The 113,950-nt window shown below is 69.8% G+C and carries 100 protein-coding genes and 22 pseudogenes (1 of these 122 cut by a window edge); 64 read left to right on the top strand and 58 right to left on the bottom strand.

Translation table 11 applies throughout. From position 1 onward, the window contains the following. Positions 1-296 carry the 5' portion of a sensor histidine kinase gene (locus ACFYZJ_RS30880; protein WP_388573401.1) on the bottom strand. The gene continues 874 nt to the left of window position 1, outside the view, so only the first 296 of its 1,170 coding nucleotides appear in the window; the start codon lies at positions 294-296; the stop codon falls past the left edge of the window. 19 nt (positions 297-315) lie between these two features. Next, positions 316-831, bottom strand: coding sequence for a DUF1453 domain-containing protein (locus ACFYZJ_RS30875; RefSeq protein WP_388573399.1), 516 nt, complete (start codon positions 829-831; stop codon positions 316-318). A 284-nt stretch (positions 832-1,115) separates the two neighbouring features. Here ACFYZJ_RS30875 and ACFYZJ_RS30870 point away from each other — a divergent pair, with 284 nt between their 5' ends. Beyond that, on the top strand, positions 1,116-1,823 hold the full coding sequence (locus ACFYZJ_RS30870; RefSeq protein WP_388573397.1) for a VC0807 family protein: 708 nt from the start codon (positions 1,116-1,118) through the stop codon (positions 1,821-1,823). A 597-nt stretch (positions 1,824-2,420) separates the two neighbouring features. Here ACFYZJ_RS30870 and ACFYZJ_RS30865 read toward each other — a convergent pair. Beyond that, positions 2,421-2,939 (bottom strand): annotated as a pseudogene (locus ACFYZJ_RS30865) (DUF5317 family protein); the annotation flags it as partial. A gap of 510 nt (positions 2,940-3,449) precedes the next feature. On the opposite strand from ACFYZJ_RS30865, the gene ACFYZJ_RS30860 reads away from it, so the two are divergent. The 8 genes and pseudogenes from ACFYZJ_RS30860 (at position 3,450) to ACFYZJ_RS30825 (ending at position 9,749) form a co-directional block, all read left to right on the top strand. After that, on the top strand, positions 3,450-4,043 hold the full coding sequence (locus ACFYZJ_RS30860) for an RICIN domain-containing protein (RefSeq protein WP_388573395.1): 594 nt from the start codon (positions 3,450-3,452) through the stop codon (positions 4,041-4,043). 175 nt (positions 4,044-4,218) lie between these two features. Continuing rightward, positions 4,219-4,904: pseudogene (locus tag ACFYZJ_RS30855) on the top strand (integrase core domain-containing protein); the annotation flags it as partial. Between the two features lie 199 nt (positions 4,905-5,103). Next, entirely contained in the window at positions 5,104-5,268 is a 165-nt protein-coding gene (locus tag ACFYZJ_RS30850; protein ID WP_388573393.1) for a hypothetical protein, read from the top strand. Between the two features lie 230 nt (positions 5,269-5,498). After that, positions 5,499-5,751: pseudogene (locus ACFYZJ_RS30845) on the top strand (transposase); the annotation flags it as partial. Positions 5,752-6,049: 298 nt separating this feature from the next. Then, positions 6,050-6,895, top strand: coding sequence for a chitosanase (locus ACFYZJ_RS30840; RefSeq protein ID WP_388573391.1), 846 nt, complete (start codon positions 6,050-6,052; stop codon positions 6,893-6,895). A gap of 37 nt (positions 6,896-6,932) precedes the next feature. Further along, the gene (locus tag ACFYZJ_RS30835) at positions 6,933-7,805 is read left to right on the top strand and encodes a polysaccharide lyase (protein ID WP_388573390.1); all 873 of its coding nucleotides are present in this window, start codon (positions 6,933-6,935) and stop codon (positions 7,803-7,805) included. Positions 7,806-8,071: 266 nt separating this feature from the next. Next, positions 8,072-8,401 carry a hypothetical protein gene (locus ACFYZJ_RS30830; RefSeq protein ID WP_388573388.1) on the top strand — a complete coding sequence of 110 codons (330 nt, stop codon included), beginning with the start codon at positions 8,072-8,074 and terminating at the stop codon, positions 8,399-8,401. Between the two features lie 475 nt (positions 8,402-8,876). Continuing rightward, entirely contained in the window at positions 8,877-9,749 is an 873-nt protein-coding gene (locus tag ACFYZJ_RS30825; protein ID WP_388573386.1) for an endo alpha-1,4 polygalactosaminidase, read from the top strand. 167 nt (positions 9,750-9,916) lie between these two features. Here ACFYZJ_RS30825 and ACFYZJ_RS30820 read toward each other — a convergent pair. From ACFYZJ_RS30820 to ACFYZJ_RS30800, 5 genes and pseudogenes are all read right to left on the bottom strand, one after another. Further along, a pseudogene (locus ACFYZJ_RS30820) lies at positions 9,917-10,072 on the bottom strand (IS5/IS1182 family transposase); the annotation flags it as partial. Between the two features lie 480 nt (positions 10,073-10,552). Then, entirely contained in the window at positions 10,553-10,789 is a 237-nt protein-coding gene (locus tag ACFYZJ_RS30815; protein ID WP_388573533.1) for a tetratricopeptide repeat protein, read from the bottom strand. A 66-nt stretch (positions 10,790-10,855) separates the two neighbouring features. Beyond that, a complete protein-coding gene (locus tag ACFYZJ_RS30810) occupies positions 10,856-11,893 on the bottom strand; it encodes a hypothetical protein (RefSeq protein WP_388573384.1) in 1,038 nt (345 codons plus the stop codon). Positions 11,894-11,998: 105 nt separating this feature from the next. Then, a pseudogene (gene istB / locus ACFYZJ_RS30805) lies at positions 11,999-12,728 on the bottom strand (IS21-like element helper ATPase IstB). A 169-nt stretch (positions 12,729-12,897) separates the two neighbouring features. Next, positions 12,898-13,173, bottom strand: coding sequence for a PucR family transcriptional regulator ligand-binding domain-containing protein (locus ACFYZJ_RS30800; protein WP_388573382.1), 276 nt, complete (start codon positions 13,171-13,173; stop codon positions 12,898-12,900). 8 nt (positions 13,174-13,181) lie between these two features. Here ACFYZJ_RS30800 and ACFYZJ_RS30795 point away from each other — a divergent pair. After that, positions 13,182-13,271 (top strand): annotated as a pseudogene (locus ACFYZJ_RS30795) (class II aldolase/adducin family protein); the annotation flags it as partial. An 87-nt stretch (positions 13,272-13,358) separates the two neighbouring features. Here the strand turns inward: ACFYZJ_RS30795 and ACFYZJ_RS30790 are convergent. The 3 genes and pseudogenes from ACFYZJ_RS30790 to ACFYZJ_RS30780 all read right to left on the bottom strand — a co-directional run. Then, positions 13,359-15,329, bottom strand: a complete 1,971-nt coding sequence (locus ACFYZJ_RS30790; protein WP_388573380.1) for a potassium transporter Kup — start codon at positions 15,327-15,329, stop codon at positions 13,359-13,361. 225 nt (positions 15,330-15,554) lie between these two features. Beyond that, a complete protein-coding gene (locus ACFYZJ_RS30785) occupies positions 15,555-16,073 on the bottom strand; it encodes a hypothetical protein (RefSeq protein ID WP_388573378.1) in 519 nt (172 codons plus the stop codon). A 344-nt stretch (positions 16,074-16,417) separates the two neighbouring features. Further along, positions 16,418-17,191, bottom strand: a pseudogene (locus ACFYZJ_RS30780) (SDR family NAD(P)-dependent oxidoreductase); the annotation flags it as partial. 98 nt (positions 17,192-17,289) lie between these two features. Here ACFYZJ_RS30780 and ACFYZJ_RS30775 point away from each other — a divergent pair. Together ACFYZJ_RS30775 and ACFYZJ_RS30770 are read left to right on the top strand one after the other, a co-directional pair. Continuing rightward, the gene (locus ACFYZJ_RS30775) at positions 17,290-17,595 is read left to right on the top strand and encodes a hypothetical protein (RefSeq protein ID WP_388573376.1); all 306 of its coding nucleotides are present in this window, start codon (positions 17,290-17,292) and stop codon (positions 17,593-17,595) included. A gap of 715 nt (positions 17,596-18,310) precedes the next feature. After that, positions 18,311-19,363, top strand: coding sequence for a hypothetical protein (locus tag ACFYZJ_RS30770; protein ID WP_388573375.1), 1,053 nt, complete (start codon positions 18,311-18,313; stop codon positions 19,361-19,363). Between the two features lie 439 nt (positions 19,364-19,802). Here ACFYZJ_RS30770 and ACFYZJ_RS30765 read toward each other — a convergent pair whose 3' ends face one another. Together ACFYZJ_RS30765 and ACFYZJ_RS30760 are read right to left on the bottom strand one after the other, a co-directional pair. After that, positions 19,803-20,408: a class I SAM-dependent methyltransferase gene (locus tag ACFYZJ_RS30765; protein ID WP_388573373.1), complete on the bottom strand. Its 606-nt coding sequence runs from the start codon at positions 20,406-20,408 to the stop codon at positions 19,803-19,805. Between the two features lie 64 nt (positions 20,409-20,472). Further along, positions 20,473-20,669 (bottom strand): annotated as a pseudogene (locus tag ACFYZJ_RS30760) (integrase); the annotation flags it as partial. 124 nt (positions 20,670-20,793) lie between these two features. On the opposite strand from ACFYZJ_RS30760, the gene ACFYZJ_RS30755 reads away from it, so the two are divergent. The 3 genes and pseudogenes from ACFYZJ_RS30755 to ACFYZJ_RS30745 form a co-directional block, all read left to right on the top strand. Next, entirely contained in the window at positions 20,794-21,258 is a 465-nt protein-coding gene (locus tag ACFYZJ_RS30755) for a GNAT family N-acetyltransferase (protein WP_388573371.1), read from the top strand. 107 nt (positions 21,259-21,365) lie between these two features. After that, positions 21,366-22,034: pseudogene (locus tag ACFYZJ_RS30750) on the top strand (integrase); the annotation flags it as partial. A gap of 57 nt (positions 22,035-22,091) precedes the next feature. Beyond that, positions 22,092-22,399 (top strand): annotated as a pseudogene (locus ACFYZJ_RS30745) (NUDIX domain-containing protein); the annotation flags it as partial. 14 nt (positions 22,400-22,413) lie between these two features. On the opposite strand, the pseudogene ACFYZJ_RS30740 reads toward ACFYZJ_RS30745, so the two are convergent. Further along, positions 22,414-23,486: pseudogene (locus tag ACFYZJ_RS30740) on the bottom strand (hypothetical protein). A gap of 187 nt (positions 23,487-23,673) precedes the next feature. Further along, on the bottom strand, positions 23,674-24,354 hold the full coding sequence (locus ACFYZJ_RS30735; protein ID WP_388573369.1) for a hypothetical protein: 681 nt from the start codon (positions 24,352-24,354) through the stop codon (positions 23,674-23,676). Positions 24,355-24,622: 268 nt separating this feature from the next. On the opposite strand from ACFYZJ_RS30735, the gene ACFYZJ_RS30730 reads away from it, so the two are divergent. The 4 genes from ACFYZJ_RS30730 to ACFYZJ_RS30715 all read left to right on the top strand — a co-directional run bounded on the left by ACFYZJ_RS30730 (position 24,623) and on the right by ACFYZJ_RS30715 (position 28,394). Then, positions 24,623-24,829 carry a hypothetical protein gene (locus ACFYZJ_RS30730; protein ID WP_388573367.1) on the top strand — a complete coding sequence of 69 codons (207 nt, stop codon included), beginning with the start codon at positions 24,623-24,625 and terminating at the stop codon, positions 24,827-24,829. A gap of 356 nt (positions 24,830-25,185) precedes the next feature. Continuing rightward, positions 25,186-25,962 (top strand): transposase, encoded by a 777-nt coding sequence (locus tag ACFYZJ_RS30725; protein WP_388573366.1) that lies wholly within the window; start codon positions 25,186-25,188, stop codon positions 25,960-25,962. Positions 25,963-26,056: 94 nt separating this feature from the next. Beyond that, the gene (locus ACFYZJ_RS30720; protein WP_388573364.1) at positions 26,057-26,932 is read left to right on the top strand and encodes a polysaccharide deacetylase family protein; all 876 of its coding nucleotides are present in this window, start codon (positions 26,057-26,059) and stop codon (positions 26,930-26,932) included. 337 nt (positions 26,933-27,269) lie between these two features. Then, the gene (locus ACFYZJ_RS30715) at positions 27,270-28,394 is read left to right on the top strand and encodes an alpha/beta hydrolase (RefSeq protein ID WP_388573362.1); all 1,125 of its coding nucleotides are present in this window, start codon (positions 27,270-27,272) and stop codon (positions 28,392-28,394) included. A gap of 369 nt (positions 28,395-28,763) precedes the next feature. Here ACFYZJ_RS30715 and ACFYZJ_RS30710 read toward each other — a convergent pair whose 3' ends face one another. The 3 genes from ACFYZJ_RS30710 to ACFYZJ_RS30700 form a co-directional block, all read right to left on the bottom strand. After that, positions 28,764-29,738, bottom strand: coding sequence for a magnesium transporter CorA family protein (locus ACFYZJ_RS30710; protein ID WP_388573360.1), 975 nt, complete (start codon positions 29,736-29,738; stop codon positions 28,764-28,766). Between the two features lie 194 nt (positions 29,739-29,932). Continuing rightward, positions 29,933-30,352, bottom strand: coding sequence for a hypothetical protein (locus ACFYZJ_RS30705; RefSeq protein WP_388573358.1), 420 nt, complete (start codon positions 30,350-30,352; stop codon positions 29,933-29,935). Between the two features lie 830 nt (positions 30,353-31,182). Further along, positions 31,183-32,271, bottom strand: coding sequence for an alcohol dehydrogenase catalytic domain-containing protein (locus ACFYZJ_RS30700; protein ID WP_388573356.1), 1,089 nt, complete (start codon positions 32,269-32,271; stop codon positions 31,183-31,185). Between the two features lie 101 nt (positions 32,272-32,372). Between ACFYZJ_RS30700 and ACFYZJ_RS30695 the strand changes: the two genes are divergently transcribed. Beyond that, entirely contained in the window at positions 32,373-33,521 is a 1,149-nt protein-coding gene (locus ACFYZJ_RS30695; protein ID WP_388573355.1) for a LysR family transcriptional regulator, read from the top strand. A gap of 504 nt (positions 33,522-34,025) precedes the next feature. Next, positions 34,026-34,187 (top strand): hypothetical protein, encoded by a 162-nt coding sequence (locus ACFYZJ_RS30690; RefSeq protein ID WP_388573353.1) that lies wholly within the window; start codon positions 34,026-34,028, stop codon positions 34,185-34,187. 297 nt (positions 34,188-34,484) lie between these two features. Here the strand turns inward: ACFYZJ_RS30690 and ACFYZJ_RS30685 are convergent, their stop codons facing one another. From ACFYZJ_RS30685 to ACFYZJ_RS30610, 16 genes and pseudogenes are all read right to left on the bottom strand, one after another. Then, a complete protein-coding gene (locus ACFYZJ_RS30685) occupies positions 34,485-35,048 on the bottom strand; it encodes a DinB family protein (RefSeq protein ID WP_388573351.1) in 564 nt (187 codons plus the stop codon). A gap of 608 nt (positions 35,049-35,656) precedes the next feature. After that, positions 35,657-35,911, bottom strand: a complete 255-nt coding sequence (locus ACFYZJ_RS30680) for a hypothetical protein (RefSeq protein ID WP_388573349.1) — start codon at positions 35,909-35,911, stop codon at positions 35,657-35,659. A gap of 96 nt (positions 35,912-36,007) precedes the next feature. Next, positions 36,008-36,145 (bottom strand): hypothetical protein, encoded by a 138-nt coding sequence (locus ACFYZJ_RS30675; protein ID WP_388573347.1) that lies wholly within the window; start codon positions 36,143-36,145, stop codon positions 36,008-36,010. Between the two features lie 183 nt (positions 36,146-36,328). After that, a pseudogene (locus ACFYZJ_RS30670) lies at positions 36,329-36,607 on the bottom strand (polymorphic toxin-type HINT domain-containing protein); the annotation flags it as partial. A 488-nt stretch (positions 36,608-37,095) separates the two neighbouring features. Beyond that, entirely contained in the window at positions 37,096-37,773 is a 678-nt protein-coding gene (locus tag ACFYZJ_RS30665) for an SMI1/KNR4 family protein (RefSeq protein WP_388573345.1), read from the bottom strand. A 29-nt stretch (positions 37,774-37,802) separates the two neighbouring features. After that, positions 37,803-38,486, bottom strand: a pseudogene (locus ACFYZJ_RS30660) (hypothetical protein); the annotation flags it as partial. A 59-nt stretch (positions 38,487-38,545) separates the two neighbouring features. Further along, positions 38,546-38,957 (bottom strand): annotated as a pseudogene (locus ACFYZJ_RS30655) (heterodisulfide reductase-related iron-sulfur binding cluster); the annotation flags it as partial. After that, positions 38,948-39,856, bottom strand: a complete 909-nt coding sequence (locus tag ACFYZJ_RS30650) for an amidohydrolase family protein (protein ID WP_388573532.1) — start codon at positions 39,854-39,856, stop codon at positions 38,948-38,950. The pseudogene ACFYZJ_RS30655 and the gene ACFYZJ_RS30650, both read right to left, overlap by 10 nt. After that, positions 39,831-40,904, bottom strand: coding sequence for an aldo/keto reductase (locus ACFYZJ_RS30645; protein ID WP_388573343.1), 1,074 nt, complete (start codon positions 40,902-40,904; stop codon positions 39,831-39,833). The genes ACFYZJ_RS30650 and ACFYZJ_RS30645 overlap by 26 nt, the downstream gene beginning before the upstream one ends. After that, complete coding sequence (locus ACFYZJ_RS30640; RefSeq protein ID WP_388573341.1) at positions 40,901-41,659, bottom strand: SDR family NAD(P)-dependent oxidoreductase; 759 nt, start codon at positions 41,657-41,659, stop codon at positions 40,901-40,903. The genes ACFYZJ_RS30645 and ACFYZJ_RS30640 overlap by 4 nt, the downstream gene beginning before the upstream one ends. Next, positions 41,656-42,534, bottom strand: a complete 879-nt coding sequence (locus ACFYZJ_RS30635) for a fumarylacetoacetate hydrolase family protein (RefSeq protein WP_388573339.1) — start codon at positions 42,532-42,534, stop codon at positions 41,656-41,658. Before ACFYZJ_RS30635 ends, ACFYZJ_RS30640 begins: the two co-directional genes overlap by 4 nt. Positions 42,535-42,626: 92 nt before the next feature. Then, positions 42,627-42,959 (bottom strand): L-rhamnose mutarotase, encoded by a 333-nt coding sequence (locus tag ACFYZJ_RS30630; RefSeq protein ID WP_200419946.1) that lies wholly within the window; start codon positions 42,957-42,959, stop codon positions 42,627-42,629. Positions 42,960-42,963: 4 nt separating this feature from the next. Then, positions 42,964-43,848 (bottom strand): carbohydrate ABC transporter permease, encoded by an 885-nt coding sequence (locus ACFYZJ_RS30625; protein ID WP_388573337.1) that lies wholly within the window; start codon positions 43,846-43,848, stop codon positions 42,964-42,966. Positions 43,849-43,925: 77 nt separating this feature from the next. Then, positions 43,926-44,846 carry a carbohydrate ABC transporter permease gene (locus tag ACFYZJ_RS30620; protein WP_388573335.1) on the bottom strand — a complete coding sequence of 307 codons (921 nt, stop codon included), beginning with the start codon at positions 44,844-44,846 and terminating at the stop codon, positions 43,926-43,928. Positions 44,847-44,858: 12 nt separating this feature from the next. After that, entirely contained in the window at positions 44,859-46,226 is a 1,368-nt protein-coding gene (locus ACFYZJ_RS30615) for an ABC transporter substrate-binding protein (RefSeq protein ID WP_388573333.1), read from the bottom strand. Positions 46,227-46,367: 141 nt separating this feature from the next. Then, positions 46,368-47,483 (bottom strand): enolase C-terminal domain-like protein, encoded by a 1,116-nt coding sequence (locus ACFYZJ_RS30610; protein ID WP_388573331.1) that lies wholly within the window; start codon positions 47,481-47,483, stop codon positions 46,368-46,370. A 127-nt stretch (positions 47,484-47,610) separates the two neighbouring features. Here ACFYZJ_RS30610 and ACFYZJ_RS30605 point away from each other — a divergent pair, with 127 nt between their 5' ends. Next, entirely contained in the window at positions 47,611-48,375 is a 765-nt protein-coding gene (locus tag ACFYZJ_RS30605) for a FadR/GntR family transcriptional regulator (RefSeq protein ID WP_388573329.1), read from the top strand. Between the two features lie 222 nt (positions 48,376-48,597). Then, complete coding sequence (locus tag ACFYZJ_RS30600) at positions 48,598-51,756, top strand: DUF1349 domain-containing protein (RefSeq protein ID WP_388573327.1); 3,159 nt, start codon at positions 48,598-48,600, stop codon at positions 51,754-51,756. A 93-nt stretch (positions 51,757-51,849) separates the two neighbouring features. Here ACFYZJ_RS30600 and ACFYZJ_RS30595 read toward each other — a convergent pair. The 6 genes and pseudogenes from ACFYZJ_RS30595 to ACFYZJ_RS30570 all read right to left on the bottom strand — a co-directional run. Beyond that, positions 51,850-52,092, bottom strand: a pseudogene (locus ACFYZJ_RS30595) (hypothetical protein); the annotation flags it as partial. 183 nt (positions 52,093-52,275) lie between these two features. After that, the gene (locus ACFYZJ_RS30590) at positions 52,276-52,491 is read right to left on the bottom strand and encodes a hypothetical protein (protein ID WP_388573325.1); all 216 of its coding nucleotides are present in this window, start codon (positions 52,489-52,491) and stop codon (positions 52,276-52,278) included. A 699-nt stretch (positions 52,492-53,190) separates the two neighbouring features. After that, positions 53,191-53,796, bottom strand: coding sequence for a hypothetical protein (locus ACFYZJ_RS30585; protein ID WP_388573324.1), 606 nt, complete (start codon positions 53,794-53,796; stop codon positions 53,191-53,193). Between the two features lie 183 nt (positions 53,797-53,979). Then, entirely contained in the window at positions 53,980-55,314 is a 1,335-nt protein-coding gene (locus tag ACFYZJ_RS30580) for a DUF4157 domain-containing protein (RefSeq protein WP_388573322.1), read from the bottom strand. A 784-nt stretch (positions 55,315-56,098) separates the two neighbouring features. Further along, complete coding sequence (locus tag ACFYZJ_RS30575; RefSeq protein ID WP_388573320.1) at positions 56,099-56,257, bottom strand: hypothetical protein; 159 nt, start codon at positions 56,255-56,257, stop codon at positions 56,099-56,101. 329 nt (positions 56,258-56,586) lie between these two features. Beyond that, positions 56,587-57,870 (bottom strand): hydrolytic protein, encoded by a 1,284-nt coding sequence (locus ACFYZJ_RS30570; protein WP_388573530.1) that lies wholly within the window; start codon positions 57,868-57,870, stop codon positions 56,587-56,589. Positions 57,871-58,141: 271 nt separating this feature from the next. Between ACFYZJ_RS30570 and ACFYZJ_RS30565 the strand changes: the two genes are divergently transcribed. From ACFYZJ_RS30565 to ACFYZJ_RS30485, 17 genes are all read left to right on the top strand, one after another. After that, positions 58,142-58,810 carry a LuxR C-terminal-related transcriptional regulator gene (locus tag ACFYZJ_RS30565; RefSeq protein WP_388573319.1) on the top strand — a complete coding sequence of 223 codons (669 nt, stop codon included), beginning with the start codon at positions 58,142-58,144 and terminating at the stop codon, positions 58,808-58,810. Positions 58,811-58,960: 150 nt separating this feature from the next. Further along, positions 58,961-62,173 (top strand): TolB family protein, encoded by a 3,213-nt coding sequence (locus tag ACFYZJ_RS30560; protein WP_388573317.1) that lies wholly within the window; start codon positions 58,961-58,963, stop codon positions 62,171-62,173. After that, positions 62,170-62,910, top strand: a complete 741-nt coding sequence (locus ACFYZJ_RS30555; protein WP_388573315.1) for a DUF4255 domain-containing protein — start codon at positions 62,170-62,172, stop codon at positions 62,908-62,910. The genes ACFYZJ_RS30560 and ACFYZJ_RS30555 overlap by 4 nt, the downstream gene beginning before the upstream one ends. After that, positions 62,907-64,979, top strand: a complete 2,073-nt coding sequence (locus tag ACFYZJ_RS30550; RefSeq protein ID WP_388573313.1) for an AAA family ATPase — start codon at positions 62,907-62,909, stop codon at positions 64,977-64,979. The genes ACFYZJ_RS30555 and ACFYZJ_RS30550 overlap by 4 nt, the downstream gene beginning before the upstream one ends. A gap of 197 nt (positions 64,980-65,176) precedes the next feature. Further along, positions 65,177-66,733 carry a phage tail sheath family protein gene (locus ACFYZJ_RS30545; RefSeq protein ID WP_388573311.1) on the top strand — a complete coding sequence of 519 codons (1,557 nt, stop codon included), beginning with the start codon at positions 65,177-65,179 and terminating at the stop codon, positions 66,731-66,733. Between the two features lie 35 nt (positions 66,734-66,768). Next, the gene (locus ACFYZJ_RS30540; RefSeq protein WP_067132325.1) at positions 66,769-67,209 is read left to right on the top strand and encodes a phage tail protein; all 441 of its coding nucleotides are present in this window, start codon (positions 66,769-66,771) and stop codon (positions 67,207-67,209) included. Continuing rightward, entirely contained in the window at positions 67,206-67,709 is a 504-nt protein-coding gene (locus ACFYZJ_RS30535; RefSeq protein ID WP_388573309.1) for a hypothetical protein, read from the top strand. Before ACFYZJ_RS30540 ends, ACFYZJ_RS30535 begins: the two co-directional genes overlap by 4 nt. Beyond that, positions 67,706-67,864 carry a DUF6760 family protein gene (locus ACFYZJ_RS30530; RefSeq protein ID WP_388573307.1) on the top strand — a complete coding sequence of 53 codons (159 nt, stop codon included), beginning with the start codon at positions 67,706-67,708 and terminating at the stop codon, positions 67,862-67,864. Before ACFYZJ_RS30535 ends, ACFYZJ_RS30530 begins: the two co-directional genes overlap by 4 nt. 4 nt (positions 67,865-67,868) lie before the next feature. Continuing rightward, positions 67,869-71,075, top strand: coding sequence for a hypothetical protein (locus tag ACFYZJ_RS30525; protein WP_388573305.1), 3,207 nt, complete (start codon positions 67,869-67,871; stop codon positions 71,073-71,075). Positions 71,076-71,098: 23 nt separating this feature from the next. Then, the gene (locus ACFYZJ_RS30520) at positions 71,099-71,524 is read left to right on the top strand and encodes a phage tail protein (RefSeq protein WP_055707773.1); all 426 of its coding nucleotides are present in this window, start codon (positions 71,099-71,101) and stop codon (positions 71,522-71,524) included. Beyond that, complete coding sequence (locus tag ACFYZJ_RS30515; RefSeq protein ID WP_388573528.1) at positions 71,521-72,243, top strand: LysM peptidoglycan-binding domain-containing protein; 723 nt, start codon at positions 71,521-71,523, stop codon at positions 72,241-72,243. The genes ACFYZJ_RS30520 and ACFYZJ_RS30515 overlap by 4 nt, the downstream gene beginning before the upstream one ends. Then, positions 72,240-74,063 carry a VgrG-related protein gene (locus tag ACFYZJ_RS30510; protein WP_388573303.1) on the top strand — a complete coding sequence of 608 codons (1,824 nt, stop codon included), beginning with the start codon at positions 72,240-72,242 and terminating at the stop codon, positions 74,061-74,063. Before ACFYZJ_RS30515 ends, ACFYZJ_RS30510 begins: the two co-directional genes overlap by 4 nt. A gap of 89 nt (positions 74,064-74,152) precedes the next feature. Next, a complete protein-coding gene (locus ACFYZJ_RS30505; protein ID WP_388573301.1) occupies positions 74,153-74,470 on the top strand; it encodes a PAAR domain-containing protein in 318 nt (105 codons plus the stop codon). Next, positions 74,470-74,892, top strand: a complete 423-nt coding sequence (locus ACFYZJ_RS30500; RefSeq protein WP_388573299.1) for a GPW/gp25 family protein — start codon at positions 74,470-74,472, stop codon at positions 74,890-74,892. The genes ACFYZJ_RS30505 and ACFYZJ_RS30500 overlap by 1 nt, the downstream gene beginning before the upstream one ends. Further along, positions 74,892-76,850 carry a putative baseplate assembly protein gene (locus ACFYZJ_RS30495; RefSeq protein ID WP_388573298.1) on the top strand — a complete coding sequence of 653 codons (1,959 nt, stop codon included), beginning with the start codon at positions 74,892-74,894 and terminating at the stop codon, positions 76,848-76,850. Before ACFYZJ_RS30500 ends, ACFYZJ_RS30495 begins: the two co-directional genes overlap by 1 nt. Then, positions 76,847-77,410: a phage tail protein gene (locus ACFYZJ_RS30490; RefSeq protein ID WP_388573296.1), complete on the top strand. Its 564-nt coding sequence runs from the start codon at positions 76,847-76,849 to the stop codon at positions 77,408-77,410. The genes ACFYZJ_RS30495 and ACFYZJ_RS30490 overlap by 4 nt, the downstream gene beginning before the upstream one ends. A 643-nt stretch (positions 77,411-78,053) precedes the next feature. Continuing rightward, complete coding sequence (locus ACFYZJ_RS30485) at positions 78,054-78,818, top strand: NADase-type glycan-binding domain-containing protein (protein ID WP_388573295.1); 765 nt, start codon at positions 78,054-78,056, stop codon at positions 78,816-78,818. A 41-nt stretch (positions 78,819-78,859) separates the two neighbouring features. Here ACFYZJ_RS30485 and ACFYZJ_RS30480 read toward each other — a convergent pair whose 3' ends face one another. From ACFYZJ_RS30480 to ACFYZJ_RS30460, 5 genes are all read right to left on the bottom strand, one after another. Beyond that, positions 78,860-79,255 carry a hypothetical protein gene (locus tag ACFYZJ_RS30480; protein WP_388573293.1) on the bottom strand — a complete coding sequence of 132 codons (396 nt, stop codon included), beginning with the start codon at positions 79,253-79,255 and terminating at the stop codon, positions 78,860-78,862. A 63-nt stretch (positions 79,256-79,318) separates the two neighbouring features. After that, positions 79,319-80,446, bottom strand: a complete 1,128-nt coding sequence (locus tag ACFYZJ_RS30475) for an XdhC family protein (protein ID WP_388573291.1) — start codon at positions 80,444-80,446, stop codon at positions 79,319-79,321. After that, positions 80,439-82,565: a xanthine dehydrogenase family protein molybdopterin-binding subunit gene (locus ACFYZJ_RS30470; protein ID WP_388573289.1), complete on the bottom strand. Its 2,127-nt coding sequence runs from the start codon at positions 82,563-82,565 to the stop codon at positions 80,439-80,441. The genes ACFYZJ_RS30475 and ACFYZJ_RS30470 overlap by 8 nt, the downstream gene beginning before the upstream one ends. Continuing rightward, positions 82,562-83,572 carry an FAD binding domain-containing protein gene (locus tag ACFYZJ_RS30465; RefSeq protein ID WP_388573288.1) on the bottom strand — a complete coding sequence of 337 codons (1,011 nt, stop codon included), beginning with the start codon at positions 83,570-83,572 and terminating at the stop codon, positions 82,562-82,564. Before ACFYZJ_RS30465 ends, ACFYZJ_RS30470 begins: the two co-directional genes overlap by 4 nt. Beyond that, entirely contained in the window at positions 83,569-84,150 is a 582-nt protein-coding gene (locus ACFYZJ_RS30460; RefSeq protein ID WP_388573286.1) for a (2Fe-2S)-binding protein, read from the bottom strand. Before ACFYZJ_RS30460 ends, ACFYZJ_RS30465 begins: the two co-directional genes overlap by 4 nt. Positions 84,151-84,422: 272 nt before the next feature. Here ACFYZJ_RS30460 and ACFYZJ_RS30455 point away from each other — a divergent pair, with 272 nt between their 5' ends. After that, complete coding sequence (locus ACFYZJ_RS30455) at positions 84,423-85,001, top strand: TetR/AcrR family transcriptional regulator (RefSeq protein ID WP_388573284.1); 579 nt, start codon at positions 84,423-84,425, stop codon at positions 84,999-85,001. A 253-nt stretch (positions 85,002-85,254) separates the two neighbouring features. On the opposite strand, the gene ACFYZJ_RS30450 is transcribed toward ACFYZJ_RS30455, so the two are convergent. After that, a complete protein-coding gene (locus tag ACFYZJ_RS30450) occupies positions 85,255-86,055 on the bottom strand; it encodes a S1 family peptidase (RefSeq protein WP_388573282.1) in 801 nt (266 codons plus the stop codon). Between the two features lie 208 nt (positions 86,056-86,263). Here ACFYZJ_RS30450 and ACFYZJ_RS30445 point away from each other — a divergent pair, with 208 nt between their 5' ends. The 10 genes and pseudogenes from ACFYZJ_RS30445 (at position 86,264) to ACFYZJ_RS30400 (ending at position 92,244) form a co-directional block, all read left to right on the top strand. Beyond that, a complete protein-coding gene (locus tag ACFYZJ_RS30445) occupies positions 86,264-87,154 on the top strand; it encodes a hypothetical protein (protein WP_388573280.1) in 891 nt (296 codons plus the stop codon). A 160-nt stretch (positions 87,155-87,314) separates the two neighbouring features. Beyond that, positions 87,315-88,505 (top strand): annotated as a pseudogene (locus ACFYZJ_RS30440) (integrase core domain-containing protein); the annotation flags it as partial. 494 nt (positions 88,506-88,999) lie between these two features. Further along, positions 89,000-89,404, top strand: a complete 405-nt coding sequence (locus tag ACFYZJ_RS30435; protein WP_388573278.1) for a hypothetical protein — start codon at positions 89,000-89,002, stop codon at positions 89,402-89,404. Positions 89,405-89,529: 125 nt separating this feature from the next. Beyond that, positions 89,530-89,877 (top strand): hypothetical protein, encoded by a 348-nt coding sequence (locus ACFYZJ_RS30430; RefSeq protein WP_388573276.1) that lies wholly within the window; start codon positions 89,530-89,532, stop codon positions 89,875-89,877. A 15-nt stretch (positions 89,878-89,892) separates the two neighbouring features. Continuing rightward, a pseudogene (locus tag ACFYZJ_RS30425) lies at positions 89,893-89,976 on the top strand (twin-arginine translocation signal domain-containing protein); the annotation flags it as partial. 9 nt (positions 89,977-89,985) lie between these two features. Beyond that, a pseudogene (locus ACFYZJ_RS30420) lies at positions 89,986-90,535 on the top strand ((2Fe-2S)-binding protein). Continuing rightward, positions 90,535-90,777, top strand: a pseudogene (locus tag ACFYZJ_RS30415) (FAD binding domain-containing protein); the annotation flags it as partial. The pseudogenes ACFYZJ_RS30420 and ACFYZJ_RS30415, both read left to right, overlap by 1 nt. Positions 90,778-90,838: 61 nt before the next feature. After that, on the top strand, positions 90,839-91,114 hold the full coding sequence (locus tag ACFYZJ_RS30410) for a hypothetical protein (RefSeq protein ID WP_388573538.1): 276 nt from the start codon (positions 90,839-90,841) through the stop codon (positions 91,112-91,114). A 45-nt stretch (positions 91,115-91,159) separates the two neighbouring features. Then, entirely contained in the window at positions 91,160-91,816 is a 657-nt protein-coding gene (locus tag ACFYZJ_RS30405) for a hypothetical protein (RefSeq protein WP_388573274.1), read from the top strand. A 26-nt stretch (positions 91,817-91,842) separates the two neighbouring features. Further along, complete coding sequence (locus ACFYZJ_RS30400) at positions 91,843-92,244, top strand: integrase core domain-containing protein (protein ID WP_388573272.1); 402 nt, start codon at positions 91,843-91,845, stop codon at positions 92,242-92,244. 55 nt (positions 92,245-92,299) lie between these two features. Here ACFYZJ_RS30400 and ACFYZJ_RS30395 read toward each other — a convergent pair whose 3' ends face one another. Next, complete coding sequence (locus tag ACFYZJ_RS30395) at positions 92,300-92,623, bottom strand: hypothetical protein (RefSeq protein ID WP_388573270.1); 324 nt, start codon at positions 92,621-92,623, stop codon at positions 92,300-92,302. Between the two features lie 3 nt (positions 92,624-92,626). After that, entirely contained in the window at positions 92,627-93,436 is an 810-nt protein-coding gene (locus tag ACFYZJ_RS30390) for an RNA polymerase sigma factor SigF (RefSeq protein ID WP_388573268.1), read from the bottom strand. Between the two features lie 733 nt (positions 93,437-94,169). Between ACFYZJ_RS30390 and ACFYZJ_RS30385 the strand changes: the two genes are divergently transcribed. Further along, a complete protein-coding gene (locus tag ACFYZJ_RS30385) occupies positions 94,170-94,433 on the top strand; it encodes a hypothetical protein (RefSeq protein ID WP_388573266.1) in 264 nt (87 codons plus the stop codon). Positions 94,434-94,725: 292 nt separating this feature from the next. Here the strand turns inward: ACFYZJ_RS30385 and ACFYZJ_RS30380 are convergent. Both ACFYZJ_RS30380 and ACFYZJ_RS30375 read right to left on the bottom strand, forming a co-directional pair. Beyond that, positions 94,726-94,806 (bottom strand): annotated as a pseudogene (locus ACFYZJ_RS30380) (hypothetical protein); the annotation flags it as partial. Between the two features lie 327 nt (positions 94,807-95,133). Next, complete coding sequence (locus ACFYZJ_RS30375; protein ID WP_388573264.1) at positions 95,134-95,472, bottom strand: MerR family transcriptional regulator; 339 nt, start codon at positions 95,470-95,472, stop codon at positions 95,134-95,136. Between the two features lie 575 nt (positions 95,473-96,047). On the opposite strand from ACFYZJ_RS30375, the pseudogene ACFYZJ_RS30370 reads away from it, so the two are divergent. From ACFYZJ_RS30370 to ACFYZJ_RS30355, 4 genes and pseudogenes are all read left to right on the top strand, one after another. Continuing rightward, positions 96,048-96,143 (top strand): annotated as a pseudogene (locus tag ACFYZJ_RS30370) (AAA family ATPase); the annotation flags it as partial. Between the two features lie 785 nt (positions 96,144-96,928). After that, positions 96,929-98,110 (top strand): ISAs1 family transposase, encoded by a 1,182-nt coding sequence (locus tag ACFYZJ_RS30365; protein ID WP_388573262.1) that lies wholly within the window; start codon positions 96,929-96,931, stop codon positions 98,108-98,110. An 885-nt stretch (positions 98,111-98,995) separates the two neighbouring features. Continuing rightward, complete coding sequence (locus ACFYZJ_RS30360; protein WP_388573261.1) at positions 98,996-99,193, top strand: beta-ketoacyl synthase N-terminal-like domain-containing protein; 198 nt, start codon at positions 98,996-98,998, stop codon at positions 99,191-99,193. A gap of 36 nt (positions 99,194-99,229) precedes the next feature. Continuing rightward, a complete protein-coding gene (locus ACFYZJ_RS30355) occupies positions 99,230-99,661 on the top strand; it encodes a hypothetical protein (protein ID WP_388573259.1) in 432 nt (143 codons plus the stop codon). 366 nt (positions 99,662-100,027) lie between these two features. Here ACFYZJ_RS30355 and ACFYZJ_RS30350 read toward each other — a convergent pair whose 3' ends face one another. Further along, positions 100,028-100,441 (bottom strand): SRPBCC family protein, encoded by a 414-nt coding sequence (locus ACFYZJ_RS30350; protein WP_388573257.1) that lies wholly within the window; start codon positions 100,439-100,441, stop codon positions 100,028-100,030. A gap of 29 nt (positions 100,442-100,470) precedes the next feature. Further along, on the bottom strand, positions 100,471-101,481 hold the full coding sequence (locus ACFYZJ_RS30345; protein ID WP_388573255.1) for an aldo/keto reductase: 1,011 nt from the start codon (positions 101,479-101,481) through the stop codon (positions 100,471-100,473). 147 nt (positions 101,482-101,628) lie between these two features. Here ACFYZJ_RS30345 and ACFYZJ_RS30340 point away from each other — a divergent pair, with 147 nt between their 5' ends. Further along, entirely contained in the window at positions 101,629-102,546 is a 918-nt protein-coding gene (locus tag ACFYZJ_RS30340; RefSeq protein WP_388573253.1) for a LysR family transcriptional regulator, read from the top strand. 334 nt (positions 102,547-102,880) lie between these two features. Continuing rightward, positions 102,881-103,345 carry a MarR family winged helix-turn-helix transcriptional regulator gene (locus ACFYZJ_RS30335; protein WP_388573251.1) on the top strand — a complete coding sequence of 155 codons (465 nt, stop codon included), beginning with the start codon at positions 102,881-102,883 and terminating at the stop codon, positions 103,343-103,345. A gap of 251 nt (positions 103,346-103,596) precedes the next feature. Here ACFYZJ_RS30335 and ACFYZJ_RS30330 read toward each other — a convergent pair. From ACFYZJ_RS30330 to ACFYZJ_RS30315, 4 genes and pseudogenes are all read right to left on the bottom strand, one after another. Next, a pseudogene (locus ACFYZJ_RS30330) lies at positions 103,597-104,140 on the bottom strand (IS5 family transposase); the annotation flags it as partial. Positions 104,141-104,269: 129 nt separating this feature from the next. Continuing rightward, entirely contained in the window at positions 104,270-104,638 is a 369-nt protein-coding gene (locus tag ACFYZJ_RS30325; protein WP_388573249.1) for a nuclear transport factor 2 family protein, read from the bottom strand. A 122-nt stretch (positions 104,639-104,760) separates the two neighbouring features. Next, positions 104,761-105,690 carry an NADP-dependent oxidoreductase gene (locus ACFYZJ_RS30320; protein ID WP_388573247.1) on the bottom strand — a complete coding sequence of 310 codons (930 nt, stop codon included), beginning with the start codon at positions 105,688-105,690 and terminating at the stop codon, positions 104,761-104,763. 17 nt (positions 105,691-105,707) lie between these two features. Continuing rightward, positions 105,708-106,178 carry a MarR family winged helix-turn-helix transcriptional regulator gene (locus tag ACFYZJ_RS30315; RefSeq protein WP_388573245.1) on the bottom strand — a complete coding sequence of 157 codons (471 nt, stop codon included), beginning with the start codon at positions 106,176-106,178 and terminating at the stop codon, positions 105,708-105,710. A 160-nt stretch (positions 106,179-106,338) separates the two neighbouring features. Here ACFYZJ_RS30315 and ACFYZJ_RS30310 point away from each other — a divergent pair, with 160 nt between their 5' ends. From ACFYZJ_RS30310 to ACFYZJ_RS30295, 4 genes are all read left to right on the top strand, one after another. Continuing rightward, a complete protein-coding gene (locus ACFYZJ_RS30310) occupies positions 106,339-107,553 on the top strand; it encodes an MFS transporter (protein ID WP_388573243.1) in 1,215 nt (404 codons plus the stop codon). A gap of 62 nt (positions 107,554-107,615) precedes the next feature. After that, positions 107,616-108,044, top strand: a complete 429-nt coding sequence (locus ACFYZJ_RS30305) for a heme-binding protein (protein ID WP_388573241.1) — start codon at positions 107,616-107,618, stop codon at positions 108,042-108,044. A gap of 172 nt (positions 108,045-108,216) precedes the next feature. Beyond that, entirely contained in the window at positions 108,217-109,044 is an 828-nt protein-coding gene (locus ACFYZJ_RS30300; RefSeq protein WP_388573239.1) for an aldo/keto reductase, read from the top strand. 184 nt (positions 109,045-109,228) lie between these two features. Beyond that, a complete protein-coding gene (locus ACFYZJ_RS30295; RefSeq protein WP_388573237.1) occupies positions 109,229-110,266 on the top strand; it encodes an LLM class oxidoreductase in 1,038 nt (345 codons plus the stop codon). A gap of 347 nt (positions 110,267-110,613) precedes the next feature. Here ACFYZJ_RS30295 and ACFYZJ_RS30290 read toward each other — a convergent pair whose 3' ends face one another. Further along, positions 110,614-110,955: a hypothetical protein gene (locus ACFYZJ_RS30290; protein WP_388573235.1), complete on the bottom strand. Its 342-nt coding sequence runs from the start codon at positions 110,953-110,955 to the stop codon at positions 110,614-110,616. A 77-nt stretch (positions 110,956-111,032) separates the two neighbouring features. Continuing rightward, positions 111,033-111,935 (bottom strand): response regulator transcription factor, encoded by a 903-nt coding sequence (locus tag ACFYZJ_RS30285; protein ID WP_388573233.1) that lies wholly within the window; start codon positions 111,933-111,935, stop codon positions 111,033-111,035. Positions 111,936-112,339: 404 nt separating this feature from the next. Between ACFYZJ_RS30285 and fabD the strand changes: the two genes are divergently transcribed. Both fabD and ACFYZJ_RS30275 read left to right on the top strand, forming a co-directional pair. Further along, complete coding sequence (gene fabD, locus ACFYZJ_RS30280; RefSeq protein WP_388573231.1) at positions 112,340-113,320, top strand: ACP S-malonyltransferase; 981 nt, start codon at positions 112,340-112,342, stop codon at positions 113,318-113,320. Between the two features lie 205 nt (positions 113,321-113,525). Beyond that, positions 113,526-113,950 (top strand): biotin carboxylase N-terminal domain-containing protein (locus tag ACFYZJ_RS30275; RefSeq protein WP_388573229.1); only part of this gene is annotated, 425 nt, incomplete at its 3' end.

The following is a 113,950-nucleotide window of genomic DNA, read 5'->3' as shown; positions in this document are numbered from 1 at the left end:
AGCGAGCCGGCGTCGGTCGCGTGTACGAGCGGCAGCAGCATCGAACCGGACACCATCGATGCGGTTGTCGTGGCGATCTGCTGACGGTTGCTCAGTCGGGTCCACGGGAAGAGCGATCCGACCGCGCCGATCGAGGCGAGGACGAACAGCGGCAGCGCGAGAGTGGGCAGCAGGATGCGGCGGGACGGCCACTGGGCGATGGTCAGGGTGATCGCGACGATGGTAAGGACCGGCCGGACCACTTCGTCCCAGAAGGGCCCGGTCGGAGCCGTCGGCCGTTTTTCGGTGCTGGTCATCGTGGCGGGGTCCAGATCGTCAGTGGTGGTCGCGAGGCGCCTCGGATCGAGTGTTCCATCCGGACACCTGGTTCTGACCCCACATCACTTGATAACCGCGGCGCATCGACCGGTAGAGGGCCGCCAGGCTCTCGGCCAGGATGCCCAGCCCGAGGGTGAGCAGCAGGCCGTCGCCGATCGTGCCCGCGTCCTTCGGGTCGAACGAGTGGAGTGCGAACTTCCCGCCGAACCCGACCGCCAGGTTCAGTGCCCACAGCGCTACCGTGATGCCCGTGTACTGGACGAAGGCGTAGCCGTCGTGCCGGGAGATGCGCACGCTGGCGCCGCGCAGTGCTCCGAAGGCGACGCTGATCGCCGCGGCGGCGGCCAGGTACAGCACGGACGACGGCGTGCGGACCACCCCGGACACTTCCGACAAGCCGATCAGGCCCAGCACGGCCGGCAGCACCAGCATCCGCTTGCCCTGTGCCGGCTCCCCCGCCATGCGGCGGACAAGCAGGTAGCCCACCGCCGCCACGACCAACACGATCTCCACCGGACCGCTCACCTCAATCGCCTCCGCTGATCCGCACGTTCGAAGTGCTCTGGCTCAGAAGCTAGAACCTCCCGGCACGGACGTCCTGCGGCGAGTGGTGTAGATCCGGGTGGAGAAACGACTCCACCCGGATCTACGGCGGACGCCGCATGTCCGGCACCGCGGACTGACATAGCGTCGGCATCGTTCGAAACGGGAAATTCCGCCGGCTGTCGCTGCCGTCATTTCCCGGCCCGGAAAAGAACGACAACCCTCCTCCTGCCCATTCACGACTGGGAGTTCCCATGTCCTCGAACCCGTCCGGTCCGGCTGCCCGCACCGAAACCGGCACCAGCGCACGGCGGTCCGGCTCCGTGGTGCGTGCGATGGTCGCCACGCTCTTCTACGATGTCGGCTTTTCGGTCATCGCCTACTTCGCTGCCGAACTGCTCGGTGCGAACACCTACGTTGCGCTGCTGGCAGGCACCGCCGTCGCCGGCTTACGCGTGCTCTGGGTGGCGATCCGGCAGCGCCGCATCGACCCGTTCGCGCTGTTCCTGGTCTTCCTGTTCGGCGCGAGTCTGCTACTGAGTTTCACCACGGGTGATGCCCGATTCGTCCTCGCCAAGGACTCGGCGCAGTCCGCCACAGCCGGCCTGGTGCTCGTCGGCAGCTGCCTTGTCAGGCGTCCTCTCGCCTATTACGCCGCCCTGCGATTCGCCGGCGAGGCCGGCTCGGAGCAGGCGGCACAGTTCCAGGCCACCGCGAATACGAGTGCCATGCGGGCCCGCTGGCGCCGCGTCACTCTGGTCTGGGGCACCACGCTGCTGATCGACGCCTCGCTGCGCATCGCAGCGGTCTACCTGCTGCCGATCCGAGTCGCATCCAACGTCTCGCAGCTGCTCATGGTCACCTTCATGGGCGGGCTGACGCTGTGGACCGTCTGGTCGATGAAGAAAGAACAGGCCGAGCTCGGGGAAGCCGGACCGCAGCGCGCCGCGGCCGACTCCTGACGGATGCGACGGTCATTGCTACCGGGAAGGGAGCTTGTCATGCGGGTCGTTGTCGACCTGAACCGCTGCCGGAGCTACAGGCAGTGCGTGGACGCGGCGCCGAAGGTGTGCCGGTTCCGGGCAACTTGACGAGGCAGACGGTGGCAGACTGACGACACATCGAGGCTCCGGTTCTCAACGGCGACTGGTCAGGGCCATCCGTTCACAACGGCAGCCTCGTAGCGTTCGTAGCGATCCTTGTAAACATCGTCATCGGGCTGTGACCAGCGACTTCGCTTGATCAACGCACTTTGAAGCAGCCATGAGCCCCACCCCTCTTTCATTGCGGGGTGGGGCTCGATCTCTGGGACACGCTCGAAGGCGGCAGTGTCGAGGGGTTGCGATGTTCGGCGGAGGGCAGGGTCTGGGCGTGCAGCGAGCCGACTGGTCAGCCACCGCCCCAGTTGGGGGCGCCGAGGGTGTAGAGGAGGACGGCGACCGAGGCCAGGGTGAACGCGATGAGCGCCAGGCGCTGCCAGGTGAGGGTGTGGGACATGGCTGGTTCCTTTCTCGAGCGGCGTTGGCTGGGTGGTGCATGGCGGTTGCGACGAGCAGGGCCGCGGCGATCGCCAGGAGCACGTCGCCGATGCTGACGACGGCGTGCAGAGGCGGAAAGGGGATGGTGTCGCCCAGCGCGAGCAGGCGGGTGCTGCGCCCGGCTGGCACGTTTTTGGCAGTCTGGGACCCGGCGCGCAGCCCGGCGACGGCCGCCGCGGAGGGGCTGTAGGGCATCCGGCCGTTGACGGCGATCGGCACAGCGTTGAGAACGGCTCCCGTGAGTGCCAGTCCCACCCCCGTCTTCAACGGCCAGGTCCTGCCTCGTGCGTTGACGCCCAGCCAGAGGAGGGCAAGGGCGATGGCCAGCCCAAGCAGCGGTGTCCTGAGATGGCGTCCGGCAGCGCCGGGGAGGCCGGCGGTAGCCAGCTGCGCGACCTGCACGGCGGCCGCGATCCACAGCAGCCACAGCCATCGCAGCCGCACGCCCGCCAGCCTGCTCAGCCGGCCACCGCTGAGATACCCCGCAACCGTTCCGACGGCAACCGGTCCGCCGAACAGGATCAGCGCGGTGACGCCCATGGCCCCACACCGCAGGTGACGCGCCCCTTCACGCTCATCCCCCACCCCACTGCGATCTAACGCCGCAGGATTCAAGCGGCCTGCGCCCCCGGGCCCTCGCCACGTGTCTCGGCGAGACCGTTAACGGATCGTTGCAGAGCCAGAGTGCGGTCGCAAGCACCCTGGACCGACTATCCGGCTTCCGGAACCGAACTGGCCTGGATACGAGCCGGTTTGAGAGACGGTGGCCATGCTGGTGCGCGTGCTGCACGCGGTATCGGTAGTTCGTCGAACCCGACAGCGGTAGAGATCTATGCCGTGTCCGGTGGTGACCTGGGTGCGGTTCCTCTGAAGGGAACGGCCGAGCTGAAGGAACCCTGAGCGGGGCGGACGGATTCGTACGGGAAACGGGACTGCACACGGCCACCCTCAGTAGCCTGGTCTCGCCGCTTCGCAGCAAGGCCGGTCCAAGCGGCAGCCAACAGGGGAACGCCTGGGCAGACGCCCATGCGTGAACGGGGAGTAGACGTCATGCGCAAAGTCACCAAGCGGGCCGTACAAGGTGCCGTCGCCGCCGCCCTCGCGTTCGGCGGTGTCGCCGCGGCGACCGGCCCGGCCGCCGCATTCGGCAACACCGCCAGCTGGTCATGGCCACACGACTACCAGATCGGCGGGAACAACAACACCGGCCGCTGCGTGGACGACTCGATCGACTCGAACGCCATCAGCGGCAACCTGCTGCGGGGCTACCCCTGCAACGGTTACAACTGGCAGAAATGGCGTGTGATCGGCATAAGGGATATAGGGGGCTACACCTACGGCCAGCTCCAGAATGCCGCCACGGGGCTGTGCCTGGACGACTCCAACAGTGGGCCGAACGGCGCGGACCTGCTGCGCGGCTACCCCTGCAACGGCTACAACTGGCAGAGATGGAGGGTCGTCAGCCGGATCACCGGCACCAACCCCGCCTACTTCCAGCAGGTGCTCCAGAATGCCGCCACCGGCCGCTGCCTGGACGACTCCGACGCCGGTCCAGGTGGCTCGGACCTGCTGCGCGGCTACCCCTGCAATGGGCCCTCGCAGGACGGTGGGTGGCAGGGTTGGGACCTCTACATGGTCGACTGACCAGCCCGGAGCATGAGGCTGCGCCCGGGTGCGCCTTTGGCCGGCCGAAGCGTAGCCCTGGGTGGCGCACGTCGAAGCAGCGCCAGGTGCGGTGCTGACCCCGGCCGTTCGCTCCGCGGCAACGATCCCCGCAAGCGCTACGGGTGCCGATAAATCATCCACGCAGGTCGCGGCCTCGGTCCTGGGCATCAAGGTCGCCGCCTCCACCGTCTGGGAAATCTCAAGGAGCACGGCATCCCACCAGCCCCCGAACGGCAGAGCATCACCTGGGCCGACTTCCTACGCAGCCAAGCCGAGGTGCTGCTCGCCTGCGATCTTTTCGAGGTCCGTACCCTGACCGGAACACGCCGGTGCGTCTTCGCGGCCATCGAGCACTCCACGAGGCGCATCCGGATCCTCGGTGCCACCGCACCCCCGACCGCGGACTGGATCGTGCAGCTCGGGCGCAACCTCCTTATGGACCTGGAGGACGCCGCCAGCAGGGCCAGATCCTTGATCCGCGACCGCGACTCGAAGTTCACCCCCGCCTTCGACGCGCTCATGGCCGACGCCGGGCTGAAGGTCATCACCACCGGCATCCGGATACCGCGGATGAACTCCATCATGGAGCGCTGGATACAGACCTGCCGACGCGAACTCCTGGACCGCACCCTGATCTGGAACCTCAGCCACCTCCTCCACGCCGTCCGCGAGTTCGAGGCCTTCTACAACGAACATCGCCCACACCGAGCCCTGGGCCAAGCCGCTCCCCTGCGACCACTCCTGCACTCGATCAACAGACCGGGGAACATCAGACACCTGGAGATCCGCCGACGAGACCGACTCGGCGGAACTCTGCACGAGTACCACCATGCCGCGTGACCAGCCCGGATGATTTAACGGCACCCGCAGGGCCGCCAGGGGCTCGAACCCTGAACCTACGGATGAAGAGACCATGAGCGTTCGTGAGGGCTGGTTCCACCTGGTGCTCCGTGGTGGCGGTCTTGCCTGATCAGGACAGGTGCGGTTGTGCCTCGTCCGCCAGAAGCCCCACCCGGACGACAGGCGCAAGGTCCTCGTCATGCTGACCGATCCGGGCCTGCAGGCACTCCGGGCACATCGCGGCCGCCGAGCCGACTGGCTCACCGAAGCCATCCGGGCAGAGCTGTCCCCCGCCGAACAGCAACAACTCGCGGAGTCCGTCGCCCTCCTCAAACGGCTGGCCGCGCACGGCGATCGCAGCTGACCGTCCCCGGTCACCAGCGGAAGCCCCTGGCACGGCACCTCGGACGCGCATACGAAGAGCAGGCCCACCGAACCGCGCCCGCCCAGGTGACGGCCGTCACAGCCGGCGGCAGGTGATGCCCCCGCCGGGATCGTCGGCCGAGCAGAACGCCGAAGCAGACCCCAAGCGCGAGGAGCAGCGACGCATCCGACATCGCCGAAAGTTCCGGCTGAAGTCCGCCGTCCTGAGGGTCACGGGGTGGGCAGAGCAGCAAGGTCCACCTCGCTGCCGACCGCAAATGCCGCCCCCTGCCGTTCGTCCTGACGGCGGGGCAGGCCGCGGGCAGCCCGTAGTTCATTCCCGTGCTCAACAAGATCCGGGTCCGCGGGTCCGTCGGCCGTCCCCGCACCCCGACCTGACGCAGTCGGCGGGGATAAGGCCTACTCATCCCGTGGCAACCGGGCCCACCTGCGTAATCAGGGCATCAAGGCAGTCATCCCTGAAAAGGTCTGCGCGGCCACGCAGTCCAGCAGCGCCGTCCCGGCCCGGCGAATAGGGCGACCGCGATGACCAGGCCAAGGACGTCGACCGCGAGCCCGCGCTTGCACCCGGGGACCTTCTTCGCCGGGCCCGTGGCTGGACGGCTTGAGGTGACGGTGACGGATGGGCAATTGCAGCCGGACGGTTGACCGCGCAGAAGCGGGCGCCCTACAGTCCCGCCCTAGTTAGGAAACTTTCCTATCGGTTTCCTCTGCTGCAGCCGTGCAAGCCACCGATCCCCCACGAGCAACGGAGGCTCCCCATGGGCAATTCCAGATCCCGTCACCTGGTCCGACTCGCTGTCGGCGCGGCGCTGTCCCTTGCTGCCGTCACCTCGGGGCCGCCCCCGGCAAGTGCCTTGGCGGCGCCCCGTGTTGATCCGCAGACGGTCGTCATGATGGACGACATCACCGCCGTGTTCGAAAACGGCACTGCCAGTCCGCAGTACGGCTACATCCAGAACCTCAATGACGGCTGCGGTTACACCGCCGGGTGGATCGGTTTCTGTACCCAGACCGGTGACATGCTCAGCCTGGTCAAGCAGTACAACGCCGCTGAGCCCGACAACGTACTGGCCAAGTACACGAGCACTTTGCAGCAGTTGGCCGACTCGGGAAGCGACGACACCACCGCGCTCGGCGACTCCTTCACCGACGACTGGCGACAGGCCGCCCAGGACCCGCTCTTCCGACAGCTGCAACTCCAGGTGGGCCACGACACCTACCTGACACCGGCCGAGAACCTCGCGGCGCAGGAGGGGATCAAGACCAACCTGGGCCTGGAGAACCTCTTCGACACCGCGCTGATGATGGGTCCCGGTCCGGGTGACTGCGACGGAGTGGTGAAGATCGCCCAGGAGACCGACTCCGCCCTCGGTGGCAACCCCGCGTCCGGCGTCGACGAGACCCAGTGGCTGGCCCAGTTCAACACCATTCGCCAGCAGCACATGACCAACCCCTGCACTCCCGGCCGCCAGAACGACTGGCCCAGCGCGACCGACCGGTCCCAGGCACTGCAACAACTGGCGGATCAGGGCAACTGGGACCTGAGCGCACCACTGACCGTGGCCGCCGACTTCAACATCACGATCACTGACCCCCACGACTGAGCCTGCCGCATCCACCCTGACAGGAAGGGCCAGAACGATGCTACGAGTGGTACCGCGACAACTGCTCGCCATGACGGCGGCCGTGATCGCCACCATGCTGCTGGGCTTCGCCGGGGTCACCAGCAGTTACGCGGCGTCGAGCGACACTGCGGACTGGACCGGTACGTTCGACGGCTTCCACGAGGCAAACTGGGCCAGTACCTGGGGCGTTGACACCTCCGACGGGCACAACTGGGGCTGGGACCAGATGCAGCCCGCCCCTGATCCCGATCCGTCAAAGGGCACCGTCCTGCGGGTGTTCTACGGCCAGGGCTCCGGGGCCCACTCCTGCTACCAGAGCGGAGACTGCCCCAACCCCGGTGGCGGCCAGTTCTACATGGACCTCAACTCCATGGGGCGGTCCGACCTCGCGAACGCCACCAGCCTCGACCTGCGGTACTACGTGAAGTTCGAAACCGGCTTCGACTTCGGCCGGGGAGGCAAGCTGCCGGGGCTTTACGGCGGCGCGCCCGGTTCCGAGAGCGGCGGGAACCACGACGGCAGCGCCTTCTCCACCCGCTACATGTGGCGCGACCATCCGAGCACCGGAGCGGGTGAGGTCTACTTCTACGCGCCCAACGGTAGCGGTTACGGCGACGATCTGGGCCTGGGCGACTGGCAGTGGCAGGGCGACGGCCAGTGGCACGCCGTTGAGCAGCAGGTCGACCGGTCGGCCGGCACGGTGACCGTATGGCTCGACGGCCGGCAGGTCCTCCGCCGGACCGGTGTGTCCGGCCTGGACCAGATCCCGTTCAGCGGCGTGTTCTTCTCGACCTTCTTCGGCGGCAGTGACAACACCTGGGGGCCCGGTCAGGACGAGAACGCCTACTTCGCCGACTTCCGGCTGAGCACCCACTACGTCGGCCCCTGACCGCCAAAGGCACAAGCCCACCACACCAGTACCACCGCGCGCGGGTTCGCCCACGCCCTCGGTCCCGCGCCCGTACCCAAAGGAGGCACGTAGCGGGACAGGCGCGGGCTTCGTGATCATGGTGGCGTCCAAACCCGTTGACCGCGAAGGGTATCCCGCGCCCTGTGTCCGTTCCTGATCCCCGCGATCCTCGCGAAGAGTCGCAATAGACGTTTCCAGGGGGCGCGAGGCACCGGCCTCGCGCCCCCACCGTTCGAAGAAATTCCATGCTCGAGTTCGTCAACATTCAGAAGACCGAAACCGGGTACCTTCTCGATCCGAGCGCGTACCTGGAAATGCTTCCTGAGATCTTCTCCCACCTGCCCGAGGGCGCCCGGCGGTTCGCTTCCGACCCGGAGCACTACGACTTCTACCGCGAGCACTGCGTCAAGGATCTGCGGCCGTACCTCATCTCGGCCGAGGAGAGGCCCAAAGAGCTCTCACTACACATCATTTTTCACTGGAACGACTTCTCGCAAGAAATCCTCCGAGTCTGCTACCAAGGCGTCAAGGGCTTTGAAATAACGGGGCAACTGGACCGGTTGGGGCCTGTGTAAATCGACGAGATTCTGCCCGCAGTCCCGGGCTGCATGCATACCATCCAGCTGATCGGTGGTCACATCCGCATCATGTGCACTGACCTCGTGGCCTCATGGGAGAATCGGCAGAGCTGACCGGCCACTCCACATCCGTCACAGGAAGGTCCAAGGAGCGCTGGGCCGTGACTGGGCGAACAAGCCCTGCTCGGACTCGATCAGAAGGGCCCTTTGCGGTCTTCGGCCACCTTCCCGGCGAACCGCCCCCTGGCCTCGGATGGGTCGGTACGTACGGGGAATCCGAGGTTCGCGGGTCGTGTGACCGGCGCCTTGACTCGGCCCGCCGGCGGACGCTTTGATCACGCCTGTGCCGGGTCGTTACCCCGGTACGTCAGAGGTGCGCCCAGCCGGCCGCGGGCACGGTCCAAGTCCGGCGAGTCGCCAGGACTGCGGCAGCGTCCGAGGCGGGGTCGTGCTCGCGATGGATGGAGCGGACATGTCCGTCATGCGTGTGGCCCGTGTCGCAGCGGCCGCCGTTGTGGTGGCCCTGCTGGCGGTCGCCGGCTGCGGCACCAAGGCCGACACGGAGGACCCTTCGGACGCGACCACAGGGCAGAGCCCGTCGCAGGCGTCCGCCTCCCAGAAGCCGCCTCCCACCGCGGTCAGGCTCCCACCGCCGCACGCCGGCTTCGACTACCAGATCGGGGGCGCCTATCCCCCGCCGGGCGGAGTCCGCGTCGTCAGCCGTGACCGGACGGCGTCCCCCGCGCCGGGCCTCTACAACATCTGTTACCTCAACGCCTTCCAGGCCCAGCCCGGCGACGAGAAGACATGGCCCGCCGATCTGCTGCTGCGGAACAAAAGCGGCGAGGTGGTCATCGACCAGGACTGGAACGAGGCGCTCCTCGACATCGGTACGGCGGCCAAGCGCGCCCGGGTGGCGAAGCGGATCAACCAGTGGATCGACGCCTGCGCCGCCAAGGCCTTCGACGCGGTCGAGCCGGACAACTACGACAGCTACACCCGCTCCGACAACCTGCTGAGCGCGCAGGACGCCATCGCCTTCATCAGCCTCCTGTCGGCCCACGCGCACGCCCGCCATCTGGCCATCGGCCAGAAGAACACCCTCGATCTGGCCGGGCAGCGCAAGCGGACCGGCCTCGACTTCGCGGTGACGGAGGAGTGCGGGCAGTACGACGAGTGCGACGCGTACGCGAAGGCCTTCGACAACCACGTCGTCGACGTCGAGTACACGGACAGCGGCCTGCGCAAAGCCCTCGCGGGCCAAGGCGACCGGCTGAGCATTGTGCGCCGGGACCGGGACGTGTCCACGCCGGACGACCCGGGCTATGTGCGCAGGACCAACTGACGTGAGCCGCGCGTACGGATGACCTGCCGGGCTGGAACGAGACGGCCAGGTTGTCCACCTGAATCTTCAGTTCCCGCAGGGCGTTGCCATGGCGTACCGCTGGTCCGCGGGAACGGACGTGTCGCAGGCGACGTGGAACCGTAAGCGGTGGGCGGATAGGGGCGCGGTCATGGTCGGCGGTTCAGGCGTTCGTCCCAGAGGTGAGTCGCCCATGCCCGCCGGATCAGGCTGCGTACGGTGGTGATCGTGTCGGCGAGGTCGAAGACTGTGTGGACGACGGTGGCGTGCCGCTCGTAGCAGCGGGCGAGCCGGTGGAAGACGTGCGCGCCGGGCACAGCTCGAACAGTCGTGCCGTCCGGGTGGTTGTTCTGCGATCGGGGTGACTGGTGCTCGTCACCCGGAACAGGACCAGGATTCCGGAGAGCCAGGCGTGCGGCTGCGGTTCTTCCCCGACCTCCACCAGGACACCGACGCATAGCCCTGCGCGGGGGGTCCTCTCCACTGCCCCTGGTGCGGCCGCCGTCGACGGACAGGCCGTGCCTGCGCAGGTCGTTCACCGTGCCGCGATGGGAGGCGGTGCGCGCCTCCTTCCACAGGGCGATGGTGCCACCCCGCACGCCTGCACGGTGCCCGCTCCGACCTCTCCCCCGCCGACGTTCCCGGCCTGGCACCGCCGCCGCACTGATGACGGAACGGCGCGGCGCTCCCCGGCCGGCGCGCAACCGGCTGAGCGCGCGCCCTGATCCCCGACCGCGGCCGCGCCGCCATCCCGCCCGTCCCCTCTCAGGTGCCGCGTGCCGCGGTCAGGTGCCGCGCACCAGTGTCGTCAACGGGTGGTCCTCGCCCATGAGCCGCTGGCAAGCAGTGTGGACCTGCTCGAACAGCGGTACCGCCTGACCCGGCTCTCCTGCCGACAGATGGGCGGCGGCGAGGTTGTTGCGGGCGGCGAGAGTGCCTGGGTGGTCGTCGCCCAACGCCTGTTGGCTTTGTAGGTGGGAACGGACACCACTTGTCGACGAGTTCGGGCAGCACTTGTCGATCGCTGAGCCGTGAAATGTCGATGAGAACTGACACCGCTCGGTGGCCGAGTCGATGTCATTTCTCTGCTATTCGGTGATGTCGGGGTTGCTGCGCAGGATGTCCTCGGTGGTCTGCCAGAGCCGGGGCAGGAACCGGCTCACCTCTTCGGCCCGGTGGATGAGGTCACGGGTGGAGCTGATGCCGAGATCGGTGACGGCCGCCTGGAAGGCTGGGGTGAGGGCTTCGTGCAGTTGGGGGGCGTCGGTGGCCAGGATGGTGTGGCAGCGGGCGAAGGTCGCGATGATCCAGAAGACGGCCTCGTGGTGGTCGCCTGAGTCGATGAGCCTCTGGCTTCCGTCAATCGCGATCGGCCGTGCGGTGGGCGTGATGTCGCTGCTGAAAAAGAATGGGGTCTTCGCCACTTGGACGGTGGCGTCGAACGTCGTGGCGAGTTCACGCAGATGGTGCTGGACACGTTGCGCGGGCAGGTGTGAGCAGCCGAGAAGGTTCAGAAGTTCTGGGTAGAGGCTGAGGTGGCCGTAGTCGGTGAGGACCTGGCGAGCGGCCAGATAGCGCAGGCGGACGGTGGGGTTGCGCAGGGCGGCGACGAGGAGGACGTGGCAGGTCACGCCGGTGGGGAACAGCCAAGAGGTCACCTGCTCGTGGAACGGCGCCGAGGTGTCGATCGCAGCGAGGCGGGTTTCGATCCGGTGGCGGGCATCCTGGCATCTGCGGCGGACCCAGGGTCGGGCGGCGAAGTGGCGCGAGATGTGTGCGTGCAGTTTGTGCAGATCGCCGGTGGGGTCATCGATGATGGCGTCAGTGCGGAAGCTGCCGGCCAGGTGGTAGGACGCCAGGACGTTGTCGGCGGAGGCGAGCTCGGTCCAGGGCAGGTAGCTGACTTCCAGCAGGGCGTCCTGGAAGCGAAGTTTCCCTGGCTTGGCCGGTGGGTCCTCCTGGGCGGTGACGACGAAGATGTCGATGTCCGAGGAGGGCGACAGCTCCGCGTCGTCCGGCAGCCCGACGGTTGAGCCGCTGAAGTACGCACCCCGGAAGCCGGCCTCGGGTTGGGCATGCTGGGCAACCCACTGGATCGCGGCGGAACGTGCCAGTCCGACGTTCACAGTCGAATCTCCCCTCTCCCTGGTGACGTCTGCAAGATCTTTCATTGTTCCAGTTACTGAGGTTGAGGGGTGCGACGCCTCCTGGTGAAGTGGGTCCCAGGGCGGTCAGCCTGCCTTGCCGTCTTGGGCTGCGGCCCGGGCTTGGGTGATGGCGCGGCGATAGGATTCGGTGCCGGTCTGAATGAGGTTGCCGCCGAAGGTGAGCCGGTCGACGATGGCCGCGCAGAGCCGGGGGTCGGTGAAGGTCTTGGTCCAGCCGCTGAAACTCTCGTTCGAGGCGATGGCGACACTGTTCTTCTCCTCCCGCTCCGTCAGAACCTGGAACAGCAGCTCAGCGCCTCTGCGGTCGAGCTCCATATAGCCCAGCTCATCGATGCACAAAAGATCAACGCGGCCGTAGCGAGCGATGGTCTTGGTCAGCACCTTCTCGTCCGCAGCCTCGACCAGTTCGTTGACGAGTTTGGTGGCGAGCGTGTAGCGGATCCGGTAGCCGGCCATCGCTGCCTCGGTGCCCAGCGCGATCAGGGTGCGACTTGCCGGTGCCCGAGTCGCCGATCAGGCAGAGCGGCAGGCCCTTCTTGACCCACTCGCAGGTCGCCAGGGTGTGGATGACCGCCGGGTCGACGCTGGGGTTGGCGTCGAAGTCGTAGGCCCGCAGTGATTTCTCGCGGGGGAAGGCGGCGGCCTTGATCCGTCGTTCGGAACGGCGGCAGGCTCGGTCGTCGCACTCGGCCATCAGCAGCTCGGCGAGGAAGCCGCGATACGACATCTGTTCACGGGCGGCTGCTTCGGCCGGGTCGGGGAACTGGGCCCGTATGGTCGGCAGCCGCAGCATGCGGCATGCCTGGTCGACCGGAGAGGTCCCTCAGTCCACGACTGCGAGCCTCCGCCATCGCGGCGTACGTGACCTGCCCGACCGCCACGAACGGGGTGGTCGGCGGCAACCGCAGCAGGGGCAGCCCGTGCCGGTCACAGGCTGCGACGAGTGCGGGCAGCACCTCCTCTTACACGGGGACGACGCCGAACCCGAGCGCGGCGACTCCGGCGGCGATGACCCGCTGTAGATACGTGTCGATACCGTTCGCGTCGCGCGGGAGGCCGACGCCGGCGGTCAGGAGGAGTTCGCCACCGACGAGGCAAGGCGTGGGGGCCTCGATCTCCGTGGTACCGAGCGTGCTGATACGGCGGCCCTCGGCCGGCCCGGTGACCTGGCTCAGTCCCAGTTCCGGGTCGGCGAGCAGCACGCTGAGGGCAACGGACGGCTGCTCGGTCTCGGTCATGGGGAGGCATCCTCCCAGCCCACGAGGAACTGCGACTGCGCCATGAACTCGCCACGGTCTACCGCCTGGTGGCGCACTTCCGTATGACCGACCTGATCGACAGCGGCGCATGTCGTCGGCACCGTTGTCACCCTCGGCCCCCTCCTTGACCTCGGCGTGACGGTCAGTCAGTGGCCGGTCCGCGTCTATACCTCGATCTGCGAGCCCATGACGACGGTGCGGTCGCGGGGAAGGCCGAAGTACTCGGCGGCGTCGGCCGTGATGTAGGAGGTGGCGATGAACAGCCGCTTGCGCCAGGCTGCCATCGTCCGTGCCTTCCCGCGCCGGAGCTCGATCTTCGAGAGGAAGTAGGACGCCTGGTCGAGGTCCAACGGTCCCTCGGTCCGGGCCGGGTCGAGCTGTGCCAGTGTGCTGGGCACGTCCGGTGTCTCCATGTAACCGAACCGGGCCGTCACGTGGATGATCCCGTCGTCGCGGTAGCCCAGGTCGTCGACGACGATCCGCTGGTCGGCCGGGACGCGGGGCACGGGCTTGGTCTCGAGGGAGAGGATCACGACCTGGTCGTGCCGCACGTGGTTGTGCTCGACGTTGGCCCGCATGGCCAGCGGCGCGGTCTGCTTGCCCCGGTTGAGGAAGACGGCCGTGCCGGGGATCCGCAGCGTCGGCACCTTCTCTGTGCGGAGGTCGTCGATGAACTCGGGCAGCGGACCTTCGAGCCGTGCCCGTTCCGCGGTGACGAGTTGGCGGCCGCGTTGCCAGGTGGTCATGACGGTGAACGCGGTGAGGCCGATCAGCAGTGGCAGCCACGCGCCGTGAATGAGCTTGGTCAGGTTGGCCGCCACGAACAGCAGGTCCACGAAGAGCAGCACGGTGGCACCGATGGCGATCAGCCACGTGGGCGTGCCCCATTTCGCGCGGGCGACGTAGAAGAACAGCAGGGTGGTGATGGTGATGGTGCCGGTGACCGCCATGCCGAACGCGAAGGCCAGCGCGGTGGAGCTGCGGAAGGCGAAGACCAGGGTGAGGACCGAGACCATCAGCAGCCAGTTGATCCAGGGGACGTAGATCTGACCGATGGTGGATTCGGAGGTGTGTGCGATCCGCAGCCTCGGCAGGTAGCCGAGCTGGGCGGCCTGCGAGGTGACCGAGTACGCGCCGGTGATCACCGCCTGCGAGGCGATCACGGTGGCCGCCGTGGCCAGCAGGACCATGGGCAGCCGTCCCCACTCGGGCACGAGGAGGAAGAACGGGCTTCTTATGTTCTTGGAATCGGCGAGGATCAGCGCGCCCTGGCCGAGGTAGCTCAGGATGCAGGCTGGGAAGACGAGGAACATCCAGCCGCGGGTGATCGCCCGGCGGCCGAAGTGCCCCATGTCGGCGTAGAGCGCCTCGGCGCCGGTGACCGCGAGCACGACCGCGGCGAGGGCGAAGAAGGCGGTACCGAAATGGCCGAACAGAAAGCCCAGGGCGTACGTCGGTGACAGCGCCCGGAGGATCGCCGGGTGGTCGGCGATGTTGACCACGCCGCACGCGCCGATGGCTGTGAACCAGGCGATCATGACGGGCCCGAACACCCGGCCCACCGCCGCGGTCCCTCTGCGCTGTACGACGAACAGCAAGATGATGATCAGCGCCGTGATCGGCACGACCGCGCTTTCCAGCGACGGCTGGACGACCTTGAGCCCTTCGACCGCGGACAGCACCGAGATCGCCGGAGTGATCATGCTGTCGCCGAAGAACAACGACGCGCCGAAGATGCCCAGCGCAGCCAGGAGGGCCGTGGCCCGCCCGGCCCGTCGCGAGCTCCACCGCCGTACCAGGGTGATCAGTGCCATGATGCCGCCCTCGCCGTCGTGGTCGGCGCGCATCGCCAGCAGCACATACGTGACCAGGACGATGATCACCACCGACCAGAACACGAGTGACACCACCCCGTACACGTTCTGCGTGGTGACCGGGACGGGGTGCGGGTCGCTCGGGTTGAACACGGTCTGGAGGGTGTAGATCGGGCTGGTCCCGATGTCACCGAAGACGACGCCCAGAGCACCGATCACCAGGGCGAGACGCACCGAGTCGTGCGCGACCTGACCGCCGGCCTCCAGCGGCCGAGCTGCGTGGCCGCCGTCCGCCTCGCCTCTGCGCCGGCGATTGGCCATGTCAATCCTCCTCCGTACGGCCTGCTGTGCTGCAGGCCAGGTGCAACACGGTGGACGATATCCCGGCCTCCTTGCGCGACCGTTCGCAGCACGCGTCTGCGTTCGACTGGCGCCGCCCCGGCGGGTCCCACAATGCCGCGGCTGAAGCTCGGCAAGTGGCGACGACACAGCAGATGGGGGTGGCCGGGCGCCGCGACGCCGACATCCCCCAAAGGGCAGTTCAGGTCAGGACAGTCCCGACGCCCGGAGCACCGCCCGCACCGTGTCCTCGTCGATGCGGTGGCCCAGCCGGTCGAGGACATCCGCTCCTTCGCGCAGCGTTCCGCGTTCGAGGGAGCGGCGGACGCCCGTGTCGAGTTCGTGCCAGAGCAGGGGGTTGGCCGCGAGGATCCGGGGATCCAGTTCGAGGCGGTGGCCGTGGTTGTCCCGCAGGACCAGGTGGGAGGAGACGCCGTCGTACTGCCGTACGGCTGTCAGCGCGTCGGTGCGGACCATTCGCCGGTGCCATGGCGTGCGCACGGCGAGACAGCCGGGGCCCGCAGTCACCCGTTGCGGCAGCAGGACGGTGCATACCGCTGCTGAGAGGGTGAGCCACAGCAGGGCGCGAAGGAGCGTCAGGCTTCCAGCGTCCCAGTCGACCAGGAGGCTCAGGGCGCAGAAGGCCAGGGCGCCGCACACCGCGAACCGGGCGCTGCCACGCCAGTGGCGATCGCCGGCTGGGCTCGCCCGTCCGCTCTGTCGCATGCTGCCGACGCTAGGCGGCCGTAGCGGACTCGGCGACCGCTGCTGACGGGGCCCTAGCGGCGTACGGGTCGATTTTGACGAGATCCTAACGCGCCCGTTCGGAGATCTCTGGTGCCAGGCCCTGCGTAGGCACGTCTCGAGGATGCCGGGGGCCGCGCACGTGGTCCGGCTGTGCGACCGGACCGGAGACGAGGCAGTGCCGCCCCTCCTCTTCCACGCGGCGGTCGACGGCGTTCAGTCAGCTCTGGCTGGCCTTGTGACCGTGGTTGGCCTTCTTCTTGCGGCGGGCCTTCTTCTTGCGGGCGCGCTTGGACAGGTCCGGCTCTCAGAGTCTCAGGTGCTCTTCAGGCGGCACTGCGGCCGACCAGCAGGTCCGCCAGCTTGTTCAGGCGCTTGAGCGTGCGGTCCTCGGTCGCGGCCGGGGCGGGGTCGACGCGTTCGTCGCGGTCGTAGTAGGCACCGTTGACGATCTCGACCGCCGGGTCGCACAGCCGGACCACGTGCGCGGCCCCCTCGGCGGGGGAGGCGCCCGTGTGGGCGTAGAGCGGCAGCAGGGCGGTGTCGCAGACGCCCGGGTGCACCGAGACCGCCGTCACGCGCGGATCGGCCGCGAACATCGTCAGCGCCAACTGGGACTGGGCGTAGGCGGCGAGCCGGGAGTAGCGGCGGGCGCGGTTGGGGTCGGCCCACTGGATGGAGGCGATGCGGTGCAGGGCCGATGACACGCTGACGACGCGGCCGCCCGGGTCGCTGGTGAGCGCTGGTGCCAGCAGGCAGGTGAGCAGGTAGTGGGCGAGGAAGTTGACCTGGAAGGCGATCTCGTTGCCATCGGCGGTGACGGTGTGCCGCTCCGGGGCGGCCATGCCGGCGTTGTTGACGAGCACGTCCAGGCGGGGGTGCTCGGTGGCGACCTTGCGGGCGAGCGTCTCGACCTCCTCAAGGCGGGCGAAGTCGGCGGCGTACGTGGACAGCCGGTGCGGGTCGATGCCTGCGGTGGCGATGAGACGGTCGGCGGCCGCGCGGGCCTCCTCGGTGGTACGTCCGTGCAGCAGCACGGTGGCACCGCGTCCGGCGAGCTGCCGGGCGGTCTCGTAGCCGATGCCGGAACTGGCGGGCGTACCGGGCCGACCATCGCGACCTTCGCTTCACCGGCGAGTTCCGGCGCGAGCTGGACAACATCACCTTCCCCGGGGAGCGCGCCGCTGCCGAGAGGACTGTGGAGACGTACGCTGTCTACCAGCGCGACGACCGCAGAATCCGGGCGCTGCTGACGGCCGGAAAGGAACAGCAGGCCGTCGAGTTCTGCATGGACTGGAAGCCGGGCACCTCCAATGCGCACTTCAGCGCGTGGATGGCCGCCCTGGACAAGGTGACGGACATCAACCGTGCCCACTTCGCCTCGTCGGTGCGGGACGGCCGCTCTGCGGTGAGCGTGCCGCTTCCCTCGGCGGGCGGCCTGCTGCTCGCGGCGATGGTGCTCGCTGCTTGGGGACTGCGGCCGCGGCTGGCCGAGTTCCGCTGAGCAGTCACTCTCGCTGTCGAGCGGAGTCGAGTACGCAGCCGAGGCGCGTTGACATGACCGCTTTGCCGTCAGATGTCCGCGAGCCGGGCCTCCTCCAGGTCGAGGGAGCGTTGCAGGCGGCGTCGGGTCGTGTCGCTGATGCGGTGGGCGTCGTACAGGCGCTTCGCACTGTCTCCAGGGGCCAAACGCCTGCTCGACGTCCCCGACGTCGACCCGGACATCCCCGAGGACGCCACCAGCGAAGAGATCGACCACATCGCACACCGGCAGTACACGACGTCGAAGCGGGTCTACCGGTCCTGGGCCTGCCTGGACCCCGCGCCGCACGACCGCCGAAAACGCCTGCCACTCAGTGAGGCCAAGAAGATCCGGCGCAAGTGGAACGCCCCCGCAAACGCAGACACCGTGCGCAACCTGGAAGCCATCGCCCAGGACCTGGTTCTCGCTCCGGTCATGGCCTCCTACCGGCGCGGCGACTTCGCACGCTGGCAAGGTCACATCGCGGTCGACGACACCCCGGTTCCAGTCTTGGGTAAAGGGCCGGACTACGACAGGGACCGGGCCTCGCTGGAGATCACCGCCGGGATGTACGTCAAGGGAGGAGCGCAGAAGCGGCCGGTGCAGCCCGGCAACGGAACATTGACGCCCACGAATACCGGCACCCGGCGCGGTACGGCGAACAGGCCAGCCTCTCCCGCAGGAGAAGAAAGCGAAGGTGCCAGAGAAGCGGGAGTTCCGCTACGCCATGATGGCCGCGTTCCCCGGCCATGGCCACGGCGACCTCGCCGGTACCTACCCCGCGGTCTGCCTCGGCATGATCCTCCACACCCCGGGCACCGAACCAGGCCCGGCCGCCCTGCGTGCCATCCGGGCAGCGTACGACCGGGGCCTGGTCAAGGACCTCTTCTGTGCCGACCGGGGCATCTCCCAGGCCAAGCCCCGCAACCTGCATCTCCAGCTGCTCGAACTCGGCCTCAACACGGTGAAGCACTACAACGACGACAAGGTCGACCGGCAAGGGACCTTCCGCGGTACGGAGCTGGTCGGAGGCGAGTTCTACTGCCCTCTCATGCCCACCCCGCTCGTCACTGCAGGCGCCACCTACATCAACAGCCGCACGGACGAGGACCGCGCCCACGCGCTCAACTTGATCCAGTCCCGCAGGAACTACCAAACCAAGGTCAAGGAGTACGGGCCCGCAGGCGACCAGCGCCGGCAGTGCCCAGCACTCGGACCACACGCCACGGTCACCTGCTACCGCCGCCCCCAACCACGCCGGTCCACCGTTGTCGACCTCGACGCCCCCACCGTCCGCACCACGGCCGCCCTGCCCACCATCCGCAAGCCCAAGCGGGACGCCGGTTCTTACCCTGACATCTGCACGGGGAAGAGCATCACCGTTCCGGGCAAGGTACTGGCCAAGTGGCGGCAGAAACACCCCCTGTTCACCCCTATGTGGCAGGAAGCCTGGTCCGGACTGCGCAGCCAGAGCGAGGGCGGCAACGGCAACCTCAAGAAGTCCGCCCTCGACAGCATCGACAACCCCCAGCTCCGACTGCCCCACGGACGCGTCGCGCAGACCCTGCTTCACGCCGTGATCATCTTCGTGGCGAACTTCCGAGCCATCAAACGGTTCTGCCGCGACCAGGGCATCCGGCCCCGCACAGCCGGCACGCCGAGCCCCACAACCCAATCCGGCCAGCCCCTCGAGCCACCCCACGGGCAACTGCTTCCGACCGACCCGGTCGAGCCTCCGCCACGTGAGTGACACACCCCCGCAGCGCTCCACCCCTGAAAACCCCACATGCCTGCGCCACGGCCACCAGCCGTCGCACAGGCATGTCCTGTTTCCGCAGGCGAGAGGCGCAGCACCCGGACCCGCCACCGCACCAACCCCTCACCGAGCCGATCGTGAGGCCCGAAGGCCCCAGAAACGACGAAACACCGGTGAGTAACATGACTCGACCGGTAATTCGTGAACGTTTCGGGACGATCTCGTGAACGTCCCATAAGGAGTGTCCGAGGGGCGAGTCAACCGCTGACGATACAGTCGTGGTCGCGCCAGGACTTCTCGCGGTGCAAGATCGCCAGTGGTGCTCCACCATCTCCTCGTGAGATCCGGTTGCCCCGAGAGAAGAGCTCTCGGACTACCTGAGAAGCTGCTGGCCACTTGGCGGAGGCGGGTGATCGAGAGGTCCCGCGAAACCTCACCGACGGTGGACGCTGACGGCGTAGCCGCCGCCGTCGTAAGGGTCGGCGTCCCACGTGGCGAAGCGGTCGACGAGGGTAAGGCCGGCCGCGGCGCACACGTCGTCATACTCCTGCAGGGTGATGCCGGGCGGCACGGGCAGGTGGGCTTCGTCCAGGCCGAAGCCGGCGACCATCAGACCACCCGGACGCAGGGCCGCGGCCAGGCGCCCGACCACCGTGGCTTCGGTGCCGGGAGCGAGAAGCGGGAACACGTTGCCCGCAGCGACCACGAGATCGAAGTCCGTCGCGATGCCGAGCAGACCCGGGTCGAACGCGGCCAGATCGGCCTGGAACCAAGGCAGTTCCGGCGCCTGCTGCTGCGCCACTGCGAGCATCGACGCATCAAGGTCGACCCCGACGCAGTCGTACCCGAGCTCCACGAGCCGGATCATGACCCGTCCGGTGCCGCACCCGGCATCCAGCACCCGCGCTCCGGCAGGCACGAGCGCCGCGCAGAATCGCGCCTCCCCGTGCACGCCCTTCCCGCCACGGGCCAGGGCCGTGAACCGGGCGGCGTAGTCCTGCCCAGACGCTCCCCCGGTCAGCTCTTCCCAACGGCTCATGCCGCCGACTGTATGCCGGGCCGTGGGCCGCTCGAAGAGGTGGCTCGACCGACTCGGCTCACCCAGTCGGATGTGCGGTCACCCCGGCAACGTGCAGACGGCGTGCGCCGTGCTCAAGGAAGATCAGCGCGTAGACCCGGCCGGATCCACCAGGTCGACGTGCAAAAAATGGCAGGCGAGGATGCCATCGGCCTGCGCCGTGAGGAACTCTCACCACCTGGACCCGCCTCTGCGGGGCGCAGGGCCTACGCCGGCGCCAGTCTCCGCCACGCCGGCTCGCACAGCGGTTGCCAGGGATGAGGGTTTGGGTCCGGGCGAACTGGCCCACCGGACCGGGCCTGAATTGGCCCACACGGTCGGGGCACCATGTCACTACGTTGGGGGCATGGGAGCTGTGGGCGGTTATTCGTGGGGGTACTGCATTGATGACGTGGACTTCGATGAGCTGTCGAGTCTGTACCGGGTAGCACCGCTGGGTGATAAGTCCCCCGAGGCGCTCGCAACGGTATTCGGCAACAGCATGTTCGCCTGCTTCGTCTACTTCGACGGCGCGCTTGTGGGTGCGGGGCGGGCTCTTGCGGACGGCGTGGACTGCGCTTACATCGCCGATGTGGCGGTGCACCCCGATCACCAGGGAAGAGGATGGGGATCCGGCATCATACGAAGGCTTGTGGATTTCGCCCGCGGCCACAAGAAGATCATCCTCTACGCCAGCCCGGGTACCGAGGCGTTCTACCGAAGGCTCGGTTTTCTCAGGATGAACACCGCGATGGGCATGTGGAGTGATCCGGGCCGAGCGATCGAGATCGGCCTCCTCAGCCGCGCGAACGGCCAGTTCTCATCCACGTGACGACTGGTCCGAGTTGCGGGTGCCGAAAACCCTATCCATGACCTGTGACCTGCAGATTGTCGCGAATGGTCCGTGATCGCCGGATGAGCGTGTCAGGCTGGTCGCTCATCCTGATGCGACTGCCCTACCTGGCCGTGTCGAGCGTGTTCGCCTTGATCCGACTGTTGCCGACGAGCGCTGTCGACAAGGACATCGAGATCTTGACACTGCGCCACCAGTTGGCCGTCCTGCAGCGGCAGATCGACAGGCCGCGCGTCACCCCAGCGGACCGCGCTTTCCTGGCCACGCTCCTCCACCGGCTCCCCAAGCCGAAGCTGCGGCAGCTGCACCTGATCGTCTCGCCGGAGACAGTCCTGAGGTGGCACCGTGACCTCATGCGCCGTCGTCACGCTGACGCCTCCCGTCGCAAGCGGTCCGGCAGACCACCGACCCGTCGCTCCAGCCAGGCCCTTGTCCTGCGCCTGGCCCGCGAGAACAGCTCCTGGGGGTACCGACGCATCCACGGCGAACTCGCCGTGCCCGGCATCAAGGTGGCACCCTCCACCATCTGGGAGATCCTGCGAGCCCACGGGATCGAGCCAGCGCCCGAACGTGACCGTCAAACCTGGGCCGCATTCCTGCGCGGCCAAGCCCACGCGATCCTGGCCTACGACTTCCTCACTGTCACTCCCCTTAACGGACCAACCCTTTATGTCCTCGCCGTCATCGAGCACGCCAACCGCTGTATCCGCATCCTCGGCGCGACCGCCCACCCCACCGCGGACTGGGTCGCCCAGCGCGGGCCGCTGAGGTACTTCACTGCGGAAGTGCACTGATAGCCGGGGTTCCCGACACACAACGACCCGGCCGCGCCCAAGGCAAACACGCTCCTTCGGCCAGCAACCCGCTCGTTGTCGACGAGACCGGAGCCATCCTTCTCCAGCGCCGCCGTGACACCGGCCGGTGGGCGCTTCCCGGAGGCGCGCAGGACATCGGCGAGACCGCGGCAGAGTGCGCGGTACGCGAGTGCCTGGAAGAAACCGGCATCATCGCCGAGGTCACCGGCATCGTCGGCGTCTACACCAACCCGCACCACGTCGTGGCCTGCAGCGACGGAGAGAATCGCCAGCAGTACGAGAAAACGTACATCGGCCGCCTGGTGACCCCGTCCTGAAGTCACCGCACCCAGTCCTCCTCGTAGGCGGTCCAGTCGCCGCCCGTCGCCGCGAAGTCCACGTACAGCGCCACTCCGAAGGCCGGGCGGTGGGCGTCCGTGCGGGACAGGCCAAGGCGTACGCCCCGGACGGCGGCGGGGACCGTCTCGGCGCGGGCAAAGTGGCCGAACCGGTTCTCGTGGAAGAAGGGCAGGCCCATCAGCAGGTCGGTGGAGGGCGGGGTGACCTCCAGGCGAGACTGGTCTGCTGGGCGACGTAGCCGCCGTACAGGCTCTGCAAGGGCTGCATGATGTCGTACGACATGACGGCGATCTGGTCGACGCGGCGGGCCACCTGCCCGAAGTACGCCTGGGACCACCACTTGGGGTGACCGGTGGCTGTTCCCCAGAAGGAGTGGAAGGCGGGCAGCGGGTCGATCTGGGCGGCGGCGACCGAGAGCAGGGTGTGCCGGGCGCGGGTCTCGCGGCGCAGGTCATCCAGGAGGTGCAGGTAGTCGCGGTCGCCGGAGTGGAGGGGTTCCAGATCGAGGTGGACGCCCTGAAAGCCGACGGAGAGGATCTCACGGGTGGAGCGGACGATGGCGGCCCGGGTTGCGGCGCGGTCGAGGCGGAGGCCGTCTGGGGACTCGCTGGCCAGTTGGGTCGCCGAGCCACGCCTGGACGCGCACGCCGGGCATCCGTCGGTGCACGGCTTCGATCAGCCACCGCGCCTTCGGGTAGTCCGCGGCGGGAAGCGTGCCGTCGTGCTCCAGGGGCCCGAATGGACGTACAGGTCACGGATGCCGGTGCCGCGCAGCCACCCGGCGAGGGCCTCGACGTCGGCGTCGCTCTTGCGGCCGTCGATCCAGGCGTGGCCAAGCCAGATCGCGTCCTGGTTCCTGGTGTGCGTGCCGTCCGCCAGGTCGCCCCCGTAGTTCACGCGAAGCGCGGTCTCGGCGGCGAGGAGCGGCAGCAGGACGGCGAGGACCAGGGCGAGGGCCGTGCGTCTCGTCCGGACGAGCCATGTGCGTGTGCGGGGTGCCGGGGCACTCTCCCGCGTCTGCTCGTCCTCGGCGGGTATGTGTGCCGTGTCCATTCCGTCCTCCGTATCGCTGTTTCCCTCGCCTGCCTCCGTCCCACTGTTGTGGCTGGTGTTGCCGGGGATGACGATCAATGCCGAGGCTCCGGTTCCCGCGGCCGTCATGGAGCCGTACCGCAAAGGGGTCATATGGCGTGATGACCCACTGGCCGGACGCGTCGGCGGGCTGGCGCCCCGCGTCGGCTCAGTGCCAACCGTCGCTGCCTGCCAGTACCACCGAGACCTGCTGCCCGCTCACCACCAGATCAACGCTGGCACTACGGCGGTCGAGCAGCCAGCCGGCCCGCTGGGTGCCCGACCCGGCGGCGTCCAGGTGCCAGCCGTGGTGGGTGGTCAGCCAGTCCCGCAGCACAGCCTTGGTCTCCGCGACCGGCTGCCCGTGCGGCCCGGTGACGATCAGCCGGCGGGAGCAGACCGCGCTGCCGCAGGAGTCGAAGCCGCCCGAGGACTCGGTGGCCATGTAGCCGGGTGGCAGGGGAAGCACCAGGTCGGTGGACGGCACCAGGGACTCACGTAGCCCGAAGAGGACGTAGTAGGGGGTGAACAGCAGCATCACCACCACCCCGTACCAACTGAGCGCCACGGTGGCGAAACGTGCCCGCTCGTTGCGCTGACGGCGCCCGCGCAGTCGGCGCTCGACGAGTACGCCGACGGATATCACCACAATGGTCAGCGGTGCGTAGCCAACCACCGCCTCGGCCCGCGCGCGCTGCGGAAGCAGGCCGGCGAGTTCCGCGCCCAGCAGCGCGGCGACGGCCAGCAGCACCGCGCCCACCACGGCCCCGACACCCCGAGTCCGGTAGAGGGCGGCCCAGCACAGCGGCGGAATGCCGATCAGGGCGAGCTCGGCAATGGTCTGAACCACCTGACACCTTTCAAGCTTGATCTTGACGGAGAGACCCTCGGGCAGACCGCGGCTGAAGGCTGCCCGAGGGCGGTGGACGGCCGTGCGGCCGTCCACCGGTCAGCGCCAGGAGCAGGTGAGGACCCCACCCACGAGCCGTAGACCGGCCGCCGATCAACGTCGGACGCCTTCAGCCAGCCCGAGACCGGGCGGCGCTGCCCGGTCCCATCCGGGTTCGGATGGGACCGGGGAGCTGCGCGGCACGCGGCGCCTGACCGCGGTCACCACGTTGCACGACCTCACCACGGCCGCACAGTACGCGGACCGGTTGGTCCTGCTCGACAAGGGACGCGCCGCGGCGAGCGGCACGCCTGCCGAGGTCATCACCGAGGACGTGATCGCCCGTGTGTACGCGGCACGGGTGTCGGTGACGACGGACACCGACGGCCGTCCCGTGGTCACGCCGCTGCGCGGCCCCGGCACAGTGGGTCTCTGACCAGCTTCGGCAGGCATATCTGTGCAAGGTCCGTGTCGACGCGCCTCGGATACCGCCCTGCCCCCGAAGCGCTGCCGGAAGCGGACGCCGACGGCTGACCTACATCGACGCCTGCCCGGGCTGGTCAACTCAGGCCCAGCTTGGACAGGGCGGTGATCCAGCAGCTTGCGACGGCATTCTGTGCGGCGGACGTTTGTCGAGCAGGTCGCGGGCCTGACCCGCCGGTACAGCCAACCGACCGACGACTGCGGTCCCGGATATCACCACGGGGACGACCGGGTCCGCCGCCAGGACCTGTACGCGGCCCAGCAGAAGCGCTTCGAGGAGAGGAAGACGAGTGAGGCGGAGATCGAGGAGTGCATCAGGGAACTCCACCGCCGCGGCGCCCACTTCCGCCGGCTGCTGCACCCCGAGGAGGAGCCCGATCCCGCGGTCCGGGCCGCGCTCCGCCGTCTGGACGCGTGGCAGGCGGCCGTCACCTACCCCGCCCTGATGCTGCTGTTCGACCACGCATCGCCGCCACCGAGCGCTGGGGCGTGCGCGAGATCCTGGCCGCGCCGACGATCTCGCCGCGGTGCTCGCCGGCGCGGACGACGAGCCGAGTGGCCTCAGCCTCGCCTCAGAGAGACGCCCCCCTGCTCACTGGGGCGCCTGACGCCCCGGCAACGCCGAGACAGGCGCCATCGAGCACATGTCCTGTCGCGCCGCCGGCACCGCGGCCGGCGGGACGCGCCGATCGGCGCCCCATCACGGATCATCGGTGGCTCCAGGTCCTGACCCAGACCAAGAACAGCGGCCTCGAGGACGTGTGCATAGTCGTCTGCGACGGGCTCAAGGGCCTGCCCGACTCCCTCTCGATGGTCTGGCTCCAGGCGGTCACCCAGACCTGTGCCGTCCACCTGACCCGGGCGTCGTTCCGCTACGCGGGCCGGCAGAACCGGGACAAGGTCTCCCGCGCGCTCAAGCCGGTCTACACGGCTCCTACAGCGAGCGCGGCAGAATACCTCGGGGTCAAGCATCTGCGCGATTCCTTCACCCGCCGCACCGCCGCCTCCCTGACAGACGTTGGCTGTGATGACCCGCATGGCGCCGGGGACGGTGTGGTCTTTGGCCATATTCTCACCCTCCGCTGAACTTCACCTTTCGTACCGCTGAACTTCGCTTTTCATACCGCGGTTACCTTCCCAGCAGAGTCGAGGTCAGCTTTGCAGTCAGGAGAGCGGTGCGGTGAAGCGACGCAACACAGGCGGAAGGTTCTACGCCCCGCTGGTCAGCGTGCTCCTGGCCGTGTCCGTAGGGGGCTGCGGCATGAGCGGTGGCAACGCGACCAGCCCGGCGGCCACCTCGTCGGCGTCCGCCACCGTCGGCGGCAGGCCCGGGACCGCGTCGCACGTCACGGCTGAGCCTGCCGCCTGGCACAAGTGGGGCCTGACACCGCTGCCCGCGGCACCCGAGCCCCCGGCGGACAAACCCGTCAAGCTGTCCGCGACCGGCCCAGTCCCGGTCTTCACGCACATACCGACATCCCAGAAGGTCGTCTTCATCACCGTCGACGACGGACTGGAAAAGGACCCCAAGTTCATCGAGATGATGCGGGACCTGAAGATCCCGATCACGATGTTCCTGATGAACGACGCCATAAAATCGGACTACGCGTACTTCAAGCCACTGCAGGCGATGGGCAACCACATACAGAACCACACCCTGCACCACCCCGCGATGAACACCATCCCACTGGCCCGCCAGAAGGAAGAGGTGTGCGGCGACCAGAAGATCCTCACCCAGCAGTTCGGCACCGCCCCGTTCCTCTTCCGGCCGCCCTACGGGGCGTACAACAACAACACCAAGATCGCGGTCGGAGATTGCGGGCCACGAGCGATCGTCTGGTGGCGCGAGTCCATGCAGGTACGCAATATGCAGTACCAAGATCCAGGCAAAAAGCTGCGTCCCGGCGACATCATCCTCGCCCATTTCCGCGGCCCTGCGGAGCTCAAGGGGGCCACCATGACGGAGATGTTCGCGAATCTGCTCAAGCGCATCCGGGAACAGGGCTTCGCGGTGGCCCGCCTGGAGGACTACATCCAGCCGCCAGCCGGACACTGAACCGACCAGGAATCAGTATGCTTCGCAGCGTTGCACTCTTTCGGTCTCGGGGCGCGGGCCGCGCAGTATGCGCCGTGGCCGACCGGATCGGGTCGGAACCTCGCCCGGCATTTGCTCATCCATCTGACAGACATCGCATCTCGTAGTTCCGCGAGAGACCTTGAGCCCAGGCCCGATCGGGCATCCGGCGGCATTGCGCCCTTGAGGGCGGTGTCCAGGGAGGAGAGGTTCACTCCCCACCGGAAAGTCGGGTCAAGGGCCAAGGAAAGCCCCGGGCAAGCCCTCGCAACCAAGCGCGGGCGGATGCCGGGCAGAAAGCGCAGGCAGGTAACAGCCCATGGGTCTCACAAGCAACAAAGTACTGGTGCTGGCGATCGTCCTCGCCGTCGTACTGTTCCTCGGCACGGTATGGCTGTGGCCGCGCCTCGGCCAGCGGAACTGGCGGGCCATCAGCGGACGGGTCGGGCTGCTGCTCGCCACCCAGCTGGCGGGCTACGCCATGGTGGGACTCGCCACCAACCAGGCCTTCGGTTTCTACGCCAGCTGGTCCGACCTGTTCGGCCAGGAGACCGGCCAGGGAGTGGTCGTCGACCATGTAGCACAGGGCGGCAGCAGCCCCGTCCAAGTGGTCTCCGCGTCCCGTGTCATCGGTGCGAGCAGCGCGCTGCCGCAGATGGCCGGGCAGGTCCAGAAGGTCGACATCATCGGCCGTACGACCCATCTGGCCGCGCCGGCGTTCGTGTACCTGCCCCCGGAGTACTTCCAGCCGCAGAACCGCGCGCGCAAGTTCCCGGTATCCGTCGTTCTCACGGGTTACCCGGGCACGGCCCAGGCGCTGGTGGACAAGCTGGACTACCCGACCACAGCGCAGCAGCTGGCCAAAAGCGGGAAGATGCAGCCGATGATCCTGGTGATGCTACGTCCGACCGTGGCGCCGCCGCGGGACACCGAGTGCGTCGACGTTCCCGGCGGCCCGCAGACCGAGACGTTCCTCGCCAAGGACCTGCGCGATTCGGTGATGGCCCGCTACCGGGTCGACAAGACGCCCGCCAGCTGGGGCATCGCCGGCGACTCGACCGGCGGCTACTGCGCACTCAAGATCGCCATGCACCACCCGGGTTCGTACGCGGCCGCCGCGGGCCTGTCGCCGTACTACAGGGCGCTGATCGACCCCACCACCGGGGACCTCTTCCACGGCGACAAGAACCTGCAGAACCGTGCCGACCTCTTCTGGGCGCTCAAGCATCTGCCCGCCCCCGAGACGTCGCTGCTCGTCACCAGCAGCAGGGTCGGTGAGCACAACTACAAGGACACGCTCAAGTTCATAAAGAGCGTGCAGGACACGAACGTGACCAGGATTTCGTCGATCATCCTTCCGAACGGCGGGCACAACTTCAACACCTGGAAGCGGGAGATCCCGCCGATGCTGCAGTGGATGAGCGAGCGGCTGGTCGCACACTGAGCCAGCGGTGCCTGACGCCCGGTAAAGCCGGTGACGCGGCCGGCCGCGAACGGCCCCGCAGGCGCTCGAACGCCAGGCGTCCAGGCCGGACGGCACGTTCGTGACCGTTGAGGGGGACGTACTCCGGTGCGCCAAGCGTGCCGCCCTGACCGAGTTCGCATCGCGCGGCCACCCGACGGTCGGCCAGGCCATGATGGCGCCGGAGCGGACTGCTTGCGGCGCGGCCGGCCGTTTCGAGTCGATCGCCGCTACCCCACATGGCGGGACATGACCCGCAGGATGCCACCCGGTTCCGCGCTGCTGTCCGGCAGCGCGCCGGGACCGCACCGTATCCCGGGCCTGAACGGGGCCCCTCACAGGGGCCCGGGCTCATATCCAGTCTTTACGTTTGAAGACCCAGTAGAGCAGCACGGATGCGACGACGATGACACCGGTGGACGTGAGGAAGCCCACGTGAGTATTGACACCCGGATACGGAACGTTCTGCCCGTAGAAACCGGTGACGGCCGTGGGCACGGCCACTATCGACGCCCAACTGGTGACCTTCTTCATGATCAGGTTCATGCGATTGCCCTGCACGGTCAGATTGGTCTCCATGATGGACGTGATCATGTCCCTCAGTGACTCGGTCCACTCGGTGGCCCTGAGGACGTGGTCGTATACGTCCTGGTAATAGGGAAGCAAGGGCTCGGCGACGATGTGCAGGTCACGCCGGAGAAGGCTATTGACGACCTCCCGCATCGGCAGCACCACGCGGCGCACTTTGGTGAGGTTCTTGCGCAGCGCGTAGGATTCCCGCTGGACGGAGTCCATCTGCTCGCGTCCCTCGTCGAAAAGCAGATCCTCCACCGCTTCGATACGGTCGTCGAGGTCCTGCACGGCGGCGAAATGCCCGTCGACGATGTGGTCCAGCAGTCCGTGCAGCAGGAATCCCACTCCGTACTTGGCGAGATCACTGTTGTTGTCCCAGCGTTCGACGACCTTCTCGATGTCGAACCGGTGGTCCGGGCGGATGGTGATCAACGCCGTGGGGGTTATGAATACCGACAATTCACTTGCGGTCAGCTGCCCACCGGCCTCGTCCACGCTGATGGCGTAGGCGCTGAGGAAGGCATGGGTGCGGTAGCGGTCCAGCTTTGGCCGCTGATGCTCGTGACGCGCGTCCTCCACCGCGAGCTCGTGCAGGCCGAACTCCTCGCTGATCATCGCGAAATCGGCGGAGCACGGATCGCACAGGTCGAGCCAGACCGCCACATCCGGATCGTTCACGTATTCCGAGATGTCGGCGGTCGGAAAATCCTCCAGGATCAGGGAGCCGTTGCGGTAGAGCCGTGTACGAGTCATGGCGACGCACCATAAGCCGCCTCGGTAAGAAGCCTGTGGGGCGCGCACAGTCATCGCTACAGCAGGAAGCCTGTACGCCGAGCCATCGGCAGTGACCGGGATGCTGCACGGGTGATCACCTCGCTGATGTACCGGGCCACCCGTGCGCTACTGCCGGACCACGTCCGTTGAGGTCGGCTCCTGCGGCAGCCGGCCTAGCGAACGGTCACGCTGAAGACCGGTGAGGCCGTGTTGCCGCTGACAATGCGAAGGTCGTTCTTCCCTTTCAGGCCGAGCTTGACGCCCAGCGAGTAGGAGCCGTTGCGCGAGATGGGCGCGCTGGCGGGCAGCGTGACCCAGTTGCCGTGCTGCTTTTGCTGGAGCGTCACCTTGCTGCCCGCCTTGAGGCCGACGGTCTTGCCGGTTACCCGGAACAGGTCCCAGGCGCGGACCGAGGACACCGACGGTTTGGCGGTGATGCCGGTTTTGACGGCCGCGGCCGCGTGCGCGGCGGCGGGGAGTGCGATGTGGCCGGCCGGGGTGGCTGCCATTGCGCTCCCCGCCAGGGCGACGGAGATGGCGCTGATGGCGCCGACAGCCGCGATGCGCACAGTGTGCCGTTTGGCGACGATCACTGTTCTGCCTCTCTCGATATGGAATAGCAGGCTTTGAGCCAAAGGTTAGGTAGATGCCATTAGAGCGGTCTCACCGAAAAAGACGTTCCATCCCACGGACGCGTTGTAGGCGCTTTGTCACTGTGTTGCAACAGCCGAACCATCACAGCGGCCGCCGAGACCCGACCCGAAGCCACGGGTTACTCGTGCTGACAGTGCCGGACCCGGCGGCGGGCCGCCGACGTCAGCTCCGCGTGCTCTCAGCGCATGGCGGGGGCAGCGGCGGCAGGTGTCTGTCGTAGAGCCAGGCACTGAGCAGCGGCTCGACTGTCGCAGGCGTGGAGCGTCCCGCGTCATGATCCGCCGCCTCGCCGGCGCGAGCGCTCCCACCTGGCGCGAACCGCAGGCGGTGACCCCATGAACCTTGGACCCCTGCTCGACGCGCTGGACATCCAGGAGGACGCCGCACGGGCCCAGGCCAACGACCTCCGCACACAGATCGGCGAACTGCAGACCCGGCTGCGGGAGGCCGAGACGCACCTCGAGCACCTCGCGATCACTCGGAAGACCGTCACTGGCCTTGCCGACCGACTTCCGGCCGCCCCACCGGACCTGTCCGAGCACGCTGACTACCCTCGCATCCTGCCGTCTTCAACGAGGCGACCGGACCGCTGCGGGCCAAGGACGTCTGCGAAGCCCTCGACCACAAACTGCTGCCGAAGAACGTTGAAGGCACCCGAGCCACGTTGAAACGCCTGGTCAAACTCGGCATCCTCACCGAGGTCGAAACTGGCAGCTTCGTCAGGAAGCAGTAACCAACCGAGCCCCGTGGTGGGGATCAGTGGGCTTTGTCAGCCAGCCGTTGGGGTGAGGCTGGTGCGGTCGAACGGGCCACCGTGCGCGGCGGCGTACGTGATGGCGTCGTTGACGGCATTGAGGTCGAACGGCCGGATCCGTTCGGGGGCGAGATCCAAAGCGCCCGAGGCGAGGAGCCGGATGATGCCGACATTGGCTGTGCGCGGGTACATCCACTGCCCGCGCACGGTGATCGAGTTGCGCATGATCCATGGGTACGGGAGTGCGAGGTCGTCACCACCGAGCATGCCGACGCCGCCCATGAGAACGACCCGGCCGAACTCGCGCACGGTCATGGCCGCGGCACGCGAGGCCGAGCTGGGTGCGCTCGGCGGGAGCAGATCGATCACCATGTCGATCGGGCCGTCGGCCGACGCGGACATCGCCGCGCGGTCGGTGGCCTCGTCCCCGGTCAGCGGGACCGGGCGCAGACGCGGGCCGAACCGGTCGGCGAGGAGGTCGAGCGCGGCCTTGTTGCGGCCGGGGGCGACCACGCGGCCCGCGCCCATCGCGAGCGCGACCGCGACCGCGCTGCTGCCGAGGTTGCCGGTGGCCCCGCTGACGAGCAGGGTCTCGCCGGCCGCGAGCCCGCCTGCCAGCAGCCCGCCGTAGGAGATGGTGTGCACGGTGAGCGCAGCCCAGCGGGCCGGATCCTCCCCGGCCGCGGCGGGCAGCGGAAAGACGTTCTCCGTCGGGACCCGCATGAGCTCGGCGAACGCGCCGTCGTGCAGGTACTCGGCGAGCCGCGCGCCGCCCTCGCCGCGCGAACTCCAGCCCTGGAGCGTGATGTCGGGCGTCAGGGCGTCGTCCCGCGAGCGCACCGTCGAGTCGCACCACACCAGGTCGCCGACGCGCAGCCGGGTGGCGTCCGGGCCGACGTGGAGGATCCGCCCCACTCCACCGACACCGGGCACGACAGGAGGGACAAGGGAGTACTTCCGCTTGCCGCTGAAGACTTCGGCCGCGTAGGGCGCCACGCCGGCGGCGAGGACCTCGACCACCACCTCACCGCCGCCGGCCTCGGGGTCGGGCACCTCCCACACCGTGAGCGGGGCGCCGAACTGCGTCAGAACTGCTGCTCGCACGTGATGACCTCCGTGTTCGTCCGTGCTCGTGGGATCGACACTAGGAGCGGGATGACCATGCGGGAAGCGATGATCTGGCATCTGCGGTATGCGTATGACGCATGGACATCTCCAGCGCAGGGCTGCGGGTCCTGCGGCAGATCGCCGAGTCCGGCAGCTTCACCGCGGCAGCTGCCCGCCTCGGCTACACGCAGTCGGCCGTCTCACGCCAGGCCGCCGCTCTCGAACACAGCACCGGCGCCACCCTGTTCGAACGCCGCCCGGACGGGGTGCGGCTCACTCCCGCCGGCTTGACCCTTGGCCAGGTCAGGGCCCGTCTGGTCCGCCACGTCCAGGACGCCACGGGGTGGCGGATGACGCCCGCGCAAGCCGAGGCCCTCCTTGAGCGAGCAAAGGCCTGGGTCCCTGGCCCTGCACGGCAGTTGGACACACACCTCGCGGAGCAACCGGACGCATGGTCGGCTCCGTCGCGGCACTGCCCCGTGACGCTGGTCCGGCTCGCGAGTCTCCTGGACGAGGCCGGTTTCGGCGATGCGATCACCAGGCCGCGGTACGTCCGCTGCGACCGGACCGCCTCCGCGAGGTGTGCGAGTGCGGCGGGCAGGATCGCCGAGCCCGCGCTCAGGACTACCCCGAGCCGCACCAGTTCGGTCCGCGAGACGGTGCCGGTGAGCTCACGCTCGGCCGCTACGAGCGAGGCGAGGACCGTGTGGGCGTGCCGCAGCAACCTGATCCGGGCGCTGCGCGCGGGCTCGCTCGACCTCGCCGTGCTGACATCCCGACCACCCCACCGTCCCTTCGACAGCGAGTTGCCGCGCCTGCACCTCGAGGCCGTCGCGGACACCGAACTGGTCGTCACAGAATGCGCCGGGTGCGGGCACAAGCGGGCTCCGGGCGTCAGGCTCGACGACAGCACGGTGCTCTGCACGAACTGCGTCCCGCGACCGGAGCGGGAGTGCACACGCTGCGGAACGCCGGCGCGGCACAAGAACACGGACGACGAAAGGCGCTCCGCTCTGCAAACGCTGCTGCCAGGCCCCGAGACGCCGCAGCGGGATCTGCGGCGAGCTCGGCGAGATCGCGGCCCGCCAGGCCGACGGCCAGACGGATGCCTGCATCCGTTGTTACCGCGTTCGCAAGGGAACCTGCGTGGTCTGCGGCCGGTTCCGCTACGGCAGTCATGTGTCCGCCCGTGGAGGGACGTTTCACTGCCGCTCATGCCGGCCACGGCCGATCCGGAAGTGCGATGACTGCGGTGAAATGAAACCGGCGCACAGCACCTGGCCGATCGGTAACCTCTGCTCCGGCTGCTACCAGCGCCGCAACGCGGTCCCCGCCCCGTGCTCAGGCTGCGGGCGCCTGCGCGTCATGGTCGCCCGCGGCGCCGAAGGCCGGGAGATCTGCCGGGCCTGCTGCGGCATCGACGCCCCCAACTTCCGCTGCCGACAGTGCAAGGCACCGGCCGACATCTACGACGACGGCCGCTGCCCCCGCTGCGTCCTCACCGAACGCGTCCACGACCTGCTCCTCCCGACCGTCGAAGAAGTACTCCTCCGGGTTCCTGGACGAACAGGACCTCCAGGACCAGCCAGCTCCGGCGCTGCCTCAACGACGACGCCCTTCCCCGGGAAGCCCGCATCATCGGAGCCCTGATCAGGCTCTATGCCCTACCCGTCTCTCGCATCGTCGAACTGACCACTGACCGTTTCCACCGCGACGAGAAGGGCGCCTACCTCACTCTCGACCGGCACCCCGTGCTCCTGCCGCCGAAGCTGGCCCTCCTTGTCGAGGAACAGATCGTCAAGCCCGTGACCGACTCACGGATGCGCCAGCAGTTCGGCAACGGCAACGGCTACCTCTTTCCCGGCAAAGCACCGGGCGCCCGCGGAACGTTGTCGGCACTCACAGCCTGCTGAACCAGTTCGGGCTGCCCGTCCTCCCCGCCCGCAACACGGCCATGATCGAAGCGGTCACCAGCCTCCCGCCCATCGTGGTTCGCCGACCTCTTCGGCATACACCCCTCCACAGCGCAGAGGCGGGCGAACTACGCCAAGGACGACTGGAGCGTCTACCTCGCAGCCCGCATGGCCACGGAGTAAGTTCGGCTTCAGCGGGGTGGGCAAGGGCCAAACAGGCTCGCTTGACGCACGACCGGCTCAACAAGCCCGCGAGCCATGTTTCCGCAGCTCATGTCGATCGCCGGTTACCGGGACTCATATTCGGCGCGGTACGACTCCGTCCTGCCAGCGGTAGAGGTCGCGCAGCAGGGAAATCTCGGCGCCGTGATGGATCAGCTCCCTGTTGACGTGCAGGACCCTGTTCTCCATGGGGAACCGCTCGGGACCCACCGTGGGCGGATTCTCCAGATCAGCGTCCGAGAGCTCGCGGACCCCCGCGTTCCATCTCCCATACATCTCATCGAGCTGTTTCAGCGCCTCGTCAGCGGTCCCCGCGTAGGCGAATGTCTCGGAGTCGACGTCCTGGCCGCCGAAGTACCATCCGACCCGATAGCCCAAGCACGAGACGACGATGTGCGCCAGCCGCCAGGCAATCGTGGTCACCGGCGCCAGCACCGGGGCAGGGGACGCGGAGTCCATCGTCCACTTCCCAGAACCTGCCGACGTCGGTGCGGCCGACGTGCCACGTGGACGGATGCTCCAGCAGCCGCGCACCGGCTCCCAGAAGTACTCCTCATCGGTAAGACCCTCCAGCCGCGGCCGCAGGTTCTTGCGCCAGTACCAGTCCAACTGCTCCGCGAGCCGCTCGCTTCTTGTCATTGCCGCACACTACAGACCCGTCGAGCAGAGCGTGCCGGCCTGGTGGCCGTAGGACGGCTCCGGCTATGCCGTCCGGCACGCGACCGGATGGCCACAGCCTTCGAATAGCGCACCCTTGGAATACTGCCTCTCCGCCAGTCTGACGGCGCCGTAGAGCCCGCCTGGTATACGGCGGGTGAAGGCCCCCGACCATGTACAGCGCGTCGCTGACGTCCGTTATGACGATGTCCCCACCACCCGGTTTCCGCCGCCGTCGCCCGTGGAGCAGCTGCTCGGGCCGCGCTGGCCTTCCGGCTGGGTGCCGGCGAACTCGGGTAGCGGCCGCGGACCCGGCGACGCCGTGCTGCACGCCCCGGACTGCGAGGAGGCGTCGCAGGCAGCACCGGTGCTTACGGTGGAGCGGGGCCCTGGATGCTGCGGAGAAGGCCGACGTCCGGCTGTGTTCGCTGTGCGGCGCCGCTCAGGAGCTGAAACCGCTCCTGAGCGGATTCGACCGCATTACCGAGGACCGCTGAGGCCCTGCGCGAAGACAGCCGCGGAGAGGTCACTCAAAGGAGCCCGTTGAGCCGCCTTCGCTATCGTTCTCGGTGAGCCAAACGGTTACTCCCTTACGCTCGTTCGAGGATCAGGTCGTGGTCCGAGTCGATCTCCTGATCTGACGTCAGGTGGATGTGGGCTCCTTCGTGGACCTGATCCTGCGCCAGGGTCAGGAGATGACGAGCGAGCGAGACCAAGCCCTCGCGGTTGGCCTTGATGGAGATTTCCGATCCTCTGACGGATACGGCGATTTCAAAGTCCTCGTCCCAGGAAAGCAGGATACCGCCGCCGGGGCGATAATCGGGGACCTGGACAATGTGTTCCACTTGGTCTCCTTCGCATCTCGTAGTGATGTAGGGCGCGGGAGGCGCCTCTGGCTCACTGCACCAAGGCGCCTCCCGTCTTGGCCGACAGTCACCTGATCACCCGAGGTAGACGTGCCTGTTTTCCACGACCATGGACTTGCCCGGCTTCTTCGGGTTCGGGGCGAGTCGCTCGAAACTCATGTGCGGGCCTCCGCCATGCTGTCCCGTGATGTCCGACTCACCCATCCTGGCCACGCGTGTACCGTCCTTGGAGACAAACCGGCCACTACCGGGAACAGGCTCCGTGTATCCAGGTCCGACCCACTTTTCCGCTGCGGACAGGGCATCGTCGACCGGGATCTTCGTGCCGTCAACGGGATTGCCGTCACTGTCATAGATTCCACTGGACGTCGGACCGCAGCCCGTCGCGTTGTGCACCAAGACCGGCTTCGCGCCAGCGAGGACATAATACGTGTGGAAGTCATCGATGGTGAGGTTGTAGGTGCGTACCTGCTCATCGAAGGCACGGTTGGCCAGGACGTGGACCCTGCTGCCGTCGCTGCTCAGCAGGGTGGAACCAGGCGCCAGGTCGCGGGCCTTGACCCAGCGGTTCCCCTTGGGGCTCCAGAAGGGGTGCTCGTAGGTGGCGGTGAGCTTGCGGGGTCCGTCGGGTGTGTTGAGGGTGAGTTCGTCGAAGTGTTTGTCGCCGTCGGTGATGATCAGTCGTGCGACCTTGCGCGGCGCGGTTTTCCCGGTGAGCGGAGCGACGAGCCCTGGAAGCGGAGATCGGACAGCTGCTGGAGGCTCACCCTCTTCCCGCGGTCCTGACCTAACCTCGCGCTTTCACGAAGTGGGCTGTCCGGGTAGGTGATCGGCTCACTGAAGAGTGCCTCTGACCAGTGGCAACGAGGATTATCCAGGTCCTGCTTCCCGCACCAGCAGGAGGCACTTCTCAGGTGGGTATCCGCCATGACGCCCAGGCTTACGCGGCCTCGGGAGTGAGCCGCGCCGTCAGAACGGCGGCGACCACCGGCTTGCCCAGGTCGGCGTGTATCCGGCTGGAGGCCAGATGCGGTCCTGTGGGAACGACGGGTGGGGCCACACACAGCCCACCCATTCACATTCTGGGATGGGTGCAGTTCCTTTGAAAGGAAAGGTTGAGTAGGTCGCTGTGCGTGGGGCGGGCCAGGGTCACCAGCCCTTGATCATCGAGCTGCCTGCTCGCGTTGCTCAAGCCACTCGAGGTACCAGCTGCGGAAGGTGTGACGGTTTCCGTTTGCATCGACGTACGGCTCGAAGGGCGGGTTGACCGCGCAGTCCCGGTCGCGGACTTCCCCGCGGTGCGGGCCGACGACGATGAGCCAGCCGGTCATCCCGCATCCGTTGTCGCTGATGGGGATCGCGCCCCGCCCGCGTTCCAGGAACCAGACATCGTCGCCAGCCTCGCCGAAGACCTTGCGGTAGTCGTCCAGATAGTCGTTGTCTTCGTCACGTGTGGTGGGTTCGTAACCGGCGGCGCGAAGGGTCGCAATCTGCTGGTTCGCCCAGTCTTCCGTCTCGACGAACGGCCCGCTCGGGTCCAACAGCCAGGGATGGTCCTCGTCGTTCTCCCAGACCCATCCCCACTTCCCGTCGATTCGGCGCAACGACGTGAGCTCGAATGCCGGTCCGGGGCCGCCGGCTCCGACCTCCGCCAGAAACGTACGGTACTCGTCGGGGAGCGCGACACCGAACTGCGCTTCGACCTCGGCTATGGCGGCGGGGGTCAGGACGGGTTCGAACGTCGGGTATCGAGACGGCCCACGGCCACAGGCTCGACGCTCAGCCTCCTCCACTGCGATGACGCGTTCCCGAACTCCCGACCACTGCACGTGCGTGTTCACGGCTCTCCTATCGACGGCGAACACGGACATTAGTCCCTGCCGCCGACATCCGACCTCCGTCTGGGCTGTGTTCGCGGCCGCTCGTCTCTACCGTGGTGGTGGAGGAAGGGTGGCAGATGGGCTCGATGTTCGAGGAGTTGGAAGCCCGCGAGGCAGCGGCTCGGGCTCAGGTGGAAGAGCTGGAAGCCGAGCTTGCTGAGCTGTCCGGGAAGCTGGAGCTGGCCCGTGAGAGCCTGAAGCGCCTGCGGATCACACGGGAAACGGTCACCGAGGTTCTCGCGGAGACGGAGACTGAGATGCCCGTGGTGGCAGACACCGGACCGTCGCGATCGGGTGGGCGGATGGCGTCGGCGTATGCGAGGGCCGAGCGGCAGGTCATCGGGGTGCTGACCGTGCCGAACTGGCAACCCGGCATGATGCCAGACGTGCTGCCGTCGGCATACCGCGCCATCGTGGAAGTGGTTGCCGACGCACCGGGACCGATCCGCGCCAAGCAGATCGTGCCGCGGATCGGGCTGCCGGCCGAGACCGGGAAGATCGAGGGCATCCGGTCGAAGCTCAAGCCGCTGGTGGAGCGAGGCTGGCTCGACGAAGAGGCCGTCGTCGTATTCGAGGACGGTGACGTCGATGGTGCCACCGCCCCAGTCGATGACGAGGAAACGACCTGGGATCGGGACATCGTGTACGGACGAGATAGCAGCCGCGGTGGGCTCGTTGAGCAGGGCCCGGACCTTCACTCCGCCGAGCGCTGCTGCGGCGCGGGTGCGGTAGCGGGCACCAAGGTGACCCGGTGCGGGAAGTGGGCGCCGACGTCGGTGACGTCGAGCACGTCGACGAGGAGTTCCGACAACTCGTACACCGTCGGCACCACCCGCTCGACCGCCTCGGTGAGCGCGTGGTCCCCCAACTGGGCGGCCACTACGCGGTGGTGGTCGCGCACATGCCCGCGCACGAGCCGGAAGGCGTGACCACGGCGTCGTAACCCGCGAAGACCTCCGCGAAACGGCGCACCATGGGCAGAGTCTCGGGGCGGTAGCCGGTGTTGAAGGCATCTGGCCGCAGCAGGTCCGGCCCTGCGGGAACTCCACGGTGTGGCCGAGCCGTTCCAGCAGTTCGGTCACCGCGCGGCCGGTGCGGGGGAACATCATGTCGTTGAAGCAGGTGATGAAGAGAGCTATGGGCATGGTGCTTCCTGAGCGGCCGGGGAGCCGGTGGCGGCCAGGCCGTAGGTCCGCAGGGCGGATCCGGTGAAGACCTCGTGGCGTTCGGCGGGTTGGAGACCGGCCGCCAACTCCCGTGCGGTGGAGATGACTTCGGCGTAGGAGGCGGTGAGCCGGCAGACGGGCCAGTCGGAGCCGAACATCAGCCGCCGCGGTCCGAAGGCGTCCAGCACCGTGTTGGCGTACGGCTGGAGGTCCTCGACGCTCCACTGGCCCCAGTCGGCCTCGGTCACCATGCCGGAGAGCTTGCAGACGGTGTTGGGCAGCGAGGCCAGCAGGCGCACCGCGTCCGCCCATGGCCGCAGCTCGCCCGAGGCGATGGGGGGCTTGCCCGCGTGATCGAGTACGAAGGTGAGGCCGGGAAGCAGTCGGGCGGCCTCATGCGCGGTCGCGAGCTGGTGGGGCCGGACGACCAGGTCGTACACGAGCCCTGCCTCGGCCACCGCGGCCAGCCCGCGCAGTACGTCCGACCGCATCAGCCAGCGAGGGTCGGACTCGCCCTGCACCTGGTGTCGGATGCCCATCAGGTACTCGCCACCCGGCCTCTCCCGCAGCGCCGCGAGCGCGCGGGCGACATCCGGGGAGGTCAGGTCGGTCCAGCCCACGACGCCGGCCACCAGGTCGTTGTCCTGGGCCAACGCCAGGAACTCGGGCGTCTCCTCCGGCACGTCGATCGTCTGGACCAGGACCGTTGCGGTGACGCCGGCGGCCCGGGCCTCGGGCTCCAGGTCGGCGAGCAGGAAGTCGCGGCGCAGCGGGGCGAGTTCCGGTCCGGTGATCCAGTCCTGGTCGCGAACGGAGAGGTCCCACACGTGGTGGTGTGCGTCGATGACGCCCTCAGCCGTGTTCGCCTGCATGTCCATGACGGTCACCTCCACGACTCCTCGACTTCTCCTTCGGCCGATCGGCTTCGTAGACCGGTGCGGCGGCGGGGACGGGGACGTACGGGGGCAGCAGCCCCTCGGCGCGCAGTCCGTCCCAGAGCTCGGCCGGAACCGTTCGCCGCAGCTGATCCACCGTGTCCCGGACCTCCTCGGCTGAACGCGCGCCGGACAGTACGCTCGCGACCGCCCGATGGCCGAACGGGAAGCGCAGAGCGGTTGCGCGCAGCGGTACGCCGTGGCGTTCGGTGACCGCCTTCATGCGCAGGGCTCGGTCGAGTATGTGCAGTGGGGCGGGCGCGTAGTCGTACATGGCCCCGGGCTTGGGGTCGGTGAGCAGACCCGAGTTGAACACCCCGCCGACGATGACACTCCTGCCGCGGGCGGCGGCCTCCGGCAGTACCTCCGCCATTCCCTCCTGCTCCAGGAGGGTGTAGCGGCCGGCGAGCAGCACGACGTCGATGTCGGTCTCGCGCAGGAAGCGGGCGGGGAGCGCGCACTGGTTCACTCCGATGCCGATCGCCTTGACGACGCCTTCACCGCGCAGCCGTTCCAGCGCCGGGTACGCCTCGGTGAGGGCCTGCTCGGCGTGGTGGTCCGGGTCGTGCAGCAGGGCGATGTCCACACGGTCCAGGCCGAGGCGATGCAGGCTCGCTTCCAGGGAGCGCAGGACGCCGTCGGAGCTGAAGTCCCAAACGCGGCGGTGAGTGTCGGGCACGGCGAAACCGTGGGCGAGATCGTCCCCGCGGCCGCCCTCCAAGTCGGGTTCGAGCAGCCGCCCGACCTTGGTGGAGACGGTGTACGCGTCGCGGTCCCGGCCGCGCAGCGCGGCACCCAGGCGGCGCTCGGACAATCCGAGTCCGTAGTGCGGGGCGGTGTCGAAGGTGCGTACGCCCGCGTCCCAGGCCGCCTCCACCGCGGCGGACGCGGCCTCGTCGGAGACCGGGCGGAAGAGGTTGCCGATGCCGGCGGCCCCGAACGACAGCTCGGTGACCCTGACGTCGGTGCCGCCCAGCGTGGTCGTTCTCATGAGCCCGCCGCCGGGCGCAGCCGGAGTCCCTGCATGCCACCGTCGACGGCGAGGGCGGTGCCGGTGACGGAGGCCGCGGCGGGGCTCGCCAGGTAGGCCACGGCCGCCGCCACCTCGTCCGCGGTGACCAGGCGGCCCAGGGGCTGGCGTGCGTCGAGGGCGGCGCGTTCCGCCTCCGGGTCGTCGGCGGCATCCAGGAGCCGGGTCACCCAGGGGGTGTCGGCGGTGCCGGGGTTGACGCAGTTGACGCGGATGCCTTCGCGGATGTGGTCGGCGGCCATGGCCAGGGTGAGGGAGAGTACGGCTCCCTTGCTCGCGGAATACAGGGCGCGCTGAGGCAGTCCGGCGGTGGCCGCGATGGAGCAGACGTTGACGACGGCGGCGTGGCGGGAGGCGCGCAGATGGGGCAGGGCGGCCCGGGTGGTGCGGACGATGCCCAGGACGTTGACGTCCAGCACGCGGTGCCACAGTTCGTCAGGGTTGTCCTCCACGGTGCCGGCCGCGCCCATGCCGGCGTTGTTGACCAGGATGTCCAGGCCTCCCATGGCGGTGACCGCGGCCTGGATCGCTGCGCGGACGGAGGCGTCGTCGCTGACGTCGGCCTGGCAGCCGTGCAGCGGTTCCGTGACGCTTCGGGGGTCGACGTCCAGGACGCAGACCTCGGCCCCGCGGTGGGCGAGGAGCCGGGCGGTGGCGGCACCGATACCCGAAGCGCCGCCGGTGACGACGGCCCGCAGGCCCTTCAGCTCGCTCATGCCGTCGCCTCGCTCGCCGCGGTGAAGGTCTGCCGCTGGCTGCCCAGGCCGTCGATCTCCAGCTCGACGACCTGGCCCGGGCGCAGATACGGGGCATCGAGCAGCCCCAGAGCGACGCCCGCGGGTGTCCCGGTGTTGATCAGGTCGCCGGGCTCCAGGACCATGTACTGGCTCAGATACCAGATCACGTGGGCCACGTCGAAGATCATGTGCTTGGTGTGGCCGTTCTGCCGCCGTACCCCGTCCACGCGCAGACGCAGGCCCAGGGACTGCGGGTCCGGCATGTCGTCCGCCGACACCAGGACCGGTCCCAGGGGATTGAAGCCCTCGCAGGACTTGCCCAGGTCCCACTGCGACGAGTACTCGAGCTGGAACTCCCGCTCGGACACGTCGTTGCTGATCGCGTAGCCGGCCACGTACTCCAGCGCCGTGTCCGGCGAGGCCAGGTAGCGGGCGCGCCGGCCGATGACAACCGCGAGTTCGACCTCCCAGTCGGTCTTCGTCGAACCGCGGGGAATCGGCACCGTGTCGAAGGGGCCGACCACCGTACCGGGGTCCTTCATGAAGACCACCGGCCGCGCCGGGATGGCGGCACCCGTCTCCTCGGCGTGGTCACGGTAGTTCAGTCCGATGCACACCACCTTCCCCGGGCGGGCCACCGGGGCCCCGACGCGCAGACCGGACACCGGTAGTTCCTGGAGAAGGTCTCGGTCCAGGGCGTCGCGCACCAGCAGCGGACCACCGGCCTCCCAGAAGCCGCGGTCGATGTCGCGGGTCACCGGCGACAGGTCGAGCACCCGCTCTCGGCCGTCGGCGTCGGGGGCCAGGACGGCCGGGACCTCGAGTCCGGCGTTGCCGTACCTCATCAGCTTCATGGGGGAAAGTTCCTCTTTCGGGAATCGCGTGGGCCGGCTCGGGCCGGTCGTCGGGTGGGGCCGTGCGGCGGCCCGAGTCGGTGCCGTGCCGCTCAGTCAAGGTGGAAGACCTCTTCCGCCTCGACCCAGCGTTCGCCTTCGGCGGCACTGTCAAGGGGGAGCTGGCAGGGGTCGGTGAGGGTCCACCACCGCTGGGTGTCGGGGTCCGCGGCGATGGCGGCCATGTCCGAGGCGTAGTCCTCGCCCGTGTACTCGTAGTACGCGAACAGGGTGCCGTCCCGCAGGAAGATCGAGTAGTTCGTGATATGTGCTCTGCGCAGTGCCGCGAGCACGGGGGCCGGGACGGCGCGGTGCAGTGCGAGGTACTCCTCGGCCTTGTCCGGACGCAGCCGGATCACAGAGCCGACACGGAGGGGAGCTGCCATGTCCTTACTCCTTGGTCGCGCCGGCGAGCATGCCGGCCACGAGGGCGCGCTGGGAGAAGAGGAAGACGATCAGCACGGGGACGATGGTGACCAGGGTGGCCAGGGCCAGTTCGGGCCGCATGATCTGGTTGCCGGTGCCGCTGGAGGTGTTGAACAGCGGCGAGGCGGCGAGCAGGTTGTTCAGTCCCACCTGCGCCGGATACTGCGAGCTGTCGGGGAGCATCACGAACGGCAGGAAGAAGTTGTTCCAGTTGCCGACGAAGTTGAAGAACCCGACCAGGGCGATCACCGGCTTGGCCAGCGGCATCGCGACGAGACGGAAGACCTGCCACTCGGAGCAGCCGTCGATCCGCGCGGCGGACAGCAGGTCGGCGGGGACGTTGGAGGAGAAGTAGATGTAGGTGAGGTAGACCCCGAACGGGAAGAAGGAGAAGGGCAGGATCACCGACCAGATCGTGCCGTCCAGGTGCACGGCGTTCATCCCCAGGTACAGGGGAAGCACCATCGCGGCCGTGGGCATGAGCATCACGAGCATGGTGATGGTCAACAGCATCCGGCGCCCGATGAACTGAGTGAGAGCCAGCGCGTACCCGGCGGGGATCGATGTCACCAGCGTGATGGCCAGTGCGCCGAACGTGTAGAGCGCCGAGTTCTTCAGCCAGGTGAGGATGGCGCCTTCCTGGAAGGCGTAGAGATGGTGCCAGGCGTCGGCGATCGCGGTGGGGGAGCCGAAGGAGAACGGGTTGTCCCGCACGATCTGGCCGTCGGTCTTGGTCGTGGCCAGCAGGAGCCACACCACCGGCACACAGAAGAACAGCACAGCCAGGGCCATGACGATGAGCCAGGCCAGCCGGGCGGCCAGTGAGCGTGGGCGGCGCGTCCGGTGCATGGGCTTCCTCGGGCTGGTGCGGGCGCCGGCGGTACGGGGCGGCGGGGTTCGGCGGGCTGTGGTCGTGGGAGCCGTGGTCATCGTTCGTCCCTGTCGAACAGGCCGGTACGGAAGACGACGAGCGCCGCGCAGGCCAGGCCCAGGATGAGGAGGTCGACGGAGAGCGCCGCCGCGCCGTTGAAGTCGCCCGCCTGGAAGGCGTACTGGTAGGACAGCTGGTTCGGTGACCAGCTGTCGGGGATCATGCCCCAGCTGGCGAGGGAGACCAGTTGTGGCTCGACGAAGAGCTGGGTGCCGGCCGCGAAGGCCAGGATCAGCATGTACGCGATCCACTTGGTGATCATGGGGATCTGGATGCGCAGGGCGATCTGGAGCGTGCTGGCGCCGTCGATGCGGGCGGCCTCCAGGATTTCGTCCGGGATGCTGTTGAGCGCGCCGTACATGACCACGATCCAGCCGCCGGCCCCGGTCCAGAAGGCGATGACGGTGAAGAGAACCGGCAGGTGGCCGGGGGCGTTGACCTGGGCGAGGGTGTTCCAGCCGAAGCCCTTGAGCAGCCGGCCGACGGGACTGGCGGCCGGGTCGAGGAGGATCAGGAAGAGCAGTACGCTCGCCACCCCGGCGAGGGCGCCCGGCAGGTAGAACAGGAACCTCAGGGTGGTGGAGGCCCTGCGCATGCGGCCGTGCAGCATCAGGGAGAGCAGCACCACCAGGATCATCAGGCTGGCCAGCCAGATCACCAGGTACAGGCCGATGTGGAGGAAGGCCGGTCCGAAGCGGTAGTCGGTGAACGTCCGGGTGAAGTTGCCGATCCCGACGAGCTGGTTGCGGGAGTTGGACAGCGCCAGCCACACCGCGTAACAGGTGGGCAGGACGCCGAAGGCGAGCAGGAACAGGACATAGCCGGAGACGAAGACGTAACCGGCGCGTCCGACCGGGTTGCGGGCCGAGCGGCTGCCGCGGCGGCCGCTCCGCTCCGTTGCGAGGTGGGTGGTCATCGGTCCGCTTCGCTAGTTGACGGTGTATCCGAGGGATTTGGCCTTGTCGGTGATGGCCGTCTGCCAGGTGCCCAGGGTGTCGGTAAGGGGCTTGCCCGAGTTCAGGGCCGGGACCACGGTGGAGGAGTAGATCGCTTCCTGGCTGTACCGGGTGGCGGACCAGCCGGGCCAGATCAGTTCCGCCGCCTGCTGGAAGACCGGGGCGACGTCCTCGGCGAAGTAGCCGGTCTCCTTCTGGCCGGCGAGCCAGGCGACGGCCGCCTGCTTGTACGCGGGGTAAGTGCCCGCGGTGGCCTGGTAGGCGTTGGAGGTCGTCATCCAGGTGACCAGGTCGGAAGCCGCCTTGAGGTTCTTGCTGTGGGAGGAGACGAACCACAGCCCGCCGCCGACGTTGCCGGTGTAGTTCTTGGCGTCGCCCTCGAACTTCAGCGGCGAGGCGGCGGCGATCTGCCCCTTGGGGATCTTGAAGGTGGAGTTGAAGAGCACCTGGCCGTACCAGGAAGGGCCGGGGAGCATGAGGACCTTGCTCGCCTGGTTCTTGATGAAGCCGCCGCTGAAGACGGTGTCCTTGGACACCGAGCCCTTGGCGATCAGGCTGTCGAGCAGCTTGGCCATCCGGGTGCACTTGGCGTCCTGCAGGTCGACCTTGACCTTCTTGGCGTCGGTCACTGTGCTGGCAGGGCACTGGCTCGCCCAGAAGTACACCTCGGGGCTCCAGGCGTCCCCGGCGGTTCCGACCAGGTAGCCGGGGTGTTCCTTGGCGACCTTCTCACCGAGTGCCTGGTACTGCTCCCAGGTGGTCGGGACGGAGTAGCCGAACTTGTCCAGGAGCTTCTTGTTGTACCAGAGCACGTTCTGGGCCAGGTCGTTGCGCAGGCAGTAGGTGGTGCCGTTGAACTTGCAGGGGTTCAGCGCGCCGTTCGCGAAGCCGTTCAGGGTGGACTGGGGGATCAGGCCCTTGTCGACCGGGGCAGCAAAGGGAGTTTTGCCCTGAGCGGTCCAACTGCCGTCGTTGACGTTGGCGCTGAAGGCGACGTCCGGCCAGCCGCTTCCGGTCCGGTCGAACAGCTGGACCTTGGTCTGCAGATCGTTGGCTCCGTTCGCGTCTCCGCTGTACGTGACGATCCTGATCTTCACGTCCGGGTGAGCCTTTTGATAGGCCTGCACGCCGGGGACCCGGGCGGCGTCCGCCCAGACCGTGATCTGGCTGCCTTCCTCCTGCTTCACAGGCTTGAAGGTCGCGGGGGAGGAGGGCGCCCCGGCGGCTGCGGGATCCGCGCTGCCGCAGGCGGCGAGCGCGAGAAGGGAGACGGCGCCCAGGGCCGCACCGGCAACGCGTCTGACCTGGCGGCGGGAGGTGACGGGAACGTCGCTGTTCATGACTGACCTCATGTCTGCGTTCTGCGGAGATCCGCGGGATGTCGGCGCAAGCACCGGAGCGGGGAGTGTGGAGGGATCAGGTACCGAAGGCGTGGAGGGTCGGGTAAGGGGCGATCGTGAGAGTGGGATGGACTGGGCGGATCAGGCCTTCGGCGGCGTCAAAGTCTCCTTGTCGACAAACTGTTGAAGGGCGGGAGGGTAGTCCAGGCCGGCGGGCAGCGCCACGCCGGGCCCGGTGGGGGCGTGGACGAGTCCTTGGGCGTCGATGCCGCTCTCGCGGCTGATGGGATTGCCCATGACCAGGGACTCGTAGTAGGTGGTGTTCGAGATGGCCATGCACAGGTGTCGGTTGGGGATCTCCGGCCCGTGCACCTCGGCGCGCAGCCGGTAGGCGTCGGCGAGGTGGGCGGTGCGCATGGCGCCGGTGAAGCCGCCGCGCAGTTGGGTGGAGGCGCGGACGCCGAAGGTGGCGGCGCCGGCCTGGATGAAGTCGGCCGAGTTCATGTGGGCCCCGTCGGAGGTCTCGGCCACCAGCAGGGGCACCGCCACCGCGTCGGAGAGGCGCTTGTACGCGGTGATGCTGAACTCCCGGATCGGCTCCTCGTACCAGAGGTAATCCGCGTCGGACAAGGCGTGTCCGAGGTAGATCGCGTCGGGGAGGTCGAATCCGGCGGACCCGTCGAACATCAGGGGGATCGCGTCCCCCACGTGTTCCCGCAGGGCCACCGACAGCCGGGCGTCGCGGCGTGCGTCGCCCCAGGCGTGGAGCTTGATGGCCGGGTATCCGAGCTCGAGGGCCTGGTCGGCGATGTCCAGGTACTCCTCCACCGAGGAGTAGGTGACGGTCGAGGCGTAGGCGGGGATCGAGGTGCGGAAACCGCCCAACATCTGCCAGGTGGGCCGGTCCGCGAGCCTGCCGGCCAGGTCCCACAGCGCGGTGTCGACGAGGCCGAGCAGGTAGAGGGGCAGCTCCTCGGTGCGGTCCAGCTCCCACATGCGGTGCCACAGCCACTCTCGCTGCAGCGGGTCCTGGCCCACGAGTTCCTTGCGCAGGAAACGGTCCAGAAGATCCGCCAGGATGACGGCGCTGCCCCGGCGGGGGGCCATCGCGATGCCCTCGACCCCTTCGTCGGTGCAGATGCGCAGCACCGCGCCCTCGCCGTCCGGCGGGCTGCCCAGCAACCCGTCACGCCAGACGAACGGCGGACTGGCGCCCGGAACCCGGACCGGATAGCTCTCCACGTCGGCAATGCGCACGGTCGTTACCCCTTGCAGTGGCAGCTATTGCTGCGAAATTTTCGTGTAACGTAAGTCGTCATATGAATGCTGTCAAGGTGTTCGGCGCAGTAGACTCGGCGAGCGTCCACACCGGTAAGGGGGCCATATGGCGAAGAGCGGTCGAAGCGGCGTCGAGGATTCGTCGGCCCTGAAACCCTGGCCCAGGCGACCGGCGCGGCTGGCCCATGCGGTGGTGGAGTCCCTCACCGACAGCATCGTCTCGGGTGCCATCCCGTCGGGCTCCACCTTGCCGGTCGAGCCTGAACTCTGCGAGACGTTCGGCGTCAGCCGCATCACGATCCGTGAGGCGGTCAAGTCGCTGGAGGCCAAGGGGCTGGTTCGGGCCCGGCAGGGTTCAGGCACCACGGTCACCCAGTCCGAGGAGTGGAATCTCCTGGATCCTGTCGTGCTGGCGGCCACCGTCCAGCACGACGACGAACTCGTCGTGCTGGACCAGCTTGTCGGCGTGCGTTCGGCCCTTGAGGCACAGATGGCGGCCCAGGCCGCCGAGCTCGCCACCGATGACGATCTCCGGGAGGTGGAGCGGCTGCTCGGCCGCCTCGACGAGGAGATCGCCACTCCCGCCCGGTTCATCGAGACCGATGTGCTCTTCCATGACCGGATCATGCAGGCGTCCCGGAACAGGCTGGCTCGTTCCATCATCCGGACCGTCCACACCCAGGCCCGCAGTACGTTCCTGTACACCGGCACTCCTGACAGCCACGCCTGCGAGCAGGCGAACGCCGAGCACCGCCGGATCGCCGAGCGGCTTCTGGCCCGCGACCCCCAGGGTGCGGCGCAGGCCATGACGGCCCACATCGAAGCGGCCTGGAGCCGCCGCCGTATCCCGCACCCCGGTCTCACCGGTTGAGCGCATCCCGCCCTTGCGTGCGCCGGAACCCGCCCCCGAGCCGTCAGGCCGGGGGCGGGTTTCCTTTGCGGTGCAGATCCATTTCTGCCGCACATATTGACAGCATACGTATGACGACTAACGTTACGTCGCCGTATCACCTCCGCAATCACCGCAGGGCTGTATTCCCACGAGTGGGAGGACGCCCCGCGCGTGCCCTCTTGCACCGTCGGAAGGTCCCAGATGCGCCCACCCCGCTTCCGCCCCGCAGTGCGTGACCGGCTCAGACCATGTCTGGCCGCACTCGCGCTCCTCACCGCCTCTGCCGGGGCCGTCGTCGCCCAGGCCGTCCCCGCGTTCGCGGCCACTTCCGCGACGCTCTATGTGTCCCCCAACGGCACCGGTACCGCCTGCTCGACCAGCCAGCCGTGCTCCCTCACCCAGGCCAAGACCAACGTCCGGGCCATGAACAACTCCATGACGGGCGACATCGTCGTGGAGGTCGCCGACGGCACGTACCGGCTGACGGCCCCCCTCACCTTCACCGCGGCGGACTCCGGCACCGGCGGTCACTCGGTGATCTGGAAGGCCGCGCTGGGCGCCCGTCCGGTCATCACCGGCGCGCAGCGGGCCACGGGCTGGACGCTGCACGACTCGGCGAAGAACATCTGGCAGGCCAAGGTCGGGACCGGGTTCGACACCCGGCAGCTGTACGTCGACGGCGTCCTGGCGACCAGGGCCCGCTCCTCGATCAACCGCGCCGACCTGACCGCGACCACCAGCGGCTACACCTTCACCAACACCGCGCTGAACTACCTCAACAGCCTGGCCGCCCCGAGCCGCACCGAGATCCACGGCATCGGATCCTTCACCGACCGCTACTCCCCGGTGTCCGGCATCAGCAACGGCACCATCACCATGGATCAGCCGGCCTGGGACGACAACACCTTCGGCTACGACACCCTGACCAAACCCTTCCGGTCGGGACCGCTCTACATCGAGAACGCCTACGAGTTCCTCGACGCGGCCGGGGAGTGGTACCTCGACACCGGCACCGGCACCCTGTACTACAAGCCGCTCCCCGGGCAGAACATGAGCACCGCGGACGTCGAGGTGCCGAAGCTGCAGTCGCTCGTCGACGTCGGGGGAGGCTATGCCTCTCCCGCCACCCACATCACGTTCTCGGGTCTGCAGTTCTCGGGCACCAGCTGGCTGGGCCCCAGCACTGACGGCTACGCCAGCCAGCAGACCGGCGCGTACCTCACCGGTACCTGGGACCGTCCCTCCGACGCGCTGACCTCCTGCCAGGGCGGCTGTCCGCTCTTCGAGGCGACCCGCCCCCACTGGAGCCAGATGCCGGCCGCCGTCCAGGTCTCGGCCGCCGACCACATCACCTTCACCGGCGACCGCTTCACCCAGCTCGGACAGGACGGCCTCGGCATCGGCAACGACGCCAACGCCCACGCCACCGGCGTCGGACTCGGCGCCGACACCATCACCGCCACCGGCAACGTCTTCACCCAGGACGCGGGCGGCGGCATCGTCGTCGGCGGGCTCCAGGCGGACGCGCATCACCCCAGTGACAGCCGGATGACCAACAAGAACATCACACTGAGCAATAACGTCATTCACGACGTGGCGCTCGACTACCGGGACATGTCGGCCATCCTGGTCACCTACGTCAACGGCGCCACGGTGTCGCACAACGAGGTGTACAACCTGCCCTACTCGGGGCTGACCATCGGTTACGGCTGGGGCACCAACGACCCGGGCGGCAGCCAGGACTACGTGAACCGCGGTCTGTACAACTACCAGCCCATCTACCAGACCCCCACCACCGCCGCGAACAACCACATCACCGACAACTACATCCACGACGTCATGCAGCAGATGAACGACGGCGGCTGTATGTACACCCTGTCGGCGTCGCCCGGCAGCACCTTCGAACGCAACTATTGCCACACCAACAACAACTATTACGGCCTCTACCACGACGAGGGATCCAGGAACTTCACGGACACCAACAACGTCTTCCGTAACGTGGGCCGGTGGTCCCACCAGAACGGCACCTCCACCAACAACACCGGTGCCCTCACCCTCCAGGACAACTGGTCGACCACGCCCTCGACGGACATCTTCAACGGTGGCCGCGGTGATGTGGTGAGCGGCACGGTGGTCGTCACCGACGGCAACTGGCCCTCCGGCGCCCGCACGGTCATGGACAACGCGGGCGTCCAGCCCCTCTACCGGCCCCTGACCACCGCCCCCGTCACGGCCCCCTACAGCGGCTACTCCTCCACTCCCGCCCTGACCGGCCAGAGCGGCGACCGCTTCACCGTCACCGACGCGGGAGCCGACATCTGGGGTGCCGGCGGACAGCACGACGACGCCTACGGCACCGTCTACCTGGCGAACTCCGCTGTCGACGGCACCTCGGTGACCGCGCGGGTCGACAACATCGACAACACCAACGGCTGGGCCAAGGCGGGCGTCGTCCTGCGTAACAGCCTCACCGGCAACGGCTCTTCCCCGGGATACGCGGTCGCCACGGCGACCCCGAGCCACGGCGTGTGCTTCCAGTGGGACTCCACCGCGGACGGCTACCTGGACCAGATGTCGTGTACGTCCTCGACGGTCAAGGCGCCGGTGTGGGTGCGGCTCACCCGTACGGCCACCCAGGTGTCCGCCTTCTATTCCACCGACGGATCCAGCTTCACGCAGGTCGGCTCGGCGGTCACCCTGCCGTCCATGGCCGCCACTCAGGACGCCGGTGTCATCCACAGCGCCCACAGCACCACCGTCGGTAGCGCGGCCTTCAGCAACCTGCGGATCGTCACCTCCCCCTTCAAGGCCTACAGCTCCATCCCGGCCGCGGTGGGCCAGAGCCAGGGAGTGACCTCCCTGACCAACGCGGGCATCGACACATGGGCCGCGGGCGCGCAACACGACGACGACTACTCCGCGGCCTACCATTCGGGCGCGGCGGGAACGTCGTCGACCGTCACCGTCCATGTCGACAGCCAGGACAACACCAATGGCTGGGGCAAGGCCGGCCTGATGCTGCGCAACGACATCACCGGCACCTCCTCCTCCACCGGGTATGTCGTCCTCGCCGCCACGCCCGGCAAGGGGGTCACCCTGGAGTGGGACTCCAACAGTGACGGCTACCTCGACTCCGGCACCACCACGACCGGCGGCACCGCCATCGCCCCGGTCTGGCTCCGCCTGGTCAGGAACGGCACGTCGGTCACCGGCTCCTATTCCGCCAACGGCACCACCTGGACCACGGTGGGCACCGCGACGCTGACCGGTGCCAACAGCACCGAGGACGCGGGGGTGTTCTTCACGGCTCACAGCGGAGCACCCGGCACCGCGGCCTTCAGCCAGTTCTCCGTGAACTGACGAAGCGGACCGGAGCGACCGTCGGCGGATCCCGCGACCGGCCCCGCGTGGTGGTGTTGCGTCACCATCACGCGGGGCACCGCCACGCTTCGATCAGTTCTTCTGAGGGCTGCCCGTGCCGGGCAGGCTCGGGCCGTCCCCGAAGCCGATACGGCGGGCGACGGCGGCGATGTGGTGAACCAGCAACTCGAGTGCGCTCCGTGGGTCGCCCTCGGCCAGGGCGCGTGCCGGCGTGCTGTGCTCCTCGACGTCTTCCATGACATGCGCGGGACGGGTGGTCGAGGCCGCGCTGACGCGGATCTGCTGGTCCCACAGGGAAGCGTGGGGGGCGGCGAGGACCGCGTTGCGCCGGCGCGCACCAGACGGGCGTGGAAGTCGCGTGCGGTTTCAAGAGCCTGACGCGCCCACGCCCACGACGGCCACACCACCGTCGCGGTCGGCACCTACCTCCACCGCAACGGCAAGTCCGTCTACCTCCACGGCGAGGACCACCTGCGACAAGTCGCCGACGCCTTCGACTCACCCGCTGCGGCTCTGCTCGCCTTTGAGCGGGTCCACGGCGCCGAGATGCGCCCCGGCCCGGCACCCCTGACCGACACCGAACGCGCCGCCGCCGAGGCCCGCGCCCCACCCGCCCTCACCGCAGCCAAGGCCGAACCGGCCCGCCCGGAGCCTGAGATCGTTGCGGCCTGTCTGACCGATGCCGGCGACCTCGACGCGCTCCTCGAGGCGCATGCGACAACGCAACGCGTACCGGGCAAACCGGCTCCCACCAGGGCGGATGAGATTTTCGGCAAGGGGGAACGTCGTCGTCGGTCACTCCATGGGCGGCAAGGCGACACAGCTCGTCGCCGCAACACGCCCGGCAGGGCTCCGTGGACTCGTCCGGGCGGCCCCGGTACGGCCGGCGGCAGGCATCCCCTCGGAGTGCCAGCAGACGTTGTCCAGGGCCTATGACGGTGACGAGTCGGTCGCATCTCAGCGGTCACCCAGGAGCCGTCGCCGGCCCGACCGACCTCGGTCCATGGCACCTGACCGGGTCGCCGGCGACGCTCCCTGACAGCAGAGCCGACGTCACCGCTGAGGCCTCACCGGCATGTCTGGGCGAAGGAGCGATCTCCTTCAGCACGCCGGAGCCTTGCCCTTGTGCCGTTCCGTGCGTCGGCCTCGACCCCCGCGTACACACGGCCCCATGTCGATCCCGTGGCGCCGGCTGCCGGGTCCGCCGGCGCCCCGGCTCAGCAGCCGTGGCGCCGGCGTCGAAAACTTCTCATGTGGGGCGGGCGCTCGCAGGACGAGGTTCTTGATCGCGGCTGCTGTGGGTGGCCGACCGGTGCGCTGCGCGCGGCGATGCCGCCTGAACTGTGCGGATGTGGCTTCGGCAAGCGCAGGGCCGGGGCGGCGATCGATTATTCGTCCGCCCCGGCCTCGGAATCAGATGGCGGTCAGGATGGCGCGCAGCCGTTCGTCCTCGCGGATGATGCTGTTCGCGACGCCTGCGCCGACGATGCGCCGGTCCCTGTCGGCGAGTTCGGCGACGCGCAGGCGCTGGTGGGTGCTCAAGGCGGTGGCACCGAGGGCTTGGGGAGCCTCGCAGGCACCGGCGATGTTCGCTCCGGTTTCGCCCGAGTGAAGGGCGGCCTCGACGAGTCGGCCGAGATCGACGACGTCGGGGTCGGTGATGGCGAGCAGCGCGAGGGCGGCGGCGGGGACCGTCTCGGGGTCGGCGAGCGGTTGTTCCAGTCGGGGGACGAGGGGCCGGGCGGCCGCGCCGAGGAGAGCGGTGGCGCGGATGGCCCGGACGACTGTCCACCGGTACCAGAGCTGGTTGCCAGTGGCGCGGTCGAAAACGGAGGCCAGGATTGCGACGGCTTCCTCGGCGTCGCCGTCGATCTTGCGCCTGCCGAGAATGTCATCTATGCAGCTCAGGGGCTCGTTGGGTAGGACAAAACGCTCTTCAAGAAGGGGGACTGACCTCCGGTTCCAGGCCGGGCGGGGGCAGCGAGCGTTCGCCCGCTGCCCCCGCGCACCCAGGAGCAAGCCCTCGGACCGCCTTTGTCCATCGCCCTATGTCGGTCTTGGTGGCGCAGGGGCGACTCCGCCCGCAGACCAGGGCGTGAGCCATACGGTCTCCAGGCTTCGCACACGGCACCCCGCTCATGGGCGCCGATGTCGACACCGTCCTCCGCTTCCTCCTGACCCTGCCGGACGGTTCGCCGGGACCTACTTCTTCTTCCACTCCTTGACCGTCAGCCCGCCGGGGACCTTCAGCTCGAAGGCGCCGCCGATCGCGGTGTCGAGGGCGGTGGCCGGATCGTTGCCGCTACCGAAGGCGCTGACCGCGAGCAGTTCCTTGAGTTGCGCGCCGGTGCCGCGGAACGCCTTGGCCGTCTTCATCGTCTCTCGGGCCGCGTCGGCGTCCATGGACTTGTTCATCTTCTCCAGCAGGTCCGGGGAGATCCAGCAGTCCGGGATCTCGTCGAGGTCCCACTCCGCGTACCAGTGCGTGTTGTTGAGCCAGTTGCGCTGGGGCACCTTGCCGTCCACGGCCACCAGGTAGAACGTGAACTTGATGTTGCCGAGCGAGCGCCAGTCGGCGACATTCGTGTGCTCGCTCGCCCGGCCGGCGGCCGCGTTCTCGTACGTCGACGCGATCTCCGTGAAACTCGGCGGGTTCTCCGGATCACGGCCCGTGTAGTGACGGATCGTCCACCGCTTGGCCAGCAGCTCTCCGGCCTGCCTCCTGCGGACCGGTGCAATGGGCTGCTGCGAGGCCTGCTTGATGCTGTCGAGGATGTTGAACTCGCTCTGCCCCTCACCGGGCCGGAACTGCTGGGAGGTCATGTACTGCATCAACTGCCAGGCGTCGTCGTCCGAATGGCCCGACTTCTTCAGGGCGGCGAGGATCTCGTCCGGCGTCTTGGCGTTGCGCAGGTCGTCGTCCTCGGTCCGCTGGACGGGCGAGGCCGCGTGGGTCCGGTGGCTGCCGGTGGGGTGGCCGCTCGTGTGCTCCTCGGCCGTCCGCTGCACCGGCGCGCCGCCGCTCATCACCCTGCGCGCGTTGGCGACCGCGCGGCGCTCTCCCGCGTCGGCGGGGTCCGAGACGCGCAGGCCCGAGCCGTTGTCCGTACCGGGAACCGGGCCGGCCTGCTGGTCCAGGTAGTGGGTCAGCTCGTGCGCCCAGTCCTCCTTCGTCATCCGGCCGCCGTCGACCACATGCGCTCCCGAGGTGTACGCCTTGGCCTGGATCTCCACCGCCGAGCGGCGGGCGAGCTCGTCCGAGTGGACGCGCACACCGCTGAAGTCGGCGCCCCCGAACCGGGCCTCCATCTCGTCACGCAGCCCGGCGTCCATGGGCCTGCCGGGAGAGCGCAGCACATCGTGTACCAGGGAGCGACGCTGCACCTGCCCGTCCCGCTCCCGTGCGACGGCCCGCGTGACCGCCTGATTGCCCACCGCTCGCTGCAGCGCTTCCAGCCCGGCGGGCGCCGGGCCGGCCGGCCGACGCGGCGCGGACCGCGTGTCGCTCTGCTCGTTCTCCTTGTCGTGCGCGCGCACGGGTGCTCCCCTCGAAGCCGGACACACTTCAACACCACAGCCTGCCCGAACTCGCCGGGCCGCGGAATGAACGCGAGGGCAGCCTTGCGGGCAAGGGGATTGCCGTCGGACGGGTTCCGGCGTGGTACCGCGTACCACCGGTGCGGGAAGAGGACGACCTCGCGCGGCTCCACAGGGTCCTGGTCCAGGCGTATCCGGACACCCGGATACAGGCCCGGCACCTGTCCACGGCCGGGCAGTCAGCGGCGCTGCCGGCCGCCGAGCGGGCAACCGAACTCGCCGGTCCCGACGGCATCGCGCTCGACGCGCTCGGGGACCTGCAGTGGGTGGGGTTCCCCCGCCCGGGCAGCCCCGCCCGGTACGACGAGCCGACCGCGTTTTGTGTGCGGCCACGGCCGGATCCGGGTCCGCAGGCTCCCGTGAGGCTGGCGCTGATCGCGGGCGTGAGGCTGGCGGCGGTCGCATCCGGGCGGGGCATTCACACTGCCCCACCCGGCCGCCAGCGACCGCTGTTCGACCATGTGGCCTGGTCACGGCTGGTCGGGCACTCTCTGGTGCGGCGCACCCGGGCGGTGCGGCCGGCCGATTTCCCGCCGTCGCGATCTGGGTCGGCTCATCGCCGCGTTCGACCGGACCGGGTGACCGGCAGACCGGGCACCTTCGCGAGCGGCGTATCGGCTCTCTGCCGGCAAGGGACGCGGCGGCCGGTGCCCCTCCGCGATACGGCGCCACGGCCAGGGGCCCGGGCACGTGCGGTGCCCGTCGCGCCCCCTGCCAGGGCCGGTCAGACGACCGTGCGGCCGCCGTCGGCGGGCAGAACCGCGCCCTGCACCAAGCTCGCGGCGTCGCCCGCCAGACAGGCGATCGCCTCGACGATCTCCCGGGCCGCGGCGGGCCGTCCGGCGAGGGCCTGCGCACCGAGGACGTCGAGGTCCTCGCCCATGCCGCCGTGCCCTGCGTGCGAGTGGGTCAGGGCTCCACGGCGTGGACCCGGGCCCCGTGCGGGCCGGACTCGGCGCGCCGCCTTGACACCCACTCAGGGTGCCTTCGCACCTGCAAGGCGTGCCGTCAGGTGCGTGAACTGGCCATCCGTGCCGAGTGGTTGAACTCACGGGAGCCGAACGGAAGCCGCCGGAGGCCCCTGCTTCCGGGCCTCCGGCGCTTTTCGAAATGTGCCGGGAAACATCCCGCGCTCTGCCGTTTTTCGGACGGAGTGGGATTCTGCTCTTCCGCTCGTGCCCTACGAGGCGAACGATGTTCGAGGGAGTGATGTCACCGGGTGACGTCGCTGAGTACGCCACTGACGTTCAGGACCTCATGACACTGCTGTGCCTGCTGGCCAGTTGCCGGGGTACCGGGCTTCGCACACGTCACCTTCACGGCGACCTTGGCGTCCTCGAGGATCTTGATGGGGGTGACCCAGTGGTAGTCCTGATTGCGGAAGGTCTCCAGTGCGATCGTGGTGATCTTCCGGTCGCCGAAGGTGATGGTCATGACGCCTTCGTCGCCCTGGAAGTTGGCTACCACGATGTCCGTGATCCCGAACACCTTGCCCTTGGGCACCACATAGGTACCGGTCTTGTCCTGCCCGCCGGACGTCTGTACGTCGATCGTGGCCGAACTCTGCTGACCGGTGCCGCCATCGCCACCGTCCCCGCCGGTGCCGCCACCCCCGCCATTGCCCGACGTCGAACCCTTGCCGGCCTGGGGACCCGTACCCGCCTTGTCCCCGGACCCGGTCCCTGGAGACTGCCCGTTCTGTCCACCGGGTGTGGGCCGCGGCTGGACCACCTCGTCGGCGGCCTGCTTGGCGGCGCTGCGCACCGCCGGACGGACGAGCGCGAACCACGCGAGCAGCAGCGCTATCAGGGCCGCGAGCACCGCGAGCAGCCACTTGGGGAAGATCGGGATCTGAACGAACTCGGCTTCCAGCGGCGGCCGAACGCGGGCGCCGGGCCGCTCGGCACGCTCAGCGGCCGCGGTGTCCGTGGCACGTACGGTGAATGGCCAGACCACGGGCTTGCCGAACCAGACCGGCTTGCCGGTGCGTACCCGCAGACGGGTCTCCGCCGACTCGCCTGGCTCCAGCGTCGGTTCTGCTGCGGTGAACGCGAACCGCAGCTCCTCCCCCGGCTGTTCCGGTGTCAGGGCGATCCGGGCCGGGGCGTTTCCCTCGTTGCGCATCGCCAGCCGGTAGCGGCCCCGGAGCCAGCCACGTCGGCGGCGCGGCAGGATCTCGGTGCGCAGCTCGTGGAACTCCTCCACGTGCACCGTCGTTTCGGGCACCGTGACGGCCTCGGGGTGCTCGGCCGGCAGCACGCGTACGCCCAGCGGCACATCACCCGCGCGAACCTCGGGCGAGCGGGGCGGGTCCAGCCGGATGGTCACCGTCTCGGAGGTGCCGGGATACAGCGAGACCCGCTCGGGTTCCACGGTGGCCCAAGCCGCACAGTCACCGACGACCTCCAAGGTGTACGCCTCGACGATATCACTGTCATTGCGGACGGTCAGGCGGGTCGAGGCGGTACCGCCCGGGGCCACCGTCACGTCGGGCATGTCGAGCCCGGGCAGTCCGGGGCCGGAAGAGGCTGCAGAAGGCATCACGCGACGACCGTAGAACCGCCTCCGGACGGCCACGAGAGGTGCGAGGGCAACATGCGGGCAGGGTGCGTGCCCCGCGTGGTCAAGGTCAACTCGCGGAAGTAGCAGGCCGGTTGATGACTCATAGAACGGCCCGCGAACCTCCGGCGGGCCCCGCCGCCGTGCCCTTCTCGGCTTCCGCGGCCTTCCGCATCCCTTCCCTACTCCCACTGGAACAGGACTCCGCATGTCCCTCTCCACAGCAGCACATCAGGCCGGTACGGCCGGACAGCCGTACCGGGTCTCCGTCGCCGTCCACGCCCAGGACCTGGTCCTGCGCATCGGTGTTGTCCACCAGCTCCGCCAGCGTCCCGAGGTGGAACTGCTGGACGACACCGACGCGGAACGGGCACACGCGTCCCTCGTGGTCGTCGACTCCGTGGACGACGAGGTGATAGCCCTGCTGCAGCGGTTGCAGCGCAACCGTGCGACCCGCACCGGACTCGTGGTCGGTTCCTTCGAGTCCGCGGCACTGCAGCGGGTCATCGAGTGCGGTGTCGCGGCGGTGCTGCGGCGCGCCGAGGCGGACCAGGACCGGCTCCTTCATCTGGTGCTGGCGCTGGCCAACGGCGAAGGTGTGCTCCCCGGTGACCTGCTCGGCAAGTTACTGAGCCATGTGGGCAGTTTGCAGCGCGCGGCGCTCGATCCGCACGGTCTGACCCTGTCCACGCTGACCGCGCGCGAGGCGGACATGCTGCGCCTGGTGGCGGACGGGTTCGACACGGCGGAGATAGCGCAGAAGACGTCGTACTCCGAACGGACCGTCAAGAACGTGCTGCATGAGATCACCACACGTCTGCAGTTGCGCAATCGGGCCCATGCCGTCGGCTACGCACTGCGCAACGGCCTGATCTGAGTATGCGTCACCTACGTCAGTGATCGTGGCGTTGCCCGAAAGCGCAGCCCGCGCTTCCCCCTGGCAGGGCCCCGCCGCCCTGCCGCGCGATGCCCGCGCGGACGCAGAGTGGCGGGGCGACCCATGTGTTCCGAGACTGCGAGGTGGACCGTGAACGGCACCGCTGACCCCGGCGGGCGGCGTCGGCTGGGGAGATTCGGAGCCTCGTTGCTCCTGCTCGTCCCGCTGCTCGCGCTGACGGCGGCCTCGGGACCGGGCCGCGCCCAGGCCCAGCCCAAGGCCGTCGACGCCTCCGCCACCCGGATCGCCTACGCCGGCACCGGGCACCGCAGCCTCGGCAAGGTGATCGACACCAAGGACAGCGAGCCGCTGTTCGGGGCGGGCCCGGCGCACTACGACGTCGAGCCGTCGGCCCTGGGCGACACGATGGTGTTCGCCGGCCGCCGCGACGAGAAGAACCCGCAGATCTATCTACGCGCCCCCGACGGCTCGGTGCGCAAGCTGACCAGCGACCGGGACGCGGCACACCCCCGGCTGACCCCGGACGGCAGGTCCGTGGTGTTCGACTCGGCGGAGCCCGGCGGCCCGAACGGGAGGAAGCAGCGCGACCTGTGGCTGGTGCGCACCGACGGCACCGGGCTGACCCGGCTGACCGACACACCGGCGAACGAGGAGAGCCCGACGGTGTCGCCGGACGGGCAGCGCCTGGCGTACGCCTGTGACAGCGACGCCGTCCTCGGCGAGCAGATCTACGTGCGCCCGCTGGCCGGCGGCACCCCGACCCGGGTGACCGGCACGCTGGGCGACAAGGCGACGGAACCGGTGTGGAACCCGGTGAACGACCCGGCGCACCGGGACCTCATCGCGTACACCTCCACCCCCACCGCCTCCGGCGACTCGACGGGCCCCCGGCTGCGGGTGACCGGCGGCACGGCCGGCGACCAGCCGCTGCTCACCGGCGCACCGACCGGCTGGCGGACCCATGGGGCGGCGTGGACGCCCGATGGGGAGGGCGTGCTGTTCCTCAGCCCGGACCGCACCTGTGGCTGCGAGGGCGACTGGGACCACGTGTACCAGGTACAGAACCGCGCGTCGGGCCCGAACCTGGTGCTCATGGAGGACCGCGCCGTCGGCACGCCGACCTGGGTCGGCCCGCAGAACGGCGGCTATGTCGTGGTGGACCGCACCTCGGCGAAGGGCAGCAACACGGCGAACGGCGTGCATGGCCCGCATGTGGTGACCCTCCAGGACGTCCGGGCGGACGGCGCCGACCCGCGTGACCTCGGGCTGACCATCCTGAACGAGGACCCGGCGGCCGACAGCAACACCGATCCGGCGAAGGACCCCCTGTTCAACCCGGCGGCCGGGTACGACCCGTGGACCGAGCGGCAGAACTACACACCCGACGGCCGGCGCATCGTGGTGACCCGGTTCGAGGGGGACACGGACAACCGGATCGAGCGGGTCTGGACGGTGGACGCCGACGGCTCCAACGCCGCGCCCATGCCACTCGCCGGGCGCGGACCGAAGGACTGGGACACCGACCCCACGTTGTCGCCGGACGGCAGGTTCATCGCGTTCACCCGGACGTCGCCGGGCGGGGTCGGCTCCGCCTCCGGCTCCGGGCACATCCTGATCGCCGACGCGTCCACCGGTGCGATCGTGCACGAGATCGTGCCGCCGACCGGCCGGCAGACGGGCGGCGACGCCCAGCCCACCTGGTCCTCCGACGGCACCACGCTCGCCTTCACCCGCAACATGACCATCGACGGGAACGGCGGCAACAAGCACATCTGGACCGTGCCGGTGGACCGCCTGGACCAGCAGCGCGATCTGAGCGCGACGATCTGCCCCGGCACCTGCGCGGTCATCGACGACAGTCCCGCGTTCTCGCCGGACGGCCGGCAGATCGCCTTCAACCGCAAGAACGGTGGTGGCCAGGTCAACGAGCACAACAGCATGGTGCTCACCTCCGTGTCCGGCGACACCTGCCAGGTGTTGCTGCCCGAATCGGCCCGCGGCGACGCCGACGCCTGCCGCCGGGAGCTGCCCGACAGCTCGGTCACCGGACCGCACCAGCCGCGTGACGCGGCCTGGACCGCGGACGGCACCGGGATCGTCTTCAGCGCACGCACCGACACGCCGGTCAACTGCCCGGAGAAGCTGCATCTGTTGAATGTGGCGACCGGACGTCTGAGCGCGCTCACCCTGGAACTGCCGGGGCGGCAGAAGGAGCCGAGCGTCCAGCAGTCCGTGGACCTGGCCGTGCACGCCCCGGGCACGGTGCCCGCGGTCACCGTCGGTCACTCCGCGGACGTCCGCGTCGACGTCGTCAACAACGGCCCGGCCGCCTCGCCCGGCACCCGGCTGACCATCGCGCCGCCGGCCGGGGTGAGCGTGAGCAGGATCCGCCGGCCGGGCGGCCCCTGTGACGCCGCCTCCCTGCAGTGCGACATCGGTGTGGTGCCGCCCGGCACGACCGTGCCGGTGACCGTGACGCTGACCGGGCTCACCGCCGGCGACCAGCCGGTGGACTGGTCGGTCACCGGGAGCGTGATCGACCCGCGGCCCGACGACAACACCGCCCGGACCGTGGTACCGGTGCACAAGGCCAACCCTCCCACCCCGCCGCCGACACCTCCGACACCTCCCACCCCGCCTCCGACGCCGCCGACACCTCCGACACCTCCCACCCCACCGACACCGCCCGCCCCGAAGGCCGGCCCCGGCGTCCGGGTCACCGCCCAGCCCGACCCCGGCTATGTCGGCGGCCGGGTCGTGGTGACGTACACCGTGCGCAACGGCCGTAACGCCCTGGCGACCGGGCTGCGGCTGCGGATCGGACTGCCCTCCGGGATCCCGAACGGCGGGCCGCCGGCCGGCTGCGACACCCGCTGGGTGTGTGCGCTGCCGGACCTGGCCCAGGGCGACTCCACCGTCGTACGGGTGGTGCTCTCCCCCGACCACGCGCTGACCGGCCGGGTCACCGGCACCCTCACCACCACCGGCACGGACGCCGACCCTCGGGACAACAGGACGCACACCACGCTGCGGATCCTGCAGCCGAAGATCGTCGCCGTCCCGCCGATCGGCAAGCCCGGCTTCGTCACCTCGGTGCGCGGCAAGGACTTCCCGCCGGGCGTCCCGGTGCGCTTCAGCTGGAAGCCGGGGATCACCGCCGCCGCGGCGCCGACCGTGCCGGGGCCGGACGGCACGTTCATCGGCCAGCTGCTCATCCTCACCAAGGACCAGACGGGTCCGCGGACGATCACCGCGAGCGGGCCCGGATTCTCCCCGGTGAAGACCGACTTCCTGGTGGTGAACGGCAGTGTGCAGCCGCCGGACGAGGTGACCCGCCGGTGATCCACGAGGTCGACGAGGCACTGCGCGGTCTGCTCGCGGAGTCGGGGCTGGAGGCGTCCGGAGTCGAGATCGTCCTCGACGCGCCGACCCGGGACTGGGCCGCGCGCCGCAACACCCCCACCGTCTGCGCGTTCCTGTACGACATCCGGGAGGACCCGAGCCGGCGTGGCAGCGGCGCCGGGGAGGTGTACGACGCGGACGGGCACGTGGTGGCGCGCCGCACCCCGCCCCGCTGGTTCGAGCTGACGTACCTGGTCACGGCGTGGGCGAGCCGCCCGCAGGACGAGCATCGGCTGCTGGCCCAGGTGCTGGCCACGCTGGTGGCCGTCGACGCGCTGCCGGAGCGGCTGCTCACGGGCTCGCTGGCCGAACTGGGCCTGACCGTCTCGCTGGACACCGCCGGGGCGGGGCCCGACGGGCCGTCCGCCTCCGATGTGTGGTCGGCGCTCGGCGGCGAGCTGAAGGCATCGCTCGGTGTGCGGGTGCGCGCGCCGCTCGCCGGAGCGAGCAGGACGGCAGCGCCGCCGGTGACCGAGGGCCTCGTGGTGCGGGCCGCGGATCACCGGGAGGACGGGGCACACGGGCAGGACACGGATCAGCGGCAGGACGGGGATCCGGTGCCGGGGCGTCGGCTGCGCTACGAGGGCGTGAGCGACCCGGGGCCGGACGGTTTCGCCGGTCCGCGCGAGCGGCACCCGGCGCCCGCCCGCCGCCGCAGAGGGGGCCGCCAGCCGTGACGTATCCCGCCGATGTCGTCACCGCGGCCGGCACGGATCCCCTGTGGGAGCGGCTGCGGCTGGTCGAGGAGCGGGTCCGGCACGCGGTGGCCGCCCGCCGTGCCGTCGATCCCGACCCCGACGACCCCTACCGCGGCCAGTACCTCTCCCCCGAGACGGTGGAGCGGATCCTGAACGATCCGGGTGGGCTCGACGTGCCCGGATACGAGCCGCTGTCCCCGCCGCCCGATTCCGTGCTCGGCACGCTCGCCGCACGGTTCGGGCTGTCGCCGCTCGACACCGACCTGCTGCTGATCGCGCTGGCACCGGACCTGGACAACCGCTTCGAGCGGCTCTACGGCTATCTCAACGACGATCTGACCCGCCGTAGGCCCACGGTCGCCCTGTCGCTGGAGCTGTGCGGGCTCGCATCGGCGTCGGCCGCCCGGTTCCGTTTCGCACCGGGAGCGCCACTGGTCGCGGGCGGACTGCTGGAGGTCACCGAGCCGGAGCGGCCACCGCTGTCGCGGGTGCTCGCGGTACCGGACCGGGTGACCGGCCATCTGCTGGGCGGTACGGACCCGGATGCCCGGCTCGCCGGAGTGCTCGGCGAGCCTGCGGACGACCCGACGGCCGACGTGGACGAGATGCGCCGGGCGGCGCGTGCCGCCCGTACCGGAACGGGGTCGGTGCATCTGCTCGACCGGGGTGGTGACGCGCCAGGACTCGCCGGCGCGGCCCTGCGCGCGGTGGGGCTGGGCGTGCTGGTCCTCGACGCGGCGGCACTCGCCCGACGCTCCGGCGAGGTGCCCGCACTCGCCCGGGTCGCGGCGTTGGAGGCCCGCCTCACCGGCGCCGGAGTCGTGCTGGGCCCGCTGGAGGCACTGTCCGCGGCACCGGCCGAACGAACCCGCGCCATCAGCGAGTTGTGCACGGCGTTGCGCGGCGTCCCGCTGTTCACCCACGGCAGGGAGGGTTGGGACCCGGCATGGGGGCCGGACACCCCGGTCGTCCTGCCGGTGGCTCCGCCCTCCCCCGAGCGGCAGGCCACGCGCTGGCGGCACGCTCTGGCCCTGGCCGACGCCGAGGGTGACGTAGCGGGCGACGCCCTCGCCCGGGCCGTCGCCGCGCACCGTCTGGACGGCGGACAACTGCGGCGCGCGGCGGACGCGGCGCTGCGCTCCGCCGCGCTGGCGGGCCGCCCGGTCCGCCCCGACGACCTCAGGTCCGCCGTACGCGCGCAGAACGGCGCGGGACTGGCCCGGCTGGCCCGCCGGGTGGAGCCGGCGGTCGGCTGGGACGACCTGGTACTGCCCGAGGCGACCCACCGCCGGCTGCGTGAACTCGCCGTCCGCGCCCGCCATCGCGAGCAGGTGCTCGGACAGTGGCGGATGCGGCCCGGCGGCGGCCGGGGACGCGGCGTGATCGCGCTGTTCGCGGGCGAGTCGGGCACCGGCAAGACGATGTCGGCCGAGGTGGTCGCCGCGGACCTCGGCATGGATCTGTACGTGGTCGATCTGTCCACGGTCGTCGACAAGTACGTCGGCGAGACCGAGAAGAACCTGGAGCGGATCTTCACCGAGGCATCCGCGGTCAACGCGGTCCTGCTCTTCGACGAGGCCGACGCGATCTTCGGCAAGCGCTCGGAGGTCAAGGACGCGCACGACCGGCACGCCAACATCGAGTCGGCGTATCTGCTGCAGCGCATGGAGTCCTTCGACGGGATCGCGGTGCTGACCACCAATCTCCGGGCCAACCTGGACGAGGCGTTCATCCGCCGGCTCGACGTGGTGGCGGAGTTCCCGGTGCCCGACGCGGCCCAGCGGCTGGCCCTGTGGGACAGGTGTCTGGGCACCCGGCTGCCCCGCGCGGACGACCTGGACCTCGGCTTCTGCGCGGACCGGTTCGAACTGGCCGGCGGCTCCATCAGGGCCTGCGCGGTCACCGCCGCTTATCTGGCCGCGGAGTGCGGGGGCCCGCTGACCATGCGGCAGTTGGTGACGGCGGTGGTGCAGGAGTACCGCAAGCTCGGCCGGCTGGTCCTGGAGAGCGAGTTCGGGCCGTATCTGGCGGACGTCCTCGGCGCCTGAGGGGCCTCGCCGGCCGGCCCCGTGCCGAAACGCGGGCGGTCCGGGACGCCGTTCCCTTCCCCAGCGGTCCGCACGGGCGTCCGGAAAGGCAGTGCGGTTGCCCCCGGCAAGGTACCCGCGCCCCTGCCGCCGGGGCTGATCCGCCCCGGAGACTCGGCATCGACGCAGGTGATCCGATGGAACGTGAAGGAGCGAGCATGCCGACGTACCTCACCCCGGGCGTGTACGTGGAGGAGGTGCAGTCCGGTGCCCGCCCGATCGAGGGGGTCGGCACCGCCGTCGCCGCGTTCGTCGGGTTCGCCCAGAGCGGTCCCTTCCACGAACCGACCCTGGTCACCAGCTGGGACCAGTACTCCCAGCTGTTCGGCGGGTTCACCGAGGGCACCTACCTCGCGCACGCCGTGTACGGCTACTTCTCCAACGGCGGCGGCGCGGCCTACGTGGTGCGCATCGGCGGCTCCGCCGACGGCGCCGCGACGTCCGGCGGCGGCCAGGGGCCCCGGGACGTCCGGGCGGCCCAGCCGCTGACGCTCGGCGGATTCCAGATCACGGCCAGGCCCGGTACCTCCGGAGTGTCGGTGGAGGTCGCCGACGCCGACGGCGAGAACCCGCCCGAGGACCGTTTCAAGCTGCTGGTCCGCCAGGGCGAGCAGGTGGTCGAGACGTACGACGTCTCCACCCGCAAGAACGTCAAGGGCTATGTGGTCACCCAGCTGCGCGCGTCGAAGCTGGTCGAGGTCACCGAGCAGCGTGACGCCACGCAGACGCGGCCGGCCAGCCAGACGGTGGCCGTGCCCGACGCCCCGGCCTCGCCCGCGGCGCCCGTCGCCGGCGCGGTGTCCCGGATCGACCCGGCCGAGTACGTCGGTGACGCCTCCGCCCGGACCGGCTTCGCCGGCCTGGAGAGCATCGACGAGATCACCATGGTCGCGGTCCCGGATCTGATGGGCGCCTACCAGCGCGGTGACATCGACGCCGAGGGCGTGCGCACCGTGCAGCTCGCGGTCATCTCGCACTGCGAGCAGATGGGCGACCGGGTCGCCGTCCTGGACTCGCCGCCCGGGCTCACCGCCCAGCAGGTACGGCACTGGCGCAACGAGGAGGCGGGCTACGACTCCCGGTACGCCACCCTCTACTACCCGTGGGTGCGGGTCTTCGACCCGGCGGCCGGCCGTAACACCACCGTCCCGCCCAGCGGTCACATCGCGGGGGTGTGGGCGCGCAGCGACGCCGAACGCGGGGTGCACAAGGCGCCCGCCAACGAGGTGATCCGGGGCGCGGTGGACCTGGAGGTCCGGCTCAGCAAGGGCGAGCAGGATCTGCTGAACCCGATCGGCGTGAACTGCGTGCGTGCCTTCCCCGGCCGTGGCATCCGGATCTGGGGCGCCCGCACCCTGTCCTCCGACCCGGCCTGGCGCTACCTGAACGTGCGCCGCCTGTTCAACTACCTCGAAGAGTCCATCCTGTTGGGCACCCAGTGGGTGGTCTTCGAGCCGAACGACGACCGGCTGTGGTCGAGCATCCGGCGCAACGTGACCGCCTTCCTCACCGAGGAGTGGCGCCGGGGCGCGCTCTTCGGCCGCACCGCCGAAGAGGCGTTCTACGTCAAGTGCGACCGCGACAACAACCCGCAGACCTCCATCGACCAGGGCCGCGTCGTCTGTGAGATCGGCGTCTCCCCGGTCAAGCCCGCCGAGTTCGTGGTGTTCCGGCTGGCCCAGTTCTCCGACAGCACCAGCCTCATCGACGAGTGACCCGCGGGTCTGCGAAGGAAAGGTGACAGACAGTCATGGCAGAAGGCGATGCTCTCTCCACTCACGTCTTCGGCGTGCAGCTCGGCGGGTACATGGTCGAGTCGATCCAGGAGATCAGCGGGTTCTCCGTCGAGGAGGAGGTCGTCGAGGTCAAGCAGGTCACGTCGACGGGCAAGCAGATCATCCGCAAGCAGCCCGGGGCACGACAGGCCGGTGAGATCACGATCACCCGGGGACTCGACAAGAGCAGCGAGTTCACCAAGTGGATCAAGGAGACGCTGAACAACGGTGCCGTCGACACCGCCCGGCAGAACCTGACCATCGAGATCAAGGACACCAAGGGCGAGACGGTCCGCCGTATCCAGCTGATGAACGGCTGGGCCTCCAAGTGGGAGGGCCCCTCCCTCAAGGCCGGCGAGTCCTCCGCGGCCACCGAGACCGTCACGATCGTGTTCGAGGAGATCGTCGTCGAATGAGGCGTCGTACCGTCACGGCCGGCAACCTGGAGGAGTTCCTGGAGGCGACGGCTCCCGCTCTGGCGGCCGACCAGCCCCAGGTCCCGCCGCAGGCTCCGGCCGCCCGACCCGCGGCCTCTCAGGACCACGGGCTGCGCACGGAGTTCGAGTTCGAGCTGCCGCGCGGGTACGTGGACGAGGCGGGCACGCTCCACCGGCACGGCGCCATGCGTCTGGCCACCGCCCGGGACGAACTGCGGCCGCAGATCGATCTGCGGGTCAAGGAGAACCCGGCGTATCTGAGCGTGGTGCTGCTGAGCCAGGTGATCACCCGGCTCGGCACCATCACCGATGTGCACGCGGGGATCGTGGAGAGGATGTACGCCACCGACGTCGCGTTCCTCCAGGACTTCTACCGCCGGGTCAACAGCGAGGGCCACACCCGCGCGGCTGTGGTCTGCCCGCACTGCGAGGGCGGCTTCGAGGTCGACCTCTCGGGTGGGCGCCTGGGGGAATCGTGACGTACGCACTCCCCCGGCTGCGGGAGGAGATCGCGTACATCGCCTACCACTTCCACTGGCAGCGCAAGGAGATCCTCGACCTCACCCACGCCGAGCGGCGGCAGTGGGTGACCGAGATCGCTCGTATCAACACCCGCGTGAACGAAGGTGGTTGAGCTCATGGCATGGCGGGACAGACTGCGCCGCCGGGCCACGGCGCCAGGTGCCGGCGGCACCCCGGCAGGTCCCGGCTCCGCGCAGCCGGCCGCGCCGGGTGCCATGAGCACGCCCGCGTCCGGGGCGGCCGGTCCGACCGTGCCCCACGACTGGGACGGCGGGTGGCGCCGTACGCCGCCGCCGACGCTGACGGTGGCCCGCACCCCGCTCGGTGTGAGCGACGGCCTCACCTTCCGCTCGGGTCTCACGTCCTGGCAGGACCCGTCGTTCGACGCGGGTCTCGGCCACGCACTGCTGCCTTCCGCGCCGGTCGGCCTGGTGCACGGCGTCACCGGTCCGGTCGCGCCGCGCGCCACCCACACCGCCGGCGGCCCCCTGCTGCTGCGCGTACCGCGCCCGCAGGCCGAGGAGGCCGCAGAGACCGGTCCGCGCGCCGAGGAACCCGGCGAGGCGCGTCCGGACACAGCCGGCGCGCAACAGCGTTCCGCCGTGCCCGTGTCTCCGGTGTCCCGCAGGACACGACCGGGAGCCCGGCCCCACGACAGCGGCAGGCAGCATGATTCCGGGTCCCGGCAGCGGGCGGGCAGCGACTCGCAGGGCTCCGCCGGAACGGCGGCCGTGGATCCGAGACCGATTCCTCGCGGCACCGCGAGCAGTGACAGCGCCGTCGCGACCGCTTCGGCGGCCTCGGGCCGGGTCGGGCAGTCCGGCCAGGCCGTTCCGCATTCCATCCAGCGCTCGGCCGGGACGTCGCCCAGCCGTGCCCTCGTTGCCGCCGGCCCCCTGGTGACCGTCGCCGCACCGGACACTCCCGTTCAGCGGTCCGCCGCCGATCCGGGTCGCCCGGCGATCGGACCCGACCTGCCGGTCGTCCGACGGATCGCCGTGGTGCTCCGCTCTGCGGCCGACAGCCCCGCACCTCGGCCCCCTTCCGGACCCGGTACGGCTCCGCACACCGGCCGCACCGCGCCGCACGGTCAGGACACGAACGGCACGACGGAACACACGGCCCGCGCCACCCCGACGCCCGACGTGTCCGCCGTCCCGGCCCGCGTGTCGGGCACCACCGACAGTCGCTCCGTGCGCCCTCGGCCGCTCGGCCCTTCGCTGACCGTCGCCCGGCGGCCGGCCACGCCGGTGCGCCGTATCGCGGTCCTTCGGCCCGCCCCAGCGGCCGCTCGCCCCGCTGCGGGCCCTGACGTGGTGCCGACAACCATCGCTGAAGCAACACCGAACCCCGCGCCTCCCGTGCAGCGCACCGCCGGCCCGGCCCGCCCGGACAGCCGGGCACCGCTCGGCACTCCCCTGTCGGAACTGCCCGCCACCGCCAGGCCGCTGACCACCGACGGGCCCGAGGCGACCGGTCCGACCACCGGCACACACCCGCCGGCCGGAGCGGCGCTCCCGATCGTGCAGCGCCAGGCGAGCGCTCCTGGTACCGGTGCGGCGCCAGGCCCGCACGGTGTGGACACCGCAACGCCCCAGACCCGGCCACCGCACCAGATCCAGCCGCGGCTCGAGCCCCAGGCACAGGCACAGGCGACCGGAACGCCCCGTACCGCAGCGACCGTTCCCGGGCCGTCCGTCGCCCGTGCCCGTGGTGGACTCGGGGCGCCGCTGTCCGCGATGCCACCGACCGCGGACGCGGCAACCCCGGCCGGCCCCGGTGGCGCGGCGGGCCCTGCGACCGCCGGTGGCGCCGAGTCCCTCCCGCGCATCCAGCGCACCCCGGTGCGCCCGGACCGCACCGTCACGGACACGCCCGCGCCCGCTTCCGGTGCCCGGACGCCCTCCGCGCCGCTGCTGGGCGGGACGAACACCGACAGCGGCAGAGGGAGCCCCGACTCACCAGTGATACAAGGAGTTTCCCTCCCTGCGTCGAGCGCCTCGGACGCTCCCGCCACGCCCCTGGTCATTCCGGTCGGCCCGCAGTCGGCGCCTTCCAGCGCGGTCGGACCCGGTTCCGTGCAACACGCCGTCGCACCCGGTCCTCCGGCGACCTCGACCGGCGAGTCGGCGACGACGGTCGGCACGGGCGCGGGCCGGCCGGAGCCGGTCGTCGTCACCCGGATCGCCTCCGCGACCGATGCCGTGCAGCGCAGGGCCACCCCGCAGACTCACCCGTCCCCCTCTCCGGGCCAGGCGCCCACGTCCCGCGAGGCGTCGACGCCTGCGGGCACGGCGGAAGGCGGCGTGGGCTCGACCGCCGGTCGAACGCCGGCCCGTGGGGCCAAGGCGGCGCGCGACGCAGGCGTGAGCGGACCGGCGCCGCTGGTCGTCGCCCGCTCGGTCACCACTGCCCGGCCGGGCTCCGGCAGCGACGGTGTGGACACACCCGGTGTCATCCAGCGCCGACCGCTCCCGGCTCGGGGGCAGCGGTCCGCCCCCCGCAGCCTCGCCCTGCTCGCCGCACGCCCGCTCACCGTCAACACCCGTGCCCCGGAGAGCGTCGCACCGCCCACGGGAACCGGCGCAGCCGAGCGACCCGTCGTCGCCGCGTCCTGGCGCCGCGCCCCGGACCCTGCCCTGAGCACATCCGCGCCCTCGCCCGTGCCAGGTCCCGAAGTGCCGCACGTACAGCGCGCCGCTGCCGGTCCGGTGCCGTCGGGGTCGGCCGGCGCGCCCTCCGGTGCTTCCGGTCCCTCGCGGACCCGGCAGACCGTGCCCGCAGTGCAGCCGGGGCCGCCCGTCTCACCGGTTGTGCCCGTCGCACGGCCTGCTCCGCCCGTCCAACGCACCACCGCCGGCGGCGACATGGCCGTACGGCCGCTCACGCTGCCGTTGTCCGATCCGCAGGCACCACCGCTCCAGGACCAGCCGTACGCCCCGGCTGCCGTCACCCCGCTCGTGCCGGTCGTCCGCGCGACCCGTACGGCACCGACAGCGTCCGCGACGGCGCCGCCGCGGGCCTCCGGCCCCACGGGGCCGGCCGTGCAACGCGAGGCGGCCCGAGCCGGAGGCGGCGCCGTGTCCGCCGGGGTGCCCGTGACGACCGTGCCCCCACGAGGCGGGCAACGGTCGTCCTCCGCGCCGCCGGTGCCTGGGACGGCCGGCGCCGGGAGGCCGGGGCCGGTGGGGGCGCGGCAGGAGCCCGTGGTCGACCTGGACGAGCTGGCGCGGCGGCTGCTGGACCCGATGGCCCGGCTGCTCCGCGCCGATCTGCGGCGTGGCCGCGAACGTGCGGGCCGCCCCTACGACGGACGCCGCTGAGGACTGGAACGGATGACCAACGGATGACGGACAACATCTTCGCGACGAGCGTGTTCTTCCGGCTCGCGATCGGCGGCAACGATCTGGGGGCCTTCCACACCTGCTCCGGCATGGGGGCCGAGGTGGAGATGGAGAGTTACGCGGAGGGCGGGAACAACGGCTTCACCTGGCAGTTGCCCGGCCGGGTCACCTGGTCGAACATCACCCTCAGCCGGCCCGTCACCGCCGACACGGCGAAGATCGCGCGCTGGCTCGACGAGACGCTGCGGCGTGTGGAGCCCAAGGACGGCGAGATCGTGGCGCTGAAGCCGGATCTGACCCGCATCATCAGCTGGCAGGTGCTCGGCATCGTGCCGGTGCGGTGGCAGGGGCCGTCGTTCGACCCGTCCTCCTCGCAGGCGGCGGTGGAGACGCTGGAGATCGCCCACGAGGGACTGAGGCCTTCCTGATGCCTGCCATGCGGACGAGCCGGGCCAGGGCGCAGTTGACCCTGAAGGAACCCCCGGCGGCGGTCGGCGCGAAGCCCGGAGGGACGATCGCGCGACTGAACCTCCAGTTCAATCCCAACACCCTGCAGCTGAGCAAGACCACCGAGTGGCGGCGCACCCCGTCGCGGATGGCGGGGCAGTCGGCGCTGCCGGAGTTCGTGGGCAGCGGGCCGCGCCAGCTGAGCCTGGAGGTCTTCCTCGACGCGACCTCGACCCATGACAACTCGGTGGAGCAGGCGGTCGAGACGCTGATGAAGGCGTGTGTGCCCAGCCCGGCGAGCCTCGCACGGAAGAAACCCGCCAGTCCCTGGGTGCGGTTCGAGTGGGGTACGGCCCGGACGACGTCGTTCGACGGCGTGCTGTCGAGCCTGTCGGTGACCTACACGCTGTTCGACGTGGACGGCAAGCCGCTGCGGGCGACCTGTTCGCTGTCGGTGGAGGAAGCGAGCGTCGACCCACCGGGACAGAACCCGACGTCCGGCGCCCGTACGGCCCGCAGCACGCACACGGTCGTGGCCGGGGACAGCCTGGCGCTGCTGGCCTGGCGGGAGTACGGCGACGCGACGGCGTGGCGGGTCATCGCGGAGGCGAACCGGATCGACGACCCGATGGCCCTCGTGCCCGGCATCGAGCTGGTGGTGCCGGCGCTCGGGGACGCGGGCGGTGAGGAGGAGCGGTGACCACACCCGAGGCGCGGGGCGGCCGGTCCTTCGCGGCGGACCCCGTCGTGGAGGCGCCCGGTGAGCTGCCGCAGATCTGGGCGGCGCAGCTGGTGAGCTGTGTGGTGGACGAGAACGTGGGCCTTCCGGACACGGCCGTGCTCACCTACCGCGATCCCGATCACGAGTTCCTGAAGTCCACCGGCATCACGCTGGGCACCCCGCTGCGGGTGTCGGTGGTGACGGTGGCCGGGCAGGCCCGTGAGCGGCTGTTCAACGGCGAGGTCACGGCGGTGGAGATCGACCGGGACAGCACCGGGTCGTTCACGGTCGTCCGCGCCTATTCCGTCGCACACCGGCTGCAGCGCGGCCGGAAGGTGGTGGCGTACCGGAACATGACGGCCGCGGCCATCGTCCGCAAGGTGGCCGCCGGGGCGGGGCTGCCGGTCGGGAAGGTGGAGGCGGCGCCGGTCACGTACAAGCAGCTGTCGCAGGCCAATGTGTCCGACTGGGACTTTCTGCAGTATCTGGCGGGCGAGAGCGGTGCGCAGGTGCGGGTAGACGACAAGGGCGTGCTGCAGTTCACCAAACCCGAGAAGGCCTCCGGTGCGCCCGCGCCGTCGACTCCGGCCACGCAGAGTCCGATGGTGCTGGAGTACGGGCGGAATCTGCTGGCGCTACGGGCCGCGCTGTCAGGGGCGGACGGGGCGTCCCAGGTCGAGGTGCGCGGCTGGGACGTCACCACCAAGACGCCGCTGGTGGCCCGGCAGCAGTCGGTGACCAGCGACACCGTACTGCCCGGTCTGGCCCCGCAGTTCGGCGCCCGGTTCGGGAAGCAGGCGAAGCTGACGGTGACGGACACGCCGTACCGGACGCAGGCCGAGACGACGGCGGCCGCCGCTGCGGTCGCGGGTCAGGTGAGTGCGGGTTTCGGTGAGTTGGAGGCGCTGGCCGAGGGCAATCCGCGGCTGCGGGCGGGCCGGCCGGTCGCGCTCGGCAATGTGGGGCCCGCGTTCTCCGGCAAGTACACATCGACGGCGGTGCAGCACACCCTGGAACCGCACGGCGGCTACCGCACCACGGTGTGGGTGAGCGCCAGCCCGGACCGGTCCCTGGCCGGCCTCGTGACCGGTGCGAACGCGCCGGGGCGGGGTCCGCGCATGCCGGGCCTCGCGATCGGGGTGGTGACGGACGTGCGGGAGCCGGGCGGCGCGCAGAGCGGAGGGGTACGGCTCAAGTTCCCCTGGCTGGACGACACCTATGTGACCGACTGGGTGCGTACGGTGCAGTGGGGCGGCAAGGGCGGGGGCGGTGTGGTGAGCCCCGAGGTCAACGACGAGGTGCTGGTCGGCTTCGAGCAGGGCCTGCTGGACAGTCCGTATGTCATCGGCGGTCTGTACAACGGCGTGGACCGGCCCTCGAAGCACGACGTGCCCCTCGTGGACGGGACCAGCGGCAAGGTCAACCGCCGTTCGCTGGTGTCACGTTCGGGTCACCGGCTGGAGCTGCTGGATCCTCCGACGGGACCGTCCGGGGTACTGCTGCGTACCGCGGACGAGCGGCTGGAGGTGCTGCTGGACGCCCGGAGCAACCGGCTCGAGCTGACGGTGTACGCGGCCGGCGGCCGGCGGGCGCTGTCCTCGGTGGTGATGGACGGCCAGGGCATCACGCTCGACGCGAAGACCGGCAAGGTCAGCGTGAAGGGCGGCACCGTGGAGATCGACGGCACCAACACGGTCAAGGTCGGCGGCCGGTCGGTGAGCGTCGCGGGGCAGACGGACCTCACGCTCGACGGCGGTCTGCTCGGAGTGCTGAAGGCGGATCTCGTGCGTATCAATTGACACTCCTGGTCGACATCACCGACAGCACATCGTCTTCCCTGTGATCAAAGGCCCTTGAGGGCCACGAACCGCTTCGAGGAGCCCGTTGCATGCCCGGCGCAGCCCGTACCGGCGACCCCACCAGCCATGGGGGTGTGATCGCCACCCCGCCGCCCGGCGCCGCCATCGCGGTGGCGCGCGTGCTGATCGGCGGCCGTCCCGCCGCCGTCGTGGGAAGCCTGCACACCTGCGTGGTGCCGCCGCACGCCGCCCTGGGCCCGGGAAACGTGGTCATGCCCAACCCGGCCGGGATGATCTCGGGCGAGGTGCTCATCGGCGGGCTGCCGGCCGCGCGGGCGGGCGACCAGACAACGTGCGGCGCCACGATCCAGCTCGGCGCCCTGAACGTCCAGATCGGAGGCCTGTGATGAGCGAACGGTTCATCGGGCGCGGCTGGGCGTTCCCGCTGCGGGTCGGGCCGACCGGCGGGATCGCCATGGTGGAGCGGGAACAGGAGATCGCGGAGGCGATCCGGCTGGTCCTCGGCACCGCGCCCGGAGAACGCCCCATGCGCCCGGAGTTCGGCTGTGGCATCCACGACTTCGTCTTCGCGCCCGGCGACGGCGCCACCGCGGGGCGGATCGCCCAGCAGGTGCGCGAGGCGCTGGAGCGGTGGGAGCCGCGGATCAGCGTGGACGACGTGGTGGTGGCCTTCGACGCGGTGGACGACGGAACCCTCTACATCGACGTGCGCTACACGGTGCGGTCCACCAACGACCGGCGCAACCTGGTGTTTCCTTTCTACACGATCCCCTCCGAGGAGGGGGCCGAGGAAGCGATCGCGGACTGATGGCCCTGCCCTCCCCCAACCTGGACGACCGACGGTTCCAGCAACTCGTCGACGAGGCGAAACGGTATGTGCAACAGCGCGCGCCGGAGTGGACCGACCACAACGTCTCCGATCCCGGTGTCACCCTGATCGAGACCTTCGCGTACATCGTGGACCAGTTGCTGTACCGGCTGAACCGGGTGCCCGACAAGAACTACACCGCCTTCCTGGACCTGCTGGGCATCCGCCTGTTCCCGCCGGCGGCGGCCGGGGCCGAGGTCGACTTCTGGCTGTCCGCGCCGCAGCCCGACACGGTGACGCTGCCCCCCGGCACCGAGGTGACCACGGGCGACGGCGAGGCGGAGGAGCCCGTGGTGTTCGCGACCACGGACGAATTGCGCATCGTGCCCAGCGAGTTGAACAAGCTGGTGACCACGCCCCGGACGGGCGAGCAGACCGACCGGACCCGTGAGCTGAGCGAAGGCCGCGACGTACGGTGCTTCCAGACGGCGCCCGAACCCGGCGACGCCATGCTGTTCGGGCTGCCCACGGCCGTATCCCGGTGCATCGTCGCCGTACGCCTGGACAGCAGGGTGGAGGGCGTCGGCGTGGACCCGCGCCAGCCGCCTCTGGTGTGGGAGGCCTGGGACGGCGGCCGTTGGCAGGTGTGCGAGACCGGCTCGGACACGACGGGCGGTCTGAACCGGCCCGGCGAGGTCATCGTGTACGTCCCCGCCGGGCACACGGCGTCCGTGATCGGCGGGACGCGTGCGGGCTGGCTGCGCTGCCGGGTCACCGAGCCGGAGCCGGGCCAGCCGTTCTACTCGGAGTCCCCGACGGTGCGCGAGGCGTCCGTGTTCACGGTCGGCGGCACCATCGCCGTGGAGCACGCCGAGACCGTCACCGACGTCCCGCTCGGCACCTCGGAGGGGGTGCCCGGCCAGGCGTTCCGGCTCGGCCGGCCGCCGGTGCTGCTGGACGGCGAACCACCGGTGGTGGAGGTCTCCTCGGCCGACGGCTGGCAGCGCTGGACCGTCGTGGAACACTTCGGCCGCTCCGGTCCCGACGACCGGCATCTGCGGGTGGACGCGACCACCGGCGAGTTCACCTTCCCGCCGGCCCTGCGCGAGCCGGACGGCACGCTCCGGCTGTGCGGCGCGGTGCCCGAGAAGGGCGCCCACATCCGGGTGTCGCGCTACCGCACCGGCGGCGGCCCGGCCGGTAACGTGGCGCGGGGCGCGATCTCGGTGCTGCGCAGTTCCGTGCCGTACATCGCCCGGGTCACCAACCGGGAGGCGGCGCGCGGCGGGGTGGAGGGCGAGACCGTCGCCAACGCCAAGCTGCGGGCGCCGGACGCGCTGCGGATGCAGGAGCGCGCGGTGACCGCCGAGGACTACGAGATCATCAGCCGGCAGGCGGCCCCCTCGGTGCGCCGGGTGCGCTGTCTGCCGGCGGCCGAAGGGGCGGGCGCGGTACGGGTGCTGGTGGTGCCGGACGCCGTCGCTGACGACGGGGACCGGCTCCGCTTCGAGCAGCTGATCCCCTCGGACCAGGTACTCGCCGCGATCACCGAAAGCCTGGACGAACGACGGCTGATCGGCACCCGGCTGGTGGTGGAGCCGCCGGTGTACCAGGGCGTCACGGTCGTCGCCCGGCTCGCGACGGCGCCCGAGGACACCGACCGCGTCCGCGACGCGGCCCTGGCCGCGCTGTTCCGTTACCTCAACCCGCTGCACGGCGGACCGGACGGCACCGGATGGCCGTTCGGACGACCGGTGCAGTACGGCGAGATATTCGGCCTGCTGCAACGCGCCACCGGCAACGCGCTGGTGGAGGAGATCCGGCTGTTCGCCGCCGACCCGATCACCGGGCGGCGCGGAACGCCGGTGGACCGCATCGACGTGGCCGCGGGCGCGCTGGTCTTCTCGTACCAGCACCAGGTCGTCGTACAGCCGCTGGAACCGGGAGGCCAGGCATGAGCCGTGCGGCCGTACCCGGCCTGCCGAGCCGGCATCCGATCGGCGGGCTGCTGCCCGCGCTCTACGCCGACGACGACTTCGCCCAGCGGTTCACCGCCGGGCTGGACACCGTCCTCGCCCCGGTGTTCGCCACCCTCGACAACCTGCCCGCGTATCTCGACCCGCGGGTGGCGCCGCTGGACTTCGTCGCCTGGCTGGCGTCGTGGGTGGGCGCCGACGGCGATGCCGGGTGGCCTGCGGAACTGCGCCGCGAGACGGTGGTGCGCGCGGTAGAACTGCATCGATGGCGCGGCACCCGGCGCGGCCTGGTGGAGCGGCTGCGGCTCACCCTCGGGGTCAACGCCGACGTCGTCGGGGACGGCGGGGCGGTGTGGTCCCGTACCGCGGGCACCGAGCTGCCGCCGGGGCCGTCCGGCGAGATGGTGGTCCGGGTGTGGCCGGGCCGCGATCCGCACGTGGACCCGGGCCGGGTCCGGGAGGTCGTCCGGTCCCTGTGCCCGGCGCATGTCTCGTGCCGGGTGGAGATCCTGCCCGGGCCGCCCGCGGGCGAGGGGAGCTGACGTCATGCGCGCTTGTCCCGCGTGCGGGGCGTCCAACGACCCCGCTGAGAACTTCTGCAGCAACTGCGGTTCCTATCTGGGCTGGTCCGAGGAGGGCTCGCGAGGCACGTCCGCGTCGTCGCCCACGCCTGAACCATCGCCCACGCATCCGGCGGAGGGCGACGGACCACGAGCGCAACCACGATCCGATCCGACACCGGAGCCTGCGCCGACACCCGACGGTGACGCACGTGCCGGGACGACCGCTGGGCGTCGCACGGGCCGAGCCGCCGAGAGCCCGCGCAGGAATCCCGCGGGCAGCGCAGCCGGCCCGGACAGCGCCGGCCGGATCGGCACCGTCAGCGGGACCCGCGGCAACCACGGCGGTGCGGACCGCTCCTCCGCACCCACGGCGTCCTCGGACCGCCCCGACGGCGAGCCCTTGCCCTCGCTACGTCCGTCCGACTCCGCACAGCTCTCCGCCCCGCCCCCGTCCCCCGCGCAACCGCCCGCACCGTCACGGGCTTCCGCGCGGCCGCCGGTCACGCCACCGGCTCCCACGCAACCGCCCACCCCACAGCCGACCCCCGCACAGCCGAGTGCCGCCCAGCCGACCCCCGCACAGCCGAGTGCCGCCCAGCCGGCCCCCGCGCAGCCCGCGCCCGTGCAGCCGGCGAAGCCGATCGCGCCGCGGCCGGTCGTACGGTCCGTGGCCGCTCCGGAGGAAGTGGCCGGGGAACCGTGCCCGGTGTGCGGCACGCCCAATCCGCCGGACCGCCGGTTCTGCCGCCGCTGTGCCAGCCCGCTGACCCCGGCGGCGGCCCACGAGCCGCTGCCCTGGTGGCGGACGATCTGGCCGTTCCGGCGCCGGGTGCGGGCCGGGTCCGGGCGGTGGATCCGGGTACTGGTGACACTGGCGGTGATCCTGGCGCTGTGCGTGGGCGGGTTCTTCCTGCTGCCCGCCGGGCGGGCCCTGATCGAGGACACCCGGGACAAGCTCAGCGGCGCCAAGGCGATCACCCCGGTGGCCATTCACGCCGACGCCGAGGTCCCAGGGCATCCGGCGAAGGACACCACGGACGGGCTCAGCAACCGTTACTGGGGGGCGCCGGGGGCCGGAGCCTCGATCACGTACACCTTCGGCAAGCCGTTCCGGCTGGTCGACCTCATCATCACCAACGGCGCCTCGAAGGAGCCCGAGGAGTACGCCCGTGAGGCGCGGGCGCTGCGCATGGACATGGAAGTCACCTCGGCGGACGGCTCGGTGCACCACAAGGAGATCGACCTCAGCGACAAGGCGGGAGAACAGACCATCGCGACTGGGATCGACAAGGTGGTGAAGGTGCGGCTGGTGCTGGGCTCGGTCACGGGGCTCTCCGGGGGGCGGCATGTCGCGCTCGCCGAGGTGGAGTTCTTCCAGCGGAGCTGACCAGCGGGCGCCCATGACGACACCGTGGTGTGGCCACAGGGTCAGGGGCGCTGCCTGCACCGAGGTCGCCGGGTCGACTGCACGAACACGGTGTATGCCGCAATGCTCCCCGGCGTCACCGTCACCTCTGTTTCCGGCAGGCCCAGGAGCTGCCGGGCAGCGGGGCCCGTGAACACCTTTCCGGTCATCCGGCCGGTGGCGGAATCCTTCTCCGCCACGGCGATCTTCTTGTTGGCCTGGATCCTCTCGCGCTTGGACAGTTCGTAGAAGGCGCAGCCGGTCTTGTACTGGTGCCCTGAGCGGGTAACGAAATCGCGGATGGACGTCTGCTGGTCCACGGGGATCAGCACGTACTTGCCCGGGTCGAGGGCCTGGAGGTTTGACTTCACGTCGGCCGGGTTCAGGTCCTGGTCACGCCGCGGTATTACGCCGATCACGGGATCCGGTCCCTGCTCCGCCGCCGGCGCCGGGCCAACACCATGCCATGGGCCCGCCTCCCCTTACGCGACACGTGGTCCGTCGTGGTGGATCGTCGTCTTGGAATCAGTCAGGGGGACGCCCGTCCCTCCGCGCCGGGTCGCGACGATCTCCGCCGCGATGGACAGCGCGGTCTCCTCGGGCGTACGGGCGCCGAGGTCCAGGCCGATCGGCGACCTCAGCCGGGCCAGTTCATGATCGCTCAGGCCGGCTTCACGCAGCCGCCGGTTGCGGTCCTCATGGGTGCGGCGTGAGCCCATCGCGCCGACGAACGCGACCGGCATCCGCAGGGCCGACTCCAGCAGGGGGACGTCGAACTTGGCGTCGTGGGTGAGCACGCACAGGGCCGTGCGTCCGTCCGTCGCCGTGCGCCGCAGGTAGCGGTCCGGCCAGTCGACGACGATGTCGTCGGCCTCGGGGAAGCGGGCCCGGGTAGCGAAGACGGGACGGGCGTCGCACACGGTCACGTGGTAGCCGAGGAACTTGCCCGCGCGCACAAGCGCCGCGGCGAAGTCGATCGCGCCGAAGACGATCATGCGGGGCGGCGGTACGTTCGCCTCGACGAGCAGCGTGAGACCGCCGGGGCAGCGCGAACCGTCCTCGGAGAGACCGACCGTGCCGGTGCGCCCGGTGTCCAGCATGGCCCGGGCCTCGGCCGCCGCCGTCCGGTCCAGCTCCGGGTGACCACCGAGCCCGCCTTCGTGCGTTCCGTCCGGGCGTACGAGCAGGGCCGCACCGAGGAGGCCGGCCGGGCCCCGGGCGACCCGGACGACGGCGACCGGCTCGCCCCGGACGGCGGCCGACAACGCCTGCCGGAACACCGCCGCGGCGGGCCCGTCCGCGCGGACCGGCGTGATCATCACGTCGATGACCCCGCCGCAGGTCAGCCCGACGGCGAAGGCGTCCTCGTCGCTGTAGCCGAACCGGTCGAGGACGGTTTCGCCGTCCTCGAGCGCCTGGACGCACAGGTCGTACACCGCTCCTTCCACGCAGCCGCCGGAGACCGAGCCGATGACCGCGCCGGCGCTGTCGACCGCCAGGGCGGCGCCGGGACCTCGGGGAGCACTGCCTCCGACGGCCACGACGGTGGCGACGGCGAAGTCCCGTCCCTCCTCCATCCAGCCGTTCAGCTCGGAGGCGATGTCAAGCATTCCGGCCTGCCATGAGGACGCGGTCAGGCCGGATGGGCAGGTTCCGGTGGCGGGTCCCCGTCGCGTGCCAGACCGCGTTGGCGACCGCCGCCGCGGCACCCACAATGCCGACCTCGCCGATGCCCTTGATCCCGACCGGGTCGTCGGGGTCCGGGTCGTCGATCCAGTCCGCCTCGATGTGCGGCACGTCGGCGTTGACGGCGACGTGGTAGCCCGCGAGGTCGGCGGCGTAGTGGCCACCCGAGGCCCGGTCCCGGACCGCCTCCTCGTGCAGGGCCATGGAGATGCCCCAGACCATTCCTCCGAGGAACTGGTTACGGGCCGTCAGCGGGTTGATGATCCGGCCCGCCGCGAAAATTCCGAGCATGCGGCGCACGCGCACCTCGCCGGTGGCGGGGTCCACAGCGACCTCGGCGAACTGCGCTCCGAAGGAGTGCCGTTCCTTCTGCGCGAGGGCCGCGAGGGCCGCGGTGGTGTCCGACCGTACGGTGATGCCCTCCGGGGGGATGTCGGCGCCCGGCACGAGCCGATCCCGCAGGTCCCCGGCCGCGGCCGTGACGGCCCAGGACCAGGACCGGGTGCCCATCGAACCGCCGGCGATCCCCGCCGGCCCGAAATCGCTGTCCCCGATGCATACGTGGACGCGGTCCGGTTCCGTCCCCAGCGCGTCGGCGGCGACCAGAGTGAGCGCGGTCCTGGCGCCCGTTCCGATGTCCGCCGCGTTGATCCGTACGGTGAAGGTTCCGTCGGCCTCGGCCGTCACGGCCGCCGTGGACGGCATGGCTCCAGCGGGGAAGGACGCCGCCGCCGTGCCGGTCCCGAGCAGCCAGCGCCCGTCGCGGCGCAGGGCGGGGCGCGGGTCCCGGTCCGCCCAGCCGAACCTGCGGGCGCCCTCCCGGAAACAGGCGAGCAGATTGCGGCTGCTGAACGGCAGCCCGGAGACGGGACCCCGCTCGGGCTCGTTGCGCATCCGCAGCGTGATGGGGTCGATCCCGCACTTCTCGGCGAGTTCGTCGAGCGCCGACTCCACGGCGAACGACCCCGGTGCCTCACCCGGCGCGCGCATGAACGTCGGCGTCGGCAGGTCGAGCCGCACGACCCGGTTGGCCGTGTGGTGGGCGTCGGCGTCGTACATCACCCTGGCCACGCCGGCGCACGGCTCGACGAACTGGTGCACGGTCGAGGTGAGGCTCAGGGAACGGTGCTCCAGCGCGCGCAGCCGCCCGTCGGCGTCGGCGCCGAGCCTGATCCGCTGCGTCGTGGGGCTCCGGTAGCCGGTGAGGGAGAACATCTGCCGGCGTGTCATGACGACCCGGACCGGACGCTGGAGGACGGTCGCGGCCATCACGGCGGCCACCTGGTGTGCGCGGACGCCCTTGCTGCCGAAACCGCCGCCGACGTGTTCCGACCGTACCCGCACCGACTCCGGGTCGAGCGAGAACAGGTTCGCCAGCTCGGACGCGACCCAGGTGGTGCCCTGGTTGGAGTCGACGACCTCGAGCCGGCCGCCGTCCCAGCGGGCCGCCGCCGCATGCGGCTCCATCATGCCGTGGTGCTCTTCGGGCGTGGTGTATTCCTCGTCCACGACGACGGCGGAGGCGGCGAGTTCGGCTTCCAGGTCACCCTTTTCCGCCACTCCCGGCATATGGCCGTCCACCGCGTAGGCGTCCGGGCGGTCCGCGGATAACGCGATGTCGTGCGGCTCCTGCTCGTAGTGCACCACGAGCGCCTCGGCGGCCTCCCTCGCCTGCTCGGAGGTCTCGGCGACGACCAGACCGACCGGCCAGCCGAGGTACGGTACCCGGTCGTGCTGGAAGACGGCCACGGTCGGGTCCGGGGCTCCCAGCAGGCCGACGTAGTCGGTGTTGAGGCGCGGGGCGTTGTGATGGTGCAGCACGGTGAGAACGCCCGGCATCGCGAGAACGGGCTCGGTCTCGATCGACCGGATGCGGCCGCGGGCGACGGTGGACAGCACGAGCCAGCCGTGGGCGAGGCCCGCGAAGGGGATCTCTCCGGCGTAGCGGGCCGCGCCGGTGACCTTCTCGCGACCCTCCACACGGGTGTGCGCGGTGCCGACGGAGCCCTTCGCCGCCGTAGTGCGGGATGTCGCGGTGGTCATCGGGCGGTCTCCTCGGCGAGTTCGGACAGGACGGCCACGACGAGGTTGCGCATCAGCGTGACCTTGTATCCGTTGTGAGGCAGCGGCTTGGCCGCCGCCAGTTCGGCGTCCGCGGCGGCGGCGAACGTCTCGGGACCGGCCGGTGCCCCGGTCAGTACCCGCTCGGCCGTCCGGGCCCGCCAGGGCCGCGACGCGACGGCCCCGAAGGCGAGGCGCACGTCGTGCACGGCGCCGTCCCGCACGTCCAGCGCGGCGGCGATCGATCCGATCGCAAAGGCGTACGAAGCCCGTTCGCGTACCTTCCGGTAACGCGAGCGCGCGGCGACCGGGGAGGGCGGCAGGGTGACGCCGGTGATCAGCGCGCCCGGGGGCAGAGCCGTCTCCAGGTGCGGGGTGCCGCCGACAGGCAGGTAGAACTCGGCGAGCGGCAACTCTCCCCCAGCGGGGGCACCCCCAGGCCCATCGGCGGTTTCGTACGTCACGACGGCGTCGAATGCGGTCAGGACCACGGCCATGTCCGAGGGGTGTACGGCCACGCAGCGGTCGGAGGCGCCCAGGATCGCGTGGTTGCGATGCTCACCTTCGATGGCGGGGCAACCGCTGCCGGGTACACGCTTGTTGCAGGGTTTGGTGACGTCGGTGAAGTAGCCGCAGCGGGTGCGCTGCAGCAGATTCCCACCGACCGTGGCCATGTTGCGCAGTTGCCCAGAGGCGCCTGCCAGCACCGCCTGCGCGAGCGCCGGGTAGCGGCGCCGGATCTCGGGGTGGGCGGCCAGGTCCCCGTTGGTGACGGTCGCGCCGACGCGCAGACCGCCCTCGGGCGTCGTCTCGATCTCATCGAGCGGGAGTTCACGGATGTCGATGAGCCGGGCGGGTCGCTCGACACCGGTCTTCATGAGGTCGACGAGGTTGGTGCCGCCACCGAGGAAGCGTGCGTCCGGATCGGCGCCGAGCAGTGCGACGGCGCCGGCGACGTCGGACGCCCGCTGATAGCCGAACTCCCTCATGCCACGGCCTCCTTCGCACCCGCTGCGAGGGTCACGCGTCCCTCGCCCGGCCGGGATTCCGCCGCGCGGGCCACCGCCTCGACGATCGAGACGTACGCGCCGCAGCGGCACAGGTTGCCGCTCATGCGCTCCCGGATCTCGTCGGCGGTCAGGGCCGGTGGCCCCGCTTCGGGACGGACGTCTTCGGTGACGGCACTGGGCCAGCCCGCCGCGTGTTCCTCGATCACCCCGATCGCCGAACAGATCTGTCCTGGAGTGCAGTAGCCGCACTGGAAACCGTCCAGATCCAAGAACGCCTGCTGAACGGGGTGCAACCGCTCACCGTCGGCCACGCCTTCGATGGTGGTGATCTCGCGGCCCTCGGCCGCGACGGCCAGTTGCAGGCAGGCGACGGCCCGGCGCCCGTCGAGCAGAACGGTGCAGGCGCCGCATTGCCCCTGGTCACAGCCCTTCTTGGTGCCGGTGAGATCGAGACGCTCGCGCAGCGCGTCGAGCAGGGTGGTGCGGTGGTCGACGGGCAGTGTGTACTTCTCGCCGTTGATCTTCAAGGTGATGACACTGGACGTCGATAAGGCCATGGGGTGCTTCTTTCGCGTTGTCCAGGACAGACGGGAGAGGGCCGGCAGCCGGAGTGCCGGGCGCGCGGAAAGTGCATCGTGCGGGCGTGCACCATGAGGGCGAAGCAAGCGTGCGGCTTCTCGGACCGAACAGTGGCAGTTGGCGACTGCCGCAGTGTCGCGTCCACAGCTATGGTGAACGTAAGCGGACTGCTGTCCACTACAGGAAACCTAACGGACAGCTGTCCGCTTAGCAAGGGCGAGGTTCGGTCACGAACCATCGAGGAGGACGAGTGCCTCAGCAGAAGGACTCACCCCGGCGTTCGGACGCGCAACGCAACCGCGAGCGCATCCTGCAAGTTGCTCTCGCCGAACTGTCGCACTGCGCGGACACCCCGCTGAGCGCGATAGCCAAGAAGGCCGGCGTCGGACAGGGCACTTTCTACCGCAACTTCCCCAATCGCGAGTCACTCGTCCTCGAAATCTACCGCCACGAAATGCAGCAGGTCGCGGACTGCGCGGACCACCTTCTCGGGACCCGGGCACCCGATGAGGCCTTGCGCGCCTGGATGGACCGGCTCTCCGAGTTCGCCATGGCCAAGGCCGGACTGGCCGACGCGATCCGGCAGGTGACCGGTACACCGGGCGGCCCGGCGAAGCCGTCCCCCACGCCGGTGGCCTCCGCGGCGGAACGCCTGCTCCGCGCCAACGAGGAAGCCGGCACCATCCGGCCCGGGGTCACCGCGGACGACTTCCTCCTCGCCATCACAGGTCTGTGGCAGCTGGACCCGCACGACGACTGGCAATCACGCGCCACCCGGCTCTTCGACCTGGTCATGGACGGCCTGCGTACAGGAGCGCCCAACACGTGAGTGCCGCGCCGCCGACGGCGGACGAATCACCTCTCTCTTGGCATGCCCACGCCTAAGAGGTCGTCTCATTTGGCGAGTCTGCGGTAGCAGATGAGGGTGCAGGCGATGCTGGTGAAGGCGGGTGTGGTCAAGATCACCCGACCAGGCGCCCTGTTCGATCGAAGCCGTCCTCACGGTCGAGACGGATACGGCTTCTGATGGAAGGCCGGCCTGGCCGCCCCGCTGGCTGACGGGGCGGCCAGGCCATCGATGGTCAGTTGTCGATCTGCTTCTGGATGTCGCTCGCGTAGGTGGCGACACGGACGAGGACCCCGGGAAGTTCCACCGGTGTGCAGGGCTCACGGCCAAACGACACTATTCCGGCCAGTTTCCCGTCGACGACCAGTGGCCCGCCACTGTCACCCTTGCACTGCCGGGTGGTGTCCGACCCAGCACACACCATCATCTCCGGGTCGAAGTCAGGGTATTCGACATCACAGAAGCTGTCCTTGGACACCGCCACAGCACCCTTCCGCAAATGTGTGATGCGGGGGAGGTTGTCGCCGGTCAGGCCCCAGCCCAGGATGGTTCCGGGAGCGCCGGGCCGGTACAGGTCGTCGTCCGGCGTACCGAGGGGCAGGGGCGGGGCGTCGGCCGCCTCGGTGAGGGTGAGGACGGCGACGTCATTGCCGTTCCAGACGTCATAGAACTTGGGGTGGATCCATACGGAACCGACGTCCAGGACCTTGCCACTGGTGTGGTCTTTCAGATCGGTACGGCCGGTGACCACCTTCAACTCAGCTGCCTTCATGCCTTTGGCGCAGTGCGCGGCGGTGACTACTTTGCGCGGGGCGACCAGCGTGCCGCCGCAGAACATCCCGGAATACTGGTCGTTGGCCGAGGGCGCGTAGGAGACCGCCACCATCCAGGGGAATTCCTCGGTGCTCGCCTCCGAGCCGCCGATGACCGACGGCTGGGCGGCGGGGGGCGCAGTCTTGGCGACCGCGGGCGCGGTGATGGCCAGGGCCAGCCCGAGTGCCACCAGGGCAGCCCATATCCGGGTACGGAATCTCATGCCTCGCCTCCAAAGCGATGGGGAGCGTGGAAGTTCTCTCCGGATCAGTGGCTGCCACCGCGTCAACGGTAGTGAGTGTCCGCCCAGCGAGGAAGCGCGGGAATTCTCGGTTTTAGGCTTGCGAGGCCGGCCATTGACAACGTGGTGGCGGAAGGGTTGGTTACCAACCATGGCGCCAACCCCATTACTGCCAGGGCCTGGTGAGCCAATGCCCTTCGCGGACGCACTACGGGCCGCGGTCAGCGCATGCGGGCTGGCACTGGACCGTATCCAGCACAGGCTGCGGCAGCGTGGCACACCCGTCAGCGTTGCCACCCTCAGTTCCTGGCAGTCAGGCCGCACCCGGCCGGAACGGCCTGGATCGCTGGCCGCGCTGCCGCACCTTGAGGACATCCTCGGCATTCCATCCGGCGGCCTGAGCGGACTGCTGGGAAAGCCCAGACCCCGAGGCCGGGGCCGCCGGGAGGCACGGATGCTGCCGATCGGTGCGCTCAAACCCCACGCGGACCGGGTAGCCGCCCTGTTGTCCGGGCTGGACGTCGACTCAGATCCGTACCTGATCCGGATCAGTCAGTACGACCGCTACGAGTACGGGCCCGACCGCACTCAACTCCGGGCGTGGAACCGGCAGATCCTGCGCGCGGACCGGGACGGCCCCGACCGATGGATAACCCTGTTCTACGCGGACGAACCCGGCTCCGGCATTCCCCGGCTCCGCGCGCTGCGCAACTGCCGCTTGGGCCGCACGGTGAAGGACGAGACGGCCGGGATGCTCGCCGCCGAATTGCTCTTCGACCGTCCACTGCACTGCGGTGAAACATTGATCATGGAGTATGAGCTGGTCAACCTGGTGCCACAGCAGCCCGCGACCCAAGGCAGTTGCGGCCGCACCCTGCGGATGCTCACCCGCGAGTACCTCTTGGAGGCGGCCTTCCACCCCACCGCGCTGCCAGCCCTCTGCGAGGAGTTCAACGAACCCGCGGACGGCGGCCCGGCCACCAGCCGCCGGATTCCCCTGGACAGCACCGGGTGCGCCCACGCCCTTGCCCTGAACACCGGCCCGGCCCAGTTCGGCATCCGCTGGACCTGGAACGACTGAACTCTGTCCTTCATGGCCTGTGCGGCTGACCGGTCGTGACGGCTGCTCTGGGAGTAATTGTCAAGACCTGTGGATCAGTTGAGGTGAATCACGCTGCGAGGGTCTTGTCTCGTTCGACGAGGAGGCCGTTCTCGAAGCGGGCGCCGGCTCGGACGAGGGCGACGAGGTGCTGACCGACAACGGCAAGCAGTTCACCGCCCGCTTCAGTCCCGGCAAGCCGGGAGAGACGATGTTCGACCGGATCTGCCGGGAGAACGGCATCACCCACCGGCTCACGAAGCCGCAGTCCCCGACCACCACCGGGAAGATTGAACGCTTTCACCAGACCCTGCGACGTGAACTCCTCGACGGGCACGATCCGTTCGCCGACGTCGCGACGGCGCAGGCGGTGGTGGATGCCTGGCTGGAGGACTACAACCGGATGCGGCCTCACCAGGCGTTGGACATGGCCGTTCCGGCCAGCCGGTTCGTGCCCAGGCCGCGGTCCGAGCAGGATGCCCTGCCCGTGGTCCTGCCCGCCCGCCTCGACCCGGTCCCTGCCCTGGCTGCCACGGAGCCTCAAGCCGAGCCGGTCGCACGAGCCTGGCCAATGGCCGAGGGCGAGGTCGGCGCGATCGAGTTGGACCGGGTGGTCCCCGCATCGGGGAACCTGAGCCTGCGAGGGCAGCAGATCTGGTTCGGCCCGGCCTTGGCCGGCACCACGGTGACTTTGCGCATCGACGTGAACCGGCTGCACGTGCTGATCGGCGGCGCACGGCACAAGACGCTGCCTTCGAAGCTGTCCGGCCGGGACCTCAAAGCCCTGCTGGCGGGCGGAGGGGCCCGTCCCGCCGGGCCGTGGGTGGACGACCCCGGCCCCACGAACGACGCGAATGGGGCAGTGGAGGTGGATCGGACCGTCAACGCGGTCGGCTATGTCGGCCTGGGCGGCGACAAGGTCCTGATCGGCTGGCCCTTCGCCGGGCAGCGGGTCACCCTTCGGCTCGACGGGAAGGTCCTCCAGGTCCTGGACGAGCAGCGTGTTCTGCAGGCCACCCTGCCCAGCCCGCTGCCACCCTCGGCCTGCGGGCGCCTGCAAGGTGCTCGTCCGGCCGGGCCGTCACCGCTGCTGCCTCCGCCTGGTGAGCAGATCGCCGAGCGGACGGTCAGCAGCGTCGGCGGCTTCATGGTCGCCGGACAGCGCATCCAGCTCGGCCGCGGCTATGCCCACCAGGTCGTCACCGCCCACCTGAGCGACGAGGTGATCCGCGTCTTCCACAGCGGCGAGCTGATCACCACCGTCCCGCGTGTCACCAGGAAGGAGGTGGTGGTCCGCAAGTCCGGCGAACACAACCGCCGGAAGATCGTCTAGAGCAGACGTCAAGCATCACCCGACGCCAACCCGTCAACCATCAACTGAGACTCGACAGCGTCGCCTGGCCGATTCGCGCTCTGCCGCGTCCGGTGCGGCGTGTGCTGATCTGGGTCTGTGAGGCATGCGGATCAGGGGGCGGCATGGACGACTTGCACGTCAGTCGGTGGCGGAAGAACGGGCAGGATCGGCTCTACGTCAATCTCGGCGGACCGCGGGGTCAAGCGGTGGCCTGGCTGAACTGCAAGACGGGAGAGGTGCGGATTCTAGACGGTATGTAGGTGCCGGTTTGGGCCGGGCACGACGGATACGACGGGGCTATGGCTGTACGGGCTCGTCCGGGCTCGTCCGGGAAACTAGACTCCACGCATCCCCCTAAGGCACCGTGATACCGCTGCTCCACAGTCAGCCCGCGCCCGATGACCGCGTCGGGTCAGCAGACGGCGGAGCAGGCGTTCGCGTACTCGGAAGGCTTGCACCATGGAAGGGGACCCATGCAGATCATCAAGGGCCGACTCGCGGCTAAGGCCGTCGGCCTCGTCGCCGCCGTCACCGGTGTCGCGGCGCTCACGACCGCACCCGCCCACGCGGAGACTATCGTCTGGCTGAGCAACCCGAGCCACTGCGCCGGGGTCTACAAGTCGTGGCAGATCGACATGGGCAAGACCGGCGTGCCCGACCTGTGCCCCGGCCCCAACGACCACAAAGACGCCATCATCGCGTACTGCTGGGTCAGAGGCGACGACATCGATAACGGCGGAAACGTCTGGTACTACACCGAGCGGGTGTACTACAGCTGGGAAGGTTGGCAGTACCACAGCGGATACCTCTACGGCGACTACGTCGACTCCAACAAGGAATTCCACGCCGGGCTCCAGCACTGTGGCTGGGGAAACTAGACGGTATGTAGGTGCCGGTTTGGGCCGGGCCTCGCTCGCACGTTGTCGTGGGTTGCCGGCCTGGCGCACCCTGGCCAGTAGTGTCTACATGTGCGGGAGGCCCGGTGTTTTCTGAGCGTACGAGCGTGGGGCTCGATGTGCACGCGCGAAGCGTGGTGGCGTGCGCGATCGACACGGTGACCGGGGAGCTGACCCGTTCCCGGCTCACGCCGCAGCAGGCTGACGTCCTCGACTGGCTCGGGCGGCTGCCCGGTCCGGTCGCGGTGGCTTACGAGGCCGGCCCGACCGGGTTCGGTCTGGCCCGAGCGCTTTCGGCGGCCCGGGTGCGCTGCGAGGTGCTCGCTCCCTCACGGTTGCAGCGTCCGGCCGCGGAGCGGGTCAAGACCGATGCGCGTGACGCGCTGCACCTGGGAGTAATTGTCATTCCTGAAGGGGTGGGTGCCGTCAAGGGTGGTATATCTGCTGGTTGTTAATGGTTCTGGGCAGCGTTGACCGGCTCGCGGGCAACGGGTGAGGTCGGCGAGCGTGTATCGCGCCGGGGCTTTCTCGGCCAGGCGGCGGCCGTCGGTTCGGCGGGTCTCATGCCCGGCGCACGGCCGGCGGACGCGCCTTTGACGGACACGGCTTCGGCACACGCCGCGGCCGACCAGGTCCGCGGATCCGCCATCGACCTCACGCTGACCGTCAACGGCACTCACCATGCGCTCAGCATCGACCCGCGGGTGACACTGCTGGACGCGTTGCGTGAGCACACCTCGGTCTGACCGGTACGAAGAAGGGCTGCGACCACGGGCAGTGCGGTGCCTGCACCGTGCACCTCGGCGGGCGGCGGGTACTGTCGTGTCTGACCCTCGCGGCGGCGGTCGGCACGCGCGCCGTCACCACCGTCGAGGGCCTGGCCGAGGGGGCGGCACACTGCATCCCGTCCAACAGGCGTTCATCGACCATGACGGATTCCAGTGCGATTTCTGCACCCCCGGGCTGATCATGTCGGCCGTCGCCCTCCTGGCCGAGGGCGACGCCGGTACGGACGACGAGATACGCGAAGGCATGTCCGGCAACATCCGCCGCTGCGGCGCCTATGCCAACATCGTCGAGGCGGTCAAGCAGGTGCGGGACGGTGGGCGCTGATGCGGGCCTTCGACTTCGTCACCGCCGCCACCGTGCCCCAGGCACTGGCCGCCGGCACGGCACCCGGGTCCGCGTACCTGGCCGGGGGCACCACACTGGTCGACCTGATGAAGCTCGGGCTGATCGCGCCCGGCCAGGTGGTCGACATCAACGCACTTCCGTTGCAAGGGATCCGGGCCGGCGTACGGGGCCTGCGCATCGGCGCTGTGGAGCGGATGAGCGACGTCGCCGCCCATCCGCTGGTCACCAGGCAGTTCCCTGTCATCCTCCAGGCGCTGATGGCGAGCGCCGCACCGCAGTTACATGGCCAGCATCGGCGGCAACCTGTTGCAGCGCACCCGCTTCGGCTACCTGGGCGATCCGGCCACCCCGTGCAACAAGCGGCAACCCGGCAGCGGTTGCCCCGCGCGGACCGGAGACAACCGCGGCGCGGCGATCCTCGGCACGAGCGCGTCCTGCGTCGCCACCCATGCCAGTGAGCTCGCGGTCGCCCTGATGCCGCTCGACGCCCGGCTGACCCTGTGGGTGCCGACAATCCTGTCACCTACGCTGAGATGCCACTTGAGGGTGACGATGTGATCACGTCGAGGCGCTCGTGAGCCGGTCGGCGCACGCTTGGATATCGTGACGTTCCGTCTGGTCCACCGATTCAACTGTCTGCTGCTCGACTGGCTGCGCCTGCTGGCGCGGTCCTCCGCGGCCAAGGACGTCGAAATACCGGTGCTCCGGCACCAGCTGGCCGTCCTGCAGCGCAGCAACCCCAAGCCCGCCTTCAGCCTCGGGGACCGCGCCGTGCTCGCAGCCCTGCTCCGCCTCCTGAGCAAGCGCCGCCGTTCGGCGCTGAAGCTGCTGGTCACAACCCCACGTTCCGTGCTGCGCCGGCACGCGAGGCTGGTCACGCAGAAATGGACCTATCCGCGCCGAGGCCCGGCCGCCCGGCCAGGCCCGAGACACTGCGCGTCCTGGTTACTGCCCCTGGCCCGCGAGAACGACGGATGGGGGTATCGCCGGATCCACGGCGAACTGCTCAACCTGGGCTGGAAGGTCGCCGCCTCCACCGCCTGGGAGATCTTGCAGCGGGCCGGGGGCGATCCGGCGCCCCAGCGAGCCGGCCGCTCCTGGCCGAAGTTCCTCACCGCCCAGGCTCACGGAATCCTCGCCGTCGACGTCTTCCACGTGGACACGGTCTTCCTGCGGCACCTGTTCGTCCTGTTCTTCATCGAACACGGCACCCGGCGGGTGCACATCGCCGGCGTCACCCGCAATGTCACCGCCGAATGAACCATCCAGCAGGCCCGCACCTGCTGATGAACCTGGACGACTCACGCACCGCCGGCATCCGGTACCTGATCCGCGACAGCGCCGGCTGTTTCACGGAGGGCTTCGACGCGGTCTTCACCGCCACCGGCGCCCGCGTGGTACCCATCCTGCCGGGGGTGCCCCGGATGAACGCGATCACCGAACGCTGGGTCGGATCCTGCCGCCGCGAAGCCACCGACCGGGTCCTGATCACCCGCGAGCGCCGCCTGCGCCTCGTCGTCGACGAGTATGCCGGCCACTACAACGAACATCGGCCTCACCGATCACTCGGACAGCGATGCCCCCACGGTGTCGACGCACCCGAACCACCCGCCGCCGATGGCCCATCGTATGTCATCCGGCGCGATCGCCTTGGCGGCTTCATCCACGAATACGCACAGGTCGCATAGGGTGACGGGATTATCGGCACGTACAGGCGTCCCGGCCCACCAGCTCACCCGCGGTTCAGGAGGGATGCAGTCTGACCTGCACTTCGCCGGTTTCACGGTCGGCCTGCACCGCATGTCCGGTCTGCGCGAGGATTGCCGTGCGTGCGTGCCGCAGAGCCGAGCGCATGCCTTCCAGGTCCGCATGCCCTATGGGGGCGAGCCCGCTGACGGGTTCCCAGGTCACTACCACCGTGTCTTCCTCGCGGCGCAGCCGCAGCCCGTGCTGGTCCCTGTCCGGCGGGGCCGGGTCGAAGCCGGCACGCTCCAGTGTCCGGCGCACGTCGGCCAGCAGCACGTCCTCGTCGTCAGCGCCCATACCGGGACCGAATTCGGCGGTCACGAGTCAGCGGTGCGCTGCCGGTGAGGCGGCATCCCGCATCACCTGCTCGCGCAGCTTGGAGCAGCAGCGGCTGATCAGGCGGGAGACGTGCATCTGCGAGATACCGAGGTGCTCGGCGATGCTGCTCTGGGTCATGTCCTGGAAGAAGCGCATGTACAGGATGGCGCGTTCGCGCTCCGGGAGGGCCTGGATGCGGGGCTTGACCGCCTCGCGGTCCACGACGGTGTCGAGCGCGGGGTCGGGCGAGCCGAGCGAGTCGCCGAGCGAGTAGCCGTCCTCGCTGCCGGGCAGTTCGGCGTCCAGGGACAGCGCGGTGAAGCTTTCCAGGGCCTCGAGGCCGGCCAGGACGTCCTCCTCGCTCATGTTGGCGTGCTCGGCGATCTCGGCGACGGTGGGCCTGCGGCCCGAGACCGTCTGGGAGAGGTTCTGGACGGCGAAGCGGACGCGGTTGCGCAGGTTCTGGACGCGGCGCGGCACGTGCAGGGTCCACATGTGGTCGCGGAAGTGCCGCTTGATCTCGCCGGTGATGGTGGGGACGGCATAGCTCTCGAAGGCGTGCCCGCGCTCGGGGTCGTAGCGGTCCACGGCCTTGACCAGGCCGAGGAAGGCGATCTGACGCAGGTCGTCCAGGTTCTCTCCGCGGTTGCGGAAGCGTCCCGCGAGCCGTTCGGCCATGGGCAGCCAGGCCTCGACGATCTCGTCGCGCAGCGTGTCACGCGCGGGGCCCGCAGGGAGTGAGGTGAGCCTGCGGAAGGCCTGCGTGGTGTCGGGGGCGTCGTCGTGGGGGTGGTTCACGCTTGCTCGGGTCTGCATGGTGCGTCGCAACTCCCTTGCTGGTGCTGTGCTGGGTGCCTTGGGTGGGGCGGTCACCGTGGGAGGGGCGTGGCGGGTGCGACAGGGCACACCGTGGCGTGATGCACCACTCCCACGGATGTGCCTGCTGTCCGAAGCACTGAGTCGCGCCTGCCCGGGCGCATGCACCGCAAACGCCGGTCCTGGGAAGGTCCAGGGGCGATGCCCTCTCACGCTCCCCCCTCCACCCGCTCCTCGCACTACAAAAACCGTCAACCCCGCACGGGTTGATCCCCTCTCCGCCTCCAGGAATCAGCGAAGGGTGCGGCTCTTCTTCTTGAAGCCAGTCGCTCACTACCCCGGCCTTCGGGGGCCCGGCACCAGGGTGAGATGCCTCGGGATCGGCGTAAACTGGCTCAGGGCGCGATGCGTCGTCGCCTGATCTGACCCGCCGTGGGCCCGAGGAGGTGAACGGGGATGAGTTCCTGCAGCAGCAGTCCCAGCTCCCATCCCGTTGCACCCGGGGCGCCCGGCGGGAACCGTACCGCCCTCTGACGACCCGCCTCGACACGGTGCGCTGGCAGCCGTCATGCCTGCCTCCGGTCCGCCTGCGGGTGCCCGTCAGGTGCAGGTGCATATGACGATGACGCTGCCCTGTATCCGCTGCCCGTGACGGCCGAGTGGGGGCTGCGGATGGTGCTGCGGGCCGACCACGCAGGACTGATCAACAGCTGCGTCCTCTGGGAGGCTGAGGGTGAACGAGCAGCGGTGGGAAGAGGAACGCCTCGCTGTACGCCGGGCGGCGCAACGACTGACCGAGGACGCCGGCGCCTTGACGGCGGCTTCCGCGGAGGCCGCCGAGGTGGGGCTGGCCACACGCGCGGAGGAACTACGGCGCGCGGTGCTCGCAGCCTGGAGTGCCGGTGTGGCGCCCGAGGTCCTGGCCTTGGACGCCGGTGTGGAGGTCGACGTGATCTACGGCTGGGTCGGTGGCGGCGGTATGAATCCTGGCTCGTAACCGTGACAAGCCCTCGTTCCGGCTCGGAGTGGCGCGTCTGCGGCGTCTGGCCCGGCGTCATCTCCCACCCGCCGTCGCGATCCGCGAGGCAGGTGCCACACCACGCCGGTCCCTCGCCCGCGTCCCTGCCTGCGGCACGCTGGGCGAAGAGAGCAAGCAGTCCGCGGACGGGCAGGTGGGTCTCTCCTGGATGGCGGAGAGCGCCGTCCATGTGGAGGGTGTAGCGGGTGCGCCGTCCGTCGCGCCCGCGGCTGAGGTAGCCGGCCTGTTCGAGGTCGGTGACGATGCTCTGGGCGGAGCGTTCAGTGATGTGGCAGGCCGCGGTGATGTCGTGGAGGCGCAGGTCAGGAGCGCGTGCGATGACCAGCAGCACGCGGGCGTGATGGGTGAGGAAGGTCCATCCTCTGGTCTTCGGCTCCACCGGGGGCCACAGCGTATTGACCGACACCCCGCGGTCCGGGCCTGCGCCGGTCTGCTCTGCGACCGCGTCGGTCACCTCGTCATCGGCGCCGCCGAGGGGGTGCCATCAGGCAGCTGCACTTGAACGGCCAAGGACCCCGGCAGGTATGTCGGGGTCCTTGTGTAGTGCTGTGCGCGTACTGGTTGCGGCCCAGCGCGAGGCGGCGGCACGGACCTGTGAGGGGTGCCTGGTCCGCTGGTCGGTCGGCGTCGGGGGCCGCACCCGGCGTCCTTGTCAGGCTCATGGCTTCGACTGCGGCCGGCCGCCTTGGGCGCGCAGTTGCTCGTTGATGCGCTGAGCTTCTTCGAGCTGGTCTTCGAGGATGACGATGCGGCAGGCGGCCTCTATGGCGGTGCCCTGGTCGACGAGTTCGCGGGCACGGGCGGCGATGCGCAGCTGGTAGCGGGAGTAGCGGCGGTGGCCGCCTTCGGAGCGCAAGGGAGTGATCAGGCCGTGTTCGCCGAGGGCGCGGAGGAAGGCGGGCGTGGTGCCGAGCATCTCGGCGGCCCGGCCCATGGTGTAGGCGGGGTAGTCGTCGTCGTCGAGGATATCGGCGGGCCGGGTACTACGAGGGGGCATAGACCTCTTCTTTCGGGGGATGCGTCGGGGGGCCCGGGTGCCGTATTGGCACCCGGGCCCCGAGCTTTCAACACCATCTACCGGCCGACTGCGTCGGCCTTCTTTGTCCGCAGGTTCCGCCTGGGAGGGCTGGACTGCGGGGATCGCGGATGCGTGACCGGGGACCACCTTCCAATCCGGGGCCTTGCGGTACCCGGGCGGACTGCTTCCTCGCCCGGGCGATCCTGATGGCGTTCTGCTCCTTACCTTCGGTTACTCGGTTGTACTGCTGGATAACGCGGGTACTGCTCGCGGCCCCTTCGGGTCGCGTCCTGCTCGACCTGCATGCACGGCAGTTCCTGTCTGCCGTGCCCACTTCGACTTCCTGGGTACAGGAGAAACGGTAGCCCTGCGAATGACCAATGTCTACCTCAGTCATGACAGATTTCCTCCGTGGTTCGGGTGGGGAACTCTGCCTCAAATACACCTGAAAGGGTGCCCAGCAGGTTGGGGCTTCAGGCTTGGCTGTCTTGATGGGCTCTGGCCGACATCGTCGACGAGCGGCCCGGCCACCACCAGCTACTCGTCCGCCGCGCGTCAACGAGCTGGTCGAGGCCACGGACGAGAAGGTGCTGACCAAGACCATCGCACGCTACGTCCGAGTCGATCTTCTCTGTATTGATGGGCTGGGCTGTACGCCACGAGGCGTTGATGGATCTCGCGGGATGAGAGGCCCGCCGCCGGTCCTCGCAGGGACCGGTTGAAGCTGGAGGCAGGCTGAGCTCCGGGTTGGTGGTGAGGCCGGAAGCAACCTCGACAACGTAGGGGCGGACCGACATCACCAGACGGTTCGTGCCCGCTCGCGCCGGGGACGAGATGTCGGGACCGGCGCTGATGCGATCTTCACCACCGGCGCCAGCTTGAAAATCACCGGATTCGCCCTGGGGGCGGGCCTGGAAGGGACCAGGTCGCGACGGGTCCGGCAACCGCCGCGCCTTGGCTCTCGCAGCGAGCCTGGCGGTCCTCGCCGCACTGCCCCTTCGTAGTCCTGCCCCGCCGCTGGAAAGTCCAGCGCACGATCGGCTGGTGCATGAACGCCCGCCGCAACGCACGCGACTACGAACGCCTTCCCCAGCACTTCGAAAGCCCACCTGAACTGGGCACTCATCACCATGATGACCCGGCGCCTCACCCGCAAAAACCCCCGCACCAGCCAGTGGACCAAGAAGCCTCCAGTGCCCGCGCCTGATCAACCCGAGAACGCACGGTCCTCGGACGGATTGGCAGATGCCGACGGGACAACGAAGAAACCGGGCCGGCTGCTTCGGTGAGCATGGACCTGGGGGCGAAGCAGGGCTTCGGCGTAGTCGGAGGGTGTTCGGTTCGTGACGGTTCGTTGGGTAGTGGGGCTGGAAGGGGTCAGGCACGGCCCCAAGATCATGGAGTTCTCGACGCCCCGTGACCTGCCTGGAAGACCGTGCCCGCCGACGCATCATCCCCGATCCCGCCCGCCCTTGACCAACTCCGCGAGCAGCCCGAGGCGGCTGCCGGGGAGGTGCCCGGCCTGTTGGAGCGGCTGGCCCAGGTACCGGACCCGCGCGATCCACGCGGCGTGCGGCACGCGCTGGCCGTCGTCCTCGCCCTGACGGCGTGTGCGGTGCTGGCCGGGGCGACCTCGCTGCTGGCGGTCGGTGAGTGGATCACGGACGCACCGCCGCACGTGCTGGACCGGCTCGGCATGCGACCCGATCCGGTGCTGCCGCGGCGGCTGGTCCCCGCCGAGTCGACGGTCCGCCGGCTGCTGACCCGCAGCGACGGCGACTCCCTGGACCGAGCGGTAGGCGGCTGGCTCGCCGACCACCGGCCCGCTGGCTCTGGGCTGCGCGGACTGTCAGTGGACGGCAAGAGCCTGCGCGGCGCGGCCAAAGCCCGGGGCCGGAAGATCCACCTGCTCGCCGCCGTGGAGCACACCACAGGCCTGGTCCTGGCCCAACTCGACGTCGGCGAGAAGACCGGCGAGACCACCCGCTTCCAGCCGCTGCTGGACCACGTCGCCGACCTCGCCGGGATGGTGGTCACCAGCGACGCGCTGCACACCCAGCGCGAGCACGCCGCCTACCTCCTCGGCCGCCGGGCCCACTACATCGCGATCGTCAAGGACAACCAGAAGAAGTTGCGCAAACAGCTCAAATCCCTTCCCTGGAGGGACATCCCGCTCCAGGGACGCACCCGTGGCACCGGACATGGCCGCTCCGCGACCCGCCGGATCAAGGTCGCCACTGTCAACAACCTGCTCTTCCCCGGTGCCCGGCAGGCAGTCCAGATCAAGCGCCGCCGCACAGACCGGAAGACCGGCAGGGCCACCGTCACGACCATCTACGCGGTCACCAGCCTGACCGCTGAACAGGCAACTCCGGCCCGGCTCGTGCAACTGATCCGGGACCACTGGAAGATCGAGGCACTGCACCACGTCCGCGACACCACCTTCGCCGAGGACGCCTCCCAACTACGGACCAACAATGCTCCCCGTGCTATGGCGACCTGGCGCAACCTCGCCGTCGGAGCCCTGCGGCTGAGCGGCGCCAGGAACATCGCCGCAGGCCTCCGCCGCAACGCGCGCGACGCCCGGCAACCCCTCGCCCTCCTCGGCCTCGCATGATCACAAACCGACGTCACCCGACCATGCCAAAATCCGATGGACCGTCAGGTCGCAGGCAGGCGATTCCGCCTCCAACGGTCGACTATCCGGAGACCCGTCGGAGCAGATGGTCACAGAGCACTCCCGGACTGCTGGAGAGCACGCAGAGCTCTGTCGCATGGTCCGTCCGCACGATCCCCAGACCGCTCTCCTGGTGGACGTCCAAGGAACGTGGTGACCCGGCCGGGACGAGCTCCATACCTTCTCTGGTCGGGTCGAGCGTCCAAGTACCGGTAGCACTCGTCCTCCCGGCGCTCCTGTCCGCCATATTGAAGACAACATCGGGGAGGGTAGTCGCTGTGAACCGGCCGTCGGAATCGAGTCGTATCCGCGCGGAACCACCTTGTTCCTGCCAGGTGCCGACCACGGCAGCACGCGAGGAGACCGCCTGGAACTGCACTTCGCTGTCCCTGATCTCGGCGATCGCCCATGCCGCGGCGCCGGCGAGGACGCCGGAAGCGATCAGCACAGTCGCCACACGCCTGCGCGGCCGTCGTGGTTTACGACTCGTCTCGCCCATGTCGCCACCTGATCCATCTCTTCACCGAAGACGACATACTGCCATCCCAGAGGACAACGCGCCCTGTGCGATGGCCACCCGGCGCAACCTCGCCGTCGGCGCGACGAAGCTGACGGACGTCACCAACATCGCGGCTGCGACGCAATGCCCGTGCCCCAACGGCCCCCGCGCTCCTCGGCCTCGGCTGATCACACACCGGACGTTATCCACTACGCCGAAGCCCTGGGGGCGAGGGGAGGCGCCAGGACTCCGGTGAGTGCCTGTGCATCCGGAGAGCAGAGGCCCTCGCCCTGGGACAGGATCTGATCCGCAGCGGGCGCGCGGACGTGGTCGTCGCAGGTGGGGTGGAGGCATGCGTGCATCCCTTCACCATCGCGGCATTCGCCCAGATGAAGGCCCTGTCGACGCAGTCGGCGGACCCGGAGACCGTGTCGCGCCCGTTCGATGTCAAGCGGTCCGGGTTCGTTATGAGCGAGGGCGCGGGGATGATGGTGCTCGAACGCGCCGAGTTCGCCCGGGCCTGAGGAGCACGTGCCTACGGCACGCTCGCCGGCAGTGCCGTGAGTTCGAGCGCGAACCACATCACGGCCTCCGACTCGGAAGGCCAGGCCTTCGCCATGGAACTGGCGCTGCGCGACGCGGGCCTGGCCCCGGCGGACATTGGGGTCGTGCACGCCCACGCCACCTCGACGGAGTCCGGTGACCTGGCGGAGGCCGAGGCGATCGGCCGAGTGATCGGCAGCCACGCGGTGACGGCGACGAAGTCGATGACAGGTCACATGATGGGAGCCTCCGGAACGGTGGGCGCCATGGCCGTTCTGTTCGCGCTCAAGGACGGCACGGTGCCGGCCACGCGCAACCTCGACGTACTCGACCCGCGGGTGGAACTGGACGTGGTGCGCGGTGAGCGGCGCACCGGTCAGTGGTCCGCTGCGCTGGCCAACTCGTTCGGGTTCGGCGGACACAACGTCAGTCTCGTCTTCACCAAGTGACGGCCAGATCTCGACCGTCACGCTGGACGGCATGGGCCGCTCAGGCCCGGTTGTCGCCCCCTCGTGATGCCGGCTGCGCTGCCCGCCCCACTCGAAGTATTGCGGCGTGCGCAGGATCGCCGGCATGACACCGCGAGCAGTTCGGGTGAACACAAAGGCTCTTGGTGACCCGGCGGTCGGCCGGTTCTGGGCGGAGGCGCTCGGCTGGGGTGTGCCCAACGAGGGATCCGGCAGGACCGCCGTTCAACCCGTCGGTTTCGGGCAGGCTTCGCCGCTGACTCGCAAGGCCCCGTCCCCGGGCCAGTTGACGTCGGCCGGGAGGCCCGGTGGAGTCCGAAGGCGCCACCGGGCCTTCCGTGTCCGTGGTCACGCGTCGAGTGTCTTCTTCAGCGCGGCCAGCCCCTCGGTGTAGATGCCGTGGAACAGGGCGATCGCTTCCTCATCGCTTGTACCTGCCGGTGTGAAGGTGCCGGACCACTCCACACGGCTCTGCCCGTCGGCCATTTCGTGCACGGTGAGGGTGGAGCGGTAGCCGATGACAGGGAACGGGGCCTGGAGAATGGAGTAGCTGTACGTACGCGCCTGATGGTCGAACGCTTCGAGGCGTTCGACGATGACGCCGCCCTCCTCGTTCGTGAGGGTGCGGACGCGGCCGCCCTCGCCGAGCTCGCTCTTGGGGATGTAGGGCAGCCAGTCGGGCAGGGAGTCGAAGCCGCCGATCAGCTGCCAGACGCGCTCGGCGGGCACGGGAATGTCGATGGTTGCGGTCGTGGTTGCCACGGTCGTCTCCTGAAAGGGTGGGGTGGAGGTCAGGCGCTGGGTACGGGGGCGTCCTGAGCGATCAGCCCTTCCGTGCGCAGAGCCGTCCAGAAGGCAGTCGGTACCATCTCGCCGAGTGCGGCGACGTCCTCGGCGATGCGGCTCGGCCGGGAGGCGCCGGGGATGGCCGCGGCGACCGCGGGGTGAGCAAGCGAGAACTGCAGTGCTGCGGCCTTGATGCCGACGCCGTACTGCTCTGCGAGGGCCTTGATGCGCTCCACCTTGGCGATGACCTGGACCGGGGCCTTCTGGTACTCGAAGTGCTGTCCTCCGGCCAGGACGCCGGAGCTGTACGGCCCGCCGACGACGATGTCGACGCTTTGATCCTTCGCGGCCGGCAGCAGCCGCTGCAGGGCCCGCTCATGGTCGAGCAGTGTGTAGCGGCCGGCGAGGAGGAACGCGTCCGGCTTGGGCTCGTCGAGGTCCAGCGTCAGTTCCAGGGGCTCGACCCGGTTGACACCGAGGCCCCAGGCCTTGATGACGCCTTCGTCGCGCAGCCTCTGCAGAACCCGGAACGCGCCGGTGCGGGCCGTCTCGTAGGCGGCGAGCCACTCGTCGCCGTAGAAGTCCTGTGCGACGTCGTGCACCCACACGATGTCGAGGCGGTCCGTCCTCAGCCGCTTGAGGCTGTCCTCGATGGAGCGCAGCGTGGCGTCGGCCGAGTAGTCATTGACGATCTTGTTGGGGCGTCCGTGCTCGAACAGTCCGCCCTTCTCGCCGAGGTCGCGGGCGGACGGGTCCTCGATCTCGTCGAGGATGACGCGGCCGACCTTCGTGCTGAGGACGAACTCGTCGCGGGGGCGGTCTGCCAGCGCTTCTCCCAGCCGGATCTCGGCCAGGCCCGCGCCGTAGAAGGGTGCGGTGTCGAAGTAGCGGATGCCGTTGTTCCAGGCAGCATCCACGGTGGCCGCGGCCTCCTCGTCGGGTATGGCCCGGAACATGTTGCCCAGCGGCGCGGTGCCGAAGCCCAGGCGGCCGGGCAGGAAGGACTTGATGGACATAGTGAAGATCCTTGCTGTGCGAACGGCGACGGATGTGTTCTTCGCGCCTTTTGCGCGGCCCGTCGGCCTGACGCGTTCGAGGCTAGGATCTAGACTTGAGACTGTCCAAGACTTACTTGGACACACTTGAGTCCTTCGAGGTCTTACATGCTTGACCTGCGGCAACTCCGCTACTTCGTCGCCGTCGCCGAGACGGAGCACGTCGGCCAGGCCGCCGAGCGGCTGCACATCTCCCAGTCACCGCTCAGCCGGCAGATCGCTCAGCTCGAGAAGAACCTCGGCCTCACCCTGTTCGAACGCGGCCAGCAAAGAATCCGGCTCACCCGGGACGGCCAGGTCTTCCTGGCCGAAGCCCGCGCACTGCTGCGGCACGCGGACCGCCTGGAGAACCTGGGCCGCCGGCTGGGCCGCGGAGAAGAGGGCGGCCTGTGCATCGGCTACGTTGCCGACGCCATGCACACCGGCATCCTGCCCGGCGCACTTCGCGCCCTGCACAGCGAACGCCCCGGCGTCCACATCGCTCTGTACAACCTTCCACCGGCCGAGCAGTTCGAAGGCCTGCGGCAGCGCAGCCTCGACATCGCGCTCGTCCATGAACCTCCGTCCACGGATGACCCTGACCTGCTGGCCGCGCCCCTGTTCGAGGACCCGCTGCTGCTCGTTCTGCCCGCGGGGCATCCACTGGCCGACCAGGAAGAGGTGACCCCCGGGGACCTCGACGGTCAGCCGTGGATCGCCGTCGAGAACGCCCAGGACCCCGCCTGGCGCGACACGTTCGTCGCCGCCTGCACGGCAGCCGGCTTCACGCCCGACATCCGCCTCAACGCCGCCGAGCCACTGACCGCGCTCGGTCTGGTCGCCTCCGGGCTCGGACTCGCACTCGTGCAGAAGAGCATGGTCCGCGCCACCACCGAGGACGTCGCGGTGCGCGAGCTCCCCTGGCACCACACGTGCGTCCAGCTGTGGGCCGCATGGCACCGAGTCGACCTGCGGCCCCTGGTGGCATCCTTCCGCGCCACCGTCCTCGGCACCACCGGCACAAACCGGATCACTGCGCAGCAGTGATCGCCCCCGGCCTCGACAGGCGCGGACTTCCGGCCGCGACAACGGTGAGGAACAGCCACCCCGATACGGGAGCCGACGGCGCAGGCGGACGACACCACTCAGGTGCCCGATGCCGGCCCCGGCCGGCTGCCGCTTGCCGTCCCCCTGCGAGACGCTGCCGACCTGCCCCGATCCGTGGGCAAGGCGAGCACCGTGAAGAGCCGAGGGCGGGCACGCGCGATTCGGGCGGGAATACGGAATAACTTGCTGGCGCTTTCTATAGGCGACAGCGGTTTATTTCAGCGGTGGCCTACCCTGAATTCTCCCGCCGCGCACAGAAGGAGGCCTCACCCATATGACCGCCACGGACCCGGCACTCACCGCCCTCGCCCAAGGCTGGTGCGCCCTCTCCCTGCTCCACGGGAGGATCGAGGCCCACATCGAACGCGCTCTGCAGGCCAAGCACGACCTGAGTGTGCGCGAGTACTCACTGCTCGACGTCCTCAGCCGCCAGCACGACGGGGAGGGCGGACACCTGCAGATGAAGCAGGTCGCCGACGCCGTCGTCCTCAGCCAGAGCGCCACCACCCGCCTGGTCACCCGCCTCGAGGACCGCGGACTGCTGGAGCGTTACCTGTGCCCCACCGACCGGCGCGGCATCTACACCGACGTCACCGCGGCCGGCCTCAAGCTCCTGGCCGAGGCGCGCCCGACCAACGATGCCGCGCTGCGCGAGGCGCTCGACCAAGCGGCCAAGTCTCCCGAACTGGTTCCGCTGGTGGAGGTCATGCAGTCGACGAGCCCGGTGCCCGCACGCTAGGGGGTGTCTCCATGCCGGGCTCGCGGTGCCCGGTGCCTGATCCGGCCCGATCGATGAGACACCCCTAGGAAGTGCCGTCCAGACCTTCCAGGAAGCGCTCCCACCGCGCGCGGATTTCTTCAAGGGGAACACTCGAAGGCGGTACGCCCGTGCCGTCGCGCCGGGGCAGGCTGAGCACGATCGCAGGTCTGGCCGTGTAGATGCACGGCACCACCTACACCAACAACGGGGCCGACCACACCGGCCTGGGGACGGCCTTGTCGAAGCGGCCGTTCGCGACGGCCGCGACGGCCGGCGAGCTGGTCGGTGCGTTCGGGGATGGTCGCCTTGATGCCGCGGCGTCCGAGATGGGCGCGGAAGGCGCGGGCCGAGTAGCCCTTGTCGGCCACCACCCGCCCGGGCCGGATGCGGGGCCGTCCCGGCCCGGCCGCATGATGCGGATCTTGCCGATGGCTGCTTCAGCCTCGGTGCAGTCGTTGCGGGTGCCGCCGGTGGCCAGGAACGCCAGCGGGCGGCCCCGCCGTCACAGGCCAGGTGGATCCAGCTGGTCAGCCCGCCGCGGGAGCATCCGAGCCCACGCTCCTCGAGCCCCCTTTGGCAGCAGTGTGCTGCTGGGCCGCATCGGTCGTGGAGTCCAGCGTGACCAGCCAGTCCGCCTCCGCCTGTCCCTGGGCCGCGGCCAGGAGCCGGCCGGAGGTGCCGTCGGCAGACCGCGGGCGAACCGTCCGTGCACTGTCTGCGGGGCCCGAATCGCTCCGGCAGGTCCCTCCAGGGCACACCGGTGCGGTACTTGAAGTCGTCCCTGCGGTAGCGCGGGGACGACTGCGCGGTTGTCCTTGCAAGGTGCATCCGTGGCGGGGATCCTGTGCCGGAGGCCGCGCGGGACCCTTGCCTCAGGCAGCGGCCTCAGCCGGCGCCTTCGCGTCAGCCGCCGGCCGTCAGGGTGTAGCGGACGGTCTGGGCCCGGATGAGCCCGTCTCGGAAGACGAACGTGTCGACGCCGTCGTCCACACGGCGCCCGCTCGGGCTGGCTGCCGACCATTCGAGGAACATCACGTCGCCGGCGAACTGCGGCTTCAGCTCCCAGGTGGCGTCCGGGAGGTCTGCCAGCAACTCGGCGATTGCCTGCTTGACTCCTTGACGGCCGTGCAGAACGCCGGACGGTGTGATGAACACGGCGTCCTCAGCGTAGTTGGCGGCGACGTGGTCAAGGTCTCCCGTACCCAGTCGTGCGCCGTGATCGGCGAACACTTCCTGCGGACTGCGGCGGTTGGCCGTGGGAGGTGTGGTCATGGTGAGCTCCTTCTCACAGGACCGGCGACATCGGCCCTGTTCCAGTTGGGGTGACTGAGTGACATCGCAACGCGGGAAGGCTGCCGGCGATACCGCATCGCCCGCAGCGCACCCGGGTCGGGTCAGTGCTCTGCGAGCGACAGAACGATCTTTCCGCGGGTGTGACCGCTCTGGCTGATCCGCCAGGCTTCCGCTGCGTCGCGGAGGGGCAGGACATGGTCAAGGTGGACGGCCAGTCGGCCGTCGTCGGCCAAGTCGGCCAGCGCTTGGAGGTCGGTCCGGTCCGGCCGGACCCAGACGTAGTGCCCGCCCTTGGCAGCGGCTCCCGCATCGGCGATGGAGGCCAGTCTGCCCGGCTCGCCGAGAAGCTCGAGCGAGACGTCCACCGCGTCACCTCCGGCGAAGTCCACGACGGCGTCGATCCCCTGTGGGGCCTGCTCACGAACGCGGTCGGCGAGGCCGGCCCCGTAGGTCACAGGGACGGCCCCCAGGGCGCGGACGAAATCGTGGTTGCGCTCACTCGCCGTCGCGATGACCCGCGCTCCGAGTGCGGCGGCGATCTGGACACCGAACGAGCCGACACCCCCGGCCGCACCGTGCATGAGAACCGTCTCGTGCGCCTGGAGGCCGATGCGCTGGATGGCCTGGTAGGCGGTCAGTCCCGCGAGGGGAACGCCCGCCGACTCCTCCCAGGTGAGCGCGGCAGGCTTGCGGGCCAGCAGGCGCACGTGCGCAGAGACCAGTTCGGCATAGGCGCCGAACTGAGCCGAGTCCTTGCGGATGTAACCGAAGACCCCGTCCCCTGGGGCGAACTCGCTGACGTCGAAGCCCACTTGCTCAACGACGCCGGCGACATCCCAGCCGGGGATCAGCGGGAAGCCGGTCTCCATGACGGCGTCGAGCCGTCCTTCGGCGAGCTTCCAGTCCACCGGGTTGACCCCGGCCGCCTTCACCCGCACGAGGACTTCGCCGGGCGCCACCTTCGGGTCCGGCAGGTCTGTCCACCGCAGGTCCTCAGGACGACCGTACCGGCGCAGTGCCATGGCTTTCATGGACGGACGCGCTCCTTTCAGGCGGCGGCAGCAACTCGGATGGGCAGCGACTGCAGGGCCCGGACCAGCGGCTCGAGCCTGACGTCCTGGGCCGTCTCCGCAAGTGCTGCGCGCAGAGCGGTGTCGTGGGCAGGACGGGCCGCCTGAAGGAGCTCCAGACCGGCGTCGGTGACGTCGGTGTAGATCCCCCGGCGGTCGGTGGGGCACAGATAGCGGGACAGCAGTCCGCGGTCCTCGAGGCGGGTGACCAGGCGGGTGGTGGCGCTCTGGCTGAGGGCGACGCTGTCGGCGACCTGCTTCATCTGCAGGTGTCCACCGACTCCGTCGTGCTGGCGGCTGAGGACGTCGAGCAGCGAGTACTCCCGGGCGCTCAGGCCGTGTCCGGTCTGCAGAGCCCTTTCGAGATGAGCCTCGATCTTGCCGTGAAGCAGAGAAAGAGCGCACCAGCCCTGGGCCAGGGCGCAGAGCGCTGGGTCGGTGACGGTCACAGGAGTCCCCTTCGTCGGGCGGGCCAGGCCCGCACCATCAATACTTGCATGCGATGGCAGATGCAATGTGCGTCAACCCATGTTTGCATCTATACCGCGTCTGCAACTATTGTGGTCGAACGTAAGCGTCTAACGCAATCGCTTGGAAGGTATCTCCCCCATGCCTCTCGCGCTCCTGGCCCTGGCCATCGGGGCCTTCGGGATCGGCACCACCGAATTCGTGATCATGGGCGTCCTGCCCCAGGTCGCAGACGACTTCGGGGTCACCATCCCGACGGCCGGCTGGCTGGTCTCCGGCTACGCGCTCGGCGTCGTCATCGGCGCCCCGCTGCTCACCGGGCTGGGCACCAAGGTGTCCCGCAAGAAGATGCTCATGTTCCTCATGGGCCTGTTCATCGTGGGCAATGCCCTCTCGGCCTTCGCGCCCGGCTTCAGCGTCATGCTGATCGGCCGGATCATCGCCTCGCTCGCCCACGGCGCGTTCTTCGGCATCGGCTCCGTGGTCGCCGCCGACCTGGTGGCCCCCGAGAAGAAGGCCTCCGCCATCTCCCTGATGTTCATGGGCCTGACCGTCGCCAACATCGTCGGCGTCCCCGGCGGCACCTACATCGGGCAGGCCCTCGGCTGGCGTGTCACCTTCGCCGTCGTCGCCGCCCTCGGCATCATCGGCCTCCTCGGCGTGGCCAAGCTCGTCCCCGAGATGGGCAAGCCCGAGACCGACAGCCTACGCAACGAGTTCGCCGCCTTCCGCAACGTGCAGGTCTGGCTCGCCATGGCGATGACCGTCCTCGGCTACGGCGGTGTGTTCGCCGCGATCACGTACATCACCCCGATGATGACCGAGGTCGCCGGCTACTCCGAGGGCGCCGTCACCTGGCTGCTGGTGCTGTTCGGGGTCGGCATGTTCCTCGGCAACCTGCTGGGTGGCAAGTTCGCCGACCGCGCCCTGATGCCCATGCTCTTCACCACGCTCGGTGCCCTGGCGCTGGCCCTGCTGCTGTTCACGGCGACCGCCCACGACAAGGTCCTCGCAGCGATCACCCTCACCCTGATCGGTGCGCTCGGCTTCGCGACCGTGCCGCCCCTGCAGAAGTGGGTCCTCGACCAGGCCTCGGCCGCCCCGACCCTGGCCTCCGCCGCCAACATCGGCGCCTTCAACCTCGGCAACGCCCTCGCCGCCTGGCTCGGCGGCGTGGTGATCGCAGCCGGCCTCGGCTACACCTCACCGAACTGGGTCGGCGCCCTGCTCTCCGGCACCGCCCTGCTGCTGTCCTTCCTCGCCGCGTTCCTCGACCGCCGTAGGCGCCGGGCCTCCGGCAACGTCGCGGCCGGCTCCGCGCAGGTCCAGCAGAGCGGCGTCCTCCTCGAGCACTGACCCCCAGGGCCGCGCCCGGCCCGAACAAGCCCGCACCCCACCGACCAAGGAGACAACCCGCCATGAGCACCCCCACGGCCGCCTCTGCAGCCCCGCTGACCACCCAGGACGCCGAAGTCCTGATCACGTCCGCCCGTCGCGCCGCCGAGGCGGCCGGGGTCACCGTCAGCGTCACCGTTCTCGACGCGGGCGGCCACCTTCTCGCCTTCCGGCGCGACGACCGCGCCGTGCTGATCTCCGGCGAGACCAGCACCCGCAAGGCCTACACCGCCCTGCAGCTGAACGCCCCGACCGCCGACCTCGTCGACCTGGTCAAGCCCGACGGCCCGTTCCACAGCCTGCCCACCGCCCTCGACCGGCCGCTCCTGTTCATCGCAGGCGGCCTGCCGATCCACCGCGACGACCGCCTCATCGGCGCCATCGGCGTCGGCGGCGGCAGCCCCGAACAGGACCACGCCTTCGCCACCACGGCACTGACCACCCTCGCCTGAGGACGTCTCACTGTCAGCGCCCCCTGCAGCACGCCGGGCACCGGCCCGGCCGGCAAAGCAGGCGCAGCAGCCCAGGGCGTGCCCCCGGCCCGCGAGACCGGCCAACGGGCACCGCAGGCAAACGGGCCCACCCTGTTCGCACCGCCCATCACCACGCAAGGAGTCTGCGCGTATGAACGCCTCCATCCCCACCGTCACGCTCAACAACGGCGTCGAGATCCCCCAGCTCGGCTTCGGTGTCTTCCAGGTCCCCGACGCGGAGACGACCGCCGCCGTCACAGCCGCCCTGGAGGCCGGCTACCGCTCCATCGACACCGCCGCGATCTACGGCAATGAATCCGGTGTCGGCAAGGCCCTCGCCGGCTCCGGCATCGCCCGGGACGACCTGTTCATCACCACCAAGCTGTGGAACGCCGACCAGGGCTACGACGCCACGCTGAAGGCCTTCGACGCCAGCCTCGCCAAGCTGGGGCTGGACTACGTCGACCTCTACCTCATCCACTGGCCCACACCGGCCCGCGACCTGTACCCGGAGTCGTGGAAGGCCCTCGAGAAGCTGGCTGCCGACGGCCGGATCAGGGCCGCGGGCGTCTCCAACTTCCAGCCGGCGCATCTGAAGCGTCTGCTGGACGGCGCCGCCCTGGTGCCGGCCGTCAACCAGATCGAGCTGCACCCCGGCCTGCAGCAGAACGAGCTGCGCGCCGTGCACGCCGACCTCGGCATCGCCACGGAGGCGTGGAGTCCGCTGGCGCAGGGTGCCGTCCTGGGCGACGACGCGATCACCACCATCGCCGCGCAGCACGGCAAGTCGCCCGCGCAGGTCGTCCTGCGCTGGCACCTGCAACTCGGCAACATCGTCATCCCCAAGTCGGTCACCCCGGCCCGCATCCGGGAGAACATCGACGTCTTCGACTTCGCCCTGTCGGAGCAGGAGATGGCCGCGATCGCCGCGCTCGACCGCGGTCTGCGCACCGGCCCGGACCCCGACACCTTCAACTGAGGTCCAGCCCTCGGCTTACGGCCGTCCCGGACACCCGCCCCCTCGGCCCGGCGCGGGCGGACCATCCCTTCCCGCCCGCGCCGGCGTCCTCTCCCCCGTTCTTCCCCGCGCCCGCCTTCCTCCGCTCCCCTGCCTCCGCCCGCCAGAAACGCCCACCTCTGCCGGCCAGAAAGGTGCCTCCCCCGTGTCCGACGCCCCGCACACCGCCCTGGACCGCCTCGTCAACCCGCACGGTCGCCTCACCCTCGGCCTCGAGCTCCCGCTGGACAACGACTGGGGCAGCACCCGACTGCGCGCCGACCGCATGGCCGGCCGCCCCTTCGGCGTCCCCGACCTCACCGAGCACGCCCGCCTGGCCCGCCTCGCCGACGACCTCGGCTTCGCCGCACTGTGGGTACGGGATGTGCCCCTGTACGACCCGCAGCAGTTCGGCGACGCCGGATCCGTCTTCGAGACCTTCACCCACCTCGGCCACCTCGCCGCCGTCACCCGACGGACCGTGCTCGGCACCGCCGCGGTGGTCCTGCCGCTGCGCCGGCCGCTGCTCGTCGCCAAGGCGGCAGCCACCGTGGATGTGCTCTCCGGCGGCCGGTTCGTCCTCGGCCTGGCCGGCGGAGACCGGCCGGTCGAGTACCCCCTGTTCGGCGAGGACTTCCAGGCCCGCGGCGCCACCTTCCGCCAAAGCGTCGACATACTCCGCACCGCCTGGACCACTCACCCACCTGAGCAGGGCATGAGCCTGCCCGCATGGGGCCTGCACGGCGACCGTGGCCTGGACGTCCTGCCCAAGCCCACCGGTGCGACCATCCCGCTGGCCATCGCCGGACACGCCCAGCAGTCCACCGAATGGATCGCGCAGAACGCCGACGCCTCCCTCAACTACCCGCGCCCGCTCGGCGCGCTGCGGCTGAAGATCCGCGAATGGCAGCAGCTGACCGCGGACGGCCCCAAACCGTACCTGACGCCCATGCAGTTGGACCTCACCGCGGACCCGGACACCCCGGCCACGGCGATCCGCCTCGGCCTGCGCACCGGTCGCCGCGCCCTCGTCGACCATCTGACGAAGATGAGCGAACTCGGCGTCGCCCACGTGTCCTTCAACCTCCGGCCTGGCGACCGCCCCGTCGACGAGGTCCTCCACGAGCTCGCCCAGGAAGTCCTCCCCCATTTCCCCACCATCGCGCCCGCCGCAGCGGACAGCCGCAGCACGGCAACGGCGTGACGAACGCAGCAGCGGTGTGCCCCGACCGGTTCCCCGGGCCACCCGCTGCGCACACGCCTCGTGTGCCGGTTGTTCACTCGCCCCACGCAGCGTCCACGATCGAAGGTGGGGACGGAGGTGCGGCGGGTGAGCAACTGACGGTCCGACAGCTCATGTCCCGGCACCAGGGCGTCCAGGCCCACGGCGAACAGGCCGGCGGGGACGTCGGGCTGCACGCCCAGCAGTTGCTCCGGTGCGAGACAACCCGGCGTGTCCGGCACGTGGTCGGGCGCCGGGTGGCCGCTCGCCTGCCGTGCCGCGCCGCCCGCTGCGGCTGCGCGGGCGCGTGCGGGAAACCCGCGGCGCGGCTAGGAACCGTCTGCGTGGACCGCGTAGACGCCCCGCTTGCCGACGTACTCGCTGAGGTTCCAGATGACGGACTCGCTGTAGGCCCAGCCGGACGCGCCACTGCTGTGGTAGCTGAGATCCTCGCAGCCGATGGCCAGGTCACAGACGGTGGTCGCGGTCGAGTCGCCGGAGTTGAAGGTGCGCAGCGAGCCCTTCGTGGACGGGCCGGCGCTCGTCGCGAGGTAGTGCTTGCTGTTGCGCGACACCACTCCCTGAATCTTCTGCTGGGCGATGGTGACGGCTTCCGACGCGGTGAGAGAGGCGATCTGCCGGTCGGTGTGGTCGAGGTTCCAGCGGACCACCCACGGTGTGTCCGTTCTGCGAGTTTGCGGACGTGGGCGGCGTCTTCGGCCGTCGCCGGACTTCGCGCGCCGCCCGGTCAGCGGCCCGCGGGTGGCCACGGGCCTTGCGGGCTCAGTGTCCTCAAGCCGTCGGGCGACGGCCGGTGCGGATGGCGTTCGCGTCCCGGCCGGTCGCGCAGGCGCGACGTGGCGTGGACGGACCTGAGCGGTTCTGCGGTGGTGGCGCCGCCTGTGCCACGGCCGCCCGGGCGGTTCCACCGTTGCGGCCGGGTGCCGACGGCCGGTTCGACGGGGTGGACCGGGGTGGGCCGACCGGGAGGGGAGAAGCAGAACCCAACGCCGCGGACCGTGACGATCCACCGGTGGTCGTCCCCCAACTTCCGCCGCAGGCTGGCGACATGGGTGTCCACCGTGCGGCTGCGCCGGTTGCGGGCCTCGCCCCACACCTGGAGCATGATCTGGTCCCGGGAGACGACGGTCCCCGCGTGCGACACCAGAAGATGCAGAAGGTCGAACTCCTTCTCCGTGAGCGCGAGGCAACGCTCACCGACACGGGCCTCCCGGGCGACCACGTCGATGCTCACCGGCGAACCGTCGCGGCCGGGTTGCACGCCGCCGGGCCGTGCGGTGCGTGACCGGCGCGTGACCGCTTCGATGCGGGCGAGCAACTCCCGGAAGCCGTAGGGCTTGTCCAGACAGTCGTCCGCGCCCGCACGCAGGGCGCGGACACGGGTGGCCTCCGTGCCGTCGGCGCTGACCGCCACAACGGGCACGCCGGCGCCGGTTCGGATGTCGTGGCACAGGCGCACACCCAGCACGTCCGGAACGCCGAGGTCCAGCAACACGACGTCGGCCCGCGGGCAGGAGCGCAGCGCCTCGGTTCCCGTGGTGACGTGGTCCACCTCGAACCCCTGCCGCCGCAGACCTTTGGTCAGGCACTGGGCCAGCTGGTGGTCGCTTTCGACGAGCAGTACGCGCACGACCTTCACCCTCCGATCGGCGGTCCGGAACCGGTGAGAACTGGGACAGAGAAAAAGCCTTCGGTTTCCCGGCGGTCGCGCATCGGGTTGCCGACGCCCTATCCCTCGGGGCGAAAAGGTATAGGGAGAGGCTCCTGAGTGCAGGCCTCCTTGCATTCCCCTAACAATCCCTTGTCGCCGTTTTCCGGGTTTTGCAGTCCTCTGAAGAAGCTTTGCCCGTCCCTTTCGCAGCCTTGACGCCGTGACCTGCGCCGGTGACGCTTCTGAAGCGCCGGTCGACTTCTCTCACCGCCATACCGGGAATTCACCGGGCGTTGCCCGAGGGATTCCCTGATCCGTGTGGCCCGTCCCACAGGGGCCGTGGCCGTCCGGAGTGCATTACGGAGCAGAGGAAGCATCCTGAGATGACATCCACAGCGTTCGTCTTCCCCGGCCAGGGCTCGCAGCGCGTCGGCATGGGCGCCGACTTCGTGCAGCGGCGTCCCGACCTGGTGGAGACCTACTACGGCCCCGCCGACGACCTGCTGGGCTTTCCGCTGTCCCGGGTGTGCCACGAAGGGCCGGCCGAGGCCCTGCGGGACACCGCGGTCACACAGCCGGCGGTCTTCCTGACCAGCATCGTCGTCCTGGACGTGCTGCGCGCCCACGACATCGTGCCCGACGTCGTGGCCGGACACAGCCTGGGCGAGTACGCGGCCGCCGTGTGCGCCGGCGTGCTGTCCTGGCAGGACGCCCTGCGTCTGGTGCGGCTGCGCGGACGACTGACGGCCGAGGTCAACGAGCGGGTCCCGGGGGCCATGACGGCCGTGGTGGGCCTGGACGTGTCCACTGTCCGGGCCTTGTGCGCCCGGGCGGTCGCCGAGACGGGCCAGGTGGTGGAGATGGCCAACGACAACGAACCCGCGCAGAGCGTGGTCTCGGGGCAGACGGCGGCCGTCCGGGCGGTGGCCGAGGCGGCGAAAGAGGCGGGCGCCCGGCGTGTCGTGCCGCTCGCGGTGGGCGCGCCGTTCCACTGCTCGCTCATGAGGGACATCGAGGACGAGTTCGCCGAGGCGCTGGCCGCGGTCGACTTCCGTGCCCCTTCGGTGCCCATGGTCTCCAGCGTCACCGCCGCCCCGGTGACCACCGCTGAGGACGTCGCCTCCGCCCTGCGCAGGCAGCTGTCGGCGCCCGTGCAGTGGACCGGTACGGTGCGCACGCTGGCCGGCCGGGGGGTGCGGCGGTATGTCGAGGTGGGACCGGGGCGCGTGCTGAGCGGTCTGTGCCGCAGGACGGATCCGGCCGCCCTCACCTTCACCACCGGAACCGTCGACCAACTCGCCGCCGCGGTGGACGCCCTCGCCTTGGACGGCGCCGGAGCCGGCGCGACGGCGGCCCCCGTCTGACATCCGCGACATCCGCACGGCTCCGCCCCCTTCCGGGCACAGGCCCGTTGCCCGCAGGCCTGCGCCGCGGGCCCTGAGATGCCGTCCCCCCTGCTGCCCCCCACCCTGGACCTGCTCTCCTCCTGATCCGCCCACCTGCCCGGTGAGGCCCGCGCCCTGGCGGACGGGACGACCTCACGGTCTTTCTGGAGGTATTCGCGTCATGCTGCGCAAGGTGTTGATCGCCAACCGTGGCGAAATCGCTGTCCGCGTCGCCCGGGCCTGCCGGGACGCCGGGATCGCCAGCGTGGCCGTGTACGCCGATCCGGACCGGGACGCCGTGCACGTCCGCGCCGCGGACGAGGCGTTCGCCCTGGGCGGCGACACCCCGGCCACCAGCTACCTGGACATCGACAAGGTCCTGCAGGCCGCCAAGGACTCCGGCGCGGACGCCGTCCACCCCGGCTACGGCTTCCTCTCCGAGAACGCGGACTTCGCCCAGGCCGTGCTCGACGCCGGGCTGATCTGGATCGGCCCGCCGCCGCAGGCCATCCGTGACCTGGGTGACAAGGTCGCCGCCCGCCACATCGCCCAGCGCGCCGGCGCCCCCCTGGTCGCCGGCACCCCCGACCCCGTCTCCGGGGCCGAGGA

Source organism: Streptomyces sp. NPDC001848, from assembly GCF_042891915.1.
Lineage (GTDB): Bacteria > Actinomycetota > Actinomycetes > Streptomycetales > Streptomycetaceae > Streptomyces.
The sequence above is the reverse complement of the archived record's forward strand: the minus strand, read 5'-3'. Positions and strand labels throughout refer to the sequence as shown.

Coding starts and splice junctions, on each gene's coding strand:
- ACFYZJ_RS30870 (WP_388573397.1), top strand. CDS start 1,116: ATGTCCTCGAACCCGTCCGGTCCGGCTGCCCGCACCGAAACCGGCACC.
- ACFYZJ_RS30860 (WP_388573395.1), top strand. CDS start 3,450: ATGCGCAAAGTCACCAAGCGGGCCGTACAAGGTGCCGTCGCCGCCGCC.
- ACFYZJ_RS30850 (WP_388573393.1), top strand. CDS start 5,104: ATGCTGACCGATCCGGGCCTGCAGGCACTCCGGGCACATCGCGGCCGC.
- ACFYZJ_RS30840 (WP_388573391.1), top strand. CDS start 6,050: ATGGGCAATTCCAGATCCCGTCACCTGGTCCGACTCGCTGTCGGCGCG.
- ACFYZJ_RS30835 (WP_388573390.1), top strand. CDS start 6,933: ATGCTACGAGTGGTACCGCGACAACTGCTCGCCATGACGGCGGCCGTG.
- ACFYZJ_RS30830 (WP_388573388.1), top strand. CDS start 8,072: ATGCTCGAGTTCGTCAACATTCAGAAGACCGAAACCGGGTACCTTCTC.
- ACFYZJ_RS30825 (WP_388573386.1), top strand. CDS start 8,877: ATGTCCGTCATGCGTGTGGCCCGTGTCGCAGCGGCCGCCGTTGTGGTG.
- ACFYZJ_RS30800 (WP_388573382.1), bottom strand. CDS start 13,173: ATGACCGAGACCGAGCAGCCGTCCGTTGCCCTCAGCGTGCTGCTCGCC.
- ACFYZJ_RS30790 (WP_388573380.1), bottom strand. CDS start 15,329: ATGGCCAATCGCCGGCGCAGAGGCGAGGCGGACGGCGGCCACGCAGCT.
- ACFYZJ_RS30785 (WP_388573378.1), bottom strand. CDS start 16,073: ATGCGACAGAGCGGACGGGCGAGCCCAGCCGGCGATCGCCACTGGCGT.
- ACFYZJ_RS30765 (WP_388573373.1), bottom strand. CDS start 20,408: ATGAGCCGTTGGGAAGAGCTGACCGGGGGAGCGTCTGGGCAGGACTAC.
- ACFYZJ_RS30755 (WP_388573371.1), top strand. CDS start 20,794: ATGGGAGCTGTGGGCGGTTATTCGTGGGGGTACTGCATTGATGACGTG.
- ACFYZJ_RS30715 (WP_388573362.1), top strand. CDS start 27,270: ATGGGTCTCACAAGCAACAAAGTACTGGTGCTGGCGATCGTCCTCGCC.
- ACFYZJ_RS30710 (WP_388573360.1), bottom strand. CDS start 29,738: ATGACTCGTACACGGCTCTACCGCAACGGCTCCCTGATCCTGGAGGAT.
- ACFYZJ_RS30695 (WP_388573355.1), top strand. CDS start 32,373: ATGGACATCTCCAGCGCAGGGCTGCGGGTCCTGCGGCAGATCGCCGAG.
- ACFYZJ_RS30685 (WP_388573351.1), bottom strand. CDS start 35,048: ATGACAAGAAGCGAGCGGCTCGCGGAGCAGTTGGACTGGTACTGGCGC.
- ACFYZJ_RS30650 (WP_388573532.1), bottom strand. CDS start 39,856: ATGGACATGCAGGCGAACACGGCTGAGGGCGTCATCGACGCACACCAC.
- ACFYZJ_RS30645 (WP_388573343.1), bottom strand. CDS start 40,904: ATGAGAACGACCACGCTGGGCGGCACCGACGTCAGGGTCACCGAGCTG.
- ACFYZJ_RS30640 (WP_388573341.1), bottom strand. CDS start 41,659: ATGAGCGAGCTGAAGGGCCTGCGGGCCGTCGTCACCGGCGGCGCTTCG.
- ACFYZJ_RS30635 (WP_388573339.1), bottom strand. CDS start 42,534: ATGAAGCTGATGAGGTACGGCAACGCCGGACTCGAGGTCCCGGCCGTC.
- ACFYZJ_RS30630 (WP_200419946.1), bottom strand. CDS start 42,959: ATGGCAGCTCCCCTCCGTGTCGGCTCTGTGATCCGGCTGCGTCCGGAC.
- ACFYZJ_RS30625 (WP_388573337.1), bottom strand. CDS start 43,848: ATGCACCGGACGCGCCGCCCACGCTCACTGGCCGCCCGGCTGGCCTGG.
- ACFYZJ_RS30620 (WP_388573335.1), bottom strand. CDS start 44,846: ATGACCACCCACCTCGCAACGGAGCGGAGCGGCCGCCGCGGCAGCCGC.
- ACFYZJ_RS30615 (WP_388573333.1), bottom strand. CDS start 46,226: ATGAACAGCGACGTTCCCGTCACCTCCCGCCGCCAGGTCAGACGCGTT.
- ACFYZJ_RS30605 (WP_388573329.1), top strand. CDS start 47,611: ATGGCGAAGAGCGGTCGAAGCGGCGTCGAGGATTCGTCGGCCCTGAAA.
- ACFYZJ_RS30600 (WP_388573327.1), top strand. CDS start 48,598: ATGCGCCCACCCCGCTTCCGCCCCGCAGTGCGTGACCGGCTCAGACCA.
- ACFYZJ_RS30590 (WP_388573325.1), bottom strand. CDS start 52,491: ATGCGCCTCGAGGAGCGCGTCGAGGTCGCCGGCATCGGTCAGACAGGC.
- ACFYZJ_RS30575 (WP_388573320.1), bottom strand. CDS start 56,257: ATGGGCGAGGACCTCGACGTCCTCGGTGCGCAGGCCCTCGCCGGACGG.
- ACFYZJ_RS30570 (WP_388573530.1), bottom strand. CDS start 57,870: ATGCCCGACGTGACGGTGGCCCCGGGCGGTACCGCCTCGACCCGCCTG.
- ACFYZJ_RS30565 (WP_388573319.1), top strand. CDS start 58,142: ATGTCCCTCTCCACAGCAGCACATCAGGCCGGTACGGCCGGACAGCCG.
- ACFYZJ_RS30545 (WP_388573311.1), top strand. CDS start 65,177: ATGCCGACGTACCTCACCCCGGGCGTGTACGTGGAGGAGGTGCAGTCC.
- ACFYZJ_RS30540 (WP_067132325.1), top strand. CDS start 66,769: ATGGCAGAAGGCGATGCTCTCTCCACTCACGTCTTCGGCGTGCAGCTC.
- ACFYZJ_RS30535 (WP_388573309.1), top strand. CDS start 67,206: ATGAGGCGTCGTACCGTCACGGCCGGCAACCTGGAGGAGTTCCTGGAG.
- ACFYZJ_RS30525 (WP_388573305.1), top strand. CDS start 67,869: ATGGCATGGCGGGACAGACTGCGCCGCCGGGCCACGGCGCCAGGTGCC.
- ACFYZJ_RS30520 (WP_055707773.1), top strand. CDS start 71,099: ATGACGGACAACATCTTCGCGACGAGCGTGTTCTTCCGGCTCGCGATC.
- ACFYZJ_RS30505 (WP_388573301.1), top strand. CDS start 74,153: ATGCCCGGCGCAGCCCGTACCGGCGACCCCACCAGCCATGGGGGTGTG.
- ACFYZJ_RS30500 (WP_388573299.1), top strand. CDS start 74,470: ATGAGCGAACGGTTCATCGGGCGCGGCTGGGCGTTCCCGCTGCGGGTC.
- ACFYZJ_RS30495 (WP_388573298.1), top strand. CDS start 74,892: ATGGCCCTGCCCTCCCCCAACCTGGACGACCGACGGTTCCAGCAACTC.
- ACFYZJ_RS30490 (WP_388573296.1), top strand. CDS start 76,847: ATGAGCCGTGCGGCCGTACCCGGCCTGCCGAGCCGGCATCCGATCGGC.
- ACFYZJ_RS30475 (WP_388573291.1), bottom strand. CDS start 80,446: ATGCTTGACATCGCCTCCGAGCTGAACGGCTGGATGGAGGAGGGACGG.
- ACFYZJ_RS30470 (WP_388573289.1), bottom strand. CDS start 82,565: ATGACCACCGCGACATCCCGCACTACGGCGGCGAAGGGCTCCGTCGGC.
- ACFYZJ_RS30465 (WP_388573288.1), bottom strand. CDS start 83,572: ATGAGGGAGTTCGGCTATCAGCGGGCGTCCGACGTCGCCGGCGCCGTC.
- ACFYZJ_RS30460 (WP_388573286.1), bottom strand. CDS start 84,150: ATGGCCTTATCGACGTCCAGTGTCATCACCTTGAAGATCAACGGCGAG.
- ACFYZJ_RS30450 (WP_388573282.1), bottom strand. CDS start 86,055: ATGAGATTCCGTACCCGGATATGGGCTGCCCTGGTGGCACTCGGGCTG.
- ACFYZJ_RS30445 (WP_388573280.1), top strand. CDS start 86,264: ATGCCCTTCGCGGACGCACTACGGGCCGCGGTCAGCGCATGCGGGCTG.
- ACFYZJ_RS30435 (WP_388573278.1), top strand. CDS start 89,000: ATGCAGATCATCAAGGGCCGACTCGCGGCTAAGGCCGTCGGCCTCGTC.
- ACFYZJ_RS30410 (WP_388573538.1), top strand. CDS start 90,839: ATGGCCAGCATCGGCGGCAACCTGTTGCAGCGCACCCGCTTCGGCTAC.
- ACFYZJ_RS30400 (WP_388573272.1), top strand. CDS start 91,843: ATGAACCTGGACGACTCACGCACCGCCGGCATCCGGTACCTGATCCGC.
- ACFYZJ_RS30390 (WP_388573268.1), bottom strand. CDS start 93,436: ATGCAGACCCGAGCAAGCGTGAACCACCCCCACGACGACGCCCCCGAC.
- ACFYZJ_RS30375 (WP_388573264.1), bottom strand. CDS start 95,472: ATGCCCCCTCGTAGTACCCGGCCCGCCGATATCCTCGACGACGACGAC.
- ACFYZJ_RS30345 (WP_388573255.1), bottom strand. CDS start 101,481: ATGTCCATCAAGTCCTTCCTGCCCGGCCGCCTGGGCTTCGGCACCGCG.
- ACFYZJ_RS30340 (WP_388573253.1), top strand. CDS start 101,629: ATGCTTGACCTGCGGCAACTCCGCTACTTCGTCGCCGTCGCCGAGACG.
- ACFYZJ_RS30335 (WP_388573251.1), top strand. CDS start 102,881: ATGACCGCCACGGACCCGGCACTCACCGCCCTCGCCCAAGGCTGGTGC.
- ACFYZJ_RS30325 (WP_388573249.1), bottom strand. CDS start 104,638: ATGACCACACCTCCCACGGCCAACCGCCGCAGTCCGCAGGAAGTGTTC.
- ACFYZJ_RS30320 (WP_388573247.1), bottom strand. CDS start 105,690: ATGAAAGCCATGGCACTGCGCCGGTACGGTCGTCCTGAGGACCTGCGG.
- ACFYZJ_RS30310 (WP_388573243.1), top strand. CDS start 106,339: ATGCCTCTCGCGCTCCTGGCCCTGGCCATCGGGGCCTTCGGGATCGGC.
- ACFYZJ_RS30305 (WP_388573241.1), top strand. CDS start 107,616: ATGAGCACCCCCACGGCCGCCTCTGCAGCCCCGCTGACCACCCAGGAC.
- ACFYZJ_RS30300 (WP_388573239.1), top strand. CDS start 108,217: ATGAACGCCTCCATCCCCACCGTCACGCTCAACAACGGCGTCGAGATC.
- fabD (WP_388573231.1), top strand. CDS start 112,340: ATGACATCCACAGCGTTCGTCTTCCCCGGCCAGGGCTCGCAGCGCGTC.